Below are 114454 nucleotides of genomic sequence, written 5' to 3'. Positions count from 1 at the left end.
GCGACACGCTGGCCAAGACCCTCCAGTACATGGATGAGCACCCCGAATGCGGCGTGCTGGGCGTGCGCCTGGTTGGTCGCGACGGCGACCTGCAGCCATGCTGCCGCTACTTCCCCACGCCGCTCAACGTGTTCGCCAGCCGCACCGGCCTGGGGCGTTTCCTGCCCGGGTTGAAGATGGTCGACGAGATGGACTGGGACCACGGCGCGGTGCGCGAATGCGACTGGCTGCCGGGCTGCTTCTACCTGGTGCGGCGCGAGGTGCTCGACCAGGTGGGGTTGTTCGACCCGCGCTACTTCCTCTACTACGAGGAGGTGGATCACTGTAAACGGGTCAAGGAAGCCGGCTGGAAGGTGGTGTTCTACCCCCATACCACGGTGGTGCACATCGGTGGCGAGAGCTCCAAGTCGGTGGCCGAGCTGGAGGCGGCCAGCCGGCAGATTTCCGCTTACCAGATCGAAAGCGAGCTGTTGTACTTTCGCAAGCACCACGGCATCGCGGGCCTGGCCCTGCACATGCTGCTGGTGTGCCTGGGCGACCTGGTACTGGCCCTCAAGGCCGTGCTCAAGGGCAAGGGGCGCCAGGCGCTCGTCGCCTGCTGGCGGCATTGCCGCACCACCTGGGCATTGCTGTTCGCCACCCGCTTCGCAAGCCAACCCACACGGTAGGTGACGCCATGTTCGAGAATATTCGCGCGGATCTGCGGGCTCATGGTGGCGACTGGGGCGCCCAGGGCTTCTGGGTGCTGCTGGTGTACCGTTTCGGGCGCTGGCGCTACGGGGTGCGCCCGGCGCTGCTGCGCAAGCTGCTGTCGCTGGTCTACAAAGTGCTGTTCAAGCTGGTGCAGATCCTCACCGGGATCGAACTACCCTGCGAAGCCGAGATCGGCCGCAACTTCGTCATCGACCACTTCGGCGGCATCGTCATCAGCGGTTACGCGCGCTTCGGTGACGACTGCCGGATCCGCAACGGCGTGGTGGTGGGGCTGAAGAATGTCAGCGAGCCGATCGCCCCGGTGTTCGGCAACAACGTCGACATCGGCGCCGGGGCCAAGGTGCTGGGCAATATCCGCATCGGCAACAACGTGGTCATCGGCTCCAATGCCGTGGTGCTGGTGGATGTGCCGGACAACTGCCTGGCGGTGGGCGTGCCTGCGGTGGTCAAGGCGCGCAAGAGCGCAGAAGCCATGCCGTGTTCGTGAGTGTGCCGTGGGCCAGCGGGAGGGAGCCATGCTGACGGGAATCGGGGTCGTGGTGATCGGTCGCAACGAGGGGCAGCGCCTGCAACGCTGCCTGGCGTCGCTGGCCGGCAGTGCGCAGTGCATCGTCTATGTCGATTCGGGCTCCACCGATGGTTCGGTGGCCATGGCGCGGCAGCAGGGTGTCGAGGTGCTGGCACTGGACATGACCCGGCCGTTCACTGCTGCGCGGGCCCGTAACGAAGGCTTCACTTGCCTGCAACGCCTGTTGCCGACACTGCGTCATGTTCAGTTCGTCGATGGCGACTGCGAGGTCGTGGCCGGCTGGTTGGCGCAGGCCTGCGCGTTCCTCGACGGGCGGCCGGACGTGGCAGTGGTGTGTGGTCGGCGTCGCGAGCGTTTTCCGCAGCATTCGGTGTACAACCTGCTGTGCGACCTGGAGTGGGATACCCCGGTAGGTGAAGCCCGCGCCTGCGGTGGCGACGCGCTGATGCGCGCCGACGCGTTCAGTGCGGTGGGCGGTTTTCGCGCGGGGCTGATCGCCGGGGAGGAGCCCGAACTGTGCGTGCGCCTGCGTGCCCACGGCTGGAAGATCTGGCGCCTGGCGCAGGAGATGACCTTGCACGACGCCGCCATGACCCGCTTCAGCCAGTGGTGGCGGCGCAGCCTGCGTGCCGGCTATGCCTTCGCCGAAGGCGCCGCTCTGCATGGCGCGCCGCCGGAACGGCACTGGCGCCGCGAATCCCAGCGTGCCTGGCTGTGGGGGCTGGGGGTTCCGCTGGCGGTGGTCGCCGCCTGTGCACTGCTGGGTGGCTGGGGCTTGCTGTTGCTGCTGCTGTATCCGCTGCAGGCCATGCGCCTGGCCCGCCGTGGCGAGCGTTCGGCACGGGAGAACTGGTTGCAGGCGACGTTCCTGGTGCTGGGGAAATTCCCCGAGATGTTCGGCCAACTGCGGTACCTGTTGAACAAGCTCAGCACCGGCAAGACGGTGCTGATCGAGTACAAGTGAGAAGCCCATGGTTTTCAGAACACTGTTCAAGAGTGTGCTTACCTTGCAACCCGGCTACTCGCTGCGGGCGTTGAACAACAAGTTCAAGCTGCTGGTGTGCATCGTCGTGCATTGGGCACGGTTGCGGCCATTCCTCGCGCGCATGAGCGCTGTGCTGGGTGCGGCCGACTTCCAGCGGCTGGGGGTCGACTGCATCGGCATGGTGCAATGGCCGTACCTGCACAAGGACTGGCCGGTGGGCGAGCGGCTGGAGGCAGTGGCGACGCACTACGAAGTGGTGACGACCGATTACCCCGGCCTGTTGCTGTTGGGGCGTGATGAGCAGCGGACGCTGGGCGAGCTGTCGGCGTTCTCGCCTGGCTGCACCCTGGTACTGGACCGGCCGATCTGGTTCAAGCGCGAAGGCGAGCTGGTGCTCAACCTGTTCCAGGCCGACCTGCGCGTGGCCTCGCTGGCCTTCACCCTGCGCCGGACCGAAGCGGGCCTGTGCCTGTTCATCGGCGCCGTGCAGGGCATTCACAAAGGTATCGACAGCGAGCGCTCGCTGGCCATCTACCGCGACCTGACCAAGGACTTCGAAGGGTTGCGCCCGCGCAGCCTGGTGCTCGAGGCGCTCAAGTGCGTGGCCCGCACCGTGGCGGCGGTGCGTATCTACGCCGTGAGCGATGAGCACCGCCATCACCGTCACCCGTACTTCGGGCTCGACAAGGGCCAGGAGCTGGCCGCCAACTACGATGTGATCTGGCAGGAAAGCGGCGCCGTGGTGTCGGACCTCGAGGGCTTCTTCGACATTCCGCTGGCACCGGCGCAGCGTGCGCCTGAGGATATTCCACCGAAGAAACGCGCCATGTACCGCCGGCGCCAGGCGCTGCTCGAAGACCTGTTCGCGCAAGTCGAGGCGGCGCTGCCGGCCAGTGTCGCCCAGCGTCAGTTGCAATTGCATCGCCAACGCCTGGGCCATGCGCTGGCATTGCAGCAGGAGGGCGGGGCGACTGCGAGCCAGTCGCTCTCGGTCAGGGCGAAGGCGTTGCTGCGCCAGATGTTGCGCGAGCCGCGGGCGGACCAGCGCTTTCGTGCCTACATACGCAAGGCAGGGCTGTACCCGACGCTGAGGAAGGCCTGGCGCGAGCTGTTGCGCCAGGGCCCGGGCCTGCTGTGGCGCCCGCCCGATGACAAGCGCCGGCGCCTGCCCCTGGCGCCGCCCGGGGTGGCTGCCAGCACGTTGTTCCCCGGGCGCTTGCTGTTGCTTGGCGAGGGGCGCCTTGATGGGGGGGCGGCGCAACTGTGCCAGCGGCTGCTGGCCCTGGGGCATGCCTGCCACGCCCTGGAGTGGGGTGAAAGCGCCGCGTGCCTTGAGGCCTTGCAGACATGCTCGGTGCTGATCCTGTGCCGGCTGCCAGCCTGCGAGCGGCTGACTCGCTTGCTGGACGAAGCTCGGCGGCTGAAGGTCGAATGCTATTGGTACGCCGACGAGCAGGTCTTCGACCCTGTGCGCTATCGCCAGGGCGCGGACCTCGATGGCCTGTGCGAAGGCATCGTCGGTAAGCTGCTGGCCGCGGTGGCGTTGCACCGGCAGGCCTTGCTCGCCTGCGATGGCGCGATCGCCGCGACACCGGTCTTGGCCGATGCCATGCGCGAGGCCGGCGCCCAGCGCGTCAGTTTGGTCGAACCCGCCACGCATGCCGGCGATGATCGCCAGCTAGCCCAGCTGTTCCCGCCAGTGACAGCTGCACGACCGCGCCGGCTGCTGGCGGCGAACATCTTCTTCGCCCCCCGCAGTTTTGGTGGCGCCACGGTGGTCGCCGAGCAGATGGCACGGCTGCTGGCCAGCACCTCGTCCTGGCAGCAGTTCATCTTCACCTCGCTGCCATCGACCGACACCGCCCCCTATCACTTGCTGCGCTACCAGGCCCAGGACGTCGCGGTGCTTGGCATGGGCCTGCCGGAGCAGCGTTCGGCTGTCGAAGACTTCGAGAACCACGCCACGGTGCCGCTGTTCGAGGCCGTGCTCGAGCAAGTAGCGCCGGACCTGGTGCACCTGCACTCGATCCAGGGGCTGGGCGCGCTGCTGGCCGAAAGCTGCGCGAAGAAAGGCATCCCGTTCGTGGTCACGCTGCATGATGCCTGGTGGATCTGCGGGCGCCAGTTCATGATCGACAACCACGGTGAGTATTGCGGGCAAACCCGCATCGACACGCACGTGTGCGCCGCCTGCGTGGACGATGCCGCGCTCAACGCCCACCGCCAGCAGTCACTGGCCGCGACCCTGCGCAAGGCCAGCCTGTTGCTGGCGCCGAGCCGCTTCGCCAGGGACTTGTACCTGGCCAACGGTTTCGATGCCGCGCGGCTGCGGGTCAACCGTAACGGCATCCTGCCCCCGGCGGCCGATTACCAGCACCAACCAGGGCCATTGCTGCGCTTCGGCTTCGTCGGCGGAAATACCCGGATCAAGGGCATCGACCTGATCACCCGTGCCTTTGCCGGGCTGCCACGCTCGGACTACGAGCTCAAGGTGGTGGACAACCTGTTGCACCTGGGCTTTCGTTCGTTCAATCGGCACAGCGTAAAGATCCCGGGCACCGTGAGCATCATTCCCGGCTATACCCAGGACAACCTCGACGCGTTCTTCGCCGGCATCGACGTGCTGCTGTTCCCCACCCAGTGGAAGGAAACCTTCGGCCTGGCCGTGCGCGAGGCGCTGGTGCGCGATGTCTGGGTGATCAGCACCGATGCCGGCGGCACGGTCGAGGACATCGTCGACGGCGTGAACGGCACCATCATTCCGCTGAGTTCGGACCCGCGCTACCTGCGCCAGGCGCTGGCCGACGTGCTCGAGCACCAGGAACGCTTCAGGCAACACCACAACCGGTTCAAGGGCAACATCACCTTGTGCAGCGACCAGGCCCTGGAACTCGAGGGCCTCTATGGCGAAGCACTGCAGGCGGGGGCATGGGCATACAGCCGACCGGCAGCGAGCAATAGCCTGGAGTAGCGGGCTCAGGTCAAACATTTCGTGGGTGGGGGATCCAGCTTTCCATGCGCATTGCCTATTTCATCAATCAGTACCCCAAGGTCAGCCACAGCTTCATTCGCCGGGAAATCCTCGCGCTGGAGCGCCAGGGCCTGGAGATCCGGCGAATTGCCTTGCGCGGCTGGGATGCCGAGCTGCAGGACGACGAGGATCTTGAGGAGCGGAGCAAGACCCGCTATGTGCTGCAAGGCGGCGTGAAGGCGCTGCTGCGGCCCGTGTGGCAGGTGTTGCGCGCGCAACCGAAACGGTTTTTCAGCACCCTGTGCCTGGCCCTGCGCCTGGGCCGGCGAGCCGATCGGCCATGGCCTTATCACCTGGTCTACCTGGCCGAGGCCTGCCAATTGCTGTTGTGGTTGCAAGAGGACGGCGTCAGTCATGTGCACGCACATTTCGGCACCAACTCCACCGAAGTGGTGATGCTGGCCAGCGCCCTGGGTGGGCCGGCCTACAGCTTTACCGTGCATGGCCCGGAGGAGTTCGACAAACCGCAGTTCCTGCATGTGGGCGAGAAGGTCCGCCACGCGGCGTTCGTCAACGCCGTCAGCTCGTACGGGCGCAGCCAGTTGTTTCGTTGGGTGGCGCACGAACACTGGGACAAGGTGCGGGTGGTGCACTGTGGCCTGGAGCGCAGTTTCCATGACGTGCCGGCCGTGGCGGCTCCCGCGGCGCCACGGCTGGTGTGCGTCGGGCGGCTGTGCGAGCAGAAGGGCCAGCTGCTGCTGCTCGAAGCCGCGCGCCTGCTCGCGGCGCAGGGTGTGGCGTTCGAGCTGGTGCTGGCCGGCGATGGCGAAATGCGCGCGCAGCTCGAAGCACTGATCGCTCGGCATGGGTTGCAGGCGCAGGTGCGTATCACCGGGTGGATCAGTAGCGCCCAGGTCCGCGAGGAAATTCTCGCCGCCCGGGCCCTGGTGCTGCCGAGCTTCGCCGAGGGCCTGCCGGTGGTGATCATGGAGGCCATGGCCCTGCGTCGCCCGGTACTGACCACCTATGTCGCGGGCATCCCCGAACTGGTGCGCCCAGGGGAGAACGGCTGGCTGTTCCCGGCCGGCGCGGTGCAGGAGTTGGCCGCGGCCATGGCCGACTGCCTGGCGCAACCCCCCGAGGTGTTGCAGCGCATGGGCGAGGCGGCCTATCAGCGGGTGCTGGAGCGCCATGACATCGACACCGAGGCGGCCAGGTTGGCCGGCTATTTCAGGGCATCGGCATGAGCGGCTTGCTGGCTTGGCTGTTGAGCGCGGTGGCGCTGGTGATCCTGCTGCCGGTGTTGGTGCTGTTCGTCCAGGTACTGATGGCCTGCCTGCCGGCGCGCCCGCCTGCCCTGAGCAACGGGCCACGGGCGCGGGTGGCGGTGCTGGTACCGGCGCACGACGAGGCTTCGGGCATCGCTGCCACGCTTGACGACATCATCCCGCAATTGCTGGACGACGACCGGCTGCTGGTGGTGGCGGACAACTGCAGCGACGATACCGCGGCACTGGCCCGCGCGGCAGGCGCCGAGGTGGTCGAGCGCCAGCATGCACAGCTGCGTGGCAAGAGCTACGCCGTCGATTTTGGCGTGCGTCATCTGGCGATCAACCCACCGCACGTGGTCATCGTCATCGATGCCGACTGCCAGGTGGGCGAGGGCGCCATCGATCGCCTGGCGCGTTGTTGCACTGCGACGGCGCGGCCGGTGCAGGCGCTGTACCTGATGCGCGCACCGGTGGGCGCCGGGCTCAAGTTGCAGATTGCCGAATTCGCCTGGCGGGTGAAGAACCTGGTACGCCCGCGAGGGTGGGCGCGGTTGGGCCTGCCGTGCCAGCTGATGGGCTCGGGCATGGCGTTCGCCTGGCGCGACCTGGCCCGGGTCGACGTGGCCAGCGGGCACCTGGCCGAGGACCTGAAGCTGGGGCTGGACCTGTGCCGTGACGGCAAGCCGCCGGTGTTCTGCGAGGCGGCGCTGATCAGCAGCCAGTTCCCCAGCAGCGACGAAGGCCAGGCCGCCCAGCGCACGCGTTGGGAACATGGCCACCTCGGTGTATTGCTGGCCGACGCCCCCAAGCTGCTGTTGAGCGCGCTCGTGCGGCGCAAAGGCAAGCTGCTGGCCATGGCCCTGGACTTGCTGGTGCCGCCGCTGGCGTTGCTGGTACTGGTGCTGGCGGGGTTCTGCGCGGTTGCCTGGTTGGCCGCCGCGCTGCTGGGCCTGTGGTTTGCCGCTCTGGTGGCCACGCTGGCCGTGGTGCTGCTGGGTAGCGCGGTGCTGCTGGCCTGGTGGCGTTTCTGCCGCGAGCGCCTGCCGTTCGCGGTGTTGTTGTATGCCCCGTGCTACGCAGCGAAGAAGGTCCCCCTGTACCTGGGGTTCCTGATCCGCCGCCAGGTCGAATGGGTGCGCTCGAAACGGGATGACAGCTGATGGACGATCACCCTTGGCAACGACGCTGGACCGCCGTCATCGATCGCCTGCAGGTTATCGAGCAGCCGACCCAGGAGCAGGCGTTGCTCGAGGCGCTGACGACGCCGCGGCAAGCCACTGTGCTGGCCTTCGTCAACGCCCACGCGATGAACCTGGTGGCGGCCAATGACGGCTTCCACAAGGCGCTGGTCGCCGCCGACGTGGTGCTGCGCGATGGTTCGGGCATGGCGATCCTGTTCCGTCGGTTGGGCCTGGAGCCCGGGCTGAACATGAACGGCACGGATTTCATTCCCCGCCTGCTGGCCGCGTATGCGGGACGCCGGGTCGCCCTGTGGGGCACCCGTGATCCGGCCCTGGCACAGGCGGCGCAGCATTGTGAGAGGCGCTTCGGCGTGCGCCTGGTGTCGTTGCACGATGGCTTCGCCGAACTGGACCACTACCTCGCCTTGGCCGCTGAATACCAGCCGGAGCTGATCGTGCTGGGTATGGGCATGCCCAAGCAGGAGGCGCTCGCCGCTCGCCTGGCCGACGTCGCCGGGCCGTGCCTTATCGTCTGCGGCGGGGCGATCCTCGACTTCCTTGGCGGCCGGGTGGCGCGGGCGCCGCAGTGGGTCCGCCGGCTGGGCGCGGAATGGCTGTTCCGCCTGATCAAGGAACCCAGGCGCCTGTTCGTGCGCTACGTGCTGGGCAACCCGTCGTTCCTGCTGCGCACCCTGATGTATCGGAAAAAGACTGCCGCGGCGCGCCCGGGCATGGTCGACGACGAGCCCTGAAATGGCAGGGTGCTGCTACAGTGATATCAATCGCCACGCAAACATAACAACAAGACGGGCGACTCGCCGCACTGATCCCGTGAAGCACACCATGGCCTCGGGGTCGACCAACCTGGGGGATCTTGCCGCATGCTGGGGCCGACATTCTTCTCGCGCATTCGCACCATTGGCCGGGCAGTTGCGTCCCGGGCCCGACACGTTCAGCACTTCAGCGACCCCTGCCCTTGAGCCAAGCGGTCCGCGCACCTGTTGTGCCGCCTGATGCAACGGCGTCAGCCACGTTCATATCGTTGAGGCCTGACAATGATTTTCGAACCCAGAAGCAGTCGCCCCGTGCTCCAGCGTCGGAGCAACGTCAGCAACGCCATCCAGGCCGGCCTGGATGGTATCGCCGTGACCGGCGTCGCCTGGTACCTGATCTACGAGCAATTCGGCTACATCACCTCCGACTACGTGATCATGCTGCTGCTGCTGATTGGCGCACTGGCGGTGATCTACGACCACTACGCGATCTACCGCACCAACGTCGGGCTGACGGTCAAGGCCTTCCGGCTGTTCAAGGCCTGGTCGGCGACCTTCTGCTTCCTGGTAGTCATGGCCTTCCTGACTAAACAGAGCGAGGCCTATTCGCGGTTGCTGGTGGCGCAGCTGTTCGTCATCGGCTACTTCGTGCAGCTGTTCCTGCACATTGCCATGCGTGAAGTGCAAAAGCGTTTCATGGCCCATGCCCATCGCATGGAAAACGCCTTGATCATCGGCAATGGCGAGCTGGCCGACTTTCTCTACCGCAAGATCAGCAACAACCCCTGGTTCGGCGAGCGCGTGGTGGGCTGCGTGCTGTTCGATGAACAGGATGTGCGTCAGGCCACGGATGATCCGCAGGGGCCTCCGGTGCTCGGGCATGTGCGCGACCTGGAGACCCTCGTCGCGCAAAACGCCATCCGCTCGGTGTACCTGGTGACGCCGTTGGGCGGCTCGGAGGTGATCAACGACATCTACCTCAAGCTGCTGGAAAAATGCATCGCAGTGAACTGGGTGCCGGATATTTTCTCGCTGCGCCTGATCAACCACAGCGTGCGCGAGATCGCCGGGATTCCCGTGCTGACCTTGTCGGAAACGCCGTTGACCGGCATGAGCCTGTTCCTCAAGAACATCGAGGACCGGGTGCTGGCGGCCGTCATCTTGCTGTGCATCTCGCCGGTGCTGCTGGTCATCGCCTTGGTCATCAAGTTCGACAGCCCAGGGCCGGTATTCTTCCGCCAGGAGCGCACCGGCTGGACCGGCGAATCGTTCCGCATCTGGAAGTTCAGGAGCATGCACGTGCATCAGCCCGAGGCGGGCAAGATCCAGCAGGCGCAGAAGAACGACCCGCGTCTGACCCGGATCGGTGGCTTCATTCGCCGCACCAGCCTGGATGAGCTGCCGCAGCTGTTCAATGTGCTGACCGGGGAGATGTCGTTGGTGGGGCCGCGCCCGCACGCGTTGCAGCACGATACCGTGTACTCCCAGGATATCGTCGACTACTTCGCCCGCCACAACATCAAGCCGGGCATGACCGGGCTGGCCCAGGTGCGGGGTTTCCGTGGCGAGACCAAGGATATCGCGCAGATGATCCAGCGGGTGAACTCCGACATCGAGTACATCAACAACTGGTCGTTGTGGCTCGACTTCGTGATCCTGGTGCGCACGCTCAATGCCTTCACCGGCAAGCACGCCTACTGAGCCGCCACTGGCCGATGGATGGCCCGACCATCGGCCACGCATCTTCCTACAGGGCACTACACTTGCTGGGCGATGGCGAGTGGCCTGCATCGGGCAGGCGACGCCAATCACGGACGAGTGGCCTAGCCGGTGCTGCCCCGCGTTAAGGGTCGGCAGGGTCCTGCAGGGAGACGCAGGTCGATGGGCATCAAACGCATGGGCAAGGTTCGCGCGCCGGTCATGGCCCGCGACCTGCCAAAACATCGCAGTGAATTGCAAGGGGCGGTCGAAGGGCTGCTGGCCAGCCCGTTGTTCGTCAAGTCGCGCCGGCTGGGCAGCCTGCTCAGCTACCTGGCCCAGCGCAGCCAGCAAGAGGGCGTGGGCATTCCCAGTGAATACGATATCGGCATCGCGGTGTTTCGCCGCGATCCTGCCGTGTATTGCACCGGGGACGACCCGGTGGTGCGGGTGCAGGTCGGTCGCCTGCGGCGCAAGCTCGCCACCTACTACGCCACCCTTGGGGCGCATGAGCCGTTGCGCCTGAGTGTTCCGGCGGGGGGCTACAAGCTGTGTTGCGAACGCCATGGCGCACCGTTGGCGGATGGTCGGCCGGCGATATTGTGCGTGCGGCCATTCAGTTGCCTGACCACGCTGGGTGGGGCGTTTGCGCGCGGGCTGGGCGAGGAATTGTGCGACCTGCTGTTCCATGGCTTCGAGCGGGCCTCGGTGCGGGTACGCCTGCCGCGCGGTGCACCTGTCGGGCGGGACCATGAACACGGCTATCTGCTGGAGGGGAGTGTGCGTGCCGAGGTCAATCGGGTGCGGGTGGCGGTGCGCCTGGTGGACGTGGAGGCCGGCGGTCTGCTCTGGTCGGCGCACTTCGACCGAGGCGGGCCATTGCTGATCGCCTTGGAGCAGGAGCTGGCCGAAGCCATCGCCGACTGCGTGATCGCGCAGTTCATTCAGCACAACCGCTGATGCCGCCGGGGCGAACCCCGGCGGCCACGGCTCAGGACGGGATGATCCACTTCTGGTCTTTGTATTCGTAGGTGGCGCTGTTGCTGAAAGTCAGGTCGATCTCCTGGGCGTTGGAGCGCGCGGTGCTGAACATGGTGCTGGTCTCGACGTCCTGCTGGAACCAGACCAGTACGGTTTCTTTGGGGGTGAGGGTGGCACTGCCCAGGGCGACCGAATTCTCGGCCACGTAGATCGGCGTGCTCACCTGGCTGCCGTCGATGCCAGTGGACAGCTGGTTGACCCCAGGGTGGATCGAGCCGTAGTTGTTGAGCATGGTGATCGACGTGTCCGGCCCACCCGTGGAAGGTGCACCCAGCACGCCGGCCTTGTCGAGGGTCGCCTGCTGACCGAGGCCGATCGTGACGATATTGGTGGAAGCATCCACGGTCACGTTGTCCTCGAAGCGGTTGGTGCCGAACAGTTGGTATTGAGGGGTCCAGCTGAAGGTGTTGGTGACCAGGAATTTGTCGTATGACTGCCAGACCACGTTGTAGGCCGCATCGCCCACTTTTTTGGCGAAACAAAGCTTGTAGTTGTTGGCTTTGAGGAATTGCAGGTCGCTGGTGGCAACCTTGATGGTCACCTGCTTGGTGGCGGCGGCGGCGACGGTGCCAAGCAGCCTGGCGTAGTGATCCTGGCTCAGGGCCTGGGTGTTGCCAAGCAGCGATTTGACTGCCTTTTGCACCTGCTCCTGGTGCTGCTGGGCGACGGCGAGCTGTTGTTTGCTTGCGGCATTCGAATTGCTCATGGTGTCCCTCTGTCCTTGTTGAGTGATGACGGTCGATGGCGGCTTGGCGCATCGACCTGGCCACTCTAGGCCCGGTGGGAGAGGGCGCGAAGTATCGCGGCGTTACAGCTGGGCAGGGACGCGCCGCGATCCCCTGTGGGAGCGGCTTTAGCCGCGAAGCAGGCGACGCGGTGGATGGGCACCGGCTCTGCCGGTGTTCGCGGCTAAAGCCGCTCCCATAGCAACCTCATTGAATCAGAGACTTACGCTTTGTTCCTTGAGCGCCGGCTTGCCGGCGAATGTCGTGGCACACCTGTTCCAGGCCAGCACAGGCCCTTGCCGTAACAGGGCGTATCAGTTGGCGTGATACTTGTTCAGTCACCGGCCAGCGCCAGCGGGTGCAGTGCCCGGAACCCTTGCGCCTCTTCCACCAGCCAGTCATGCACGGCGCGGGCGCCCGGTTGGCTCAGGCCACCGGGCGGGTAGAGCAGCACATAGCGCTTGTGGTTGGCGATCGGCACCCCGAACGGCACGATCAGTGCCCCTCGCTCCAGTTCGTCATTGAGCAGGGTGCGCCGGGCAATGGCCACGCCGATACCGGCAATCGCCGCCTCGATGGTCAGGTGGTTGCGGTTGAAGGTATGGCCGCGGCGCACGTCGAGCCCGGCGGCGCCGATGCCGTCCAGGTAGAACTCCCACTCGGCGTACTCCGAGCTGCCGCGCCAGGCGGTGATATCGTGCAGCAGCGGGTAGTGCACAAGGTCGGCCGGGCCGTGCAGCGGTGGGCGGCCGCGCAGCAGGGCAGGGGAGCAGACCGGGAAGATCTGTTCGTCCAGCAGCGGCGTGGAGAGCATGCCCGGGTAGCTGCCGTCGTTGAGGTCGATGGCCAAGTCGAAGTCCTCCGGGTGCAGCGCCTGGTTGCTGTCCTCGGCCACCAGGCGCAGCTCGATGTCGGGGTAGCGCTGCTGGAAGCGCGGCAGGCGCGGGGTCAGCCACTTGGCCAGGAACGAAGGGATTGAGCGCAGGCGCAGGGTGCCGCGAATTTCGCCGGCGTCCAGGCGCAGCAGCTCGGCTTCGATGCTGCCGTAGGCCTCGGCCACGGTCTGCGCCAGGCGCTGGCCCTCGGCCGACAGCTCCACACCCCGGGCGCGGCGCAGGAACAGACGATAGCCCAGGCGCTCCTCGAGCTGGCGCATCTGTTGGCTGACTGCGCCGGGGGTGATATGCAGTTCCTCGGCACAGCGGGTGAACGACAGGTGCCGGGCGGCGCAGGCGAACACATGCAGCCAGACATACACCTGGCCATTGAGCGGTCCTTTCATTGTTTAGTTCTGCTAAAGGCTTGTGTAGGAATTTTCGTTGGTCATCTAGACAACTGCGCGTCAGTATCGCGCAACTTGGCAAGACCCTTCAATTTTTCCACGGAGCCGTGGCGCAGCGTAAACAGTTGCCACGGTCAGGCATTAGCATGGCTATCAGTGTTTTCGACCTTTTCAAGATTGGCATCGGCCCGTCCAGCTCCCACACCGTCGGCCCCATGCGCGCCGCGGCGACCTTCGCCCAGGCTCTGCGCGAGCGTGGTTTGCTGGCCGCGGTGGTGCGGGTCGAGGTGCGCTTGTACGGTTCGCTGTCGGCCACCGGTGTCGGCCATGCCACCGACCGCGCCTGCCTGCTTGGCCTGATGGGCCAGTGGCCGGACCGCATCGACCCGCACAGCATCGAGCCGCGTATCGACCAGTTGATGCAGGAGCAGTGCCTGATGCTCGATGGCAGCCACCCGGTCGAATTCCACTACACCCGTGACATGCGCCTGCTCGACGAGAACCTGGCGTACCACCCCAACGCCATGACCCTCGAAAGCTTCGATGCGCAGGGCAGCCAGTTCAGCCAGACCTACTACTCGGTCGGCGGCGGCTTCATCGTCGAGGAGGGCGAGATCGACGCGCCAGCCGGCGGTGCCAACGAGGTCGCGCTGCCCTATGAGTTCTCCAGCGGCGCCGAACTGCTGGCCCTGTGCAAGCAGCACAACCTGAGCGTTGGCCAACTGATGCTGGCCAACGAATGCGCCTGGCGCCCGGAAGCCGAGGTGCGCGAGGGCCTGTTGAAGATCTGGGCGGCGATGCGCGAGTGCGTCGACAATGGCCTGCGCAACGAAGGCATCCTGCCAGGTGGGCTGAAGGTCAAGCGCCGTGCTGCGCGCCTGCACCGCAGCCTGCAGGAAGTCGGCAAACCGAACGTGATTGGCTCGACCCTCAGCGCCATGGAATGGGTCAACCTGTTCGCCCTGGCGGTCAACGAAGAAAACGCCGCTGGCGGGCGCATGGTCACCGCCCCCACCAATGGTGCAGCGGGGATCATCCCGGCGGTGTTGCACTACTACATGAAGTTCAACCCCGGTGCCTGTGACGACGATGTGGTGGCGTTCCTGCTCGCTGCTGCTGCAGTAGGCATCCTGTGCAAGAAGAACGCGTCGATCTCCGGTGCCGAGGTTGGCTGCCAGGGCGAGGTGGGCTCGGCTTGCTCGATGGCCGCCGCTGGCCTGGCCGAAGTGCTCGGCGCCACCGCGCCGCAACTGGAGAACGCTGCCGAGATCGCCCTGGAGCACAACCTGGGGCTGACCTGCGACCCGGTCGGTGGCCTGGTGCAGGTGCCATGCATCGAGCGCAACGCCATCGCTGCGGTGAAGGCGATCAACGCCGTGCAGATGGCCCTGCGCGGCGACGGCGAACACTTCATCTCCCTCGATCGGGTGATCCGCACGATGCGCGACACCGGCGCCGACATGCACGCCAACTACAAGGAAACCTCGCGCGGCGGCCTGGCCGTGGCCTTTGTCGAGTGCTGATTCAACCTGCGGGGGCCGGCTTGCGCGAGCCCCTGTAGGAGCGGCCTTGCCGGGGCGCCTGACCGGTCGGAAAGGGGCGCGCAGCGCCCCCAGGATCCCGTTTACACCTCAAGATCGCCGGGGCCGCTCTGCGGCCCATTCGCGACACAAGGCCGCTCCTACAGGGATCGCGCCAGGTCTTTAAATTGTGAGCAAGACAGTTGCTCCCACAGGGGTAGCACCCACACCGCAACACCCGCTGTACCTGCGACAAAAACAACTACAAGGCGATACCCATGACTGATGTACACAGCACCACGAGCATTCGTGCGGATTCGGCTGCCCCGGCTTCGGCCGCAGGCTCGACCACCTGGAACCGTCACGACACCACCTGGGCCCTGGGCCTGTACGGCACCGCCATCGGCGCCGGCACCCTGTTCCTGCCGATCAACGCCGGCGTCGGCGGCTTCTGGCCGCTGCTGATCCTGGCGCTGCTGGCTTTCCCCATGACTTTCTTCGCCCATCGCGCGCTGACCCGCTTCGTGCTGTCCGGGCGCAAGGGCGGCAGCGAAGACATCACCGAGGTGGTGGAAGAGCACTTCGGCGTGGGTGCTGGCAAGCTGATCACCCTGCTGTACTTCTTCGCCATCTTCCCGATCCTGCTGGTGTACAGCGTGGCGCTGACCAACACCCTGACCAGCTTCCTCGAGCATCAACTGCACCTGAACGCACCGCCCCGCGCGCTGCTGGCGCTGCTGCTGATCTGCGGCCTGATGATCATCGTGCGCTGCGGCCAGCAGCTCATCGTCAAGGCCATGAGCGTGCTGGTGTATCCCTTCGTCGCCTCGCTGCTGTTGTTGGCGCTGAGCCTGATCCCCAACTGGAACGGTGCGTTCTTTGCCCAGGCCAATGAAGGCCTCAGCGCCTCGAAGCTGCTGCTGACCCTGTGGCTGGCAATTCCGGTGATGGTGTTCTCGTTCAACCACTCGCCGATCATCTCGGCCTTCGCCGTCGACCAGAAGCACCGCTACGGCCCTGACGCCGACCGCAAGAGCGGCCGCACCCTGGCCACCGCCCATGTGATGATGGTGCTGACGGTGATGTTCTTCTGCTTCAGCTGCGTGCTGGCCCTGAGCCCTGAAAACCTGGCCGAGGCCAAGGCGCAGAACATCTCGATCCTGTCGTACCTGGCCAACCACTTCCAGACGCCGGTGATCGCCTTCGTCGCCCCGCTGATCGCCCTGGTGGCGATCACCAAGTCGTTCCTCGGCCACTACATCGGTGCCAGCGAAGGCTTCCAGGGGATGATCGTCAAGAGCCTGCGCGGGCGTGGCAAGGTGTGGCCGGCCAAGCGCCTGGAGCGTGCCACGGCGCTGTTCATGGTGGTGACCTGCTGGGCGGTGGCCACGCTCAACCCGAGCATCCTGGGGCTGATCGAAGGCTTGGGTGGCCCGGTGATCGCCTGCCTGCTGTTCCTCATGCCGATGTACGCGGTGCACAAGGTGCCGGCGCTGCGCCAGTATTCGGGGCGCCTGTCCAATGTGTTCGTGGTGTTGATCGGCTTGATCACCCTTTCGGCGATCGGCTACAGCTTCTTCGCCTGATTCCGCGCTTTTGAACGAAAAAGGCCGCTGCCCGTGAGGATCAGCGGCCTTTTTGCGTGAAGGGGGATTGGCTACTTGGCCTTCTGACGCAGCGACACGAAGCTGCGGCGCATGTCGCTGGCCCAGCCGTCGAGCACCGGCTTCACATCGGCGAGGGTAAGTTTCTGCTTGTCGTTTTCCAGCTCCTTGCCGCTGCCTTTGCGCACCACCTGGGCCAGCACCTTCTGGTTGGCGCCATCGAGGAACGCCGCTTCGACGGCGATATCGACATCCTGGTCGCGCCCACCGGCGGCTGTATTGACGGCCGCGGCAACCAGCGCGATGGGGATCACCTCATAAGGCCTGAGCCCTTCGTTGCTGGTGGACACCGCGGTAATGGCCGGGCGTACCACGATGGTGCCGGGCCCGGGTTCCTTGACCAGGGTCAGCACGCTGCCCAGTTCACGGCGCATGGCCTCGTTGAAGTAACGGGTGATCTCTTGCAGGGTCTGCGCCGAGATCACCTCGGTCGGCTGTGGCTTGGGGTAGAACTGGCTGGGCTCGATGAACACCTTGGTGTACTGGCTGGCCTTGACGTCCGGGTCGATCCAGCGCATCACCGGCGCGCCGGAGACGCTTTCGGCCGGCTTCAGGCGGCTGTAGTCCTTGAGAAAGCCGGAGTAGTCCTTGGGGTCGACGCGGTTGCTGGTGCAGGCGACTAGGGCAAGCAGGGCGGCGCACAGCAGGGTGGCGCGAGGCAGTTGCTTCATGACGGCAGGGTCCGTGTGGGGGTGGCCTGAACAACGCTAGCAAATGATTGGCGCAAGGCCAGTAGCGTCCTGGCGCTGGATGGCGGATTCCCACCTTGCTACCTGAATCAGCCGACTGTTCATCTTTGTTCAGTGCTGGAAAAGTATGCCCTTTACGGGTATGTTTCGGGGTGTTGAACATGGACGTCTACAAGCGCAAGGAATTCGCCCGCTGGCAGGGCAGGGAGCAGGTGCCCGACAGCTTGTTGTGCCAGGCCGTCACGGAAATGCGATGTGGATTGGTAGGGGTCAGCCTTGGTGGCGGCCTGTTCAAGAAGCGTATCGCCGGTTTCAATTGTGGGAAACGAGGCGGATACCGGACCTTGCTGTCCGCCTGCATTGGCAATCGGTATGTGTTTCTGCACGGCTTTAAAAAGAACGACATGGGCAATATCACGCCGAGCGAGCAGAAGGCGCTGCAGTTCGTCGGCAAGGTCTTTCTCGAATTGTCACCCCGCGCACTGGCCGAAGCCCTTGGCTGTGGCGCATTGATGGAGGTCCATTGTGACCAGCAAACTCATTGAATCGTTGCGCGAGGATCTTCGTGCCCTGGAACAGGCGGGGGCGATCGGCAAGGTCACCCTGCGCGAGTTCGACGCCATCTGCCCGCCACCGGTGCGGGCGTTCAGCCCCCAGGACATCAAGCGGCTGCGTGAAACGCTGAATTTCAGCCAGCCAGTGTTCGCCCTGCACCTGCATACCAGTGCCTCGACGGTACGCAAGTGGGAGCAGGGCGAAACGCGTCCGGCGGGGCCGGCCTTGAAACTGCTCAACATCATCGCCGACAAGGGGCTGCAAGCCATCCTCTGAGCGTGGGAGCGGGCTTGCCCCGCGATTGCAGCGCTGCGGTAAATGGCACGGGCTACGCCCGTGTTCGCGGGCAAGCCCGCTCCTACAACAGCCTGCGCAATGCAGTTGCTTCCACGCTATGCGCTAAGCGTTGAGTGATCGGCCACCGCATCGGCCCAGCCCACTAACCCAACGCTTCGCGCAACCGATACCACAACATCCCCAACGCCAGCAGCGGCGAGCGCAGCGCCTTGCCGCCGGGGAAGGTCAGGTGCGGCACCGCGCTGAACACGTCGAAACCGTAGCTGGCCTGGGTGGCGATGGCTTCGGCCAGCAGCTTGGCGGTCCAGTGGGTGGTGTTCAGGCCATGCCCGGAGTAGCCCTGGGCATAGAACACGTTGGGGTGCTGGCTAAGCCTGCCGACTTGCGGGAAGCGGTTGGCGGTGATCCCGATCATGCCACCCCACTGGTAGTCCAGGCGCACGTCGGCCAGCTGCGGGAACACCTTGAGCACCTTGGGCCGCATGTACGCGCCGATATCCTTCGGGTCGCGCCCGGAGTAGTGGCAGGCGCCGCCGAACAGCAGGCGGCGGTCGGCGGTCAGGCGGTAGTAGTCCAGGCCAACCTTCTGGTCGCACAGTGCCATGTTCTGCGGGATCAGCGACCGGGCAAGCGGTTCGGGCAACGGCTCGGTAGCCACCACGTAACTGCCCGCGGGCAACACCTTGCCGCTCAGGCGCGGTTCCAGTTCGTCCAGGTGGGCGTTGCAGCCGAGCACCAGGCTCTGTGCGCGCACCTTGCCGCGCGCGGTGTGCAGGGTCACGGTGCTGCCGTGCTCGATGCGCAGCACCGGGCTCTGCTCGAAGATCTTCACCCCCAGGCCATGGGCGGCGCGGGCTTCGCCTTGCACCAGGTCGAGCGGGTGCAGGTGCCCCGAGCCCATGTCCACCAGGCCGCCGGCATACAGGTCGCTGGCGACGATTTCGTGCATGCGCTCGGGGGCGATCAGGCGCGTCTCGTGGCGGTAGCCAAGCTCGGCGAGGTCGCGCTGTTCGTCTTCGAAGGCGGCGAACTGCGCTGGAGTGTTGGCCAATTCGCAAAANCCCCAGCGCAGGTCGCAGTCGATGCCGTACTGCTCGATGCGCCGGGCCACCAGCGCCACCGAGTCGATGCCGGCCTGCTTGAGGTAGCGCACGCCATCCTGGCCGACGTGCCGGGCGAAGCCCGAGACGTCATGGCCGATGCCGCGGATCAGTTGGCCGCCGTTGCGCCCGCTGGCGCCCCAGCCGATACGGCGGCCCTCCAGCAGGATCACCGAGAGCCCGCGTTCGGCCAGTTCCAGCGCGGCATTGACCCCGGTCAGGCCGCCGCCGACCACGCACACGTCGGCTTGCAGGTCCTGGTCGAGCACGGGGTAGGGCGCCGCCTGGCGCGCCGTGGCGGCGTAGTAGGAGGCGGTGTGTTCATTCATGTGTGGCATGGGTGTGCTCGACTCAGCGGTTGGACTTGATCTTGCTCCAGGAGCGGGTCATCTGGCGCAGGATCGGCGGGCTCGGCATGGTCGAGACATACAGCTTGTCCAGCACGGCCTGTGGCGGGTAGATCTCGGGGTTGTTGACCAGCGCCGGGTCCATGTCGGCCTTGGCGTCCGGGTTGGCATTGGCGTAGCCGACCGTGGCGCTGACCTTGGCGATCACCTGCGGGTCGAGCAGGTAGTTGATGAACGCCAGGGCTTGCTCGGGGTTCTTGGCATCCTTGGGGATCGCCAGCAGGTCGAACCACAGGTTGCTGCCTTCCTTGGGGATGCTGTAGGCAACCTTGACGCCGTTGCCGGCCTCTTCGGCACGGTGGGCGGCCTGGAACACATCGCCGGAATAGCCGAAGGCCACGCAGACGTCGCCGTTGGCCAGGTCCGACACGTATTTGGAGGAGTGGAAGTAGGTGATGTACGGGCGCAGCTCCAGTAGGCGCGCCTCGGCTTTCTTGTAGTCGTCGGCCTTCTCGCTGCGCGGGTTCATACCGAGATAGTTGAGGATGGCCGGGAACAGCTCGTCGGGCGAATCCATGAACGCCACGCCGCATTGCTTGAGCTTCTTAAGGTTTTCCGGTTCGAACAGCACCGCCCAGGAGTCGATCTTGTCGATGCCCAGCACCGCCTTCACTTTATCGACGTTATAGCCGATGCCGTTGGTGCCCCACAGGTAGGGCACGGCGTACTGGTTGCCAGGGTCATTCTGCTCCAGCTGCTTGAGCAGTTTTGGGTCCAGATGCTGCCAGTTCGGCAGCTTGCTGCGGTCCAGTGGCAGGAACGCGCCGGCCTGGGCCTGGCGAGCAAGGAAATGGTTCGACGGCACTACCACGTCGTAGCCGGTGCGCCCGGCCAGCAGCTTGCCTTCGAGGGTTTCGTTGGAGTCGAACACGTCATAGACCACCTTGATCCCGCTGCTGGCCTGAAAATCCGCCAGGGTGGTGTCACCGATGTAGTCGGTCCAGTTGTACACGCTCACCGTCGGCTGGGCCTGGGCGGCGGCGCCGAACAGCAGGGCGAAGGTTGCGGGGATCAGGGCTTTGCGATGACGCATGTCGACACCTCGTTGGTCTTGTTCTTCGAATTCGGTGGTGTAGGGGCTGCTTCGCAGCCCGTTCGCGGCACAAAGCGCGCGCCCCCTGTAGGAGCGGCCTTGTGTCGCGAAAGGGGCGCAAAGCGCCCCCAATGGACTCAAACGCTCAGCAACAGGAACTCACGCTCCCAAGAGCTGATCACCCGCTTGAAGTTCTCGTGCTCGGCGCGCTTGACCGCGACATAGCCCTGGACGAACTGCTGGCCCAGGTACTGCTGCACCTTCTCGCAGTCCTCCATGTGCTGCAGCGCGTCCTCGATGGTGATCGGCAAGCGCAGGTTGCGGCGTTCATAAGCACGGCCCTGCACCGGCGCGCTGGGTTCGAGCTTCTCGACCATGCCGATGTAGCCACACAGCAGGCTGGCGGCGATGGCCAGGTACGGGTTGGCGTCGGCGCCCGGCAGGCGGTTTTCCACGCGCATCGCCTCGGGGCTCGAGGTTGGCACGCGCAGCCCGGCGGTGCGGTTCTCCTCGCCCCACTCGACGTTCACCGGCGCCGACGTGTCGGGCAGGAAGCGGCGGAACGAGTTGACGTTGGGCGCGAACATCGGCAGCAGCTTGGGGATGTACTTCTGCAAACCACCGATATGGTGCAGGAACAGCTCGCTCATGCTGCCATCTTCGTTGGCGAAGATCGGCTTGCCGGTGGCGATGTCGACCACGCTCTGGTGCAGGTGCATGGCGCTGCCCGGCTCGTCGGTGATCGGCTTGGCCATGAAGGTGGCGGTGACGTTGTGCTTGAGCGCCGCCTCGCGCATGGTGCGCTTGAACACGGTGATCTGGTCGGCCAGGTCCAGCGCGTCGCCGTGGCGGAAGTTGATCTCCATCTGCGCCGGGCCGTCTTCATGGATCAGCGTGTCCAGGTCCAGGCCTTGCAGTTCGCACCAGTCGTAGACGTCCTCGAACAGCGGGTCGAATTCGTTGGCAGCATCGATGGAGAACGACTGGCGACCACTTTCGGCGCGGCCCGAACGGCCCAGCGGCACTTGCAGCGGCAGGTCGGGGTCTTCGCAGCGTTGGGTGAGGTAGAACTCCATCTCGGGTGCGACGATCGGCTGCCAGCCTTTGTCGGCATACAGCTTGAGCACTTTCTTCAACACGTTGCGCGGCGACAGCTCGATGGGGTTGCCTTGCTTGTCGAAGGTGTCGTGGATGACGATCGCGGTCGGTTCGATGGCCCAAGGGATCTGGTACACCGCGGTGGGGTCGGGGCGGCAGACCATGTCGATGTCGGCAGCGTCGAGCAGGCTGTAGTAGATGTCATCGTCGACGTAGTCGCCGGTGACCGTCTGCAGCAGCACGCTCTCGGGCAGGCGCATGCCGCGCTCGTGGAGGAACTTGGCGGTCGGGGCGATCTTGCCGCGGGCGATGCCGGTCAGGTCGCTGATCACGCATTCGACTTCGGTGATCCGGTGTTCTTTCAGCCAGGTGGACAGCTGATCGAAGGGGGCGTTCATACAAACCTCTTGGTTGGGTAGTTGTGGTGGTCAGCACGTAGGGCACTTCCCACAGGTGACGCTGAGGACTATCTTGGGCGCAGCCCTTGTGGCCGATCTATCCACTTTATTCGCGATCAAATGCACCAAAAGAGTGCAATAGGACAGCGCGTGACAACGCCAACCGCCTTGCAGGTTCAGGATTACCGCACCACCGATGTGACCGAGCAGACTCGTGCCACCCCTGGCTGGCAGCAGCAGTACCGGCAGATGTCCCCCGGGCATTTCGACGGCCGCTTGCGCTGGCTGGGCCTCGATGGCGTGGAGGTGTACGAGGAGCGCCTGAACACCCGCGTCGAACAGTTCTTCCGTGCCCCCAGCGGCGCGCTGGCGTTCTGCTTCGACCGCAGCGAGAACAGCCTCTATCTGCTCAACGAAGACAGCCGCAATATCTGGATCACCCCGGAGAACTACCAGGAAGTGGCAGTGGTGTTCGAGCAGCCGTTCCTGGCCAGCCACGGGCTGGATGTGGAGCGCCTGCGTGGGCTGTTCATGGTGCCGCTGACCTGCCAGCAGAACGCCTTGTTCGGCAACTGGCTGAGCGCCACGCTGACGCGCCTGGGCCAGGCCGATTGCCCGGTGGAAGGCAGGGCGCTGGCGGAGCAGCTGCTGGAGGATTGCCTGTTCATCCTCGATAACGCCGGGCAGCGTTTGCAGGGCGATGCGCTGGGCAGGCGCGACGAGGAGCGGGCGATCATGCGCCGGGTCAGTGAATGGGCAGCCGACTGCCCCGATGAAACCCTCAACCTGGTGCAGTTGGCCAAGGTTGCCGGGGTTTCCGTGCGCCAGTTGCAGCAGGCGTTCAAGGGATTCACCAACATGCCGCCGGCACACTGGTTGCGCCTGCGCCGATTGAACGGCGCGCGGCGGGACCTGCTGGCAGGGGATGCGACCGTGGCCGAGGTGGCCATGCGCTGGTCGTTCTGGCACCTGGGGCGGTTTTCCGAGAGTTACCGGCAGTTGTTCCAGGAGTTGCCCAGCGAAACGCTCAAGCGCGCGCGCGGGCCAAGCCGCGCATGATCGGTCTGGGTGAAGGCAGCTATTTTGTGTTGCTTGCACTGGCCTCATCGCCGGCAAGCCGGCTCCCACAGATACCAGCGCCGCCCCTGTGGGAGCTACTGTCTTGTTCACAATTCAAAGACCTGGCGCGATCCCTGTGGGAGCGGGCTTGCCCGCGAACACGGGCGTAGCCCGTGCCAGGCCCCGCTGCCCCCACAGGTGATGTGATCACTTTTCTGGGCATCGCAGCCGGCCAGGGTAAAAGCTGCTAGGGTGCCCACCGCAACCCTCGTCCAGGCCAGGTATGGATACCCAACAAGCCCCGCGCTTCACCTACCAGAAAGTCCATCGCTACCTCAGCGACTGGCTCGCTGCCCGCGCGCCGGGGCAGTCACACCGCCTGCCATCGCTGCGCGATGTGGCCCGCCAGCTGCAAGTGTCGCTGACCAGTTGCAAACAGGCCTTTGCCTTGCTCGAAGCACAGGGGCGCATCCACGCCAGGCCCAAGGTCGGTTACTTCAGTGTCATCCAGGCGCCGCCTGTACCGCTGCCGACCACGGCCAGCCTGCTCGACCGCGTCTTCGCCAGCGCCAGGCAAACGGGCATGCTGGCCCTGAGCAGCGACGCGCCGCCGCTGCTGAGCTCACTCGACGGCCCCTTGCTGATGCTCGAGCGCGACCTGGCGCGGCGTTCGCCGAAGGCCAGCCTGCCGCCTTATCAGCCCTTGGGTGAACCGGAACTGCGTGAAGCATTGGCCCGTCATTACAGCCGTGGCCTGGAAGATCTTTGGCAGGCCGACCAGGTCTTTGTCGGCCCGGACGTGCGCAGCGTCCTTGACCTTGCGCTGGCTGCACTGGTGCCGCCGGGCGGACTGGCGCTGGTCGAGTCACCGTGCTCCTGGTTGGTGTTGCGCCAGTTGCAGGCGGCCGGGCTGAAGGTGATCGAGTTTTCACTGAACGGGCAGGGGCGACTGGATCTCGATGCCATTGCCCAGTTGCTTACCGATACGCCCGTGGCGGTTGCGGTGGTGTCATCGCGTGTGAACGTGCCCCAGGGAGGCGTGATGCCGGCTGCGGACAAGCGGCGCCTGTGCGCGTTGCTCGCCAGGCACCAGGTGTGGTTGTTCGAGAACGACAGCTACGGGGGGCTGTGCCCGGCCATGCCAGCCTACCGCGAGCATGCAGACCCGCAGCGCGTGCTGGTGTTCGCCGGTTTCGACAAGCACATCGGTGCCGAAGCCCCGTTTGCCTATTTGCTGTGCCGTGGCGCGGCGGCGACGTTGGCCGAGGCGTTTCATGCCCGCAGCTCGCGCTTGCCGCATTACCGCCAGCGCGCCGTTGCGCGATTGTTCGGTTCAGGGCGCGTCGAGCGTCACCAGGCCTTGCTGGCCAGGAAGCTGGCTGCCAGTGCCACACGCATGGCCGCCTTGCTACAGCGCCATGCCGCTGACTGCCTGCAGTTGTCCATGCCCGCCGCAGGGGCGTCACTGTGGTTGCAGACGACGCGGTCGGTGGATATGGACGCGGTCTGCGCGCAACTGCTGGCCCAGGGCATCGTCATCGCCCCAGGCTCGCTGTTCAGCCAGGCCGGCCACTGGCGCGATCACCTGCGCCTGAGCGTTACCGTCGACTGGCAACAGGACATCGAGGGCGCATTGGTCGCCCTGGCCCAGGCGATTCGGCGCGCGCCTCAGCTGCCGTAGCAGTGCTCAAGTGCGGGGAACTCGCCTTGGCGCACTTCATTGGCGTAACGGGCGCAGGCCAGGCGGATGGGCGCGCTCAGGTCGGCATATTGCTTGACGAAGCGGGGCTTGCGTGGCCCGGCTAGGCCCAGCAAGTCTTCGGTCACCAGAATCTGCCCGTCGCAGGCGGGCGAGGCGCCAATGCCGATGCACGGCTGTGCGCTTTGTTCGCTGATCCGCCGTGCCACCGCTTCGGCCACACCTTCGAGCAGCAGGCCAAAGGCGCCGGCGGCGACGTTGGCGCGGGCGTCCTCGATGATCGTTGCCGCGCTGGCCTCGGTCAGCCCCTGGGCCTTGTAGCCGCCCATGACATTGACGAACTGCGGCATCAAGCCGACGTGGGCCATCACCGGAATCCCGCGCTCGACCAAAAACGCCACGGTCGGCGCCAGCGCAAGGTTGCTCTCCAGTTTCACCGCGTCGCACCCGGTCTCGGCCAGCACGTGGGCGCAGTTGCGAAAAGCCTGTTCAGCCGAGGCCTGATAGCTGCCAAAAGGCATGTCGGCAATCACGCAGGCGTGTTCGGTGCAGTCCACTACCGTGCGGGTGTGGCTGATGGTCTCCTCCAGGCGCATGGCCAGGGTGGAACGGCGGCCGTAGGCGACCATGGCGGTCGAGTCACCGACCAGAATGAAATCCACCAAGGGGTCGATCAGGCGGGCGATAGGCGCGCTGTAGGCGGTCAGGGCGACGATCTTCTGTCGGCCTTTCATGGCGGCCAGGTCGGGAATGGTCAGGCGATGGGTTGGGTTGTGGGTGTTCATCGATTACCTCCGGGGGTGACAGGGAGGTGATCGATTATTCGCCCCTTGCAGGGCGATTCCAGATACAGGCCCGGGCGATTTTGCAGCCCAGAATGGCATTCGCCGGCAAAGCCGGCCTCTTGTGGGAGGCGGCCTTGCCAGCGAACAGCGCGGTCAGATCAGTTGCGATCCAGCCACACGGTCTGGGCGTTGGTGAACTCACGCACACCAAAGTGCGACAGCTCACGGCCGAAGCCACTCTTCTTCACGCCACCGAAGGCCACGCGGGGGTCGGAGGCGCAGTAGCCGTTGATGAACACACCGCCGGTATCCAGCGCGGTGGTCATGCGCTCGGCCAGGGCGTAGTCGGCGGTGTAGATGGTTGCAGCCAGGCCGAATTCGCTGTCGTTGGCCAGCTCTACCGCGTGGTCGGCGTCGCGGGCAGTGATGATCGCCGCCACCGGGCCGAACAGTTCCTGTTTGAACGCAGTCATGTCCGGGGTGACGTTGGCGAACACGGTCGGCGCATAGAAGTTGGCCGCGCCTTCGACCTTGTGGCCGCCCAGCAGCAAGGTGGCGCCTTCGGCCAGGGTGGCCTGTACCTGGCCATCGAGTTCGTCGCGCAGGTCATAGCGGGCCATCGGGCCGATGTAGGTGGCGTCGTCCAACGGGTTGCCGACGGTCAGGGCACGGGTGGCCTCGACGAACTTGGCGGTGAATTCCTCGACGATGCTCGCTTCGACGATCAGGCGCTTGGCTGCGGCGCAGACCTGGCCGGTGTTCTGGTAGCGGCCGATCACGGCAGCCTTCACGGCAGCGTCCAGGTCGGCGTCGGCCAGCACGATGAACGGGTCCGAGCCACCCAGCTCCAGCACGCACTTCTTCAGCGCGGCACCGGCCTGTGCACCGATGGCCATGCCGGCGCGCACGCTGCCGGTGAGGGTGATGGCGGCGATGCGCGGGTCGTTGATGGCGCGGGTGACACCCTCGGGGGTGACGTTGAGCACTTCGAACACGCCTTCAGGTACCCCGGCGCGCTTGAACAGGTCGGCCAGCAGGTAGGCGCTGCCCATCACGTTGGGGGCGTGCTTGAGCACGTAGGTGTTGCCGGCCAGCAGGGCGGGTACGGCGCCACGCAGCACCTGCCAGATGGGGAAGTTCCACGGCATCACGGCGAGGATCGGGCCCAGCGGGCGGTACTCGATGCGGGCTTTTTCGATCTGCGTAGGTTCGGCGGACAGCATGGCCGGGCCGTGCTCGGCGTACCACTGGCACAGGCCGACGCACTTGGCGACTTCGCCGCGGGCCTGGCTGATCGGCTTGCCGATTTCGCGGGCGATCATCTGGGCGAAGGCTTCGGCGTTGGCCTGCAGGGCGTCTGCCAGGGCGATCAGGTATTCGCTGCGCTGACCCAGCGACACCTCGCGCCATTGGTTGTAGCCAACCTTGGCGCGTTGCAGCGCCGCTTCCAGTGCGGCGTCGGTGTCGAAGGCATAGTGGCCGATTTGCTCGCCGGTGTACGGGTCGACGGAAATGGCATGGGTCAGGCTGCTGATCTCGCTCATGGCTTGAATCTCGTTGTTATGAATCAGTGGGCCCAGACTAGTGGTGGCGCGCTTTAATGAAAACTGAATAATAATGAGCGAAACATTCACGTTTGGAGAATGACCTGTGGACCTGGTGCAACTGGAGATCTTCAAGGCCGTGGCCGAGCACGGCAGCATCAGCGCTGCCGCCCAGCACATCCACCGGGTGCCGTCGAACCTGACCACCCGCATCAAACAGCTGGAAGAAGACCTGGGCGTCGAGCTGTTCATCCGCGAGAAGAGCCGCCTGCGCCTGTCGCCGGCCGGCTGGAACTTCCTCGAATACACCCGGCGCATCCTCGACCTGGTGCACGAGGCGCGGCTGACCGTGGCGGGGGAGGACCCGCAGGGCACGTTCGCCCTGGGGTCGTTGGAGAGTACGGCGGCGGTGCGCATTCCGGCGCTGCTGGCGGCCTATAACCAGCGCTACCCCAAGGTCGACCTGGACCTGTCCACCGGCCCTTCGGGAACGATGCTCGAAGGCGTGCTGTCCGGGCGCCTGGTGGCGGCGTTCGTCGATGGCCCGGTGCTGCATCCGACGCTCGAAGGCATGCCGGTGTTCGAGGAAGAGATGATGGTGATCGCGCCACTGCACCATCCGCCGGTCACCCGTGCCCACGACGTCAACGGTGCGAGCATCTACGCCTTTCGCGCCAATTGCTCGTACCGCCATCACTTCGAGAGTTGGTTCGTCCACGACCAGGCGGTGCCCGGCAAGATCCACGAGATGGAGTCGTACCACGGCATGCTCGCCTGCGTCAGCGCGGGGGCGGGACTGGCGATGATGCCGCGCAGCATGCTCGACAACATGCCCGGTTGCAGCACGGTGAGCGCCTGGCCGATGGCCGAGGACTTCCGCTACCTGAAGACCTGGCTGGTGTGGCGGCGGGGTACGGTGTCGCGAAGCCTGAGCATGTTCATCAAACTGCTGGAAGAGCGTCGCGACACCTGACGGGTAGGTTATCGATCAGGCCGCAGCGGCGAGCTTAGCGCTCACCTGGCGGCGACGGTACGCGCTGTCACGGCTGGCGAGCCAGCAGTACAGCGGCGAAGTGACCGCCAGGCCCACCAGCCACGAAAGGTCGGCGCCGTTGATGTACTCGGACACCGGCCCCACGTACAGCGGCGTGTTCATGAACGGGATCTGCACCACGATGCCCACGGCGTAGGCGATCAGCGCCTGAGGGTTGTAGCGGCCGTAGATACCGCCATCGACCTTGAAGATCGACTGGATGTCGTAGTCACCCTTGTGGATGACGTAGAAGTCGATCAGGTTGATCGCCGTCCACGGCACCAGTACTACCAGCAGCACCAGCACCATGTCGACGAAGTGGCCGATGAAGTCCGCCGAGGCGAACACCGCCACCACGCAGCAGGCGGCCAGCACCAACAGCGACAGCACGGCGCGGCTCTTGGCGGTGGGGATCCAGCGGTAGGCGAAGGTCTGCACCAGGGTGATGATCGACAGCACCGCGCCATACAGGTTGAGGGCGTTGTGGCTGATCACGCTGAGCAGGAACAGCACCAGCATGACCGGGCCAAGGGTGCCGGTGGCCAGCTTGACCGCGTCCATGGTGTCCATGCCCGCCGGGATCGCCAGCACCGCCACGGCGCCGAAGATGAACGACAGGCTCGAGCCCAGCGCCGAACCGAGGTAGGTGGTCCAGAAGGTCGAAGACACCTTCACGTCGGCTGGCAGGTAGCGCGAGTAGTCCGACACGTAGGGGGCAAAGGCGATCTGCCACAGCGCCGCCAGCGACACGGTGGCCAGCCAGCCGGCCAGGTTGAAGCCGCCGCGGGTAAGGAAGTCGTCGCTCTGCACATGGCTGAAGATGTAGCCAAAGCCGACCACGATGCCGATGCCCAGCACCCAGGTGCCGATCCGGTTGAGCACGTGGATGAAGCGGTAGCCGATGATGCCGATGATGCCCGAGCCCAGCGCACCGACAACGATGCCCACCGACACCGGCACGGACTCGACCACGCCGTGCAACGACTTGCCGGCCAGCACGATGTTGGAGGCGAAGAAGCCGATGTACATCAGCCCGGCGATCACCACCACCAGCAGCGCGCCGAGCGAGCCGAACTGGGCGCGGCTCTGGATCATTTGCGGGATGCCCATTTGCGGGCCCTGGGCCGAGTGCAGCGCCATCAGCACGCCGCCGAGCAGGTGGCCGACCAGGATGGCGACCACGCCCCAGACCAGGTTGAGGTGGAACAACTGCACGCCGAGCGCGCCGGTGACGATGGGCAACGGCGCGATGTTGCCGCCGAACCACAGTGTGAACAGATCCCTTACCTTTCCATGGCGGTCTTGCGGCGGCACGTAGCCGATCGTGTGTTTCTCGATGAGGGGTGCCGAGTTGGCTGCACTGGTCATGACTGACTCCAAGGCAAGGAGGGGCAACTGCAGGTGCCCAGGGGCGTGCCGACAACGGGCGACGCGTTCTTGTTGGAGCGATGATGGCGGGCGGGCGGAGAAGGGGAAATTAGTAAATTTGTGCTCATGAACCTTAAAAAAGCTAAGGCCGGCAGATGGTTAGGCGGGTAAGGCGCGTGGAACCCGGTGTCGGGGCCGCTGTGTCTGGTCAGTGGCGGCCTTTCGCGGGTAAACCCGCTCCCACAGTGTTAGCGGTGTACCTGTGGGAGCGGGTTTACCCGCGAAGGCGCCGGCACTGGTAGAGAAACCGATGTGCCTACATCGGCAACAAGCGGTCCTGGATCACCTCTTTCATCACCAGCGTGGAACTGAGCCGTTTCACATTGGGGATGCTGGTCAGCTGTTCGTCATACAGCTTCTGGAACGCCGGCAGGTCCTTGGTCACCACATGCAGCAGGTAGTCCGGATCACCGAACAGCCGCTGGGCCTCGACGATCTGCGGGATCTGTGAAACCGCCGCCTCGAAGTCCGCCACCGGCTGGCGCGTTACTTCACGCAGGGTGACGAACACCAGCGCGGCAAAGTTCAGGCCCAAGGCGCTGGGGGCCAGGCGGGCGTGGTAGCCGAGGATGGCGCCGGACTCTTCCAGCGCCTTGAGCCGGCGGTGGCAGGGCGACAGGCTCAGGCCCACGCGCTCGGCCAGTTCGGTCACCGACAGGCGCCCATCTTTTTGCAGCTCGGCAAGGATCTTTCGGTCGGTTCGGTCCATGAGGGGAGAATCTTCCAGCGAATTGGTTTGAATGGGGAATATACGAAAGAAAATCCCCGGGCGATATCCGTAATCTTGCTTCCAACGAAACCTGTGTGGAAGGAAGACTTAAAGTGACCATGAGTGTGTTGGCGGCGTTCTGGGCCGTGTCGTTGCTGTTCGTGATCACCCCCGGGGCCGATTGGGCCTATGCCATTTCGGCGGGCATGCGCGGGCGCTGGGTGGTGCCGGCGGTGGCGGGGATGCTCTCGGGGCATTTTCTGGTGACGCTGATCGTGGCCGCCGGGGTTGGCAGCCTGATCGCCGGGCACCCGCTGGCACTGACCTTGCTGACCCTGGCGGGCTGCGTTTACCTGCTGTGGCTGGGCGGCAACCTGCTGCTGCGCCCGGCGGTGCCCGAAGCCGGGGAGGGTGGCTTGACGGACTCCGGGTCGCGCTGGGCATTCAAGGGCTTTTGCGTGAGCGGGCTCAATCCCAAGGTGTTCCTGTTGTTCCTGGCGCTGTTGCCGCAGTTCACCGACCCGCAGGCAAGTTGGCCGGTGTGGTTGCAGATCCTGCTGCTGGGGCTGGTGCACCTGGCCAGCTCGCTGGTGGTGTACCTGATGGTGGGGTATAGCGCCAAGGCCGTGCTGCGCACCCGGCCGGCGGCGGCGCAGGTGGTCGGGCGGTTGTCGGGGATGGTGATGATCGTAATTGCGCTGGGGTTAGTTGCCGGGCAGATGCCTTGAAGCCCGCACTATCCCTGTAGGAGCGGCCTTGTGCCGCGAAAGGGCTGCGTAGCAGCCCCAGGATCTCAGCATCAATGCATAAACCGCTGGGGCTGCTCTGCAGCCCTTTCGCGGCACAAGGCCGCTCCTACAAAGGCCAGGTCAGGGCTTCAGATTGTCGGTATTCGTGCAGCCACCTGTTGCATCTCCACCCCATCGAGCAGCGCCTCAACCACCGCCTTGGCGGCATCGAGCCCGTGGTCATTGGCCAGCAGCAGGTCGTGGCAAGTGCCGCTCGCCAGCTCCATCGCCTTGAGGTTGGTCGCGAACGCACCCTTGAGCAGGGTGGACAGGTGCACCAGCGCATCCTCGAAATCGACGCCTTCACGCACTGCAAACAAAGAAGGGTGGCTGCATTCGCAGTTGCCGAAGCTGGAGTGCGCCGTGGTGGCGCGGGACGGGGGATCGGGTAAGCCTTTTGTCATTGTGTCGCTCCTTGACTCAATGGAGCCGCCACTCGACGTGACCAAACGAAGGGGTGGCGACTGTGCGCGGGTTGGTCAACCGGGAATCAAGGAAACCGGCGCGCACGAAGGCGCCCCACGCACAGCCGCCATAAAACAAGACAGCAGGCACAAAAAAAGCGCCAACTGAATCGCATTGCGGGCGCTTGTGCGCCTTGATGTTCGCGGGTGACCAAACCCGGCCGCTGGACTTACAGCAGCGCGCAGAGGTTACCGGGCTCAGGGAAGCGTTTCAAGGCGCGATCATGTGCGGATACACTTCGCCCACCCATACCCACAAGGACGTCCACCATGCCCGAACCCACCAACCTGCTGGCCTTCGCCCTGATCTGCCTGGGCATGGTCCTGACCCCCGGCCCGAACATGATCTACCTGATCTCCCGCTCGATCTGCCAGGGGCGGGGCGCCGGGCTGATCTCGCTGGGCGGCGTGGCCTTGGGCTTCGTCATCTATATGCTGTGCGCCGCATTGGGCATCACCGCGCTGGTGATGGCGGTGCCGCTGGCCTACGACGCCTTGCGCATCGCCGGTGCCCTGTACCTGCTGTACCTGGCCTGGCAGGCGCTGCGCCCCGGTGGCCGGTCGCCGTTCCAGGTGCGCGAGCTGCCGGCGGACAGCCCGCGGCGGTTGTTCGGCATGGGCCTTTTGACCAGCCTGCTCAACCCCAAGATCGCGGTGATGTACCTGTCGCTGATGCCGCAGTTCATCGAGCCGGGCCACGGCAGTGTGCTGGCGCAGTCGCTGGTGCTGGGCGGTACGCAGATCGCCATCAGCGTATCGGTCAATGCCCTGATCGCGGTCATGGCCGGCTCCATTGCCGTGTTCCTCGCTGGCCGGCCGCTGTGGCAGCAGGTGCAGCGCTGGCTGATGGGCACCGTGCTGGCGGGGCTGGCGGTGCGCATGCTGACCGAGGGCCGGCGCTGATCGCACAATCTGCGAGGGCCGATGGAACGTCTGTGGGCGGCTGATTTCATAACCTGTGACGGATGGCGATTTGCCTGATACCACTGACGGTTGGCCCCTATGAAATCAGTCCGGAACACACGGGCGCACAACAGCGACAGCATGCCGGGCTTCCTGCTCGGCGGCGATGAGGTCAGCCGCCTGCTCAGGGGGATGGACTGGGCTGGCTCGCCATTGGGCCAGCCGCACGGCTGGTCGCCCGGCCTGAAGGCGATCATGACCACGCTGCTCACGGCCCAGGCGCAGATCGTGCTGTTCTGGGGCCCGGAGTACATTGCGCTGTACAACGATGCCTACGGCCCAAGCATCGGCAGCAAGCACCCAGGTGCCCTGGGCCGCCCCGGGCATGAGCACTGGAGCGAGCTGTGGGATGACCTGGAACCCTTGCTGCACGGGGTGCGCGAAACCGGCCAGACCTTCTCGGCCAAGGACCGCCCTTTTTATATCGAACGTAAGGAGCAGGGCGAGACGGCCTATTTCGACCTGTCCTATTCCGCCGTGCGTGAAGCCGATGGCAGCGTGGGCGGCGTGTTGTGCATCGTCAACGAGACCACTGAGCGGGTGCTGTTGCAGCGCCGCCAGGCGTTCCTGCTGGAGTTGGGCCAGGACCTCACAGGCCTTGGCCAGGCCGAGCGTATAGAGGCCCATACCATCCGCCGGCTGGCTGAAGCCTTGGGCGCGGCGCGTGTCTACTTTGGCGAGGACCTGGGTGATGGCGAGCGTTTTCGCATTGGCCACGAATGGTGTGAGGGCCTTTCTCCGATGCTCGGCGCGCACCCCTACGCCGGCTTCGGTGCGACCCTGCATGCATCGCTGCTGGCTGGGCAACGGGTGCAGCACGCCTATGCCGCGCGTGAGGCCAGGCCCAAGCACTTGAGCGGGCTCAGCGGCACCTTGCATGTGCCGGTGCTGCGCGCCGAACGGCTGGAGGCCATGCTCGCGGTGTACTTCCACAGCCCGCGGGCGATCAGCGAGGATGAATGCCAGCTGGTGGAAACCACCGCCAAGCAAGCCTGGGCGGCGATCACCCATGCCCGTGCCGAGCGCGCCCTGCACATGCTCAACGAAAACCTCGAGGAGCGGGTGGCAGGCATGCTCGCCCAGCGCGAGACGGCCATGCGGCAACTGCACGAGGCGCGCAAGCTGGAGATGATCGGCCAGCTCACCGGCGGCATTGCCCACGACCTCAACAACATGCTCACCCCGATCATCGCTTCGCTCGAGTTGTTGCGCCGCCAGCCAGAGCCGGCGAGGGCGGCGCGCCTGATCGACGGTGGCCTGCAGGCCGCCGAGCGGGCACGTAATCTGGTGGGCCGACTGCTCAGTTTCGCCCGGCGGCAGATCCTGATGCCCCAGCCGGTGTCGTTGGCGTTCCTGGTGGATGACATGCACGAACTGATAGCGCGTTCGTTAGGGCCGACTATCGTGGTGCAGGTGCGTATCGATGCTGAGCTGCCGACCGTCATGGTCGACCCGAACCAGCTGGAGCTGGCGGTGCTCAACCTGGTGATCAACGCCCGTGACGCGATGGCCGCCGGCGGCCAGTTGAACATTGCCGCAGGCCTGGACCATGCCGGCCCTGACCGGCCCGAGGGGGTGCCCGCCGGGCAGGTCTGGCTGCAGGTCACCGATACCGGGTGTGGCATGAGCGAAGATGTACTTGGGCATTGCACCGAGCCTTTCTATTCGACCAAGGGCGTGGGCAAGGGAACCGGGCTGGGTTTGCCCATGGTGCAGGGCCTGGCGCTGCAATCCGGAGGCGGCTTCAGCATCACTTCGTCGCCCGATGCTGGGACCTCGGCGACGGTATGGCTACCGGTCAGCGATGCCCCTAATCCGCGGCCTCACAAAGTGCTTGAGCAGGCGCCCCGGCCACAGGGCAAGCTACAGGTGTTGCTGGTGGACGACGAGCCGCTGGTGCGCCAGGCCACGTTGCTGCAACTGCGCGAGCTGGGGTGCGAGGTGATCGAGGTGGACAGTGCGGCACAGGCGCTGGCACAGCTGGACCAAGGGCTGGTGCCGGATGTGCTGCTGACCGACCACGTCATGGCTGACATGACCGGGGTGCGTTGTGCCCAGCTAGCGCGTGAGCGGCTGCCCGACCTGCCGGTGCTGATCATCACCGGTTACGCCAACCTCTCGCCCCGTGAACTGCATGGTTTCGAGGTGCTGCGCAAACCCTTTGGCCAGGACGAACTGGCGCTGAGCCTGGCCAGCTTGCTGGCCGCACGGGATTGAAACCGCCCGGCGCAAGGCCGGGCGTATACAGGGTCAGTCCTGGACCAGGCGCCCGCTCTTGTACTGCATGGCCACCGCTGGCGCCGGCTTGGCGCTGCCGGTTTCCAGCCATTGGCGCATGCGGCTGGCGTCGGCGAAGTGGGTGTACTTGCCGTAGGCGTCGAGGATGACCATCGCTACCGGGCGGTTGTCCATCTTGGTCAACAGCACCAGGCAGTGGCCGGCTTCGTTGGTGAAGCCGGTCTTGGTCAGCTTGATGTCCCAGTTGGGTTTGTTCACCAGGTGGTCGGTGTTACGGAAGCCCAGGGTGTAGTTGGGCTTGCGGAACGCCACGGTCTTTTCCCGGGTGGTCGACAAGTCGCTCAGCTGCGGGTAGGCGCGCGATGCCTTGAGCAACTTGACCAGGTCCTGGGCGGTGGACACGTTCAACGTCGACAGGCCGGTGGGTTCGACATAGCGCGTGCGGCTCATGCCCAGGCTGCGGGCCTTGGCGTTCATCGCCTTGATGAAGGCGCCGTAGCCGCCCGGGTAGTGGTTGGCCAGGGTGGTGGCGGCGCGGTTCTCGGAGGACATCAGGGTGATCAGCAGCGTCTCCCGACGGCTGAGTTCGCTGCCCAGGCGCACCCGCGAGTACACGCCCTTCATCTCCGGGTTGTTGGCGATGGTCATGGTCAGCATTTCGTCCATGGGCAGCTTGGCGTCGAGCACGACCATCGCGGTCATCAGCTTGGTGACCGAGGCGATGGGGCGCACGCGATCGGCGTGGCTGGCGTACAGCTCCTGGTTGGTGTTGAGGTCGATCAGCAGGGCGCTGCCAGAGGCCAGGTGCAATTTGCTCGGGTCACGCTGGACCTTCGCCTGGGGAGGTTGTGCAGCAGCGGTCGACGGGAGGGTCGCGGTACCTGTGAGCAACAGCAGCAGGCTGAGGATGGACAGGGAAGTTTTCACGTTGAGGCTCACTAAATGTTGGTATGTCGTTGGCTGTGCAAGGGTTTTCCCCCAAAAAACCGATGCATTGTGGAGTATGGCCTAGCGGCTGTCGATTGCTCGTTGAGGGGACCCCGAGAAATGAAAAAAGCTTCATGCTGGAACGGTTCCGCGACGACCGTCCGTCGTTTCGAGCAGGCAAAAAAAGCCCGCCGAAGCGGCGGGCGAGAAGAGGCGTAAGGGAGCAACGCACAACAACAGATTCGGTTCAGGCGATAAAGCGGGTGTCGAGCAGCTGGTCGGCCATGGCCTGCGCCGACGAGCGGGTGGCCAGAGGGCCGCTGATGGCTTCACCGTTGCGCATCAGGTACCAGCAGGCCAGCAGGCCTTGCTCACGTAAGCTGGCCGGGACGGCGCTGCCAACGACGGACATGATCTGGATGGGGGCCATGGGGGATCTCCTGTGAAACATGGCCCCACATTACGCAGACGCCTTGAAGGTTTGAAATCAATGGTCTCGATAGTGGTCATTGATTTCGTCAACTGTACTGCCTACCAGCGCGGCGGGCCGTAGTACACCGGCGGTGGGCCGTAGTAGCGGCGATACACCGGCGGTGGCGGCGCGGGCACGTAGCGCTCGACTACATAGGGTTGGTAGTACACCGGCGGTGGCGGTGCCTGCACGTAGACCGGTGGTGGCGGCCCGTAGTAGGCGGGCTGGCGTTCGACATACACGGTGCGGTCGTGCCCGCCCGAGACGGCCGCGCCGACCACCGCGCCCACTACCGCGGCGCCGATCACCGGCCCCGGGCCATACCAGCCGCCACCGTGGGCGGATGCCTGCCCGCTGATGGCCAATGCACCGACCAGCAGGGCGATTCCGGGGATCAAACGCTTCATGGCGAACACCTCGCAAGGCAACCCCACGCTTGGGGCCTGCTTACTATGACCCCGTGGCGTGTCAACTGAGCGCAGGGGAAGGGTAAAGGTTGTGTAAGGGGCGATCGACGGTGGTCTCTGGTACGCTCGGTCAATCGTTTCAGCCAGCGCATGAGGAGCGGCTATGAGCATCCCCCCGAGCAGAGACACCGTGCTGTGCATTTCCCTGGCCGGACGCCCCGGCACCTTTGGCGTTCGCTTTCACAATCACCTCTACCAGCAGTTGGGCCTGGACTACTACTACAAGGCCATGACCACTCAGGACCTGCCCGGCGCCGTGGCCGGCATCCGTGCCTTGGGTATCCGTGGCTGCGGGGTGTCGATGCCCTACAAGGAAGCCTGCATGGCGCTGGTGGACGAGGTCGACCCGTCGGCGGCGGCGATCGAGTCGGTCAACACCTTGGTCAATACCGATGGGCATCTCAAGGCCTACAACACTGACTACCTGGCGGTGCGCCAGTTGCTGGCGCAGCACCGGGTCGACCCGGCTACGGCCTTTGCCCTGCGCGGCAGTGGCGGTATGGCCAAGGCCGTGGCCAGTGCGCTGCGCGATGCGGGATTTGCCGACGGCACGATCGTCGCACGCAACGAACAGGCCGGGCGCCAATTGGCAGATGTGTGTGGCTATCGCTGGTTGCCCGAGCTGGGCGACCGCTGCCCGCCAATGCTGATCAACGTCACGCCGATCGGCATGGCCGGCGGGCCGGAGGCCGAGCAGTTGGCGTTTGCCGAAACCGCGATCGCTGCGGCTGAACGGGTGTTCGACGTGGTGGCGATGCCCGCGCGCACGCCGTTGATCCGCGCCGCCGAGGCGCTGGGCAAGCCGGTGATCACTGGTTTGGAGGTGATTGCCTTGCAGGCGTTGGAACAGTTCGTCTTGTATACCGGCGTGCGGCCGACGGACGAGCAGGTGGCGGCTGCGGTGGCGTTCGCCCGCAATGGGTGAAGGCCGCACTTAAGGTTTGCACACCCCCTGTAGGAGCGGCCTTGTGTCACGAAAGGGCCGCAAAGCGGCCCTAGGACTCAAGTACGCCTCAAGACTGCCGGGGCCGCTGCGCGGCCCTTTCCGGCCGGTCCGGCGCCCCGGCAAGGCCGCTCTTACAGAGGCTGGTCTCACAGAACGCGCGGCGGCTCTCCCAGCCTCAAATCACCTTATGCCCTTGGTCCAACTGCTGGTCAACCAACGCCCTCCCATGGGCCAGGGACACATGCTGGGCGTTCTCCAGATCGGAGAAGAACTTCATCGGCATCGAATAACGTCGGCTGGTATGGCCTTGCGGGTCGGTGATCAGGCACCCGGCGGCGTAGGGCAGGGGGGAGTCGGGGTGGGGCATCACGCTGGCGGTGATGGTGTGGTCGCGGTATTCACAGTGAAGGGTTTGCATCGTCCTTACCTCGCTGTGGCTGGGAAGGGGGTTACTTCCATATACCACAGCAAGGGGCCGGGAGTTCCCGGCCCGACGAATGTGTCAGCCTTTGAGTTCGGTCGGCTGGATCACTTCGACCCAGTAGCCGTCCGGGTCCTTGACGAATGCCAGGTGGTTCATGCGGCCATCTTGCAGGCGTTTCTGGAACGGCACGTCCAGCGCCTCGAAGCGGGCGCAGGCGGCGCGTACGTCCGGTACCGAGATGCAGATGTGGCCGAAGCCGCGTGGGTCGGTGTTGCCGTTGTGGTAGGCGAACGCGGGGTCGTTCTCGGTGCCGTGGTTGTGGGTCAACTCCAGTACGCCAGGGATCGACTTCATCCACTGGTGGCGCTCGGTGTCGTCCGCCGGGATCTGTGCCGGGTCGACCAGGGCCAGGAAGTACAGGCTGAATTGCGCTTCGGGGAAATCGCGCTTGTCCACCAGGCGGAAGCCCAGCACGCGGGTGTAGAAGTCCAGCGACTTCTCGATATCCTTGACCCGCAGCATGGTGTGGTTGAAGACGAACTTGGCGGTGGCGGTATCCGGTTGGGCGGTCACGCCGGGCAGGGTTTGCAGATCGTGCAGGCTCATGGGTACTCCAGAATCAGGGCCTAAAGACAGGGGGCCATGATACGGCAGTGAGCCTTGCGCGCAAATGAAAGCGCCCTGCACGAGTGCAGGGCGCCAGTATTAGAGGCCCGCATGTGCGGGCGCGTGATGGGGTCGCTAGTCCGTTAGCTGGTTCGATACTGATACAGGCCTTGTGAAAAAAGCGTGAAGCGGGTGTCGATGTTTCATCCACGCACCCAGCTTTCCACTGTCTTGGCCCCGTATTGTTCTTTCCAGGCCTTCAGCCCGCGGTGGTTGCCGCCTTTGGTTTCGATCAGCTCGCCGGTGTGCGGGTTCTCGTAGACCTTCACCACCCGTGGCCGGCGTTGTTGCTTGACGGCTGCCGCCGGGGATTTGCTGGCGGCCTTCGGGTCGAGAATGGCGATGATGTCGCGCAGGCTCTTGTCATAGCTTTTCATCAGGCCGACTAGTTTCTGCTCGAATTCGATTTCGCGTTTGAGGCCGGCATCCTTTTTCATCGCTTCCAGTTGTGCCAACTGTTCTTGAAGCGCTTTTTCGGCAGCACGAAACTCTGCAAGTCTGGACACTGTCTTCACTCCTGTAAGTCTGCCGTGGCATGACGTGACGAACATGAAAGCTTGCATGGGACGCCGGCCACGCGGTGGGGGACTGCTGTTCGCTGACAACGAGTGTAGTAGTCACTTGCGATAGGGTAAACAGCAAACTTTCTATCAGTTGGCCGGGAACTTTGATGGTTTTGCGCAACTGTTTCGAAACTTCCTTTGCCAATGCCTTAGACCATGGTCCCATGGTGCATGGCAGAGCGGTTGCGGCAAAATTGGCGATGATGGTCGAGATGCGCTCGATCGTTGCGTAGTGCCGGTGCAGATGACCGCCCGGATTGTGTTTCGCCTTACTTTGGATGTTCCCTCGCATGTTTGCCCCTTTCCCTCTCGCCCCTGGGCGCAGTGTTGCCGGCCTGTTGTTGCTGTGCGCCGGTATCAGTGCCCAGGCTGCCGGTTTTCTTGAAGACAGCAGTGCCAAGCTCGAAGCACGCAATGTCTATTTCAACCGTGATTTTCGTGACGGCCACAGCAGTTCCAGCCAGGGTGCGTCTAAACGAGAAGAGTGGGCGCAGGGGTTCATCCTCAATGTCCAGTCCGGTTATACCCAGGGGCCGGTTGGCTTTGGTGTGGATGCGCTGGGCATGGTCGGTTTCAAACTGGACTCCAGCCCCGCCGACAGTAATAGCGGCCTGTTGCCGTCATCCGGGCATGATCCACGGCGCTCCGCCGACCAGTACGCCAAGATGGGGATCGCCGGCAAGGTGAAAGTCTCCGAAACGGTGCTCAAGTACGGCTCGATGATGCCCGATGTACCGCTACTCAAGTACAACGATGGCCGTCTGTTGCCGACCATGTTCCATGGCGCCTGGCTCACCTCTGAAGAAGTGCGTGACCTCAAGTTCACCCTGGCACGCCTGAACCAGTACACCGCGCGGGATTCCACCGACCGCCAGGACATCCGTGTGCACTGCAAGAACAAGCGCTACGCCTGCGATATCGAGGCCGATCATTTCGACCTGGGCGGTATCGACTATCGCTTCAACGACCGCGTCAGTGCCCAGTACCAAGTGTCGAAGCTGGAAAACATCTACCGCCAGCACTTCCTCGGCCTGGTCGCCAGCCAGCCGTTGGACGTCGGCACGCTATCGGCCGACCTGCGCCTGATCAAGAGCGACGACATCGGCAATGCCCGTGCCGGCCATATCGACCACCGTGCCTTCAGCGGCATGCTCGGCTACAGCCTGGGCGGCCACAAGCTAAGCGCCGGCTGGCAGCGCATGTATGGCGACAGTGCCATGCCGTACCTCGATGGCACCAACCCGTACCTGGTCAACTATGCCCAGGTCAACGACTTCGCCGCGGCCCAGGAGCGTTCCTGGCAGGTGCGCTATGACTACGACTTCAAGGCTTTGGGTGTGCCCGGCCTGACCTTCTTCACCCGCTACATCAACGGCGACAGCATCAAGGTGCCGGGCAGCAATACCGAGGGTAAAGAGTGGGAGCGCGACACCGAGCTCAAGTACCAGGTGCAGAGCGGCACGTTCAAAGATGTCAGCGTGCGCCTGCGCAACTCCACCTATCGCAGCAACTATGAAAAGTGGGCGCGCGACATGGACGAAACTCGGGTGATCGTCAGCTACAACTTCTCGGTGTTCTAAGCGCCTTTGCCAAATGCCGGTGGCCAATCGACAATGGCCGCTGGCATTCAGGCTGGGCACGTGATGAAGCAGCTTCTACTGATTGGAATCGGGCCCGGCGACCCACGCCAGGTCACCTTTGAGGCGGTCGAGGCCCTGCGCCGTGCCACGGTGTTCTTCGTGCTCGACAAGGGCGCGGACAAGGATGAGCTGGTACGCCTGCGCAGGGGTATCCTCGAGCGCTACCTGCCCGCAGGAGGCTATCGACTGGTGCAGGTCGAAGACCCGCAACGCGATGGCCAGGCGACGGACTATGTCGGCGCGGTGCGCAGCTGGCACGTACAGCGCGCCGCGCTCTACGCGCGCCTGATCGAGGATGAACTGGGTGCCGGCGATATTGGCGCATTCCTGCTGTGGGGCGAGCCTGGGCTGTACGACAGCACCTTGCGCATTCTCGAACGGGTGCGCCAGCGCGGCGTAGCCTTCGCGCTTGAGGTCATCCCCGGTATCAGCAGCATCCAGGCCCTGGCAGCCAGGCACCAGATCCCCCTCAACCGCATCGGCGAGCCGTTGACCGTGCTCCCCGGCCGGCGCCTGGGCGAGCAGGGGCGGGTGGACAATGTGGTCGTCATGTTGGACGGGCAGTGCGCGTTTGCCGCGCTGGAGGACGCTGGCCTGACGATCTACTGGGGGGCGTACCTGGGCACGCCTGACGAAATGCTGATTGCCGGACCGCTACAAACGGTCAAGGGGCGAATCCTGCGAGAGCGCGAGCAGGCGCGGCAGCGCAAGGGCTGGATCATGGATACCTACCTGTTGCGGCGCGAGGATTGAGTGCTGGGCTAGTTCGTGTGCACGCGCGTCCCCTGTAGGAGCGGCCTTGCCGGGGCGCCGGACCGGTCGGAAAGGGCCGCAGAGCGGCCCCGGCGATCGTTTGTGCTGCACAAATGGCTGGGGCTGCCATGCAGCCCTTTCGCGACACAAGGCCGCTCCTACAGGGGGTGGCGTTGTCAGCCTTCTCTCGAGCGCCGCAGCATCGCCCCGGTGAAATTGAACAGCCGTAGCTCTTCCAGTTGCCCCAGGCTGTGCTCCACGCGCCCTACCAGTGCTGCACCCTGACGCTGACGGTCAAAGCGCAAGCGCAGCAGCGGCGTACAAGCGTCCTGCGCCTGCTGCCAGGCCGCTTCGTCGCCGTACAGCGCGGCGGCTGCCTTGGCCAGGCCTTCGGCGGTCGTCTCCACAGCACCCGGCCACGGTCGCTGGCCCTGGATGCCCTCGGCACCGATCGGCGTGGTCACACTGGGCGTGCCGCAGCGCAAGGCGTCAAGCAGTTGCCCGGTGGTACCGGCGCCAAAACGCAAGGGTGCCAGGCACACTCGGGCACTGCCCATCACCGCCTGGGTATCCTCGGTCCAGCCCAACACCTCAAAGCCTTCCTCGGGCGCATGCAGGGCCATGGCCTTGGGCGACGGCCTGGCGCCGTACAGGCGCAAGCGTGCCTCTGGCAAGCGCCGACGCAGCATGGGCCAGAGGTTGTGCTTGATCCACAGCAGGGCGTCGAGGTTGGCGGCCGAGCCGAAGTTACCCAGGCTGACGAAGCCCTGACGCTCGCTGAACGGCCGTTGCGCTGCCAGCGGCTCGACGGCCGGTGGGCAGTGGTGCAGCAAATAATCGGGCACGCCAAAGCCGTTGATCAGCAGGTCGATCTCCATCTCTGTGCTGAGCAAGGACAAATCGCAGCGCCAGATGGCCGCCAATTCACGCTGGGCGGTTGCGCCGGGCGCCATCTGGCGGTACAGCTCAGGCCCCGAGGTGGCGAACAGGGCGCGAAAATCGTTGGGGTCCAGACCTTCGACCAGGCGCCGGCGCAGTAGGTGCTGACGCGCTTCGCGCAGGCTCTGCAAACCTTCGGTGAAGAGCACGCGCAGCGCCTGTGGGCAGTAACGGCCTAGTTCGGTGGCGAAGTGCTCTTCGCTGCGGTAACGGTCGAACAGCACCACGTCCACTGCCTGGCCGGCTAGCAAGCCAAGGTCATCTGCCTTGATACGGTGCTCGGCGATACCCCGCGCGGCAAGGTCGGCTTTGTGCTCGCCCGCTTCAGCGGCGCAGGCGAAGGTGACCTGCCAGCCGTGGGCAGCAACGCTTTCGAGGGTCTGCAGCAGGTGCTGCCCGGCACTACCGGCCTGCGGTTCGGGCCAGTCGAGGCTGAGTACCAGGAGATGGGGCATGTTCGAGCGCCTTGGCAAAAGGCGCTATTTAAGCATGGACGATGGGTTGCAGGCTCAAGGTGTGCCGAGAATGCTCACCACCTTCTCGCGCAACTGATCGATGCTGAACGGCTTACCGATCATGTACATGCCTTCGGGCACGTTGAAACTCTCGGCATAGCCGCTGGCGAACAGCACCGGCAGCAGTGGGCGCAATTCGCGAGCCTTCGCGGCCAGCTGTTCGCCGCGCATATCCGGCAAGCCTACATCGGTCATCAACAGTGCCAGGTTGTGCTCGGGGGCCTCGAGGATCTTCAATGCAGTTGCAGCGTTGTCCGCCTCGAGGGTGCTGTAACCCAGTTCGTCGAGCACTTCGACAATAAGCATGCGAACGATGTCGTCGTCTTCGACTACCAGAAGGTGCATGTGCGGATCCTGTTTCGCGTGTGTGGTCTCTACTCTGTGCGCGTGGCAGTGGCAGAAGTTCCCAAGCTTACCGATGCCGGCAAATAGATGGAACGATTGTCGCCCACCGCCTTCAAATACTGGCTAAATGCCCTGCCAGAACCGGCAAAGCTGGTTAGACTCGCAGTATTTCCCGGTCGGTGCGGGGCAAGGGCAGCCACCCCCACACTGTTCAATGGACTTTTTCGCTCGGGCACACACCAGATGATTCAAGCAACCGCGATGGACCAGCGCAGCTTCCGCAAACTGCTCGCCCGCAACATCGGCCTGCCCCTGGGCGTGGGGCTGCTTGGGGCCGTGGCGTTCGTCGCGGTGATCAACTACCTGCTCTCGGCCATGCAATGGGTCGAACACACCGACCTGGTGATCGGCAACGCCAACGAGGCGATCAAGCTGTCGATCGACATGGAAACCGGCATGCGCGGCTACCTGCTGGCCGGCGAGGAGCGTTTCCTCGACCCCTACGAAGTGGCCAAGCCGAAGATTTTCAGCGGCCTCGAAAGCCTGCGCTCGATGGTGGCGGACAACCCCCAGCAGGTCGACCGCATCGACCGTATCGCCGCGCTACAGCGCGAATGGAACACCTTCGGTGGCGAGATGATCGCCATGCGCCGTAGCCAGGGTGACTATCAAGGGTTGATCGGCCGCGGCCGCGGCAAGCGCCTGACCGACGAGATCCGCAAGGAGTTCGAGACCTTCATCAGCGCCGAGCAGCAACTGCGTACGGCGCGCAACGAGAAGGTCAGCAGCGTCACGATTACCGCCATCAGTGCCTTCGTCTTGTTCATCGTCGCGCTCAGCGGCTTGCTCGCCTACCTCGGGCGGCGTGACCTGTTGAACCTGTCCACCAGCTATGACGACAACCTGCGGGCGCAGAAGCTAGGCGCCGAACGGCTCGAGCACCAGAGCTGGTTGCGCACCGGGCAGACGCAATTGGCCGAGCAGGTGCTGGGCCAGCTCACCTTGCCGATGCTCGGCGACAATATCCTGCGCTTCTTTGCCAGCTACCTGGGCAGCGTGGTCGGCGCCCTGTACGTGCGCGACGAACATGGCAGCCTGGTGCGGGTGGCCAGCTATGGCCTGGATGCCGACCAGCAGGCCCGCGAGCTCGTGCTGGGCGAGCATGGCGGGCTGCTGACCCAAGCCTTGCGCCAGGGCCGCTTGCTGCGCCTGGACGACCTGCCCGAGGATTACTACCGGCTGAGTTCGGGCCTGGGCAGCGGGCTGCCGCGCAGCGGGATGCTGATGCCGGTCAGTGACGACGGGCAGATCAATGGCGTGCTCGAACTCGGCTTCCTGCGGCCACTGCAGGATCGTGACCCTGAGCTGCTGGAGCGGGTCGCCGGCAATGTCGGTATCTCCATCGAAAGCGCCCGCTATCGCCAACGCCTGCAAGAAGTGCTGGCCGAGACGCAGCAGCTCAATGAAGAACTGCAGGTACAGCAGGAAGAGCTCAAGACCGCCAACGAGGAGTTGGAGGAGCAGTCCCGCGTGCTCAAGGAGTCCCAGGCCCACCTGGAGACCCAGCAAGCGGAGCTGGAGCAGACCAACGAACAGCTGGCCGAGCGTACCGAGGCCCTTGACCGCAAGAACAGCGAGCTCAATGGCGCCCAGCAAGAGTTGCAGGCCCGCGCCGACGACCTGCAGCGCTCGAGCAAGTACAAGTCCGAGTTCCTCGCCAACATGTCCCACGAGCTGCGCACGCCGCTCAACAGTTCGCTGATCCTGGCCAAGCTGCTGGCCGAGAACGGCGAGGGCAACCTCAGCCAGGACCAGGTCAAGTTCGCCGAGTCGATCTATTCGGCCGGCAACGACCTGCTCAACCTGATCAACGACATCCTCGACATCGCCAAGGTCGAGGCCGGCAAGCTTGAGGTGCGCGCCGAGACCACGCCGGTGGAGCGCCTGGTCGAGGGCTTGCAGGGCATGTTCCGGCCGTTGGCCCAGGATAAGGGCCTGGCCTTCGAGGTACAGCTCGAACAGCCGTTGCCAGCGACCCTGTTCACCGACCGCCAGCGCCTGGAACAGATCCTCAAGAACCTGCTGTCCAACGCCATCAAGTTCACCGAGCGCGGCCAGGTCAGCCTGCGCATCAGCCACCAGCAGGGCCTGGGCATCGTGTTCGCCGTGCGTGACACCGGCATCGGCATTGCCGCCGACCAGCAGCAGGCGATCTTCGGCGCCTTCCACCAGGTCGATGGCACCAGCAACCGCCGCTATGGCGGCACGGGGTTGGGTTTGTCGATCTCGCGGGACCTGGCCCATCTGCTCGGCGGGCAGATCAGCGTCGACAGCAGCCCGGGGCAGGGCAGTGTGTTCAGCCTGATCCTGCCAGAGCACTTCGAGCCCTCGGCGCAGCAGCCCGAAGTCCACAGCCTGCGCCCGGCGGTCGACGAGTTGCCTCCAGCCCCCCAGGTTGCCGCACCGGCCAGGGTCGAGCGCCCGGCCCCGGCGTTCGCCGACGATCGCGAACGGGCGCCGTTCGGCAACCGTTGCATCCTGGTGATCGAGGACGAACCGAACTTCGCCCGCATCCTCTACGACCTGGCCCACGAACTGGGCTACAGCTGCCTGGTGGCCCACGCCGCCGACGAAGGCTTCGCCCTGGCCGCCCAGTACCTGCCCGACGCCATCCTGCTGGACATGCGCCTGCCCGACCACTCCGGGCTGACCGTGTTGCAGCGCCTCAAGGAGCAGGCCGGCACCCGGCATATCCCGGTGCACATCATCTCGGTGGAGGACCGTATCGAGGCGGCCATGCACATGGGCGCGGTCGGCTACGCGGTCAAGCCCACCAGCCGCGAGGAGCTCAAGGCGGTGTTCGCCCGCCTGGAAGACAAGCTCACGCAGAAGCTCAAGCACATCCTGCTGGTGGAAGACGACGACCTGCAGCGCGACAGCATCGCGCGCCTGATCGGCGACGACGACATCGAGATCACCGCCGTGGCCTTTGCCCAGGACGCCCTGGCGCTGCTGCGCGAGAACATCTACGACTGCATGATCATCGACCTCAAGCTGCCCGACATGCTCGGCAACGAGTTGCTCAAGCGCATGACCGCCGAGGATATCCGCAGCTTCCCGCCGGTGATCGTCTACACAGGGCGCAACCTGACCCGTGAAGAAGAGACCGATCTGCTCAAGTACTCGCGCTCGATCATCATCAAGGGCGCGCGCTCGCCCGAGCGCCTGCTCGATGAAGTGACGCTGTTCCTGCACAAGGTCGAGTCGCAGTTGTCCAACGAGCGCCAGCGCATGCTCAAGACCGCGCGCAGCCGCGACAAGGTGTTCGAGGGGCGCAAGGTGCTGCTGGTGGACGACGACGTGCGCAATATCTTCGCCCTCACCAGCGCCCTGGAGCACAAGGGTGCCATCGTCGAGATCGCCCGTAACGGGCGCGAGGCCATCGAGGCGCTCGAGGCCAACGACGACGTCGACCTGGTGCTGATGGACGTGATGATGCCGGAGATGGACGGCTATGAAGCCACCCGGCTGATCCGCCAGCAGCCGCGCTGGCGCAAGCTGCCGATCATCGCCGTGACCGCCAAGGCGATGAAGGACGACCAGCAGCGCTGCCTGCAGGCCGGCGCCAACGACTACCTGGCCAAACCGATCGACCTGGACCGCCTGTTCTCGTTGATCCGCGTGTGGCTGCCGCAACTGGAGCGAATTTGACATCTTGACCAGCGAACGCAATACCGACATCGAGATCCGGCTGCTGATCGAGGCGATCTACCTCAAGTACAGCTACGATTTTCGCGATTACTCCGGCGCTTCGATCAAGCGCCGGATCCTCCACGCCCTGCGCCAGTTCGACTGTCGCACGGTGACCGCATTGCAGGAGCGGGTGCTGCACGACCCGGGCATGTTCCTCGAACTGCTGCAGTACCTGACGATCCCGGTCAGCGAGATGTTCCGCGACCCCGGCCACTTCCTGGCGCTGCGCAACGAAGTGGTGCCGCTGCTGCGCACCTGGCCGTCGTTGAAGATCTGGATCGCCGGGTGCAGCACCGGTGAAGAGGTGTACTCCATGGCCATCCTGCTGCGCGAGGAGGGCTTGCTGGAGCGCACCATCCTGTACGCCACCGACATCAACCCGCATTCGCTGGAGCGCGCCAAGCAGGGCATCTACTCGATGCAGAGCATGCGCGAGTACGAGGAGAACTACCGCAAGGCCGGTGGTCGGCGCGATTTCACCGACTACTACACCGCCGCCTATGGCAACGCCATCATCGACAGCAGCCTGCGCGACAACGTGACCTTCGCCGACCACAGCCTGGCCACCGACAGTGTGTTTTCCGAAACGCAGCTGGTGTCGTGCCGCAATGTGCTGATCTATTTCAACAAGACCCTGCAGGACCGAGCCTTGGGGCTGTTCCACGAGTCGCTGTGCCACCGTGGTTTCCTGGTGCTGGGCAGCAAGGAGTCGGTGGACTTCTCGGCCTACGCCGACGGTTTCGAGCCGCTGGTGCGCCCCGAGCGGATCTACCGCAAGTCATGAACGGCGTGCGCGCGGTGGTGATCGGCGCCTCGGCGGGCGGTGTCATGGCACTGTTCAGCGTGCTTGGGGCACTGCCGAAGCATTTCAGCATACCGGTGCTGTGCGTGCTGCACCTGCCGGATGATCGCCACAGCCAGCTGGCCGAGGTGCTGCAGCGACGCTTGCAGCGCCCGGTGCGCGAAGCGGTGGACAAGGCGCGGATCGAGAGCGGGATGATCTATGTCGCCGGGCCTGGCTATCACCTGTCAGTGGAGCGCGACATGACGATGTCGTTGAGCCAGGAGGACCCGGTGCATTTCTCGCGGCCGGCCATCGATTACCTGTTCCAGTCGGCCGCCGACACCTATGGCGCCGGCCTGCTGGGCGTGCTGCTCACGGGGGCCAATGAAGACGGCGCCCAGGGGCTGTTGCAGATCAAACAATGCGCAGGCCGGACCGTGGTCCAGGACCCCCGCGATGCACAGGTCGCGTTGATGCCTGAGGCCGCCCTGGCCCTGCACCGCCCTGACCATATACTCCCCTTGAGCGAGATCGGACAGTTGCTCGCCACCCTGGAACCCAGCGAATGCTAAGCCATATCACCGCAAAACTGCTGATCGTCGACGATCTGCCGGAAAACCTGCTGGCATTGGACGCCCTGATAAAGGGCGATGACCGCGAGGTGCATCAGGCCCAGTCGGCCGAGCAGGCGCTGTCGTTGTTGCTCGAGCACGAGTTCGCCCTGGCCATTCTCGACGTGCAGATGCCGGGCATGAACGGCTTCGAACTGGCCGAGCTGATGCGCGGCACCGAGAAGACCCGCAGCATTCCGATCGTTTTCGTCAGCGCCGCCGGGCGCGAGATGAACTACGCCTTCAAAGGCTACGAAAGCGGCGCGGTGGACTTCTTGCACAAGCCGCTGGACACCCTGGCGGTGAAGAGCAAGGTGTCGGTGTTCGTCGACCTGTTCCGCCAGCGCAAGGCCCTGGATCGCCAGTTGCAGGCCCTGGAACAGAGCCGCACCGAGCAGGAGCAGCTGCTGGCGCAGTTGCAAGTGGCGCGTGGCGAACTGGAGCACGCGGTGCGCATGCGTGACGACTTCATGTCGATCGTCTCCCACGAAGTGCGCACGCCGCTCAATGGCCTGATCCTCGAAGCCCAACTGCGTCGTATGCACCTGTCCCGGGGCAATCTGGCAGCCTTCAGCGAGGACAAGCTCAAGGCCATGGTCGAGCGCGACGAGCGCCAGATCAACAGCCTGATCCGCCTGGTCGAGGACATGCTCGACGTGTCGCGCATCCGCACCGGCAAGCTGTCGATCCGGCCCAAGGCATTCGACCTCAGCCAGCTGGTACAGGGCCTGCTGGAAAACTTCGCCGCTCAAGCCGCTGCCCTGGGTACCCATATCGAACTGCAGTGCTGCGAGGCCCTGCAGGGGGAGTGGGATGAGTTTCGCATCGAGCAGGTGCTGGCCAACCTGCTGTCCAACGCCTTGCGCTACGGTGAGCGCAAACCGATACAGGTGCGGGTGTTCGAGGCAGGCGGCATGGCCTGCGTGCAGGTGCAGGACCACGGCATAGGCATCAGCGCGCAGCACCAGCGGCGGATCTTCCAGCAGTTCGAGCGTGTCGCCGCCCAGCAGGCCAGTGGCGGGCTGGGGTTGGGGCTGTATATTTCCGAGCAGATCGTGCTGGCCCATGGTGGGCGGATCCACGTGCAGAGCGAGGAGGGCCAAGGTGCCACCTTCAGCGTGCACTTGCCGCTACCTAAGGTTTCACAACAAAACGACCAGGCGCGGGCAACCTCTGCCTAGGGCTGGGGTCTGATGGCTATCCTGTTGAATTCGAAGGCGTTGTCATGAGCGAAGATGCACAAGATGTGGTGCTGGTGGTCGAGGACGAACCGGCGATCCGCATGATCTTGCGGGACTATCTGGCGGGCGAGGGCTACCACGTGCTGGTGGCCGAGGATGGCGAACAGGCGTTCGCCATCCTGGCCAGCAAGCCGCACCTGGACCTGATGGTCACCGACTTCCGCCTGCCGGGTGGGATCTCCGGGGTGGAGATCGCCGAGCCCGCGGTGAAACTGCGGCCGGACTTGAAGGTGATCTTCATCAGTGGCTACCCGGCCGAAATCCTCGAATCGGGCAGCCCGATCGCGCGCAAGGCGCCGATCCTGGCCAAGCCGTTCGACCTGGACACGCTGCACGAGCAGATCCAGGCCTTGTTACGCTGATTTCAGCTCAATTCGAGCCAGATCGGTGCGTGATCGGAAGGTTTTTCCATGCCGCGCAGGTCGTAGTCGACCCCGGCTGCCTTGATCCGTGGCAGTAGCCCCTGCGAGGCCATGATCAGGTCGATGCGCAGGCCGCGCTTGGGTTCGTCTTCGAAGCCACGGCTGCGGTAGTCGAACCAGCTGAAACGGTCGGCTACCTCCGGGTGCAAGTGGCGGAAGCTGTCGACCAGGCCCCAGCCCTTCAGGCGCTCCATCCATTCGCGCTCCTCGGGCAGGAAGCTGCACTTGCCGGTCTTCAGCCAGCGCTTGGCGTTGTCCGGGCCGATGCCGATGTCGCAGTCCTGGGGTGAGATGTTCATGTCGCCCATCACCAGCACCGGCTGGTGGTTCTGGAACTGGCTTTCCAGAAGTGCTTGCAGGTCGCTGTAGAAGCGTTGCTTGGCGGGGAACTTGGTGGGATGGTCGCGGCTTTCTCCCTGGGGGAAGTAGCCGTTCATCACGGTGATGGGCGTGCCATTGCGGTCGGCGAAGGTGCCCCAGATGAAGCGGCGCTGGGCGTCCTCCTCATCGCTGCTGAAACCCTTGAACAGCGACAGCGGCTTTTCCCGCGAAAGCAGGGCGACCCCGTAGTGACCCTTCTGGCCGTGGTAGTGCACGTGGTAGCCCAGCGCCTCGACGTCGGCCAGCGGGAACTGCTCGTCGCTGACTTTTGTTTCCTGCAGGCCGATCACGTCCGGCTGGTGCTTTTCGATCAGTGCCGCGAGCTGGTGCGGGCGGGCGCGCAGGCCATTGATGTTGAACGAGACGACTTTCATGGAAAGACAATCCTGGTAAAAGCTTCGGATGCTAGCTGACATCGTCCGCCACGGCCAGCGTGGCGGCCTTGGCGTGGCGCTGCTAGGGTGCTTGGGGGTGTGATTGTACGCCCATCAAGGAGGACTGCCCGCGATGCCCGACGCCACGACCACCCAGGCCCGCGTCTGCCTGCTCGACGAGGGCTATGCCCGTGAGGCGCGCTCGCTGCTGTACCACGCCTATCGCCATGAACCGACCTTCGCCTGGCTGTTCGAGGGGCAACGCCCGGGTTACGAGCAGCGCCTGCGGGTGCTGGTGCGCGAATGGTTGCGCCAGCACTTCTACCTGCAACTGCCCGCCATCGGCTTGCTGCTCGACGATCGCCTGGTGGGCCTGGCGCTGATCGTGCCGCCGCAGCGCCGCCTGGGGGTTGCCGACAGCTGGGCCTGGCGCCTGCGCATGATCCTCGGCACTGGCCTGCGCTGCACCCGACGCTACCTCGACTACCAGGCCGCGCTTGCCGGTTGCCTGCCAAGCGGGCAGGTGCATGTGCTGCCACTGCTCGGGGTGCACCCGCAGTTCCAGGGACGCCACTATGGCGAGCAGTTGTTGCAGGCCGTGCACGACTGGTGCGCGGAAGACCCAGGTACCGAGGGCGTGGTGCTGGACACGGGCAATGCTCACTACCTGGCGTTCTATGAGCGCCAGGGCTATCAGGAGATCGGTGAGGTGGCTGTAGGGCCAATCCGCGAAAGGGTGTTCTTTCATCCGAATCCTGTTTCATCCAGATCGGAAGTTATGTGACAGGCATTGACCAACGGCTCCGTTGACCGCCTGGCTCTGGTAGCATGCGCGCCATGACGTATTCAGGAAGATTCGGCTGGGGCCTGCTGTTGTTGGCCGCCAGCTCCATGGCATGGGCCCAGAGCGAATTGCTGGTCCGGGTGAAACCCGCCAACAAGGCGCTCAAGGCCAATATCGAAGGTTATATCGGCAGCCTCGGCGACCGCGATGAGGAAGCGCTGTTGCGCTTCAGTCGCGGCGCTGTGGAGCAGACGCGCAAGGCGGCCCAGGCGCTGGGCTACTATCAAGCGCGGATCGACAGCGACGTGCAGGCGTCAAGTGAAAAAGACAAGCACCCACAACTGATCATCCATGTCGAACCCGGTGAGCCGGTGCGCCTGCGCAACGTGACCGTGCGCATCGAGGGGCCGGCCAGCGAGCTCAAGGCGTTTCGCATCCCCGACAGCAAGGCGCTGCGCCCCGGCGAGCAGCTCAATCACGGGCACTATGAGGATGCCAAGCGGCTGATCCAGAACCAGGCGTCGCGCTACGGTTTCTTCAGTGGCCGCTTCGAGCGCCAGCGCCTGGCGGTCGACCCCCAGGCTGGGGTGGCCGACATCGAACTCATCTATCAAAGCGGCCCTCGCTATCACCTGGGCGCGGTGAGCTTCGGCGGCGATACGCCGCTGGACAACGACCTGCTGCAACGCATGGTGGGGTTCAAACCCGGCACCCCCTACGACTCCGAACTGATCGCCGAACTCAACAACGACCTGCAATCGAGCGGTTACTTCGAGGGTGTGCGGGTGGATGCGGCACCCACCGCCGCAGTGGGCCAGGAAATTCCGGTACAGGTCCAGCTCGATTCCCGCAAACCGCGCACCCTGGGCCTGGGCCTGGGCTTCTCGACCGACGTCGGCCCGCGCGCCAAGGCCAACTGGACCCGGCACTGGGTCAACCCCCAGGGTCACAGCTACGGCTGGGAAACCGAGCTGTCGGCGCCGCGGCAGAACGTCGGGCTGTGGTACGACATCCCCCTCGACCCGCCATTGACCGACAAGCTGCGTTTCGCCGGTGGCTACCAGAACGAAGAAATCGCTGGCACCGACACCCTGAGCAAGCTGCTCACCGTGGGCCCTGAGTGGCACAGCAAGCTGCCCAGCGGCTGGCAGCGGGTGATTTCGCTGAAGTACCAGCGCGAGGAATACCGCTTGGGCGACGATTCGGGGCTGAGCAACCTGCTGATGCCCGGCGTGAGCTTCAACTATTTGCGCAGCGACAACCGTATCGACCCGCACAATGGCTACCGCTTGCAGTTCGACTTCAAGGTGGCAAAGGAAGGATTGGGCTCGGACACTGACCTGTTGTACGGCAACGTGCTGCTCAAGGGCCTGACGACCCTGGGTCAAAACCACCGCCTGCTTGGCCGTGTGCAGTTCGGCGGCAGCGCCACCCACGGCTACCAGCAGAACATCCCGCCCTCGCTGCGCTTCTTCGCCGGTGGCGACCAGAGCGTGCGCGGCTACGACTACCAGTCATTGTCGCCCGAGAACAACAAGGGTGACCGCATCGGCGGCCGCTACCTGGTGGCCGGCAGTGCCGAGTACCAGTACTCGATCGCCGAAAAATGGCGGGTGGCTACCTTCGTCGACCAGGGCAACTCGTTCAATTCGCTGGAACTGCCCAGCCTCAAGACCGGCGTCGGTATCGGCGTGCGCTGGGTGTCACCGGTTGGGCCATTGCGCCTGGACCTGGCCCGGGCGCTGGATGACGACGGTGGTTATCGCTTGCACTTCTCCATGGGGCCCGAGCTGTGATGCGTGTGTTCAGATCCATCCTGCTGGCCGTTGCCGCCCTGTTGCTGCTGATCGCCCTGGCGTTGGCCCTGGTGCTGGGCACACAGGCCGGCAGCCGCTGGCTGCTGGGGATGGTGCCAGGGCTTGAAACCCGTGATTTCGAGGGGCGTCTGGGCAGTAGTTGGCAGGCCAGTCATCTGCGCTGGGCCGACGGTCAAAACCGGGTCGAGCTGCAAGCGCCGCGATTGGCCTGGTCGCCAGCCTGCCTGTTGCGCGGCACCTTGTGCATCGAGCGCCTGCAAGCCGAACGTATCGACATGGCCTTCGCCCCCAGCGCAAGCGAACCCGACAGCGGCCCGTTGCAACTGCCGGCGCTGAGCCTGCCATTGGCCATCGAACTGGGTGAAGTCAAAGTCGGCCAGGTGCGGCTCGATGGCGACGCGCTGCTGGGTAATTTGCAGCTGGCCGCGCACTGGACCGCTACCGGGCTGCGTGTCGACAGCCTGCAATTGCAACGCGATGACCTGCGCCTTGAGCTGCAGGGCGACTTGCAACCGCAAGGCGACTGGCCCGTGCAGCTGCAAGGCACTGTGCAATTGCCGGCCGTGGACGGTCAGCCCTGGCAACTGGCGTTGAACGCCAAGGGCGAATTGCAAAAGACCCTCACGCTGGAGGCCACCAGCAGTGGCTACCTCGATGCCCGACTCGATGGCGAGTTGCAGGCACTGGCCGAGCACTTGCCCGCCAAGCTGAGCCTGCGGTCCGAGGCGTTCAAGCCCGCAGGCGAGCTGCCGGACACCTTGCAGCTGAATCAGCTCAAGCTGGACGCCCAGGGCGACCTGCTCAAGGGTTACCAGTTGTCCGGCGTGGCCACGTTGCCGGCCGAACAGGGCCCGGTAGGCCTGGTGCTGGCCGGCAAGGTGGACGCCAAGGGTGCACGGCTCGACGCCCTAGACCTCACTGCCAGCGACACCCAGCGGGTCAAGTTGCAGGCCAGTGCCGACTGGCAGCAGGGTTTGAGCGCCGAGGCCAGCATCGACTGGCTCGACTTCCCCTGGCTGCGCCTGTATCCGCTCGAGCAACCACCACAGGTGACCCTCAAACGCTTCAACGCCCAGGTGCAATACCGCGATGGCAGCTACCAGGGGGCGTTTAACGGTGACCTGGATGGCCCGGCCGGCGCCTTCACGGTTGCCAGCCCGTTCGAGGGTGACCTTGGCCAGGTGCGCCTGGGGCAGTTGGCCCTGAGCGCGGGGCAGGGCAAGGCCACCGGCAGCGTCGCCCTGCGTTTCGCCGATACCCTGGCCTGGGACGTGGACCTGCAATTGGCGGCCCTCGACCCGGCCTACTGGCTGGCCGAACTGCCTGGCACCCTGGCCGGCCCGCTGCGCAGCCAAGGCGAGCTCAAGCACGAGCAGCTACAACTCAAGGCGCAGCTGGACCTCAAGGGGCGCCTGCGCGGCCAGCCGGCCGTGCTCAAGGTCGATGCCGACGGCAAGGGTGATAAATGGACCCTGGGCAGCCTCGCGGTGCAGCTAGGCGACAACCGCATCAACGGCAGTGGCAGCTTGCAGCAACGCCTGGCCGGGCGGGTCGACCTCGACCTGCCGCGGCTCGGCCAGCTGTGGCCGCAGTTGCAGGGCCAGGTCAAGGGGCGCCTGGACCTGGCCGGCACCCTGGCCGCCCCCCAGGGCAGCCTCACCCTGCAAGGGCAGCAGTTGGCCCAGGCGGACAACCGCGTGCAGCGCCTGGACCTCGAGGCGCGTCTGGACAGCGCCCAGCGCGGGCAGGTGGCCCTCAAGGCCGGCAACATCCGCCTGGGCGACACCGCCCTGGGCAACCTTGACGTGCAGGGCAAGGGCGACATTCGCCAGCAAGCGGCGACCCTGGCCCTCGCGGGCCCGCAACTCAAGCTCAATCTCGGCGTCGATGGCACCTTGAACAAGGGTGACTGGCGCGGCCGCCTGGCCAGCGGGCGGATCCAGGCCGGCGGCCAGGACTGGCAGTTGCAGGCTCCGGCACGCCTGCAACGCCTGGCCAGCGGCCAGCTGGACTTCGGCGCCCATTGCTGGCGCTCCGGTCAGGCCAGCCTGTGCGGTGAGGACCAGCGCCTGGCACCCGAGCCGCGCCTGCGCTACCACCTCAAGCAGTTCCCGCTGGACAGCCTGGCGCAGTGGCTGCCCAAGGATTTCGCCTGGCAGGGGCTGCTCAATGCCGACATCAACCTCGACATGCCCGCCAGCGGCCCGAAGGGCAGCATCCGCATCGACGCCAGCGGCGGCACCCTGCGGGTGCGTGACAAGGATCGCTGGGTCGATTTCCCCTATCAGGTGCTACGCCTGGACAGCACCTTGGCGCCGCGCCGGGTCGACACCCGCCTGGACTTCCAGGGTGAGCGCCTGGGCGCGCTGACCCTGAACACCCGCATCGATCCACTGGGGTGCGACAAGCCGTTGTCCGGTGATTTCCGCCTGGCTGGGCTGCAGCTGTCGGTGGCGCGGCCCTTCCTGCCCATGGTCGAACGCCTGGCCGGCCAGCTCGATGGCAGTGGGCGGCTGTCCGGCAGCCTGCTGGCCCCTCAGGTCGAAGGCAACCTGGCCCTCAGCGGTGGCGAGGTCGGAGGCGCCGAATTGCCGGTGAGTGTCGAGGGGTTGTCGCTGCAAGCGCTCATTGCTGGCGAGCAGGTACGGCTCAAGGGCGACTGGCGCAGTGGCAACGCTGGGCGCGGCACCCTTGAAGGGCAGATGACCTGGGGCCAGGCCCTGGCCATGGACCTGCAACTGAAGGGGCAGCAACTGCCGGTGACGGTCGAGCCTTACGCGGTACTGGAGGTGGCGCCGGACCTGACCCTTCGCCTGGCAGGCGACAAGCTGGCGGTCACCGGCAAGGTGCTGGTGCCCAAGGGCAAGATAACCGTGCGCGAGCTGCCGCCCTCGACTGTGCAGGTGTCGGACGACACGGTGATCGTCGGCCACCAGACCGAAGCGGGCAAGCCACCCATGGCGGTGGCGATGGACATCGATGTCGAGGTGGGGCGGGACAAGTTGTCGTTCAGTGGCTTTGGCCTGACGGCCAACTTGCTGGGGCACGTGCACATTGGCGACAACCTCGATACCCGGGGTGAACTGAGCCTGGCCGATGGCCGCTATCGGGCCTACGGCCAGAATCTGACCATTCGCCGCGCACGGTTGCTGTTTGCTGGCCCCATCGACCAGCCCTACCTGGACATCGAGGCCATCAGGCGCACCAACGACGTGGTGGCCGGTATCCGCCTCACTGGAAGTGCCGAGCAGCCGACCACCCAGGTGTTCGCCGAGCCGGCGATGAGCCAGGAACAGGCGTTGTCTTACCTGGTGCTGGGGCGTCCGTTGGGTGCTTCCGGCGAAGACAACAACATGCTTGCCGAGGCCGCGTTGGGGTTGGGGCTGGCCGGTAGCGCAGGGCTGACCGGTGGTCTGGCGGAGAACCTGGGGATCGACGATTTCCAGCTCGATACCGAAGGCTCCGGCAACAGCACCAGCGTGGTCGCCAGTGGCAACCTCACCGAGAAGCTCAGCTTGCGCTATGGCGTAGGGGTGTTCGAACCGGCCAACACCATTGCCTTGCGCTACAAGCTCAGCAAGAAAGTCTACCTGGAGGCCGCCAGCGGCCTGGCCAGTTCTCTGGATATTTTCTACAAGCGCGACTTCTGATCGCATCCCTTCGTCCGCACCGGCCGTCCGAGGCCGGTGGCGGATGTCTTGACCTTGCCCTCCCTGGCAAGTCCATCGGCAATTGTGCATACCGGTTCTACTCAGCGGACGGGACATTCCTGTCGACGAATGTTACCGATCTGTCGCAGGCTCAGGCCGTACTTGTCAGCCAACAGGCTCCGGGACAAGCCGTCGGCGCTTTCCTTCTGGATCTGTTGGTTGCGCAGCTGGCGCTGGAAGTGATCAGGCTTGGGGATCTCCAGGGCCATGCCGGCATAGCGCTTGATCAGGGCGTCGAGTGCTTCGGGTGGGAGCACGTCGGCCAGTTTGGTGCGCTCGCGATGCTTGGGGATGTATTTGGGGCGCCCGCCGAAGGCGCACGTGAGGTGGTAGGCGTTTTCCAGGCCGATGCATTCGATCAGGGCCTGCAGCGAGTGAGGCAGTTGGGATATTTCGATGTTGTTGAGGTCTGGCATTTCCACTGATTGGCTTCCTTGAGCTGGGTGGAATCGAAGGGGTGCCTGGCTGTTATGGACCTTGCACCGAAGCGCGCCACGGCGCTGTGAGGCGTCTGGCTTGGCTCGATTTTCAAACAGCAGCGGAAACGGTCGCTAGGCGCGAAGCGGACCGGCAGTTGTAGCCTCAGTGGCATGGTGATTGCGGGCAACCGATGCTTCTGGTGTAGGAAATTCCTTCACCCTTACGCTACAGGCCCCAAAACTCCGGGAGAATGTCTTCCATGATGGCGTAATGGGTGCACGCCACGAGGTAATCAAAAGGGGAAGCGTTGCCCGGGCAGGCGAGGGGCGCGCGTGGGGGCAGAGCGGTTGCGTTGGCCTGACGCCCTCTATGGAGCAGGTTCATGGGTTGCAAGGAAATCCTGCGTGGGGAAAAGCAGCGAGGTATCATGGCGCCGGCTCTGATGGAGCCTCATGTCCCCGATGTCGCAAGGAACCTCCGATGACACACGTGCAGCGCCTCAAATACTCGATCCTGATCATCCTGGTGGTCCTGGGGATCATGCTCGGCCTAAGCTACCTGCAAAAGCAAGGCACCATCAGCGAGCAGACCTTCCAGTACATCGCGATTGCCATTGCGGTGGTCGTGGTGGTGATCAACGGGATCCTGCGGCGCAAGGTCAAGCCTTGAGACTGCGGCCGGCCAGCGCTGGCCGGCCATGCTTCAACGCCCCACGGGCTGCTCCAGCACGGCCCGGGCCTCGGGTTCGAGGCTATAGCACTTGTCGTTGCCCAGGCTGATGACGCCCTCGGCGCACAGTCGTTTGAGCACCTCGCGCACGCTGAGGAACGACAGGGGAATGTCCAACTGCTCCAGTTGCGCGTGAACGCCGCGCACACCAATGCTGCGGCCATTGCGGTCGGCGGTGTGCAGCGCATCGATGACCTTCAGCCGGATCAGGCTGGTGCGCAGGCCGTACAGGCGCAGCAGCTCGCGGATCTGCTCGTTGCCGCTGCGCACGTCCTGTGCACAGGGCGTGCCGCCCGGGCTGCGCGCTGCCTGCAGCGAGGGTTGTGGGTTGTACATGCGAATGCTCCTTTTCGTCGATGGCAGCGAAATCATCGGTGCCTCACTACTTAAGACGAATGAGAACTGCAAAACTGCAGCCCTGCGGTAAAAAAATCTGACACACCCTGTTCAAGACGTTGCAACGTTGCTGGCGACGTAAAATTTTCATCCGGCCATTCGTCTGATCGGGATAACCCCCGATTGCACGAGGAGTGCCTGTGATCCCTCTTTCGCGTCCTGCCCTGCACCTGGGCCTCGCCGCCGCCCTGGTCGCCTCCAGCCTGGTGGCCCAGGCGCGCGAGGCTGTTGGCGAAGCCTCCGCGCAGATCCGTCGTACCAGCTTCGGCGTGCCGCATATCCTGGCCAAGGATGAACGTGGCCTGGGCTACGGCATCGGCTATGCCTATGCCCAGGACAACCTCTGCCTGTTGGCCGACGAGGTGCTGACCGTCAACGGTGAGCGTTCACGCCATTTCGGCGGCGAGGGCAAGACCGTCGACCAGCGCGACAACCTCGCCAGCGACCTGTTCTTCACCTGGCTCAACGGCCCGGTGGCAGTCAACGCCTTCCTTCAAGCGCAACCCACGGCGGTGCGCGACTTGCTGGAGGGCTATGCCAGTGGCTACAACCGTGCCCTCGGTGAGCGTCGGGCCCAGGGCTTGCCGGCCGAGTGCGGGCAGGGCGACTGGGTGCGACCGATCACCAGCCTGGACCTGGTCAAGCTGACCCGGCGCCTGCTGGCCGAAGGCGGCGTGGGGCAGTTTGCTGAAGCGGTGGTGGCCGCGACTCCGCCGAATCTGGCGGCGCAGTTGCCAAAGGTCGACTACAGCGTGGCCCTGGCCCGGCAGGAGCAATTCGCCATGAGCCGTGGCAGCAACGCGGTGGCAGTGGGGGCCCAGCGCTCGGCTAATGGCAAGGGCTTGCTGCTGGGCAACCCGCACTTCCCCTGGGTGGGCGGGATGCGCTTCTACCAGATGCAGTTGACCATCCCGGGGCAACTGGATGTGATGGGCGCGGCGCTGCCGGGCCTGCCGGTGGTCAATATCGGCTTCAACAAGCACCTGGCCTGGACCCATACGGTCGATACCGCCAAGCACTTCACGGTTTACCGCCTGCAACTCGACCCGAAGGACCCGACCCGTTACCTGCTCGACGGCCAGTCGCTGCCTTTGGAGCGGCAGTTGGTCAAGATCACGGTCAAAGGGGAGGGTGGCGCCTTGCAGCAGGTCGAGCGTCCGGTCTACCTGTCGAAGTTCGGCCCGGTGGTGCAATGGCCTGGCCGGCTGGACTGGGACAAGCAAGCGGCCTATGCCCTGCGCGATGCCAACCTCGACAATACCCGGGTCCTCCAGCAGTGGTACCGCATCAACCGCGCCGACAGCCTGGACGCGCTGAAAGCCTCGGTCGCGCAGGTGCAGGGCATCCCCTGGGTCAACACCCTGGCGGTGGATGCTTCCGGGCAGGCGCTGTACCTGAACCAGTCGGTGGTGCCCTACGTCGATGAGCAACTGCTGGCCCAGTGCGGCAACCCAGGCGTCACCGATCCCGTGGTGGTGCTGGATGGCTCGCGCAGCGCCTGCCAATGGAAGGTCGATGCCCAGGCGGCCCAGCCGGGCATCTTCCCGGCGCATCTGCAACCAAGCCTGGCGCGCCAGGACTTCGTGCAGCATGCCAACGACTCGGCCTGGCTGGCCAACCCGGCGCAGCCGTTGACCGGTTTCTCGCCTGTGCAAAGCCGCGCAGACCAGCCCTTGGGTATGCGCAGCCGCTTTGCCCTGCAGCGCTTGCAGGGCAACGCCAAGATCAGTGCCGATGACCTCGAGCGCATGGTGTTCGACGACGAGGTGTACCTGGCCAGCCTGCTGCTGCCCGACTTGTTACAGTGGTGCCAAGGCGCGCCGGCCGATGTCGAGGCCGTGTGTGCAAGCCTGAAAGCGTGGAACGGCAAGGCCGACCTGGATGCCGGTATCGGTCTGGTGCACTTCGAGAACATCGCCACGGCACTGGCCGAGCACCCTGAGAGCTGGCGCGTGGCGTTCGACCCGGCCGACCCGCAGCATACGCCGCGTGGCCTGGCGGTCGAGCAAGCGGCGGTGGGCAAGCTGGTACACCAGGCGGCCATCGCCTCGCTGGCTCAGGTGGGCGAGGCGGGGATTGCCGCCGGACAGCGTTGGGGGCAGATCCAGCAGGCCAGCGACGGCACGCCGGTGCCGGGTGGCCCACAGGAGCTGGGGGTGTACAACGCCATGGTCAGCGTGCCGGTGGCGCCGGGCAAGCGCCTGGTGGTCAGCGGATCAAGCTACTTGCAAGTGGTCAGCTTCACCGAGCAAGGGCCGCAGGCCCAGGGGTTGCTGGCGTTCTCGCTGTCCAGTGAAGCGGCCTCGGTGCATGCTGCGGACCAGACCCGCGCCTTCGCGGCCAAGCAGCTGTCGCCGATCCCGTTCACCGAAGCGCAGATCGAGGCGGATCCGCAGTATCGGCAGTATGTGATCAGTGAGCGTGACAAGGCGCCGGTGGCCAGCACCAGGTAGTGTGGGGTTCATCCCCGGCAAGCCGGCTTGTGTAGGAGCGGCCTTGTGCCGCGAAAGGGCTGCAGCGCAGCCCCGACGATCTTGAGGTGTAATCGAGATCCTGGGGGCGCTGCGCACCCCATTCCGGCCGGTCCGGCGCCCCGGCAAGGCCGCTCCTACAGGGGCGATGAGGGCGCTGCGTACCTTCAGGCAAACTCGAACGGGGCCAGCTGGAAGCCCTGTTCATCCACCTGCAAGGTCCAGCCACGCCGATCCCAATCCCCCAGCACGATCCGCCGCGCCGGCTGCCCCTCGACCACCAGTTTGTGGATCGCCGGGCGATGGGTATGGCCATGCACCAGGGTGCGTACCCCATGGCTGGCCATCACCCGTGGCACTTCCTCGGGGGTGACATCGACGATCTCGGTGGATTTCATGCGGGTCTGCGAGCGGCTTTCACTGCGTAGCTTGCGCGCAAGCTTTTGCCGGGTGGACAGCGGCAGGTGCCGCAGGATCCACAGCGTCAGCGGGTTACGCAGGTAGCGGCGCAGCTTCATGTAGGCCACGTCGCGGGTGCATAGCGTGTCGCCATGCATCAACAGCACCTGTTCGCCACCCAGCTCGACCACACTGGGATCGGCCAGCAGGGTGCAGCCGGCTGCCTCGCAAAACCCTTGGCCAATGAGAAAGTCGCGGTTGCCGTGCATCAGGTACACCGCCGTGCCGCTATCGCTCAGTTGGCGCAGGGCCTGGCAGATCGACTGCTGGAAGGGGGTCATGGCATCGTCGCCGATCCACGCCTCGAAGAAGTCGCCAAGGATGTACAGCGCCTTGGCGTGACGGGCGCGGCCGTCGAGCAGATCAAGAAACGCCCGGGTAATGTCCGGGCGTTCTTCTTGCAGGTGCAGATCGGAGATCAGCAGGATCACTCAATGATCTCGGCTTTCTCGATGATCACGTCTTCTTTCGGTACGTCCTGGTGGCCAGCCTTGGAACCGGTGGCGACTTTTTCGATGGCGTCGACAACCTCGGTACCTTCGGTCACTTTACCGAACACCGCGTAGCCCCAACCCTGGACATTTTTTCCGCTGTGGTTGAGGAAATCGTTGTTGGAAGCATTGATGAAGAACTGCGCGGAGGCCGAGTGCGGCTCCATGGTGCGGGCCATGGCGATGGTGTACTTGTCGTTCTTCAGGCCGTTGTCGGCTTCGTTCTGGATGCTGGCACGCTTGTCTTTCTTTTCTGCCATGCCTGGCTCGAAACCGCCGCCCTGGATCATGAAACCCTTGATCACACGGTGGAATACGGTGTTGCTGTAGTGGCCGGCGTTAACGTATTCGATGAAGTTGGCCACGGTGATCGGGGCTTTTTCGGCGTTCAGCTCGATGACGATGTCGCCGTGGTTGGTGCTCAGTTTGACTTTGGACATGCTTAAGTTCGCTCTCAAGGCATCGGGAAAGGGGGGGCGCCGGGCGCTCGGGTTAGCTGACGCAGGATCAGCGTGCCACGGCACATGCCACAGGGCGCGCGGTGGGCATTCTGCCGGTTTCGACCGGCGGCTGCGACAAATAGCTGCGACAAAACGCGTCAGTTTGTCCGCGTCCGGCTGTCAGCAGCTTGACTGCTTCGGCTATGATAGGCCCTTTGTTTCAATCGGCCTACCCAGGCCGGCTACCTGCATTCAAGGACATTATGAGCAAGCCCACTGCCGACAACGCGCCCAACGCCGCTGCCAAAGGCGCCCCCGCCGTCCCTGTGAACTTCCTGCGGCCGATCGTCCAGGCCGATCTGGACGCGGGCAAGCACCAGAGTATCGTCACCCGCTTCCCGCCGGAGCCCAACGGTTACCTGCACATCGGCCATGCCAAGTCGATCTGCGTCAACTTCGGTTTGGCCCAGGAATTCGGCGGTGCCTGCCACCTGCGTTTCGACGACACCAACCCGGCCAAGGAAGACCAGGAATACATCGACTCCATCCAGCGCGATGTCAAGTGGCTGGGCTTCGAGTGGGCGGGCCCGGTGCGCTACGCCTCGGACTACTTCGGCCAACTGCACGACTGGGCCGTCGAGCTGATCAAGTCGGGCAACGCCTATGTGTGCGACCTGACCCCCGAGCAGGCCAAGGAATACCGTGGCAGCCTGACTGAACCGGGCAAGAACAGCCCGTTCCGCGAGCGCAGCGTCGAGGAAAACCTCGACCTGTTCGCGCGCATGAAGGCCGGCGAGTTCAAGGATGGCGAGCGTGTGCTGCGGGCCAAGATCGACATGGCTTCGCCGAACATGAACCTGCGCGACCCGATCATGTACCGCATCCGCCATGCCCACCACCACCAGACCGGTGACGCGTGGTGCATCTACCCCAACTACGACTTCACCCACGGTCAGTCGGACGCCATCGAAGGCATCACCCACTCCATCTGCACCCTGGAGTTCGAAAGCCACCGTCCGCTGTACGACTGGTTCCTCGACAAGCTGCCGGTACCCGCGCACCCGCGCCAGTACGAGTTCAGCCGCCTGAACCTGAACTACACCATCACCTCCAAGCGCAAGCTCAAGCAGCTGGTGGACGAAAAGCACGTCGAGGCCTGGGACGACCCGCGCATGTCGACGCTGTCGGGCTACCGTCGCCGTGGCTACACCCCGGCCTCGATCCGCAACTTCTGCGAAATGATCGGCACCAACCGTTCCGACGGCGTAGTCGACATGTCGATGCTCGAGTTCAGCATCCGTGACGACCTGGACCGTACCGCGCCACGCGCCATGTGCGTGCTGCGCCCATTGAAGGTGGTGATCACCAACTACCCCGAAGGCCAGGTCGAGCAGCTCGAACTGCCGCGCCACCCCAAAGAAGACATGGGCGTGCGCGTGCTGCCGTTCGCCCGCGAGCTGTACATCGACCGCGACGACTTCATGGAAGAACCGCCCAAGGGCTACAAGCGCCTGGAGCCGGCCGGTGAAGTGCGCCTGCGCGGCAGCTACGTGATCCGCGCCGACGAGGCGATCAAGGACGCCGACGGCAACATCGTCGAGCTGCGCTGCTCGTACGACCCGGACACCCTGGGCAAGAACCCCGAAGGCCGCAAGGTCAAGGGCGTGATCCACTGGGTGCCGGCCGAAGGCAGCGTCGAGTGCGAAGTGCGCCTGTACGACCGCCTGTTCCGCTCCGCCAACCCGGAGAAGACCGAAGATGGCGGCAGCTTCCTCGACAACATCAACCCCGACTCGCTGCAAGTGCTGAGCGGCTGCCGCGCCGAGCCTTCGCTGGGTCAGGCCCAGCCCGAAGACCGCTTCCAGTTCGAGCGCGAGGGTTACTTCTGCGCCGACCTGAAGGACAGCCAGCCGGGCCGCCCGGTGTTCAACCGCACCGTCACCCTGCGTGACTCCTGGGGCAGCTGAGGAACCGCCGTGCTCAACATCTACAACACGCTGACCAAGACCAAGGAAGCCTTCAAGCCGCTCGACGGCAACAAGGTGCGCATGTACGTGTGCGGCATGACCGTGTACGACTACTGCCACCTGGGGCATGGCCGCAGCATGGTGGCCTTCGACCTGGTCACCCGCTGGCTGCGCAAGAGCGGTTATGAGCTCACGTATGTGCGCAACATCACCGACATCGACGACAAGATCATCAACCGCGCCAACGAGAACGGTGAGTCGTTCGACGCCCTGACCGCGCGCATGATCGACGCGATGCACGAGGACGAGCGCCGCCTGAGCATCCTCAAGCCCGACCTGGAACCGCGTGCCACCGACCATATCCCCGGCATGCACGCGATGATCCAGACCCTCATCGACAAGGGTTACGCCTACGCCCCGGGCAATGGCGACGTGTACTACCGCGTCGGCAAGTTCGTCGGCTACGGCAAGCTGTCGCGCAAGAAGATCGAAGACTTGCGCATCGGTGCACGTATCGAGGTCGACGAGGCCAAGCAGGACCCGCTGGACTTCGTGCTGTGGAAGGGCGTCAAGCCGGGCGAGCCTTACTGGGATTCGCCCTGGGGGCCGGGCCGCCCTGGCTGGCACATCGAGTGCTCGGTGATGTCCACCTGCTGCCTGGGTGAGAGCTTCGACATCCATGGTGGCGGCAGCGACCTGGAGTTCCCGCACCACGAGAACGAGATCGCCCAGAGCGAGGCGGCCACCGGCAAGCAGTACGCCAACGCCTGGATGCACTGCGGCATGATCCGCATCAATGGCGAGAAGATGTCCAAGTCGTTGAACAACTTCTTCACCATCCGTGACGTACTCGACAAGTACCACCCGGAGGTGGTGCGCTACCTGCTGGTGGCCAGCCACTACCGCAGCGCGATCAACTACTCCGAAGACAGCCTGCGTGATTCGAAGGGTGCGCTGGAGCGCTTCTACCACGCTCTGCGCGGCTTGCCGCGCGTGGCGGCCAAAGGCGGTGAGGAATTCGTCGAGCGCTTCAGCGCGGCGATGAACGACGACTTCGGCACCCCTGAAGCCTGTGCCGTGCTGTTCGACCTGGTGCGCGAGATCAACCGCCTGCGTGACAGCGATCCTGAGGCTGCCGCTGGCCTGGCGGGTCGTCTGCGTGAGCTGGGCGATGTGCTGGGCGTGTTGCAGCTCGAGGCCGACGACTTCCTGCGTGCAGGGGCCGAAGGCAAGGTCGATGCCGCCGAAGTGGAAGCGCTGATCCAGGCGCGGCTGCAAGCGCGGGCCGACAAGAACTGGGCCGAGTCCGATCGGATTCGTGACCAGATCACCGCCATGGGTGTGGTGCTGGAAGACAGCAAGGGTGCGACCACTTGGCGTTTGGCTGACTGATCGACGCAAAATCCTGGGGCTGCTTCGCAGCCCTATCGCGACACAAGGCCGCTCCTACAGATGACCGCAATCTCCTGTAGGAGCGGCCTTGTGTCGCGATAGGGCCGCAAAGCGGCCCCTGGTTGAGTCAATGTTGCCTTTCAGCCACCGCACGCAACGTGCGCAATGTCACCACCGGCGCATCCACCACGAACCGGTTCGCCAGCCAGCCCGGCACATCCCCGGCCGGATCAGCCTGCAACTGATAGGTCACCTCGGTCCGCTTTGCCCCCACCGGCTTCATGATCCATTCCCCGTTGATCTGCCTTACGCGGATCAGCCCCGGCTCTTCGGGCACCCTGCCGGGGTCGGCACTGAGGTGGCGCACCAGCGTACCGTCGTCCAGCCGCTCGGTGCTGACCTTGAGCACCATGTCCCGTGGCAATGTGGGCCAGGGCAGGTTGGTGGTGAGGTAGACCCAGGTGCTGTCGCCTTCCACGTCCAGCAAGCGCATCTGCTCGCACGCATACAGCCATTTGCACGCCACCCGCAGGTTTTCCTGCAGGTCGATGAGCGTGCGCACGCTGGCATTCATGGTGCTGACGCCACGGAACTGCTGGTAGGGGGAGCCGGCGACGCTGCTCAGGTAGACGCGGATACCTTCGCGGTCATAGGCCAGTTGCCAGTCATCGGCGGCCAGCAACGGGGCCGGTAGCGACAGCGTCAGGGCAAGCAGCAGGCGGGAGAGGGGCATGATCGGTGGCCGAAGCGAAGGCTAGCTGCAAGTATGGCCACAAAAACGAAGCCCGCCATGAAGGCGGGCTCGTGGCCATCAACCTGAACTCAACGTTGCGGGTTGAGGGTCAGGTGCACATGACGGTTGACGTCCTTGTACAGCAGGTAGCTGAACGGCCCTGGGCCGCCGGAGTAGCAGGCCTGCGGGCAGAAGGCGCGCAGCCACATGAAGTCGCCGGCCTCGACCTCGACCCAGTCCTGGTTCAGGCGGTACACCGCTTTGCCTTCCAGTACGTACAGGCCGTGTTCCATGACGTGGGTTTCGGCGAACGGGATCACGCCGCCTGGCTGGAAGGTCACGATGTTGACGTGCATGTCGTGGCGCATGTCGGCCATGTCGACGAAGCGGGTGGTCTTCCACGCACCTTCGGTGCCCGGCATCTCGATGACGGTGGCGTTGTCGCGGTGGGTGACGAACGACTCCGGTACCGGCAGGCCTTCGACTTTCTGGTAGTGCTTGCGCAGCCAGTGGAAGGTGACGTTGGCCTGGCTGTTGTTGCGCAGGCTCCACTCGGCGCCTGGCGCGAGGAAGGCGTAGCCGCCCGGAGCCAGGGTGTGGTGCTTGCCTTCGACGGTGATGTCGATCTGGCCTTCGACCACGAACAGCACCGCTTCGGCGTTCGGGTCCAGCTCAGGGCGCTCGCTGCCGCCTTCCGGGGCAACTTCAACAATGTACTGCGAGAAGGTCTCGGCAAAACCGGTCAGCGGGCGGGCGATGACCCACATGCGCATCTTGTCCCAGAACGGCAGGTGGCTGGTGACGATGTCACGCATCACGCCCTTGGGGATGACGGCATAGGCTTCGGTGAACATGGCACGGTCAGTCAGCAGCTCGGTCTGAGCCGGGTGCCCACCGTGGGGGGCGAAGTAGGATGGTTTCGACATGAACGGTCTCGACTTGTTGTTCTCTCCCCATGCCTTTGACCACACCGGCCGGTGCGTGCAGGGGATGCCGGGACAGCATAAGAGCCTGTCCGCGTCATCCACAAATTAAATGTTGAAATACCCGGTATTTGCTTACTGAATGCGCACCTGACGGCCGACATGCTCCGTCGACAAGCGGTCGCCGTGGTCGAACAGCTTGTGGCGCAAGGTGCCATCGCGATAAGCGGTGGGGTAGCGGCCACGGCGCTGCAGTTCGGGCACCAGCAACTCGACCACATGGGTCAGGTCGTCCGGTTGCACCGCATAGGTGAGGTTGAAGCCGTCGATGCCGGTCTGCTCCAGCCACTGCTCCAGTTGGTCGGCCACCTCGCTGGCGCTGCCCACCAGCACTGGGCCGCGCCCACCCAGGCCAACGAACTCAGCGGCCTCGCGCACGGTCCAGCGGCGGTTTGGGTCGGCGGCAGTGAACGCCGCCAGGGCGGCGCGGCCGGCGTCATTCTCCACATATTCAATGGGTGAGTCGGGGTCCAGGCCTGCGAAGTCGATGCCGGTCCAGCCCGAGAGCAGGGCCAGGGCAGCGTCGAGGTCGACGTAGCGGCGGTACTCGGCGAAGCGTGCTTGGGCTTGTTCGCGGGTATCGCCGACGATCAGCAGTGCCTGGGCATAGACCAGCACCTCGTCGCGCCCACGCCCGGCCACCTCGCTGGCCTGGCGGATGCCGTCGGTGTAGCGGCGCAGCACCGTGGGCGTCGGCCCACTGATGAACACGCACTCGGCGTGCCGCGCGGCGAACTGCTGGCCGCGCGCCGAGGCGCCGGCCTGGAACAGCACCGGGGTGCGCTGCGGCGAGGGTTGGCACAGGTGCATGCCGGGCACCTGGAAATGCTCGCCGTGGTGGTTGATCGGGTGTACCCGGCTTGGCTCGATATAGCGCCCGGTGTCGCGCTCCAGCACCACCGCATCGTCGCCCCAGCTCTGCTCCCAGAGTTTGTACAGCACTTGCAGGTACTCCTCGGCCAGGTCATAGCGCTGGTCGTGGCCGAGCTGCCGGGGCTGCCCCAGGTTGCGCGCGGCGCTGTCGAGGTAGCCGGTGACGATGTTCCAGCCAACCCGGCCATTGCTCAGGTGATCGAGGGTCGACATGCGCCGGGCGAACGGATACGGGTGTTCGTAGGTGAGTGAGAAGGTCACGCCGAAGCCCAGGTGCTCGGTGACACCGGCCATGGCCGGCACCACCAGCAGCGGATCGTTGACCGGTACCTGCACACCGCCGCGCAACGCCGCCTCGGGGCCACCCTGGTAAACGTCATAGATGCCCAGCACGTCGGCGATGAACAGCGCGTCGAACAGGCCGCGTTCGAGCAGGCGGGCGAGGTCGGTCCAGTAGTCCAGGCGGTTGAAGTGCACACTGGTGTTGCGCGGGTGGCGCCACAGGCCGGGCGACTGGTGGCTGGCGGCGTTCATGCTGAAGGCGTTGAAGCGGATCGGGCGGGGCATCGTCGAGTCCTTTGCTCAGGGCAGCACGGAGGCCGGGTAGACCGCGTCGGCGACATTCAGCTTGTGCGGGATCAGGCCCAGGCCCTGGAAGGTGTCGGCCAGCTTCTGCTGTTCGGCGACGATCTGTGGGGTGATGGCCACGGCGTTGTAGTTGCGCCGCTCGCTGGCGGTCTTGAGCACCTCGGCATTGATCCCCAGCTGCGGCGCCAGCAGGCTGGCTACTTCGCCGGGCTGGGCGTTGGCCCACTGGCTGACCTTGGCCAGCTCGCCAAAGAAAGTCTTGAGCAGCGCCCGGTGCTGGTCGGCGAATTCGGCGGTGGACAGGTAGAAGGTGCGGTTGTTGGACAGCCCGCTGCCATCGCGCAGGTTTTTCAGGCCCGGCTGCTGTTCGGCGGCGGCGAGGAACGGGTCCCACAAGGTCACGGCCTGCACGCTGCCTGATTGCAACGCGGCGACGGCGTCGGCGGCGTTATTGACGTAGGCCGGGGTGATGTCCTGGTAGCTCAGGCCGGCCTGCTCCAGGGCCACGGCCAGCAGGTACTGGGCATTCCAGCCGCGGCCGGTGGCCACGCGCTGGCCTTTGAGCTGGGCGACCGAGGCGATGTGGTCCTGCTCGCGCACCACCAGGCCGATGCCGCGCGGGTAGGGCTGCTCGGCGGCGAGGTAGACCACCGGCTTGCCGGCGGCCTGGGCGAACACCGAGGGTGCGTCGGCGGCGTGGCCCAGGTCGATGGCGCCGCTGCTCAGGGCTTCGAGCAACTGTGGGCCGGCGGCAAACTCATGCCAGCTGACCTTCACCCCTTGCGGCGCCAAGGCTTTCTCCAGCGCGCCACTGCCCTTGAGGATGTTGATGCTGTTGAATTTCTGGTAGCCGATACGCAGGGTCTTGCTGTCGTCGGCGACGGCGCTGGACCAGGGCAGCAGGGTGCTGGCGACGCTGGCCAGCAGGCCGCCGAGCAACAGGCGGCGCAGGGAGGAGAAGGCTCGGGCAGGCATGGGCAGGGTTCCTTGGGAGGGATGAAAACATGGCTACAGCCTAAGGAGGCGGCTGGGCGCATTTCAATTGCTTTATTCGAAATGGTTAGATTGTTTTGTTCTTTTTATATCCTTTTGTTTTTTCAAAATTGTCGCCATGACATTTTTTTCACATCGCCTTGCTAGCATCCTCGCCACTTCAATGGAGCCAAATCGATGATGCATGTCCTGCGCAAGCGTGGTACCCGCCTGGCCCTGGCCGCTTCCGGGGGGCTGCTGGCCTGCGCCCTGGGTTTCTTCGCCTGGCAGTCGTTCTACCCGGTGCAGGCCAGCGAAGGCTGGCGCGTGCAGGTACTGCACAACTCGGTGACCAAGGCCGCCTCGCTGCTGCCCCAGGCCGACGGCAGCCTGTTGGTGAGCCGTGAACTCAATGGGGGCAAGGGCAGCATCCTGCGCATCGACGCCGCGGGTGACCGTGTGGTGCTGGTCGATAACCTGTCCAAGCCTGATGGCATGGTCGCCGTTGACGGTGGCTGGGCCTTCAGCCAGGAAGTGGGCGCTGCGCCGGTGAGTGTGTCGCGCGATGGCCAGGTCACGCCGCTGTTCCAGGGCAACAACGTGCAGGGCCTGTACAACGACGGCGCGCATCTGTACGCCATCGAGGACCGCAAGGGTGACGGCCGGCTGATGCGCTACACCTGGCAGAGCGGCCAGCTCGAAGTGCTGCGCGCCGGCCTGACCGAAACCGAAGGGCTGACGCGGTGCACCGACGGGCGCCTGCTGTACACCGAGAAGGCCACCGGCAAAGTTCGCGCCTTCAGCGGCGACGGCCAGGACCCGGTGGTGGTCGATGGCCTGCGCAACCCCACGTTCCTGTTCTGCGACCAACGCGGCCTGTGGATCAGCGAGGACTCCACCCACCGCGCCCGGCTGTTGCGTATCGACGGTGACGGCGTGCGCCATACCGTACTGAGCTTCCTCAAGGCGCCGCAGGCCATTGTGCCGGACGGCCAGGGCGGCTACCTGCTCGCCGAGGGCGGCCGCGATCGCGTGCTGCGCCTGACCCCGCCAGCGCTGCCCCGCACGGCCAAGGCCGACGGTAACAACGTACCGGAAGCCTGAAGTCAGCTCGGCAGGCGCTTGCGTTTGCCAGGCAGCAGCCCCAGCACCAGCATGCAGCCAAGCATGATCACCAGGCCACCCAGCGCCTGCAGTGCGCTCAGGGCCTCACCAAGGAACAGCGCGCCGACCAGCACCGCCACCAGCGTTACCACGAACTCGACGCTGATGGTCCGCGTGGCGCCGATGCGCGCCACCAGGCCGAAATACAGCACATAGGTGGCGGCGCTCATCACCGCGCCGCTGATTAGCAGGTACAACCAGTCCAGGGCCTGCGGCACGCCAGGTACCGGCACCAGCAGCAACAGCGGCAGGGTCAGCAGGCCGCCGGCGAGAAAGGCGCCGCCGGTCACCGTCCACGGGTCTTGCCCACGCAGGCGCAGGCTGGCGTAGTTGCTGCCGAACGCCGCGCACAGGCAACCGAACAGCGAAGCGATGCAGCCGTGGACGAAGTCCTCGGTCACCGCCTGGGCGGGGAACCCCACCAGCATGACGATCCCAGCCACCCCCAGGAGCAGCCCGAGCAGGCCCTGCGCGCTGATTTTCTCCAGGCCCCAGAGCCGCCCGATGATCATCGAGAACAGCGGGATGCTGGCCACGAAGATCGCCGTCATGGCGGTACCGATGCGTGGCGTGGCAAAGGACAGGCCGATCAGTTGGCCGGCCACGGTGGTGGCGCCAACCACCAGCAGCGGCTTGAGCAGCGGCCGCAGGTGCAGCGCCCGGCCCAGCAGCGCCGCCAGCAGCACCAGGGTGCCAGCAGCGATCAGCGCGCGCAGGCTCACCGCGCCGACCCAGCCGAAGGCGTGCACCACCTTGAGCAGGACCAGGAACGAGAAGCCCCAGGCGATGGCCAGGAACGAGTAGGCGGCAAGGTCGCGGGGGCGCATGGGAGTGGGTTCGTCCGGGGCAGGGCAGCGCAGGCTAGCGGCTGGGCAGGGGGCAGATCAAGGTGATGGGCCTGGCTTGTCGCAAACGCGATGCAGCGACGTGCAGCTCAGGTGCGCTGCGCGATCAACAGCAATGATTGCGGCGCAGGGTTTTGCGGATGTTGCGGCTCGTGCAGCTCCAGCAGGCTGAAACCGGCTATTTGCAGCGCGTTCAACCAACTGGAAAGGGTCCGGAAGTACCAAGGCATCGGCTGCCAGTTGCCGCCGAAGCCGCTGAACGATTCTTCACGCCAGCCATCCTGGTAGTCCCCTGCGGCCACTGCCCAGGGATGCAGGGTCTGGATCACCAGCGTGCCCCCAGGCTGCAAGCGCCGGTTCATGGCGCTGAGCAAGGGGATGATGTCCTGCTGCAAGAGGGCGAAGTTAGCGCAGACCAGGTCGTAACCGCAGCCGATATCCACGGCGTCGTCCGCCAACTGTTGGTAGCTGGCCAGGTGTACCGCTGGCGAGCCTGCGGTGTGCGCGGCCTCCACCAGCGTCGCATCACCGTCCACGCCAACCGCGTCGATGCCGCGATCGGCCAAGGCCCGCAACAGCCAGCCCTCGCCGCAGCCGAGGTCGAGCACGCGTTCAGGTTGGCGGGCCAGCAGGGCTAGGAGGATGGCCTGGTCGGTGACCTGGCGGCGCGATTCGATGGCGCCGTTGCGTACGGCGTCGATCCAAAGGTTGGCATTGTGCTGCCAGCTTTGAAGAACTTGATCTGAAACTGTTAGCATTTGTTAGCTCCTCCGTATGGCGATCACCTCATTCTATCTGCAAGATCCAGGAAAGGTTGGTTGATTACGGGGGCAATCAAAGGGAATGAAAACTCGAGTTATGGGCAGGGGCGACGTGGAATTAATTAATTGCTACAAGTTGGAAGGCGGCGAAAAGCTCCAGTTGTGTATCAAAGATGTAGAAGGTAATTTCCATGGCGTAGAGATGCGACTGAAGCAGATGCCATTTTTATGGGACGCCTCGTCCGATGAGCTTTACCTGACGCAAGTGGCAAATACCCTGGCACGCCTGTGCGCCGAAAAAACAAGGCAATATCCGCAGGCGGCTGGAGCGGAAGTTTGGGTGCCGGCTAAGCTGGTGGAACAGCGCTTCAGCTATTGCCCAGGTGTTCCATTCGAGTATTCGTCACTGGAGTACTATTCGATTCCTGGCTTGGCTCATGGTATGAGCAATGATGGCTATCTAGCTCCACTGTATTTTAATCTTGAGGTGCTGAGTAAGTATGAGCGGAATCCAAAGTATAAGATAAGAATATACTCTGGGTCGTACGGGGATATTTGGTGTGGGGAGGATTGGCATATATCATTTGGCGTAAATGGTGCGCGGCAGGTCTTGATGTGGCTGGGAGATGTTGATCAACTTCCTCTCAAGGAGCAGCAGTATCTTTTGTCAGAAAATATAGCGTCAACCTATGATTTGCATTCCGATTTTTATGATGCCCAGATCGAGTGTGAATGGTCTCAAGGTGCTATCGAGGGTAAATGCCTCCGGTTGCGGGAAGCGATTTCGGATGCTGTTCATACCCGTGCGGGTATGCCGATGTACAAACTCCCGGATGAAGTTGGTAAAACCATAGAAAGTTTGGAGCGGCCTATTTTCTGGGAGGATCGACATGTGGCTCCGGTGATTGAGTCGCTGAACAGGATTTTTGTCGAGTCGCTCGATGAGGCATGCTTAAAAAGGCTCCTCACGTCCAGAGGTGTTGAAGTCAATGAGAAGCTCCGGGGTTTGAAATTGATGGGTAGGCTGCTCGCCGATATGATAGGTGAGGCACGCTCGATGGAGGTTATGAAGCCACTTTTCGTGCTGTATGATTTTCGTGTTAATGTTTGTCATCTGTTGCCCGCCTATAAATTAGAAGCGTCAAGGCGGTTGATCAATGAGCGCTTGGGTTTGCAGTTGGATAATGCATCGCATGAGAAAACTTATGATGCATTGTTTCTGCTGTTGCATACTTCGTTGCTAGAGATTGAGCAGATGGTATTGTCTTGGCCAACTGCATCTGCGGATGAGTGTTGAACGCTTTTCTGTCGATTAGGGCTTGTACGAAAAGTCGCCGAGCGGCGATCAGACAAGGTGAAACAGACGAGGAGCGGCTGAGGTCGCGTTCGACTTTACTGGCTGTAAATGAGCCGTCCGACCGGACTGGCGCACCAGCCTGTTTTCAACGTAGCATGATCGTCGCGCAGGCATTTTTCATGCAAATCCTAGGTTGCTGTCGGTCATTTCCGTTGCGAGCAGGCTACGTGACGCTGACATCTCAGTTGTGGGCTCGTAACCTGAAGGGAACATGGCATGGCGCTTGCAGACCTCACCATACGGTTGCTCGTCGATGCAGGAATCGGCCCTGGCATGCGGGTTCTGGATGTCGGCTGCGGTATCGGCGAGGTCAGCTTGCTGCTCACCAGGCTCTTGGACGGTGATGGCGGGATCGTGGGCATCGACCTAGCAGCTGACGCGCTGGAGCTCGCTCGGCGGCGTGAAGTGCCCAGGGGGGGTGTGAAGCCTGAATTCATTCAGTGCGATCTGTACTCGCTGCCTTCGTCGCTGGGGCTGTTCGACGCCATTGTCGGGCGGCGGGTGCTGATGTACCAGGCCGAGCCGGTAAGAGCCTTGCGAGCGCTGGCCCGGCACCTGTTGCCAGGTGGGCTGATGGTGTTCCAGGAGCATGACTCCACGCTGGCGCCGACGAGCCTGGTGCCGTTCCCCCTGCACCGCAAGGCCACCCGCTGGTTGCAGCAGATGCTGGCCACAGAGGGCGCCGATCTGCACATGGGCTTCAACCTGCATCGGGTCTTCAGTGAGGCGGGCCTGAAGGTGGAAGACGTGCGCGGCGAGTGCCTGGTACAGACGCCCGACAACGATACCGGCCTGGCGGGCATCATCCGCGCCTGCCTGCCACGCATCATTGCGCTGGGTGTGGCCACGGCCCGGCAGGTCGGTATCGATACCCTGCAGACGCGGCTCGAGGCCGAGCGCCGGCAGGCGCAGGGTATCTATGTCGGGGATGTGGTGTTTGGCTGCGTGGCACGCAAGCGTTAAACCTCCATCTCTTCGGTCAGCAGCGCCACAGGCCCATGCCCCGGCAGCGAAGCCACGATATTGTCGATCTTGGTCTGGTCGAGGATCGGTGCCGAGCGCATGCGCTCCTTGGCCGCGGTGTCGGTGACGTCGATCTCGTTGAAGCGCCCGTCCAGCTTGCGGTAGTGGGCGTAGCAACCGATATCGACGGCGAACGCCTGGAACGTACCTTCAGACGATTTGTGGGTGAGCGCGGTGGCGCAGCTGTGGATGATGCGGTAATCGAGCAGGCGGTAGATCAGTGCCCGCAGCGCATCGTTCTGCTGCAGCAGTTTTTCTTCGATGACGAAGATGTTGTTCTTCTTCTCCAGGCAGAAGCTCTTGATGATGTAGATGCCCTTGATCAGGTCGTCCTGTTCGTCGTCCTTGGAGTCTTGCTTGAGCTCTTCGATCTTGCGCTCGAAGTTGTTGCGCGACAGGATCCGCACTTCGTCCTTGCCAATCTTGCCGGCATCATCCTGCACAGTCTCGTTGAGCAGGTGCAGGAACAGCGACAGCACATCGCGCGGGACCCCACCGCCGGCCATCACCAGCCGGCCGAAACCCTCCCCCTTGAACAACCCCATGATCTGCGACTCGCTGATGCCGGCCTGGGCGCCGAACTGCAGGAGGATGGCGTGGTTCTGTTTCAGGGTCCTGGGGAAGTTGCTGAAGGTGTAGTCGATGTCGATAGGCTGATAATCGTGGCGCTCCTGGGCGCCGATGGGTTGCCCCTCGCGGTCGACATACAGCGTCGAGGAGTGGCGCAAGGTGGCGATCTTGAAGTAGATCGGGATGTCCTTGCACAGCCTGTGCACGTAATCCACCACGAACGCCTGGTCGGTACGCTTGAGGTGATAGAGGTCGTCGATCTGCAGGATGATGCCCTTGACCGTGCTCGAGGCGTCGAACAGTTCGCGCAGGTTTTCCTTGAGCTGGGGCAGCCAGAGGTCGAGCTCCTGCAACTTCTGACGGTGGATCTTGAACGAGCGCTCGACCTCCTGGGTTTCTTTGGCGCTGCTCTTGCCGCCGAAGGTGATGTCTTCGACCCGAATACCCGCGTCGAAGCCTGCGCTGTGCTCGGCAGCCACCCGGCTTTTCACCTCTTCCTCGTGGGCGTCAGCGTTGACATGCAGGGTTTTCAGCTTGTCGAGAATGTCCTTGATGATGACCTTGAGCTTGCGCTTCTTGCCGAACCAGCCGGAGATGTTCTTGTCCAGCTCACGGAAGATCGAGGCGAGGATCTCCACCAGTACGTTGGGGAACGAGTGGCGTTTGAAGTCCTCGCAGTTGAGGTAGATGCTCTTGAGCTCGGGTTTGAGGTTCCTTGAGGAGTGATGCAGCAACAGCGTCTTGCCGCAGCCGCGGCGGGCGAAGATGGCGTGGTTCTGCTTGGACTTGGCGTCCTGCAGGGCAGTGCCCACGCTGATGTATTCGACCGGGTCGTTGTCGCGCTGCACGCGCAGGTTCTCGGAGATGACTTCACGAAGTTTTTCGAGCTGGGCGGGTTGGAGCATGGCGCGGTCCTGTGGCGGGGAAATTACAGGATCGAAGCAGATCACAACTTTCGGTCAGATGTTTCTCGGAGATGGGTAGGAAGTTTCCGAGAGTCGTGTTTGAGGGCATGGCTTTGAGCGGCTGATGATGGTTCAGCCGGGCTATCGAGTGAGGGCCACCTGGTGCTTGCCGGTGTTTTTGCAGTGCCCTCAAGATCGAGCGCCGCCCGCGCGGCGCATCGCTGGCAAGTCGCAGCGGCGAACCGCAGCTCCCACATCTATTTCGGGCCAGTTACTCCTGGTCCATCTCCACTGTCCGCCTTGTTTGTACGACGCGGTTTCCGCGTGGACGCTACCGCCGCCCCATATGACTCAAGGCATGCACCAAGGCGGACAGTGAAGACCTCACAGGCATAACTGGCCCGAAACAAATGTGGGAGCTGCGGTTCGCCGCTGCGACTTGCCAGCGATGCGCCGCGCGGGCGGCGCTCGATCTCAAGAGCACTGCAAAAATACCGGCAAGCATCCAACTGCCCACATCCAACCCAAAGACCGGCACTCAGGCGTCAAGAGATTAATCAACCACTCCTGCAAACAGTGCACAAATGTTCTGCATCAGGGCTGATTGTTCGATTTGCTGCAGCACTCTAGCTTCGGCTCACCATTGCCATCACCGAGGAGAGCGAACATGGCCCAGCGTATCGTGCTGCAACAAACCGGCGGCACCGAGGTGCTTCAGTTACAGGCAGTAGAGATATGGCAGCCCGGCCCGGGCGAGGTCTGGCTGGAGCAGACCGCGATCGGCGTCAACCCTCTGGACGTGCTGCAACGCAAGGGCGGCGCACCGTTGCCGCTGCCCTCGGGGCTTGGCCTTGAAGGCGCCGGACGGGTAGCTGCGGTGGGCGCGGGTGTCACCCACGTTCAAGTGGGCGACCGCGTGGGTTATGCGACCGGGCCGCTTGGCAGCTATGCCAGCGCACGCCTGTACCCCGCCGAGCGGCTGGTGAAACTGCCGGAAAACCTGAGCGAGGAGGCCGCCGCCGCGACCCTGTTCAAGGGCATCACCGCCCAGTACCTGCTGACCAGCACCTACCCCGTCGGCGCAGGCACGCGTGTGCTGATCTATGGCGCTGCCGGGGCGCTCGGGCAACTGATGGTGCCTTGGGCCAAGCACCTGGGGGCGACCGTGATCGGCGTGGTGTCACGCCCACAAAGCGTGGCCCGGGCGATGGCTGCGGGGTGTGACCATGTGCGGGTGTTCTCTGCCGCCACCCTGGCCGCCGAGGTCCGCGAGCTGACCGGCGGGGAGGGGGTGGACGTGGTCTACGACAGTGTCGGGCGCCTTTCCCTGGAGGCTTCGCTGGACAGCCTGCGCCCACGAGGCTTGCTGGTGTCGTTCGGCGGCATCTCCGGTGCGCCGGCGGCCATCGAGGTGGCCACGCTCAATGCCAAGGGCTCGCTGTTCGTCACCCGACCTTCGCTGGCCGCCCACACCCGCACCGTCGAGGAGTACCAAGGGCGTGCAGCCAGTGTGCTGGCGGCGCTTGCCGAAGGTATCATCCAGTCGCGGATCTGGCGCCGCTACCCGCTGGCCGACGTAGCCAAGGCCCACGAAGACCTCGAGCACGGCCGCTCGGAGGGCGCGCTGATCCTCACCCCCTAACCTGCACGAGCCTGGCCATGGACCCTTTCGACAGCCGCCGAGCCGATGAGCTCGCCACCCTGCTGGCCCTGCACGAGCAGGGATCGTTCGCCGCCGCCGGGCGTCAGTTGGAACGCCACCCTTCGGTGCTGTCCCGGCGCCTCGGTGCGCTGGAGCAGCGCCTGGGCATTCGCCTGGTGGAGCGCACCACCCGCCAGCTGCGCTTCACCGATGAAGGCGAGCGGCTGGTGGAGCGTCTGCGCCATGCCAGCCGGCTGATCGACGAAGCCGAGCAGGAGGCCGCCCAGGGCGCGGCGCAGGTGCGTGGCCGCCTGCGCCTGGCGTTGCCGGGGGCGATGGGGCGGCGCTGGTTGAGCGGCGTGGTGGCCGACTTTGTGCTGGCGCACCCGCAGGTGATGGTCGAGTGCGAATACGCCGACCGCTTCGTCGACCTGGTGGGCGAGGGCTTCGACGCCGCCATCCGCATCGGTGAGCTGGCCGACAATCGCCTGGTGGCCAGCAAGTTGTGTGATCACCTGCGTATCCTCTGCGCCTCACCCGGCTACCTGGCACGTCACGGCGCACCTCAGGAGCCTGCCGATCTTGCCGGGCACAACTGCCTGGGTTTCAGTGGCCTGCGCTCGTTCCCCGAGTGGCGCTTGATGGCTCAGGGGCGGCAGGCGAGCGTCAAGGTCAGCGGGTCGCTGCGCGGCAATGACAACGAGGCGTTGCTGGAGGCGGCACGCCGTGGCGTGGGCATTCTGGCCGGTGGCGACTGGTTGATGGGCGAGGACCTGCAGGCCGGGCGGCTGGTGCGGGTGCTGCCGGATTGGCAACTGGACGTGGCGGCAGGGATCTACCTGGTGCGGCCGTCGGCTCGCTTGAATACGGCTGCACTGCGCGCATTCAAGGGGTGGCTTGAGGCTTGTTTCAAGGACGGTGCGCCCTGGCGGGCTCGGGCAGCTTAATTCTAGAAACTGCTTTGCTATAAATGCTTAAGCTATTGATTTATTTGGATTTTATTCGATCGATCAAGCATGCTGACCGATCGAATAAATGACATTCTGAATATCACGTAAGCTGATGAAAAATAACTGTTTTATCGTTTTGCAACAGCATGCTGCGCACACTGCTCGTAGTAGGTCTGCTTGATCGCCGCCGGCTTGAGTTGTGAGCGGCTGTTGTAGGTCTGCTCGGTGATGCCGAAGGCGGTCATGCGCATCCAGGGCTTGGTGAATTTTCGCGCTTGCAGCTTCTTGCGCGTCGCATACAGGGTCACCCCGGAGAGCTTGGCCTGCTGCGCCTCGGCGGCGATCTGCGCGCCCCAGCCACAGACCTGGCGTTCGTTCTGGCTCAGTGCCCGGGCCTGGGCGCCGAAGGCTACGGTGGCCAGCAGGCAGCCGGCCACACTTGCTAGAAATACCCGCATGTTGCTGTCCTAAGCGTCTGAAGGAGAACGGAGTTTGCCCGCACTTCAAACGCCTGGGGGCCAGCAAATTGCCGTCAGGCGATGGCCATGCGCAGTGGGTTGTGGTGGCTGGGACGTAGCGACACCAAGGCCAGGGCCGCCAGCCACAGCATCGAAACGCCATAGTTGAGGCGCTGATACAGGCCGAACAGCTGCCCGCTTTCGGCCGCCCGTGCCATCAGAAGTACCGTGACCACCGCCAGCACGGTGCACAACAACGACCACCAGGCCAGGCCGCGCGAGCGGGCCAGACGCTGGCCGAGGCCGATCCACAGCACGCTGGCCAACGTCAACGAGAGAAACATCAGTAGCCCGCTGAGGTTGTGCAACTGCTGGGAAAGCGAAGGCGTCACCGGCGCACAGCCCGCATCACAGGTAAACCAACCGGTGCCCAGGCTACCCACAGCATGCAGCAGGATCAGCAGCGCGCTCAGCTGCGCCAGCCTGGATTGCCGCCAACGTCGCGCCACGCCCCAGGCGAACAAGGCAAAAAGCAGGGCCAGAGGGAAGTTGTTGATCCATGGCGAGAGCGTGTGGGTGGGTGCGTCAACCGCGCCAAGCTGGCTCATGGCCTGTTGCAGATGGCTGTAGCCGGGGTAGGCCTGGGCGGTCAGCATGACGCCGATCAGCAACCAGAACGGGATCAGCAGGCCGCTGGCGAGCAGCAGGCGATCGAATATCTTCATGCGGGTTCCTTCCTTGGTGGGCATGGGGGAGCGCGCAGCCTAGCGCCATGGCAAGGCAGTTCGCCAGCATTCGATGGCGGCCAATCGCCTGCTGGCGCGCCATGACGGATGAAATCCCCTGCGTATGTATGTGATCGTACAACTGCTTGCGCTATCATCACGCATGTCTTTCACAACATGATGTCCAAGGCATGACAGAGCAGCAGGTACAGCCGCGCGCCCGGCGCAAGCCGCGCAGTCTGGCGCAGGAACTGGTCACGGTGCTGACCGAGCGCATTCGCAGCGGTCAGCTCAAGCGTGGCGACAAGCTTCCGACCGAATCGCAGATCATGGCCGAAGAGGGGGTCAGCCGTACCGTGGTGCGCGAGGCCATCTCGCGGTTGCAGGCTGCGGGCCAGGTCGAGACCCGCCACGGCATCGGCACCTTCGTACTGGATGCGCCGAGCGCGGCGGGTTTTCGTATCGACCCGGCAACCATCGTCACCCTGCGCGAAGTGCTGGCAGTGCTGGAGTTGCGCATCGCCCTGGAGATCGAGTCCGCCGGGTTGGCCGCACAGCGGCGCAGCGACGAGGAACTGGCTGGCATGCGCGCCGCGCTGGACGAACTGAACGAAGGTGCGGCGCACGCCTCGGATGCGGTGTCGGCGGACTTCCAATTCCACCTGCGTATCGCCCAGGCCAGCGGCAACCACTATTTCGCCGACATCATCAATCACCTGGGCACCAGCATCATTCCGCGTACGCGGCTCAATTCGGCGCGCCTGGCCCATGACGACCAGGCTCACTACATGGGCCGGCTGATGCACGAGCATGAGGCGATCTACGAGGCGATTGCACGACATGACAGCGAGGGGGCGAAGATGGCCATGCGCCTGCACCTGAGCAACAGCCGCGAACGCCTGCGCCAGGCGCATGAGGCGGCCGAGGCGCAGGGCGCCTGAGTTCGAGTGCTGTAGGAGCGGCCTTGCCGGGGCGCCGGACCGGTCGGAAAGGGGTGCGCAGCGCCCCCAGGTTCTCGAGTGCGCCCAAGATCGCCGGGGCCGCTCTGCGGCCCTTTCGCGACACAAGGCCGCTCCTACAGGTGACGTGCAAACTTCAGGGTGGGGCAAGTCCGCTCCCACAAACATTACCTTGCATCCAGCAAAAGCCCCGCGAATGCGGGGCTTTTTCATGTCGCGTGGCAATCAGATTGCCGCATCGCTCCATTGGCCGTTCACCAAGCGCTTGAGCCCCAGCGGGTTGCCATCACGCAGCGCCTCCGGCAGCAGCGCCTGCGGGTAGTTCTGGTAGCACACCGGGCGCAGGAAGCGGTCGATGGCCAAGGTGCCCACCGAGGTGCCGCGCGCATCGGAGGTGGCCGGATACGGCCCGCCATGCACCATGGCATCGCACACCTCGACCCCAGTGGGGTAGCCGTTGACCAGGATCCGCCCGACTTTCTCTTCCAGCAGCGGCACCAGCCAGGCGAAGGCCTCGAAGTCTTCCGGCTCGCCGATCAGGGTGGCGGTCAGTTGGCCGCGCAGGCCGAGCAGGGCGGCGCGCAGCTGCGCGTTGTCGTTGACCTCGACAGCGACGGTGGCCGGGCCGAACACTTCTTCCTGCAGCAACGGGTCGGCGTTCACCAGCAGGCTGGCGTCGGCCTTGAACAGCTGGGCACGGGCCTGGTTGCCCTGTTGCGCCTGGCCGGCCAGGTGCTCGATCCCCGCATGGGCACCCAGGTGCTCAAGGCCGCCGACGTAGCTGCGCAGGCCACCGGCATTGAGCATGGTCTGCCCGGCCTGCTGGTCCAGGTGCTGACCCAGTTCACCCAGCAACTGGGTGAAGGCGGGTGATTGCAGGCCGATGACCATGCCCGGGTTGGTGCAGAACTGCCCGGCGCCCAGGCACACGGAGCCGGCCAGCTCACGGGCAATGGCTTCACCACGCTTGGCCAGGGCGCCCGGCAGGACGATCACCGGGTTGATGCTGGACATCTCGGCGAACACCGGGATCGGCTGCGGGCGCTCGGCGGCCATGCGGCACAGGGCGTCGCCGCCCTTGAGCGAACCGGTGAAACCGACCGCCTGGATGGCCGGGTGCTTGACCAGCCATTCGCCCACGCCACCGCCAAACACCATGTTGAACACGCCCTTGGGCATACCGGTACGCTCGGCGGCGCGCACGATCGCGCAACCGACCAGGTCGGCGGTGGCCATGTGGCCGCTGTGGGCCTTGAACACCACCGGGCAGCCAGCGGCCAGGGCGGCGGCGGTGTCGCCACCTGCGGTGGAGAAGGCCAGCGGGAAGTTGCTGGCGCCGAACACCGCCACCGGGCCTACGCCGATGCGCATCTGGCGGATGTCCACCCGCGGCAGGGGCTGGCGCTCGGGCAGGGCCAGGTCGATGCGTGCGCCCAGGTAGTCACCACGGCGCAGTACCTGGGCGAACAGGCGCATCTGGCCGCTGGTGCGGCCGCGCTCGCCCTGGATGCGCGCGGCGGGCAGGGCGGTTTCGCGGCAGACGATGGCCACGAAGCTGTCGTCCAGCTCATCCAGTTCGGCGGCGATGGCGTCGAGGAATTCGGCGCGGCGGGCCGGGGGCAGCTGACGGAACTCGGCGAAGGCGGCAGCGGCGGCCTGGGCGGCCTGGTCGACTTCGCTTTCGGTGGCTTGGGTGAAGCTGTAGGGCAGGGTTTCGCCGGTGCTGGCGTCCAGGCTGTGCAGGCGCTGGGTACCTGCGGCGCTGCGCTGGCCTGCGATGAAGTTATGGCCGAGGATCTCAGGCATTGGAAGTGCTCCTGTCGGGGGAATTGGGTGTGGGGCCTGGGGGCGCTTTGCGCCCCTTTCGCGACACAAGGCCGCTCCTACAGGGGACCGCGCAGGCCTGTAGGAGCGGCCTTGTGTCGCGAAAGGGCTGCGCAGCAGCCCCAGGATTCATCAGGTAATCGGTGCCGGGTTGAACAGGGTGATGTCGTTGTGCAGCCCGTGCTGCTCGGCCCAGGTCTGCTTGCGGCCGCTGGCTACGTCCAGGTAGTAGCGGAACAGCTCCCAGCCCAGCTCTTCGATGGTCGAGCGGCCGGTGGCAATGCGCCCGGCGTCGATGTCGATCAGGTCCGGCCAGCGCTGGGCCAGCTCAGTACGGGTGCACACTTTCACCACTGGCGCCATGGCCAGGCCGTACGGCGTGCCGCGCCCGGTGGTGAACACGTGCAGGTTCATCCCAGCCGCCAGCTGCAAGGTGCCGCAGACGAAGTCGCTGGCGGGGGTGGCGCAGAAGATCAAACCCTTGCGTGAGACGCGCTCGCCTGGCCCGACCACACCCTGGATGGCGCCGCTGCCGGACTTGACGATCGAACCCAGGGATTTTTCGACGATGTTCGACAGCCCGCCCTTCTTGTTGCCGGGCGTGGTATTGGCGCTACGGTCGGCGGCGCCCTGTTGCAGGTAGCGGTCGTACCAGTCCATCTCGCGCACCAGCGCGTCGGCCACCTCGGGGGTTTCGGCGCGGGAGGTGAGCATGTAGATGGCATCGCGCACTTCGGTCACTTCCGAAAACAGCACGGTGGCGCCGGCACGCACCAGCAGGTCGGCGGCGTAGCCCAGTGCCGGGTTGGCGGTGATGCCGGAAAAGGCGTCACTGCCGCCGCACTGCATGCCGAGGGTCAGCTCGCTGGCCGGTACGGTCTCGCGGCGGCGCTGGTCGAGTTTTTTCAGGCGGGTTTCGGCCAGTTGCATGATCTGCTCGATCATCTCGACGAAGCCCAGCGAGGCGTCCTGCAGGCGGTACAGCCACGGCTCGCTCAGGTCCACCGACGGGTCGCCCTCGTGCATCACCTGGCCGGCCTGGAGCTTTTCGCAGCCCAGGCTGATCACCAGCGCTTCGCCGCCCAGGTTGGGGTTGCGCGCCAGGTTGCGCACGGTGCGGATCGGGATGTAGGCATCGCGAGCGTTGATCGCCACACCGCAGCCATAGCTGTGGGTGAGGGCGACCACGTCGTCGACGTTGGGGTATTTGGGCAGCAGTTCGGCGCGGATGCGCTTGACCGCATGGTCGAGCACGCCGGTCACGCACTGCACGGTGGTGGTGATGCCGAGGATGTTGCGGGTGCCGACGGTGCCGTCGGCGTTGCGATAGCCCTCGAAGGTGAAGCCTTCGAGCGGCGGCAGGGCGGCGGGCACGGCGTCGCAGCGCGGCAGGCTGTCGAGCTCGGGCGCGGCCGGCATGTCCAGCTGATCTTCCTTGACCCAGCTGCCTTGCTGCAGCAATTCGCGGGCATAGCCGATGACCTGGCCGTAGCGGCGTACCGGGTCGCCTTGCTGGATATCGACCGTGGCGACCTTGTGGCTCTGCGGCACGCCTTCGATCAGGGTGAGGCCATCGGCGAAACGAGCGCCTTCGCCCAGGCCGCCGTCGTTGACCACCACCACGACGTTGTCGTCATCGTGCAGGCGGACGTAGCGGGGCGATTCGGAGTGTTCGATCAACTGCATGGTCAGGCCCTTCTTGTCTTTGCTCTCAGGCTTTGAAACTGCCGCCGGCACCTGGGTGCCGGCGTCTTTCACTTACTGGCGCGAACCTGCCAGCTCAGCGCTCGGTGCGGGTTGCGGCTTTGGGCCGTCCTTGAGCTCGATGCGCTTGATCGGGCCGACGATCACCAGGTAGCTGAACACCGCCACCAGGGCGTTGGCGCCCACGTACACCAGGGCCCACTTGAACGAGCCGGTGGCGCTGATGATGTAGCCGATGACGATCGGCGTGGTGATCGAGGCGATGTTGCCGAAGGTGTTGAACAGGCCACCCGACAGCCCGGCGATCTGCTTGGGCGAGGTGTCGGCCACCACGGCCCAGCCCAGCGCACCGATGCCCTTGCCGAAGAAGGCCAGGGTCATGAAGCCCACCACCATCCACTCGGCGTCGACGTAGTTGCAGAACACCATGGTGGTGGACAGCAGCAGGCCGCAGACGATCGGCAGCTTGCGCGAGAAGGTCAGCGAATTGCCGCGGCGCAGCAGCCAATCCGACAGCACGCCACCGAGCACGCCGCCGATGAAGCCGCACACCGCCGGCAACGAGGCGATGAAACCCGCCTTGAGGATGGTCATGCCACGTTCCTGCACCAGGTACACCGGGAACCAGGTGAGGAAGAAGTAGGTGATGGCATTGATGCAGTACTGGCCCAGGTACACGCCCAGCAGCATGCGGCTGGTCAGCAGTTGCTTGATGTAGCCCCATTTCGGGCCGTCGCTGCCGCGCTTCTGGTCCATGTCCACCAGGCCGCCGTTCTGCTCGATGTGCTCAAGTTCACTGGCGCTGATGCGGGGGTGCTGGCGGGGGTTGTAGATGGTCTTCAGCCACACCGCCGAGAACACGATGCCCAGCGCGCCCATGACCACGAACACATGTTCCCAGCCGAAGCTGAAGACGATCCAGCCCATGATCGGGGCGAACAGTGCGGTGGCGAAGTACTGCGCCGAGTTGAAGATCGCCGAGGCGGTGCCGCGCTCCTGGGTGGGGAACCAGGCCGCGACGATGCGTGCGTTGCCGGGGAACGACGGGGCTTCGGCGAAGCCGACCAGAAAACGCAGGGTGAACAGGGTCACCACCGCCCAGGCCACCGGCAGGCCGCCGACGAAGCCCTGCAGCAGGGTGAACAGCGACCAGGTGAAGATGCTGAAGGCGTAGACGTTCTTCGAACCGAAGCGGTCAAGCAGCCAGCCGCCGGGGATCTGCCCGGCCACGTAGGCCCAGCCGAAAGCGGAGAAAATGTAGCCGAGGGTGACCGCGTCGATGCCCAGGTCCTTCTGCAGGCTGGAGCCGGCAATGGCGATGGTGGCGCGGTCGGCGTAGTTGATGGTGGTCACCAGGAACAGCATCAACAGGATCAGGTAGCGCACATGCGTCTTTTTCGTCGCTTGCATGCTGGTTACTCCCACTAGTTATTTTTGTGCGGGGTCGGTTTTGTGTATGGGCGCCAGGGCAGGGCGCGGGGCCGCACTGCGGCCTATCGCCGACAAACCAGCTCCTGCGGGAGCCGGCCTGCCAGCGATCAGGGCTTACAGGGTCTGCGGGCCCATCTTGTCCATCAGCGCGGCGAGCATCTCGTACTCTTGCGCGGTCAGGTCGGTCAGCGGCGTGCGCACCGGGCCTGCGTCGTAGCCGGCGATCTTGGCGCCAGCCTTGACGATGCTCACGGCGTAACCGGCCTTGCGGTTGCGGATGTCCAGGTACGGCAGGAAGAAATCGTCGATCAGCTTGGCCACGGTGGCGTGATCGTCACGGGCGATGGCGTGGTAGAAGTCCATCGCGGTCTTGGGCACGAAGTTGAACACCGCCGAGGAATACACCGGCACGCCGAGGGCCTTGTAGGCGGCAGCATACACCTCGGCGGTGGGCAGGCCACCCAGGTAGCTGAAGCGATCGCCCAGGCGGCGACGGATCGACACCATCAGCTCGATGTCGCCCAGGCCGTCCTTGTAGCCGATCAGGTTCGGGCAGCGCTCGGCGAGTTTTTCCAGCAGGTCGGCATTCAGGCGGCAGACGTTGCGGTTGTAGACGACAACGCCGATGTTGACCGCCTTGCACACCGCCTCGACATGGGCGGCAACACCGTCCTGGCTGGCTTCGGTGAGGTAGTGCGGCAGCAGCAGCAGGCCCTTGGCGCCCAGGCGCTCGGCTTCTTTGGCGTATTCGATGGCCTGGCGGGTCGAGCCGCCGACACCGGCAAGGATCGGTACCGAAGTGGCGCAAGTGTCGACCGCGGTCTTGATCACTTGGCTGTACTCGCTGGCGGCCAGCGAGAAGAACTCACCGGTGCCACCGGCGGCGAACAGCGCGCTGGCGCCGTAAGGGGCCAGCCATTCCAGGCGCTTGATGTACCCGGCCGGGTTGAAGTCGCCCTGTGCGTCGAAGTCGGTGACAGGGAACGACAGCAGGCCGTGGGAGAGGATGGATTGCAGTTCTTGTGGATTCATTGTTATGGGCATCCTGTGGCGCTTGGGGAGAGGTGGTGTACCAAGGTGAGAGATAAGTTATCGTACAACTTGTGCGATGACTAGACCCTGCACGCATAAATTTTCAGGACCGGCATGATCAGGGCAGGCCCGCAAAACGCGGCCATGCACATTCCCTGTAGGAGCGGCCTTGTGCCGCGAAAGGGCCGCAAAGCGGCCCGTGAATGCCTGGGGCTACACAGATGGCTGGGTGGGCTGCCCTGCAGCCCTTTCGCGGCACAAGGCCGCTCCTACAGTGCAGGGGTGCGCCGGACGGGGGAGATAACAGTCGGACAGGGGCAGGCATGCATACGGTTGACTTGGAAGTCATCGTATCTCTTGGGGGCAAGAAAAAACGATCGCGGAGACAGGCACAAGCCCGCCGCCCGCTGCCACGGGAAGTGTTCTGGGACCAGCAGAGGGTGACCGTGGGAAGCGGGGGCGACCTTGCGCCGCCCCGCGATCAAAGCTAACGAAGCTTGGTTGGGTCAGGCAGCCTGGTGGTGCTTGACCTGGGATTTGCGGACCTGGGCACGGCAAGCATCGCCGAAGGCCTGGAAGATCTTGATCGAATCAGGGTTCTTCGCCGCCTGCCATTCCGGGTGCCACTGCACCGCGAACAGGAAGGGCGAAATGCTTGGGGCGTGGATCGCCTCGACCAGGCCGTCTTCGGCATGGGCGATCGGCTCGATGCCAGCACCCAGGTTGCGCAGGCCCTGGCCATGCAGCGAGTTGACGCGGATCTCGTCGGTACCCAGGGTTTCGCGCAGCCAGCTGCCGGGCTTGATCTTCACCCCGTGCACCTGGGCGTACTGCACCTCGACCGGGTCTTCCGGGTTTTCGCGGTGGTCGTTGAAGCCAGGCTCGGCGTAGACCTTCTGGTAGATGTCACCGCCCAGGGCCACGTTGATTTCCTGCATGCCACGGCAGATGCCGAAAATCGGCAGGCCACGCTTGAGGGCCGCCTTGACCAGCGGGATGTCGAACAGGTCGCGGTCCTTGTCCTGGCCTTTGCCGGGGGTCTGGTTGTCCTGGCCGTAGAGGGCTGGGTCAATGTTGCTGCCCGCGCCGGTCAGGTACACGCCGTCGGCCATGTCCAGGTAGGTCTCGAGGTCTTCGATGCCGCAGCAGGTGGGCACCAGAACAGGGACGCAGCCGGAGAACTCGACCAGCGGGTTGATGTATTTGTGGGTCATGACCTGGTAGTCATGGCCTTTGCGCTCTTGGCTGCCCATGGTCATCAGGACGACGGGTTTGCGCAGGGAAGGTTGCTTGTTGCCAATGTTGCTGTTGGACATATGTCACCTTGGGACAGGTCTTGCCTGTCGTTGTTGTGCAGGCGCACGGCTGGGGCCTTGGGTGCAGCCTGTAACCCCGAGCACTGCCGGCTCGTCTTGCAGGCGATACCGGTCGGGGCCTGAGTGATAGCTTGCCAGAGCCGTTCGATATGTCAAACGAGTGGCGCAGGGTCCAGGCGCCGTTTTTCGGGGGCTGTAGCCAGTCCAAGCCTTGGCCGACAAGGGTTTGGCGGGGGTGGAGGTCAATAATATTTAACGACGCAGTTGGATCATTGCAGCGCTGCAATGATCACTCGGCTTGCGCGGTGCGCCGGTAGGCATTTGGGGTGTGCCCGGCGAGGCGCTTGAAGAAGCGCGCGAAGTAGGTGGGGTCGCTGAACCCCAGGCTGTCGGACAGCTGGCCGATGCTCATGCGGGTGTACACCAGGTTGCGCCGGGCCTCCAGCAGCAGGCGCTGGTGCACCACCTGCAAGGCGGTTTGCCCGGCCAGGGCGCGGCACAACTGGTTGAGTTGAAGGCTGGTGATGCCCAGGCGCGCGGCGTAGGCCTCCACCGCCAGGTGCTCGCGGTAGTGCGCCTCGACCAGGCGCAGGTAGTGGCCGAACAGGTGGCGGTCGCGTTCGCCGCGGGTGCGTGGCGCCGGGCCGTGCCCCTGGCGGCTGATCCACACCATCAGCGCGGTGACCAACGCCTGCAACAGCGCCGCCCGCGCTGGCGCGTTGCCCTGGTATTCCTGCTGCAAGGTGTCGATCAGCGCGTGCAGGCGCTGGCGATCCTGCCCCAGCGGGTAGCAGCCAGGCGTGGCCAACACGCTCAAGGGGGCGCCCAGGCGTTGCTCAAGGTCGGCCACCAGCGCCGTGCCGAAGGTCAACACATGGCCCTGGATGTCGGCACTGAAGCGAAAGCCATGCACGGTCAGCGGTGGCACCACCTGGATCGCCGGTTGGCGAATCACGCTGGATTCGCCCTCGATCAGCACCTGCGCCTCGCCGCGCTGTACATAGAGCAACTGGAACAATTCGGCATGGCGGTGCGCCTTGATCTCCCAGTGGTGCAGGCGGCTGCGCGCCGGGATCGACTCGCAGTGCAGCAGGTCGGTGCCGGGCCAGGCGTGGTTTTCGCCGTACAGCTGGAACAGCGGGACGCCGGGGAGGGGGCTGGGCATGGGGCTGCCTTGTCCGTTAATCGAACCGTTTTTGTAAAAGTGCAGTTTTCTCAGCGATTAGCACACTTTTACGGCCTGTGTAGCCCGTAAAAATGCAGGAGGTAACCGTAACAGCACACAGAGACAACAACAATGAAGACTCAGGTTGCAATCATCGGCGCAGGCCCCTCCGGCCTGCTGCTGGGTCAGCTGCTGCATCAGGCTGGCATCGACACCGTAATCGTCGAGCGCCAGACCCCGGACTACGTGCTTGGGCGCATCCGCGCCGGGGTGCTCGAGCAGGGCACCGTCGACCTGCTGCGCGAGGCCGGCGTGGCCGAGCGCATGGACCGCGAAGGGCTGGTCCACGAAGGTGTCGAACTGCTGGTCGGTGGGCGCCGCCAACGTCTGGACCTCAAGGCCCTGACCGGCGGCAAGACCGTCATGGTCTACGGCCAGACCGAAGTCACCCGCGACCTGATGCAGGCCCGCGCGCAGGGCGGGGCGCCGATCATTTACGCGGCCAGCAACGTGCAGCCTCACGCCATCGATGGCGACCAGCCCTACCTGACGTATGAAAAGGACGGCCAGGTGCATCGCGTGGAGTGCGACTACATCGCCGGTTGCGATGGATTCCACGGTGTCGCCCGGCAGAGCATTCCGGCAGGTGTGCTCAAGGAGTACGAGCGGGTCTATCCGTTTGGCTGGCTCGGGCTGTTGGCCGACACCCCGCCGGTCAACCACGAACTGATCTACGCCCATCACGAACGCGGTTTCGTACTGTGCAGCCAGCGCTCGCAGACCCGCAGCCGCTACTACCTGCAAGTGCCGTTGCAGGAGCGGGTGGAGGATTGGCCGGATGAGCGCTTCTGGGGCGAGCTCAAGGCGCGCCTGCCCGAAGAGGTAGCACAGCAGTTGGTCACCGGCCCTGCGCTGGAGAAGAGCATCGCGCCACTGCGCAGCCATGTGGTCGAGCCCATGCAGCATGGCCGGCTGTTCCTGGTCGGCGATGCCGCGCATATCGTCCCGCCCACCGGCGCCAAGGGTTTGAACCTGGCGGCCTCGGACGTCAATTACCTGTACCGGATCCTGGTCAAGGTGTACCGCGAAGGGCGCACCGACCTGCTGGCCCAGTACTCCCCGATGGCCTTGCGCCGGGTGTGGAAGGGTGAGCGCTTCAGCTGGTTCATGACCCAGCTGCTGCATGATTTCGGCGAGCATCAGGATGACTGGGACCGCAAGATGCAGGAGGCGGACCGGGAGTATTTCCTCGGTTCCGAGGCCGGCAGGGTGAACATCGCCGAGAACTACGTGGGGCTGCCGTTCGAGGTGGTGGAGTAAAAGGGGGCGAATTGGCGGAGCCCTTACCCCGGAGGCTTGCGCAAATGTTGTAGGAGCGGCCTTGCCGGGGCGCCGGACCGGTCGGAAAGGGCCGCACAGCGGCCCCAGCAACAGTGGCGGCAACTCGGGAACCTGGAGCCGCTGCGCAGCCCTTTCCGACCGGTCCGGCGCCCCGGCAAGGCCGCTCCTACAGCGAATCAGCGCTCCAGCAACGTCACCATCTCCCCATACCCCCGCTGACGCGCATGTTCCAGCGCAGTCACCCCGTCCTTGTCGGCAATCGCCGGATCCGCCCCGGCCGCCAGCAGCCGGCGCACGATCTCCACATGCCGCGGGCCGCCATCACCGAGGATCACCGCCTCCAGCAGCGCGGTCCAGTGCAGGCGGTTGAGGTGGTTCACGTCCACTCCGGCGTCGATCAGCATCTGCACGGTCTGCACATGCCCGCGTTCGGCTGCCGGGATCAGCGCGGTGCCGCCGTAACGGTTGGTGCTCTTGAGGTCGGCGCCATGGGCGAGGGTCAGGCGCAGGATATCGTCCAGGCCACGGGCGCCGGCATACAGATACGGGCTGTCCTGGATGTTGTCCTTGGCATTGACGTCGGCACCCGCTTCGATCAGCACTTGTGCAGCGGCCACCTGGTTGGCGTGGGTGGCCACCAACAGCGCGGTACGGCCCTGATCGTCGCGGGCTTCGAGGGGCGCGCCGGTATCGATGGCCTGGCGGATGACGGCAACATTGCCCTGGCGTGCGGCATCGAACAGTCGGGCATTCATCGGCGGGCTCTCGGCATGGGCGGCAAGGCTGGCAGACAGGGCCAGCAACAGCGTGGCTATGGGCATTCGCATGATCGTGGTTTCCTCGCAGGACCTGCCCAATCCTAGGCAATTCGCCCCAATGCCAGAAGTGAATGTTCTGGATGCAACCCAGTGGTTTTGCGCATGGTTGCCGGGGTCACAGGGGCATGATAGAAGTCAGGCTCTGCATTCAGAAGTTGAATACCAAGATGTCCACCAGCGTTAAATCGAATAGAGCCCTGTTCGACCTCGACCTGTTGCGCGCCATCGTCGTGGTGGCCGATTGCGGCAGCTTCACCACTGCGGCCGCACGCCTGCACTCCACCCAGTCGACCATCAGCCAAAAGGTCCGCCGCCTTGAAGAGATGGTCGGCCACCGCCTGCTGGTGCGCGGCAATCGTGACGTACTGCCCACCGATGCCGGGCAGACCCTGCTCGGCTACGCCCGCCATATGCTGGCGCTGAACGACCAGATGCTCGAAGCCCTGGCTGGCGCCATGGTCGGGATGACCGTGCGCCTGGGCGTGCCCGAGGATTTCGTTGGCGGGCGCACCACCAATGCCTTGTCGGCGTTCAGCCGGCGCCACCCGCAGGTCAAGCTGGAGGTCACCAGCGGGCTGTGCCGCGACCTCAGCCAGGCCTATGACAACGGCGAGCTTGACCTGGTGCTGCTCAAGCAGCGGCGCAACAGCCGCGAAGGCGTGGCCTGCTGGCCCGAGCGCTTGCAGTGGATCGACAGCGCGCGCATGCCGGCCTTCGAGCTCGACCCGGTGCCGCAGCTTCACCAGCTCCAGCCTCAGCGGCATCCAGGCGGCGGTGGCCGATGGCATGGGTGTCAGCCTGCTGCCGCCACGCGCGGCGAGCCCCGAGCACCGGGTGCTGGGCGCTGAACAGGGGCTGCCGGAGGTGGACAGCTATGAAATCGTCATCGTCCACCGGCCCACGGCGGACGTGATGGTCAAGGCGCTGGCCGAGGTGCTCACCGAGCTGCTGGCGGTGCAGGCGATCTGAGGGGCATGCCTTTCAAGGTGATTGCGTGAGGGGCGCCACGGGTTCGGCGAGCGCTTTGCGGCGCCCATGAGATCGAGNGCCGCCCGCGCGGCGCATCGCTGGCAAGCCAGCTCCCACATCTGTTTCGGGCCAGTTACTCCTGNNCCATCTCCACTGTCCGCCTTGTTTTTACGACGCGGTTTCTGCGTGGACGCTACTGCCGCCCCACATCACTCAAGACATGCATCAAGGCGGACAGTGAAGACCTCACAGACATAATTGGCCCGAAACAGATGTGGGGCGGCGCTCGATCTAAAGAGCACTGCAAAACCATCGACAAGCCTCGGTCAGCAACACCAAAAGTGGTCGATCAGCGAACAGAATGTACCAGCCAGTACAGAAGTGTTGGTCAGCGTCGGCCGTTCTCTTCTAGAATCCGCCCCACGCCCAGGCACCATGCCAGGGCCTGCGCCCGAGGGCCTCATGAGTTCCAGCACGCCACTGTCCGGAGTCAACCAGCCGCTGCGCGGCATCGCCCTGGTGGTACTGGCCACCTTGCTGTTCGCCGGCCACGATGCGTTGTCCAAGTTCCTCGGCGGGCTCTACCCGATCGTCATGGTGGTGTGGGCCCGCTACCTGGTGCACACGCTGCTGATGGCCGGGATCTTCCTGCCCCGGGCAGGGCTGGCCGTGCTGCGCACCCGGCGCCCGCTGTTGCAGACCCTGCGCGCTTTGAGCCTGCTCAGCACCAGCCTGCTGTTCACCGCCGGCCTGCAGTACTTGCCCCTGGCCGAGGCCACTTCGGTCAACTTCCTCGCGCCGGTATTGGTCACCGCCTTGTCGGTGCCGCTGCTCAAGGAGCGGGTCACGGCGGGGCAATGGGCGGCAGTGGTGATGGGCTTTGCCGGGGTGCTGGTGGTGGTGCACCCGGGTGGGGCGATGTTCACCCCGGCCATCCTGTTCCCGTTCGGCTCGGCCCTGGGTTTTTGCTTCTATCAATTGCTGACGCGCAAGCTGGCGGCCCATGACAGCCCGACCACCAGCAACTTCTACGCAGGGCTGTGCAACACCCTGGTGCTGAGCGCGATGGTGCCGTTCTTCTGGCAACTGCCCAGCTGGCCCCACGCGCTGCTGATGCTGGCGCTGGGCGGTTGTGGCATGACCGCGCACCTGTTGTTGACCCAGGCCTTCCGCCTGGCTGCGCCAGCGCTGCTGGCACCGTTCAGCTACTGCCAGATCGTGTTCGCCGGGTTGCTGGGGTTGCTGATCTTCGGCCAGGTGCCAGACGCCACCAGCTTGCTGGGTATCGCGATCATCTGCCTGAGCGGGCTGGGCGCGGCGTGGATGCAACGGCGCGGCTGAGTTTCAGCTGTCGCGCCCCTCATGCTGGCGGCGGTAGGCCCCTGGCTGTACCCCCACCGCCTTGGCGAATGCCCGGGTGAAGGCCGCCACCGACTGATACCCCACCTGCGCGCCCACCTGTTCGACGGTGTTGCCGGCCTTGAGCAGCTGGCTGGCCAGGCGCATGCGCAGGGCCAGCAGCACTTGCCCCGGCGACTGCCCGGCCAGTTCGTTGAAACGCTTGAAGAACGCCGAGCGCGAAAGCCCGGTGCAAGCCGCCATGCTCTCCAGGGTCCAGGCCTGCCCAGGCGCCTCGATCAAGCGCTCCAGCAGCCCGGCGAACGCCGGCTGGCGGGCGAGGGCGACCAGCCCGCCGAGGGGCTGGTCGGCATGCACCTGCTGGCGCAGCACATACAGGAACAACAGGTGGGTCAGGCGTTCGAGCACTACTTGCGAGGGCTGTGGCGCCCGCCGGCATTCGTCCAGGATCAGCCCGAACAGCGCCTGCGCCGCGCTGCCGGAAGGGTCGCTGGCGCGCAGCAGGATCCAGTGGGCCAGACCCTCGACGATCAACGACGACAGCCCCGAATGGAAATGGAAGAAGCCACAGACCAGGCCAACCCCGTCGCCAGCCTCCAGCTCAAGCGCTTGCATGGTCCGCCGGGGTTGGGCGCAAGCGTCGGCGGCGTGCTCGTCGCCGGACAACCGATAGGCCATGTCACGTAACAGAAACACGGCATCGCCACGCTCCAGCTTCACCGCTTGCCCATGGCCTTCGACATGCAGCCAGCACTGACCCTGCACCACCAGGTGGAAACTGGCCCGGCCCATGCCCTGGGTGCTGGCATGCCAGCCGCCACAGTAGCGGCCGACGTGGAACAGGCTGGCATCGAGCTCCAGGCCTTCTAATAACCAATCGACGAGGTGGCTGGATGAAATCATCTAATGCAAGGACTCAAGAGCAAGGAAAGGCGACTGATGAATATGGATGCAACTTCTTATAACCAACAGACTGTAGCGACCTACATCAAAGGAGACCACTCCATGTCCGCGCGCATCACTCTACACAGCCTGCAGACCGCTCCGGAAGCCGCACGTCCATTCCTTGAGAACGCGCAGAAGAACTCGGGCTTCATCCCCAACCTGCTGGGCATCCTGGCCAACGCGCCGGCCGCGCTGGAAACCTATGTCACCGTCTCGGCACTCAACGGCAAGTCCGAGCTGACCCTGGCCGAGCGCGAAGTGGTGCAACTGATTGCCGCCACCCAGCATGGTTGCGACTTCTGCGTCGCCGGTCACACCGCCGTGGCGTTGAACAAGGCCAAGCTGCCCCAGGACGTGGTCGACGCCCTGCGTGCCCGTGGTGAGCTGCCCGATGCCCGCTACGAAACCCTGGCCGCTTTCGCCCGCGAAGTGATCGCCACCCGCGGCAACGTCGGCGATGCCACGTACCAGGCGTTCCGTGACGCTGGTTTCAGCGAAGGCAACGCCCTGGAAGTGATTCTCGGTGTGAGCCTCGCAACCCTGTGCAACTTTGCTAATGTGTTCGCCCAGACGCCGCTCAACGACGAGCTCGGCAAGTACCGCTGGCAGCCTTCGGCCTGATCGAGGCCTGATGCCGGCGCGCCCGGCGTTTCAAAAGGAGTAGGGACATGCTTGATTCTGCATTTCGCCACTGGCTGGATGCCAATGCCGAGGCCATCGACCAGGGCCAGTGCGACCCGCACCTGGTACTGGCGCACCTCGCCGAGTCGCAACTGCTGCGCATCGGTGTCGACCCGGCCCTCGGCGGCTCGGGCGGCGAAGTCACCGACGCGGTCGAAGCCATTGCCGCCATCGCCAGCCGTTCGCTGGCTGCGGCCTTCGTCTGCTGGGGCCAGCGCGCCTTCATCGAATACCTGTTGCAAAGCCCTAACCAGAAGCTGCGCGAACGCCTGTTGCCCGACCTGCTCAAGGGTGAGCTGGCCGGCGCCACCGGGCTGTCCAACGCCATGAAGTACCTCTCGGGCATCGAGGCATTGCAAGTGCGTGGCCGCCCCGAGGGCGAGGGCTGGACGCTGGAAGGGCGCCTGCACTGGGTGACCAACCTGCGCAAGAGCGGTTTCGTGGTGGCCGCGGCCATCGAGGACAATGCCGGCGGCGCGCCGTTCGTGCTGGCCATCCCCTCCGAGGCGGCGGGGCTGGAGCGCTCCGAAGACCTGCAACTGATGGGCTTGCAGTCGAGCAACACTGCTGCGCTGGCGTTCCACCAGGTGCAGTTGAGCCGTGACTGGTTGCTGCACGAGAATGCCCGCGAGTTCCTGCCCCAGGTGCGCCCGGCGTTCCTGGCCTTGCAGTGCGGCATGGCCATCGGCCTGGCGCGGCGCGCCCTGGATGAAGTGCAGGCACACTTGCAAGGGCGCGGCTCGTTCCTCGAAGAGGCGCGCCAGGTCCTTCAGGAGCGCCTGGAGAACACCGTCGGCGAACTCAAGCAGGGCCTGCTCGAAGGCCGCTTCCTCAAGCAGCCGGCAGCGCTGTTCAAACTGCGCATCACCCTGGCCGAAAGCGCCGCCGACGCCGTGCAACTGGAGTTGCAGGCCAGTGGTGGCAAGGCCTACCTGACCGCCTATGGCGAAGGTTTCGCCCGTCGCTGGCGCGAGTCGGCGTTCGTGCCGATCGTCACCCCGAGCCTGGTGCAGTTGCGCGCCGAACTGCAACGCCAGGCGTCTGCCGCATGACCGCAGCGCTACTCGAAGCCCGCGACATCCGCCTGGGCTACCCGCGCGAGGGTAGCTGGCAGGCGGTGCTGGAGCAGTTCGACCTGAGCCTGGCACCGGGCGAAGTCGTCACCATTCTCGGCCCCAGCGGCGTCGGCAAGTCCAGCCTGTTGCGGGTGCTGGCCGGCCTGCAGCAAGCCCAGAGCGGCAGCGTCACGCTGCACGGCCAGCCGTTGCAGGGCCCGCACCCGCGCTTGGCGGTGGCGTTCCAGGACCCCAGCCTGTTGCCCTGGCTGAACCTGGAGAGGAACGTCGCCTTCGGCCTGGATTTCGCCCGCCAGCCCAGGCTTGCGGCCAGCGAGCGGCGAGCGCGCATCGACCACGCGATCGAGGCGGTGGGCCTGGCCCACGCCCGCAGCCAGTACCCGGCGCAACTGTCGGGCGGTATGGCCCAGCGCACCGCGCTGGCTCGCTGCCTGGCCCGCCAACCCGAAGTGCTGCTGCTGGACGAGCCGTTCGGCGCGCTGGACGAAGTGACCCGTGCAGACATGCAGCAACTGTTGTTGCAACTGATCGCCACCCACAACACGGCCGCCGTGCTGATCACCCACGACATCGACGAAGCCCTGCTGCTGTCCGATCGCGTGCTGCTACTGGGCAACCACCCGGCGCGCACCCTCGGCCAATGGCGCATCGACCTGCCGCAGCCGCGCGCGCAGCGGGTCGAGGAGCTGGGCGCGCTGCGTATCGACATACTCAAGACCCTACGGCGGGCAAGCCGCACAGCCGAACCCACCCCAACCCCCTTGCCCTCGGAGGCTGTCCATGTGCATGGATGACTGCTGTTCCTCGACGTCCCGTCGCGACTTTCTCAAGCTGAGTGCCATGCTCACCGCCGCCGGCGCCGTGCCGCTGCTGTCGAGCCTGCAGGCGCGCGCCGCCGCCGAGCCCGACGCGCCGGTGCGCATCGGCTACCTGCCGATCACCGATGCCACCCCGCTGCTGGTGGCGCACAACAACGGCCTGTTCGAGGCCGAGGGCATCAAGGCCGAGCGCCCGGTGCTGCTGCGCAGTTGGGCCCAGGTGATCGAGGCGTTCATTTCCGGGCAGGTCAACGTGATCCACCTGCTGTCGCCGATGACCGTGTGGGCGCGCTATGGCAGCAAGGTGCCGGCCAAGGTGGTGGCCTGGAACCATGTGGGTGGTTCGGGCTTGACCGTGGCGCCGGACATCACCGAGATGAAGCAGCTCGGTGGCAAGACCGTGGCCATCCCGTTCTGGTACTCGATCCACAACGTGGTGCTGCAACAGATGCTCAACGACAACGGCCTCACGCCGGTGTCGAAACCCGCAAGCGCGCAACTGGCCGCCAACGAGGTCAACCTGCTGGTGCTGCCGCCGTCGGACATGCCACCGGCCCTGGCCAGCAAGCGCATCGCCGGCTACATCGTCGCCGAGCCGTTCAACGCCCTGGCCGAGAATCTCAAGGTCGGCCGCGTGCAGCGCTTCACCGGCGATGTGTGGCGCAACCACGCCTGCTGCGTGGTGTTCATGCACGAACACGACCTGAACAACCGCCCGGAGTGGTCGCAGAAGGTGGTCAACGCCATCGTCAAGGCCCAGCACTGGACCCGCGAGCACCGCGCCGAGGCCGCCGCGTTGCTGTCCAAGGCCGGCCCCAACAAGTACACCCCGCACGAGCCGGCGGTGCTGACCAAGGTGCTGGCTCCCGGCGCCGATGACCGTGCCGGCTACATCGCCAGTGGCGCCATCCAGCACCAGCAATGGGATGAAAAGCGCATCGACTTCCAGCCCTACCCGTACCCCAGCTACACCGAGGAGCTGGTCAAGCGCCTGAAAGGCACGCTGATCGAAGGCGAGAGCGGCTTCCTCGCCGGGCTCGACCCCGCGCACGTGGCCCGCGACCTGGTGGATGACCGCTTCGTGCGCAACGCCATCGCCGCCGTGGGTGGCCCGGCAGCCTTCGGCATCGCCGAGAACTTCCAGCGCAGCGAGGAGTTCGCGGTTTGATGCACAGGTATGTCGTACCGGGAGCCCTGGGCCTGGCCGGCCTGGCGCTGCTGTTGTTGCTGTGGTGGGCGGGGGTGCAGCTGTTTGGCGCCGCCGATGGCCTGTCGGCGCGCTTCTCGCCCCAGGCCACCTTGCACAGCCTGGTCGAGCTGCTGGGGCAGGGCGAGGTGTACGGGCACATCTGGGTGAGCCTCAAGCGCATCCTCATCGGCCTGCTGCTGGCGCTGCTGATTGGCGTGCCGCTGGGGTTGCTGGTGGGCAGCTACCGGCACCTGGAGGCGGCGACCACCCCGGCGTTCCAGTTCCTGCGGATGATCTCGCCGCTGTCGTGGATGCCGGTGGTGGTGATGCTGATGGGGGTGGGCGACCAGCCGATCTACTTCCTTCTGGCCTTCGCCGCGCTGTGGCCGATTTTGCTCAACACCGCCGCCGGGGTGCGCCAGCTCGACCCGCGCTGGCTGCAGCTGTCGCGCAGCCTCAGCGCCACGCGCTGGGAGACCTTGTGCAAGGTGATCGTGCCAGGGGTGATCGGCCATGTGCTGACCGGCGTGCGCCTGGCCATTGGCATTTTGTGGATCGTGCTGGTGCCGTGCGAGATGCTCGGGGTGAGTGCGGGCCTGGGCTATTTCATCCTCGATACCCGCGACCGCCTGGCGTATTCCGAACTGATGGCCATGGTGCTACTGATTGGCGTGCTGGGGTTCATGCTCGATGCTGTGGCGCGCGGCTTGCACCGACGCTGGGTGCATGGCTGAGATCGCCTGGGCGCATTACGCGCCGTTGTCGTCAGGGGTGTTTATCCCCTAGTCTTGTAAGCCTTTTCCTAGTCGACGGGGCAGATAAATGGACAAGGTCATCGTCATCACCGGCGCCAGCCGGGGCATCGGTGCCGCTACCGCGGTGCTGGCCGCGCAACAGGGCTACCGCATCTGCATCAACTACCACACCGACGACCAGGCCGCCGAAGCGGTGCTGGCGCAGGTGCGCGCGCTGGGTGCCACGGCCATCGCCGTGCGCGCCGACGCCAGCGTCGAGGACGAGGTGGTGCAACTGTTCCTGCGCGTCGACCACGAGCTGGGGCCGGTCACCGCGCTGGTCAACAACGCTGGCACCATCGCCACGCAGAGCCGGGTCGAGGACATGTCCGAGTTCCGCCTGCTCAAGGTGATGAAGACCAACGTGGTCGGGCCGATGCTCTGCACCAAGCATGCGTTGTTGCGCATGGCGCGTCGGCATGGCGGGCAGGGCGGGGCGATCGTCAATGTCTCGTCGGTAGCGGCGCGCCTGGGCTCGCCCAACGAGTACGTCGACTATGCCGCCTCCAAGGGGGCGCTCGACACTTTCACCATCGGCCTGGCCAAGGAGGTGGCGGGCGAGGGCGTGCGGGTCAACGGCGTGCGCCCGGGCTACATCCACACCGGTTTCCACGCCCTGAGTGGCGATGCCAACCGGGTCGCGAAGCTCGAGCCCGGCCTGCCCATGGGCCGTGGCGGGCGCCCCGAGGAAGTCGCCGAGGCGATCGTGTGGCTGCTGTCGGATAAGGCGTCCTATTCCACCGGCAGCTTCATCGATCTTGGGGGTGGGCGCTGAGCAATTGACTCACCTGCAGGGTCAGCGCATTGAGCTCGAACGGCTTGGTCATCACGCAGGTCGAGGGTGGCAGGACACCGTCAGCCTCGGCGGCGCTTTCGTCGTAACCGGTTATGAACAGTACCGGCAAGCCAGGGTGGCGGGCTCGCGATGCCTGGGCGACCTGGCGCCCGTCCAGCCCACCCGGCAGGCCGATATCGCTGATCAGCAGGTCAGGGACGTAGCCGTCATCGAGGCGGGCCAAGGCTGACGGACCGTTTTCGCAAGCGACGACCTGATAGCCCTGGTCCTCCAACACATCGGCAATCACCGTGCGCAGGGCGGCCTGGTCCTCCACCAGCAGGATTCGCTGTTCGCCGTTGGCACGTATTTGCGGCAAGGGTTGATGGCTGGGGCGAAGGACGGCGGGCGTATGATGGCGGGGCAGGTAGAGTTCGACACGGGTGCCTGCCCCCAGGGTTGAGGTGATCTGCAACTGGCCGCCAGATTGGCGCACGAAACCATAGACCATCGACAGCCCTAGCCCCGTACCCTGGCCCAACGGCTTGGTGGTGAAGAACGGATCCACGGCGCGGCCAACGACCTCCGTGGTCATGCCATTGCCGTTGTCTTCGACGCTCAGGCGCAGGAATTGGCCTGCGTCCAGGTCCAGTGAACGGGCCTGCTCCGCGCCCAGGGTGATGTTGTCGCAGCGGATATCGATACGGCCGCCTGCCGGCAAGGCGTCACGGGCGTTGATGCACAGGTTGAGCAGTGCACTTTCAAGCTGTGGTGGGTCGATGAACGCCATCCATGGGTCACCGCCGAAATGGCTGCGTAATTCGATCGAGGGGCCCACGCTGCGGCGGATCAACTCCTCCATGCCGATCACCAACAGGGAAAGTTGGGTCGATTGCGGCTGCAGGGTTTGCCGTCGAGAAAACGCCAACAGCCGCTGGATCAGTGTGGCTGCCCGGTTGGCCGAATCGCGCGCGGTGTCGAGAAACAACGCAATGCTGTCATGACGGGCATGCTCCAGGCGTTGGTGGATCAGTTCCAGGGCGCCGAGGATACCGCCGAGCAAGTTGTTGAAGTCATGGGCGATGCCTCCGGTGAGCTGCCCCACTGCCTCCATCTTTTGCGCGTGACGCAAAGCCTCTTCGGCCTTGAGCAGCTTTTGCTGTTCGGCGACCCGCTCAGTGATGTTGTAGGCGAACAGGTAGGCCCCCATGATGTCGCCGGCGGGGCCGCGCAGCGGGTTGAAGCGCAGTTCGAAATGGTTCGTGGTATTGCCGGCAGGAAACGTGCCCGTTTCCACATACGTTTCCCCGGCCAGGGCGCGCCGCCAAAGGGCCAGGCTTTCGGCCAACGTGTCAGGGTGTTCACCAAGCATGTCGATCAGGCTGTCGCCCACCTGCGGAGTAATGCCGAAAAGGCGCTGGAAGTCCCGCTGGGCCTGCTGATTGATGGCCATCCAGCGCAGCTTGGTATCCAGGACATGCACGTTCGCCACACTGTGATCGACCAGCTCGGCGAACAGGCGACGCTCCGCCTGGCTGTGATCAGCCCGCTGTTCCAGCTGTTGATTGAGCCGCAGCAGTGCCTTGTCCGCCCGACGGCGTTCGGTGACGTCCTTGAACAGCACGGCTACCTGGCGTTTCGCGGCCGGTTCGATACGAAAAGTGGTCACCGACAAAAGCCTGCCGGTGGCGACCAGCTCCTGTTCGAACTGCAACGGCGTGCCGGTACGCAGCACTTCGCCGTAGCGCGCCACCCAGTCGTCGGCCTCGTCTGGCACCATCTCGCGCAACTTCTGCCCAACCACATCGGGGATGCCGGCATGCCGGGCATAGGCGGCGTTGGCGAGGATGTGCACGTAGTCGCTCAACGGCCCGTGCGGGCCGTCGAAGAACTCGATGACGCAGAAGCCTTCGTCCATGGTGTCGAACAGGAAACGGTAGAGCGTATCGTCGATATCGGGAGGCTGGTGCTGGCGTGCCTCGAGTTCGGCGATGCGTTGGCGCAGCGTATGCAACTCTTGCTGCAAGGTGCTCAGGTCGGTGGCAGGCATGCAGGGGTCCAGCGTCAGGGCGGGCATGGCGCAACTGTAGCCTGCGGGTCCAGCGACGGCTAGAACGATCGTACAATACGCCCCAAGGTCTCCATGGCCTGTTCGGCACCGTCGCCCCAGGGGCTGCCATAGTTCAGGCGGATGCAATTGCCGAAACGCCGGGTGGGCGAGAAGATCGGCCCCGGGGCGATACTGATGCCTTGTGCGAGCGCCATGTGGAACAGCTTGAGCGCGTCCATGCGCTCGGGCAGCTCCAGCCACAGGAAGTAGCCGCCGCTGGGGTGGCTGACCTGGGTCTGGGCCGGGAAGTGCCGGGCGATGGCCGCGAGCATGTTGACCTGCTGGCCCTCCAGGGCGTAGCGCAGCTTGCGCAGGTGGCGGTCGTAGCCACCGTGTTGCAGGTAGTCGGCGATCGCCGCCTGGGCTGGCATCGAGGCGCACAGCGAGGTCATCAGCTTGAGCCGTTCGATCTTCTGCGCGAAACGCCCGGCAGCCACCCAGCCGATGCGGTAGCCCGGGGCCAGGCTCTTGGCGAACGAGCCGCAGTGCATCACCAGGCCCTCGGTGTCGAAGGCCTTGGCCGGTTTCGGCGCTTGCTGTGCGTAGTACAGCTCGGCATACACATCGTCTTCGATCAGCGGTACCTGGTGCTTGCGCAGCAGTTCGACCAGTTCCTGCTTCTTCGCCTCGGGCATGCTCGCACCCACCGGGTTCTGGAAGTTGGTCATGCACCACACGGCTTTCACCGGGTGCTTGTCCAGGGTCTGTGCCAGCACGGCCAGGTCCATGCCTTCGCGCGGATGCACCGGGATCTCCACGGCCTTGAGCTTGAGCCGTTCGAGCACTTGCAGGCAGGCATAGAACGCCGGCGCCTCGATGGCCACCAGGTCGCCTGGCTGGGTCACGGCTTGCAGGCACAGGTTCAGGGCTTCGAGTGCACCGTTGGTGATCAGCAGCTCCTCCATCGGCAGCATCAGCCCACCCACCATGTAGCGCAGGGCGATCTGCCGCCGCAGCTGCGGGTTGCCCGGCGACAGGTCGGTGACCACTATGCGCGGGTCCATGGCCCGGCTGGCGCTGGCCAGCGAGCGGGCCAGGCGTTGCAGCGGGAACAGCGTCGGGCTGGGGAAGGCCGAGCCGAACGGCACGGTATGCGGGTCCTTGATCGAGTCGAGGATCGAGAACACCAGGCCGCTGACATCGACATCGGTGGATTCGGTGGCCTGCACCTGCGCCTGGGGTTCGTTGAACGGGCGCGGGGCGTGGGCGTTGACGAAATACCCCGAGCGCGGGCGGGCGCGGATCAGCCCACGGCGTTCCAGCAGGTAGTAGGCCTGGAACACCGTGGAGGGGCTGACCCCGTGGGTCTGGCTGGCGTAGCGCACCGAGGGCACGCGCTGGCCGGGGCCGAGCACCCCGGTGCGGATCAGTTCGGCGATGTCGTCGGCAAAGCGTTCGTAGCGTTTCATGGTGTTCTGCACGGGCAAGGTGAAAGTCAGTGTAAGGGATCAGCGATTCATCGGTGCAACGAAGCGGCTGCGGGCGACGCTGCGCACACCGGGCTGGTCGCTGTCCTGGATTTCGAAGGCCAGCTCCTGGGAGCTGCTTTGCGGGCGGTCGGCGAGCATCGCCACCGACACCGGCAGTTCGCTCATCTCGCCAGCGGCAATAGTGAACTCGGTGCGACCGTGCAGCTCGAAGCCATCGGCGTCCACCAGGCGCAGGCGATAGTGCTGTGCCTGCGGGGTCTTGTTGATGATCTTGAGCAAGTAGATGTTCTCGATCTGGCCCAAGGCGTTCTCGCGGAACAGGCCGCGGTCCTTGATCACGTCCATCGACACCATCGGGCGCCATTGCAGGGCCATGATCAGCGCGCCGATCATCACCACCAAGGCCGCGGCATAGCCGAGCAGGCGAGGGCGCAACCAGTGGGTGGTGCCCCCTTGCAGGTTGTGCTCGGACTTGTAGCCGATCAGGCCACGGGCATAGCCCATCTTGTCCATCACCCCGTCGCAGGCGTCGATGCATGCCGCGCAACCGATGCAGGCCATCTGCAAACCATCGCGAATGTCGATGCCGGTAGGGCACACCTGTACGCACAGGGTGCAGTCGATGCAGTCGCCCAGGCCCTGCTCGCCGGGGATGCTGCCTTTCTTGCGTGGGCCACGGGCTTCGCCACGGCTCGGGTCGTAGGCCACCGCCAGGGTGTCCTTGTCGAACATCACGCTCTGGAAGCGCGCATAGGGGCACATGTGCATGCACACCGCCTCGCGCAGCCAGCCGGCGTTGATGTAGGTGGCGGCGGTGAAGAACAGCACCCAGAACAGTGCCACGCCGCCCAGTTCAAGGCTCAACAGCTCGGCGGCCAACGGGCGGATGGGGGTGAAGTATCCAACGAAGGTCAGCCCGGTGAGCAGGCCGATGGCCAGCCACAGGGTGTGCTTGAGGCTGCGCCGGGCGAGCTTGTTCAGGCTCCAGGGCGCGGCGGCCAGCTTGATGCGCTGGTTACGGTCGCCTTCGCAGACCTTCTCGCACCACATGTACAGCCAGGTCCAGGTGCTTTGCGGGCAGCTGTAGCCACACCACACGCGGCCGGCGAACACGGTGATGGCGAACAGGCCGAAGGCACAGATGATCAACAGCGCCGAGAGCAGGATGAAATCCTGCGGCCAGAAGGTCGCGCCGAAGATGTGGAACTTGCTCTCGGCCAAGTCCCACAACACCGCTTGGCGGTCGTCCCACTGCAGCCAGGCGGTGCCGAAGAACAGCAGGAACAACAGCCCGGCGAAGGCGATGCGCAGGTTGCGGTAGAAGCCGCTGAAGCTGCGGGTGTGAATGCCGCCGTCGTGATGGCTTTTGCTCTTGTTGACGGCGGCGGGGGCAATCTCGATGACTCGGAAGGGAATTCTGTCGCTCATGGTTCATCGCTCATCAGGCCTCGATCAGGCCCGGGCACTATGGCCCTCGATCTGTTTGCAGCACAGACTCAGCTATGGCGATAAAAACCGTATCAGATTGTCCCTTGCGAGCCCAAGGCCCTTAGATTACCGAGCCTGGCACGCTGGTCTTCAAATGCCTGCGGCTATCCACCGCACCTGCCACGGTGAGCGCGTCGGCCTCGGCTTCGGTGATCGGCACGCGCTCGCCGGCCAGGATCGCCACCGACATGCGCAGCTGTTCGTCGGTGACGATCTCGATCTCGGGGCCGGTACCTTCAAGGCGAACATGGTCGCCGATCAGGGTGCAATGGCGGGTGGTTTCGTCGACTTCGATGGGCATGGCGTGGTCCTCCGGGGGCGGTTATAGGGTGTGACCGCTGCCCGGGTAGGGATGCTCCGTCTTTCTGCCAGGCGGCACTCGCGATGATGCGTGCGGTCACCTTCAGTAAGGGCCCTGTCGCGGGGCAAGCCCGCTCCCACAAAACCATGGCACGTGGGAGCGGGCTTGCCCCGCGATAGCGGCGTTGCAGGAGAGCACTATGGAAACGATCCTCTCGACCATCCAGGCCGAATTTGCCGATATCACCGACGAGCGCGAAATAACGCGGATTCTGGTGCGCTTGATGATGGCCGCGATATTGGGCGCAGTACTGGGCTTCGAGCGCGAAAGCAAGGGAAAGTCGGCCGGGGTGCGCACGCACATGCTGGTGTCGATGGGCGCTGCGCTGTTCGTGCTGGCGCCGAGCATGGCGGGCGCCGACGAGCAGGCGCTCAGCCGGGTAATCCAGGGCATCGTCGCCGGTATCGGCTTTCTCGGGGCGGGCACCATCCTCAAAGGCAACGGCCGGGACACCAGCCATGTGAAAGGCCTGACTACCGCCGCCGGGTTGTGGATGACCGCCGCCATCGGTACCGCTGCCGGCATGGGGCGCGAGGCCACGGCCTTGGTCAGCACGGTGCTGGCGTTGCTGGTGCTGGGCACCATGCCGCTGCTGGTGGACAAGCTTGAGGGGGCTGACGAGGAGAAAAGCGAGGAGGAGGGTGGCAGGAAGCACTGAGGGGAGCCGAAGCTCCCCTCATAAGCGTTGTTGCCTGCTCTTTTTTTATTATTGGAGACGGGGCCTGTTGTTGTTTTTGTCGGCCTGTGCCTCTGAATCGCGGGGCCCCCAGACGGGGCCAAGAGCAAACGTATTTTTTTGAGCGCTGACCTGCGTTCATCCAACGTGTGATCCAACCGTGACTGCCGCTACCTCGCAGGTAGTTTTATTGTTCTTTGTCAGGTTGCGGGGCTTTTCTGCGAAAGCTTCCCTGGAAAGCACGTCGACTCCAAAAAAATCTGCTTGCTACGCCTCTGCCGTGTTGTTCTTGTTATGTCAGAGCCGTTACATGTTGTTCTTATTAGATGTCGCTGTTTTTTTGTTCTTGTTGTGCCAGAGATATAGCAGGCGCCGTGCCAACTTTTAAAAATCCTTTAAAATCAATAGCTTGACCAGATTGGTAAAAATCCTGGCACCTGAAATTTTGTCGATTTGTTTCCCTGTTACCCGATTTTTTGCTGCCGCCGGTGTGGCCGGTAACACTCCCACCCACACCTGTGTGACAGCCGTATGACTCACTGGCTGCTGCGCGCCCGTGCCACACGTGAGCCGGTTGGCCGGCCCAGCACTTCGCTGATACGCAAGCCCGCGGCTATCAGGCGGTCGAGGTCGATGCCGGTCTCGATGCCCAGGCCCTGCATCAGGTACAGCACATCCTCGGTGGCGACGTTACCGGTGGCGCCCTTGGCGTACGGGCAGCCGCCCAGGCCGGCCACGGAGCTGTCGAATACAGCAATCCCTTCGAGCAGGCTGGCATAGACATTGGCCAGCGCCTGGCCGTAGGTGTCGTGGAAGTGCCCGGCCAGTTGCTCGCGTGGCACCTGCCGAGATACCACCTCGAACAACCGGCGGGTGTCGCCAGCCGTGCCGGCGCCGATGGTGTCGCCCAGCGACACCTCGTAGCAGCCCATGTCGTGCAGGGCGCGGGCCACCGGGGCGACCTGCTCGGCACTGACCTTGCCCTCATACGGGCAGCCCAGCACGCAGGACACGTAGCCACGCACCCGCACACCCGCGCTGCGCGCCGCTTCCATGATGGGCTCGAAGCGCTGGAGACTGTCGCTGATCGAACAGTTGATGTTGCGTTGAGAAAAGGCTTCGGACGCGGCGGCGAATACCGCCACCTCCTTCACGCCGGCCGCCAGGGCATCCTCGAAACCGCGCAGGTTGGGGGCCAGCGCTGCGTAGGTAATCCCCGCGCGCTGCTGGATCCCGGCGAACACCTCGGCCGAGCCTGCCATCTGCGGTACCCACTTGGGCGAGACGAAGCTGCCCACCTCTATGTAGGAGAGGCCCGCGTCAGTAAGGTCGTCCACCAGCCGTACCTTGGCGGCGACACTGATGGGCTGGGCTTCGTTCTGCAGGCCGTCGCGCGGGCCGACTTCGACCAGGCGGACGTTCTTGGGCAATGACATGGCGGGCTTCCTGTGGCGGGTCAACGGTTGTGGGGCTGCTGGTTCAAGGTGGCGGCCAGGGCCTGCTCGCAGCGCTCCTGGGCGGTGTCCAGCTCAAGGTGCATCTGTTGGATATCGAGCATCTGCTGCTCCAGCTGGGCGCGGCGCTCGGCGATCTTGCCAAGCATGCTGTTGAGCTGCTTGAGGTTGCCGCCAGAGGGGTCGTACAGCTCGATCAGCTCACGGCACTCGGCCAGCGAGAAACCGATGCGCTTGCCGCGCAGGATCAGCTTGAGGGTCACCTTGTCGCGGGCCGAGTAGATGCGCTCCAGGCCTCGGCGCTCGGGGCTCAGCAGGCCCTGCTCCTCGTAGAAGCGGATGGCGCGGGTGGTGATGTCCAGCTCGCGGGACAGGTCGGAGATGCTGTAGGTCTGGCTGGTCATGCTGATGCTCGGGGGTGGGATCAGCGCTAACCTAAAGTGTGCTTGACGTATACGTCAAGCATCAGACCACGCAAGGCCCCCGGCACCTGATGCGCCGGGAGCCCGCGTCGGGGTTACTTGCAGTTGCCGGCTTTGCGGTAACCGGCCGCCTGCGCGGCGGCTTCGGACTCGAACGCCACCTGGTTCTTCGCCGACACCTGGGCATAGCCCGGGCAGCCGCTGGCCAGGTGGTACACCTGGCTGTTGCGGTTGCCCAGCACGGCGCCTTGCACCGTTGTACCGGCTTGGGCTGGCTTGGTCGCCGCGCTGGCCCCACGCCCGCTGCTTGCCACTACCGCGCCAGCGCCGGCGGGCTTGTAGCCCGGCGTCCAATGGCGTTCACCGGTGACGAACGGGTTGGAATGGCCCATCACCGCGGCAATGCGTCGGTCCCGCTCTTTCTCCCAGGCGGTCACCGGGTATTGCTTGTCCCAGGCCATCAGCAGCTGTTGCTGTTGGCGCGACATGCTCAACTGGTAGCGATCGAACATGTAGAAGGTGGTGCGTGCCACCAGGCCTTTGACTTCATTGCGGGGCTCGGCGGCCTTCTGCTGGAAGTCGACCTTGGTCGTGCACTGGCCGTACTGCGGCGCAACCCCTGCGACCATGCCGTAGTTGAAGTTGCTGCGGTCGCCGTTCACTTCGCCCACCGAGGGGTAGAGGTTGAACAGGTCGGCTTCCATGGCACGGAACACCGGGTCCTTGTCGACGCAGGCTTCACGCCCGCCGTTCTGCCAGCACTGGCGCTGGTGGCCGAAGGTCCAGGCCGGGACGATGTGTTCCCATTCGGTGCGCTCGGCACGGCTTTGCAGCTTGCGGGTTTCGTAACCGCAGGAGGCTGGGTCGATGCGCCCACCGGACTTGCCCACCCAGGTCCACTTGCAGCCACAGTACAGTTCACCCATCGGGCTGTTGGCCTGGTCGAGGTAGATCTTCTGCTTGGCGATGACCTTGGCTTCGGTGAAGGTCGCCGGCGGGGTGGCGAAGGCGGGGGGGAGGAGGGCGAAGAGCAGGGATGCTGCGTACAACAGTCTTTTCATGAAGGGTAAATCGCAGTCGGAAAAAGCCGCGATTATACGCACGATTTTTTACCCTCAGTGGTTCGCTCACGCAGCGACCTGGCTGTTGGCGCCCTTTGCAGGGCAAGGGTTCCAGCTTGTTGCGATTTCTGCATGACGGGTGCAATGCAGACCCCCCTAATGGAGATTCGCCATGAACTGCAACAAGCACCGTTACCCCGTGGCCCGGGCCCTGCTCGGATTGGCCTGGGCCTGCCTGGCATCGGCCAATGCCCAGGGCGCAGCGGATTCCAGCAGTGCCTCGGACCAGGCGCTGCAACAACGCATGAACCTGTGCCAAAGCCGTCTTGAAGGTTTCGAACAGCGGATGATCGACCGTATCGCCCAGGTGGAAAGCGATTTCGGCGATGAATTGCGCCGACGACCGCAACTGGAGCAGATGGAGCGCGAGGCCCTGCGCGTGCTGGAAGACGCCAAGGCACGCTACGGCTACCCGCCCACCAGGCCCGAGCATCGGTTGTACTTCCAGGGCCTTGAACAGGAGCACAGCAACATTCAGCGCAGCCTCGCCATCGCACGTCACGCCGAGCGTGGCATCGCGATCATCAAGCCGTTCCTCAGCACCGCACGCGCGCGAAAACAGGCCAATTTCACCTTGCTCGACGACTTCGGCTACGCGCTGGAGGACTGTGCCAGCCGGCCAGGCGAGCAGGCCGAATGCCACGCCCAAGCGTTGCAACCCTTGCGCAAGCCTCTGCGCGATGCCTTGGACGCCAGTCAGCGACTGCTCTACGACGCCTGGCCGCCATTGCGGGCCGAAGACGTGCGCTACCCCAGCGATTGGGAAAATGACTGCGCATTCTTGCTCGGTTCCGACTAGTTCTCTAGCCAAGTCCTACCCGGAAGCGCGCTACTACCTACGCACAACGGGATTGTTTCCTGCTTAAGCCGGTAGGGGCAAAGCGCGCACATTGGTCCTGCCTGGTCTTGCATCACCGTCACACAGGGTGATCAAGGCCAGGCATGCATGCCGCTGATAGGCAATTGCTGCGCCAGCGGTTACTGACCGACTTGTTAAGGATGTAATGCATGTCTGAAATCGTCTCGTTCACCAACCGAAATGTCCTGCTGGAAAATCAGATCTCCGAGCAGGTTCAGAGCATTGCCAGCGCAGAGCCGCTGCGGCTGCCCGGTGCCGAATCGCCGCTGGTGGCCAGTTTCAAGCAGAAAATCGAGGGCAACTACCAGGTCGAGCGCGCCAAGACCGACACCGACCACGCCATCGAACTGCTGTACATCGCCTATAACACCACCCCGCAAGCGCAGGGCGCGATCCGCGTACGCATCGCCAGCATCATGAACCGGCTGATCCAGGCCCAGCAGCAAAGCGAGCGCACCATCAATGGCGCCGTTCGGATCGCCAGAAACATCGTTACTCGGCTAAGCGCGGTCTTGCCAGACTGGCTGGATGTGAAGGAAGGCAACGATGGCGAGGAGATCCGTGCGTTCGTCGGCGGCGACCTGCTGGAAATGGCCCGCTACATCGCCAACGCCGCATCAGGCGTGCGCGACAGCCTGGTGACCATCGTCGATAACTACGAGCAGATTCTGCGCGATGTAGAAGCAGTGATGGCCAGCAGCGAAATCGCCTTGAGCGATACCCTCGAAGCCAATCGCAAGATCAAGCAGGAAATCGTCGAAGCCAGCGCCCGGCGTGAGGAGCTCGACAGCCTGGTTAGCGCACTGCAGGAGCAGATCAAGCGTTTCGACACCTTGGCCCGCGAGTATGGCCTGCAGGCCAAGAGCACCGAACAGAAGGCGTTCTGGGCGTCGCTGCTCAAAAGCGTCACCCAAGTGCTGTCGGCAGTCGTTCCGCTGGCTGCCATGGGCGCCACCGGTGGTAGCTCCGCGCTGCTCGGTGTAGCCACTGTCGGGGCCCTCGCCAACCAGCACGGTGCGAATGCCGACCCGGCCAAGCTGGTAGAAAAAGCCAGCCTGGAAGCCCAGCGCACAGCCCACGGGAAAAGCGTCGCCGATCTGCAGCGCACCATCGCCGAGCTCGAGGCACAACGCGAAGCGGCTGGCAGCGAGTTGGCCTTGGAGGAGCTGGACAAGCACCTTGAGCGCACGCGTGGTGAGTTGCGTGCGGCCCAGGAGCGGCTCGGCGGTGTCGAGCAGCAGTTGGGCGCGCTGTTGCGCGAGCTGTCAGAGGCCGTGGGTGAGGTTGGCGCGCAGCTCAAGCATCAGGCGTCGTCGCTGCGCCAGCTCGAGCAGCAGATGCTCGGCAATGTGGAACGTTACGAAGCCGTCAGGCGCGAACAGGCCGCAGAGCTTGTGCGCATCACTGTGCTGCTCGATGGCAAGCGCAGCGAACAGAGCAGCATCGAGCTGGCAGTGAAGTCGCTGAACCTCAGCGTGGCGGCACTCAAGCGCAGCAAAGAGATCGTCGAAGAGATTGCCTTCTTCTTCAAGTCCTTCACCGATTTCATGCAGTTGATCATCGATGAGGCATTGGAGCGGGTGGAGGATTACGAGCGCGCGGGCAACAGCGCATCGCTGCGGCGTAACCGCCTGGCGCAGCTGGTGCTGTCCACTGACCAGTTCTTCGTTACCCAGGCCGCCGAGTGGCTGGCGGTGGGCGCCATTTCGGCAGACTTCGTGCAGGTGTTCAACGACGGCTGGAGCAAGTTGAACAGCCTCTCCGGCACCTACATCACCGGCGATAAGCTGGAGGCCTACCTGGAGCAAGCGTCCTACCAGCTCAAGGTGATCGTGGAGGAGCGCGAAGCCGCCAGCGCGCGGCGCATCGCGTCGCTGCGCAGCTACCGCGCAGAGCTTGAGAGCCGAGCGGCCCAAGGTTGATTGCCTGGCTGCGAGTAGTATGACAGGAGCTTCTCAGGTGTGGGGCTTGGTGGGTGCGCCATTGCCTGCATACTGCCCCTTCAGATGCCCCTGGTCATCCAGCAGGTAGGCATCCATCACCTCACGCACCACCGGCCCCGCCACTCGCCCGCCGGCCTCGCCGTTCTCGATCATCACCGCTACTACCATGGCCGGGTGGTCGGCGGGGGCGAAGCCGACGAACAGGGCGTTGTCGCGGTGGCGTTCCAGGGTCTTGTTACGGTTGTAACGCTCGCCCTGCTTGATCGCCACCACCTGCGCCGTGCCGCTCTTGCCGGCGATGCGGTACTGGGCGCCGGCGGCGGCGGCGCGGGCAATGCCGCGCGGGTCGTGCATGACCATCTGCATGCCCACGCTGACCTGCTCCCAGGCGCGCTTGTCGTGCAGCACGATGTCCGGCATCGGGTTGGGGTCTACGGGCGCCTGGCCGCCGATGGTCATCGCCAGGTGCGGGCGGTGCCAGGCCCCCTTGCTAGCCAATAGGCTGGTGGCCTGGGCCAGCTGCAGCGGGGTGACCTGCATATAGCCCTGGCCGATGCCGAGGATCAGCGTTTCGCCGGGGAACCAGGCCTGGCGCCGGGTGGCGCGCTTCCAGGCCTGCGACGGCATCAGCCCAGGCGCTTCCTCGAACATGTCCAGCGAGACTTTCTGCCCCAGGCCGAACTCGGCCATGTAGTCGTGCAGGCGGTCGATGCCCAGCTTGTGCGCCAGGTCGTAGAAGTAGGTGTCGTTGGAGCGCATGATCGCGGTGTACATGTCCACCCAGCCATCGCCGCTGTGGTTCCAGTTGCGGTACTTGTGGTCGTAGTTGGGCAGCTCGTAGTAACCGGGGTCGAACACCCGGCTGCCCGGGTTGATCACACCGCTGTCGAGGCCGGCGATGGCCACTTCCGGCTTGACCGTCGAGCCCGGGGCGTAGAGGCCGCGCAGCACACGGTTGAACAGCGGCCGGTCGATCGAGTCGCGCAGCGCCGAGTATTCCTTGAAGCTGATGCCCTTGACGAACAGGTTGGGGTCGAAACTGGGGTTGCTGACCATTGCCAGCACGTCGCCGTTGGCCGGGTCAAGCACCACCACCGCGCCACGGCGGTCGCCCAGGGCCTTCTCGGCGGCCTGCTGCAGGTGGGCGTCGAGGCTCAGCACGATATCCTTGCCCGGCACCGGCGCCTGGTGGCGCAGCACACGCATCACCCGGCCCTGAGCGTTGGTCTCGACCTCTTCGTAGCCTACATGGCCGTGCAGCTCGTTCTCGTAGAAGCGCTCGACGCCGGTCTTGCCGATCGATTGGGTGCCCCGGTACTCGGTGTTGTCGAGGGCCTTGGCTTCCTTTTCGTTGATCCGCCCGACATAGCCCACCGAATGGGCAAAGTGCCCGGCCAGGGGGTATTCGCGGATGAACTGCGGCTCGACCTCCAGCCCCGGCAGACGGAACTGGTTCACCGCGATCAGGGCGATCTGTTCTTCGCTCAGCCCAACCATCAGGGTCACCGGCTCGAAGGGTTTGCGGCCACGGCGCAGGTCCTTGTCGAACTGGTGACGATCGTCTTCGGTCAGGCCCAGGATCCCCGTCAGCGCATCGAGCACCTTGGCCGAGTCGCCGGCACGCTCGCGGGTCATGCTCAGGTTGAAGCTGGGCTTGTTGTCCGCCAGTACCACGCCATTGCGGTCGTAGATCAGCCCACGCTCGGGCGGAATCGGCAGCACGTGCACGCGGTTGTTTTCCGACACCGCGCTCTGCTGGTCGTGCTGCAGTACTTGAAGCACGTAGAGCCGACTGATCAGCACCGCCACCAGGCTCATGACCAGCAAGGCGCAGGCCAGCAGCCGGCGATTGACCAGGCCTTTTTCCGTTTCGTGGTCCTTGAGGGGGATGGGTTGGGGCATGGG

Annotated in this window: 100 protein-coding genes and 2 pseudogenes (1 of these 102 cut by a window edge); 53 read left to right on the top strand and 49 right to left on the bottom strand. The window is 64.7% G+C overall.

Going from position 1 to position 114454, the window contains the following annotated elements; genetic code table 11:
* The 10 genes and pseudogenes from IX761_RS06845 to IX761_RS06805 form a co-directional block, all read left to right on the top strand.
* A protein-coding gene (locus IX761_RS06845; protein ID WP_194788851.1) for a glycosyltransferase family 2 protein crosses the window boundary here: on the top strand, positions 1 to 668 show its 3' portion. 289 nt of this gene lie to the left of the window's left edge; only the last 668 of its 957 coding nucleotides appear in the window; its start codon lies beyond the left edge, outside the window; it ends in the stop codon at positions 666 to 668.
* A gap of 8 nt (positions 669 to 676) precedes the next feature.
* On the top strand, positions 677 to 1201 hold the full coding sequence (locus tag IX761_RS06840; RefSeq protein WP_194788850.1) for a serine O-acetyltransferase: 525 nt from the start codon (positions 677 to 679) through the stop codon (positions 1199 to 1201).
* 28 nt (positions 1202 to 1229) lie between these two features.
* Positions 1230 to 2207, top strand: coding sequence for a glycosyltransferase family 2 protein (locus tag IX761_RS06835; protein ID WP_194788849.1), 978 nt, complete (start codon positions 1230 to 1232; stop codon positions 2205 to 2207).
* Positions 2208 to 2214: 7 nt separating this feature from the next.
* Positions 2215 to 3123: pseudogene (locus tag IX761_RS27085) on the top strand (VirK/YbjX family protein); the annotation flags it as partial.
* 123 nt (positions 3124 to 3246) lie between these two features.
* The gene (locus tag IX761_RS27080) at positions 3247 to 5199 is read left to right on the top strand and encodes a glycosyltransferase family 4 protein (RefSeq protein ID WP_323744562.1); all 1953 of its coding nucleotides are present in this window, start codon (positions 3247 to 3249) and stop codon (positions 5197 to 5199) included.
* A gap of 44 nt (positions 5200 to 5243) precedes the next feature.
* The gene (locus IX761_RS06825) at positions 5244 to 6446 is read left to right on the top strand and encodes a glycosyltransferase (RefSeq protein ID WP_194788847.1); all 1203 of its coding nucleotides are present in this window, start codon (positions 5244 to 5246) and stop codon (positions 6444 to 6446) included.
* Positions 6443 to 7630 carry a glycosyltransferase family 2 protein gene (locus IX761_RS06820; protein ID WP_194788846.1) on the top strand — a complete coding sequence of 396 codons (1188 nt, stop codon included), beginning with the start codon at positions 6443 to 6445 and terminating at the stop codon, positions 7628 to 7630. The genes IX761_RS06825 and IX761_RS06820 overlap by 4 nt, the downstream gene beginning before the upstream one ends.
* Complete coding sequence (locus tag IX761_RS06815; protein ID WP_194788845.1) at positions 7630 to 8403, top strand: WecB/TagA/CpsF family glycosyltransferase; 774 nt, start codon at positions 7630 to 7632, stop codon at positions 8401 to 8403. Before IX761_RS06820 ends, IX761_RS06815 begins: the two co-directional genes overlap by 1 nt.
* Before the next feature lie 303 nt (positions 8404 to 8706).
* Complete coding sequence (locus IX761_RS06810; protein WP_194788844.1) at positions 8707 to 10125, top strand: undecaprenyl-phosphate glucose phosphotransferase; 1419 nt, start codon at positions 8707 to 8709, stop codon at positions 10123 to 10125.
* 180 nt (positions 10126 to 10305) lie between these two features.
* On the top strand, positions 10306 to 11082 hold the full coding sequence (locus IX761_RS06805; RefSeq protein ID WP_228533295.1) for a hypothetical protein: 777 nt from the start codon (positions 10306 to 10308) through the stop codon (positions 11080 to 11082).
* A gap of 31 nt (positions 11083 to 11113) precedes the next feature.
* On the opposite strand, the gene IX761_RS06800 is transcribed toward IX761_RS06805, so the two are convergent.
* Both IX761_RS06800 and IX761_RS06795 read right to left on the bottom strand, forming a co-directional pair.
* Positions 11114 to 11869 carry a hypothetical protein gene (locus tag IX761_RS06800; RefSeq protein ID WP_194788843.1) on the bottom strand — a complete coding sequence of 252 codons (756 nt, stop codon included), beginning with the start codon at positions 11867 to 11869 and terminating at the stop codon, positions 11114 to 11116.
* A gap of 353 nt (positions 11870 to 12222) precedes the next feature.
* Positions 12223 to 13170 carry a LysR substrate-binding domain-containing protein gene (locus IX761_RS06795; RefSeq protein WP_194788842.1) on the bottom strand — a complete coding sequence of 316 codons (948 nt, stop codon included), beginning with the start codon at positions 13168 to 13170 and terminating at the stop codon, positions 12223 to 12225.
* A gap of 146 nt (positions 13171 to 13316) precedes the next feature.
* Between IX761_RS06795 and IX761_RS06790 the strand changes: the two genes are divergently transcribed.
* On the top strand, positions 13317 to 14693 hold the full coding sequence (locus IX761_RS06790; RefSeq protein ID WP_194788841.1) for an L-serine ammonia-lyase: 1377 nt from the start codon (positions 13317 to 13319) through the stop codon (positions 14691 to 14693).
* A 275-nt stretch (positions 14694 to 14968) separates the two neighbouring features.
* A complete protein-coding gene (locus tag IX761_RS06785; protein WP_194788840.1) occupies positions 14969 to 16276 on the top strand; it encodes a serine/threonine transporter in 1308 nt (435 codons plus the stop codon).
* Between the two features lie 71 nt (positions 16277 to 16347).
* Here the strand turns inward: IX761_RS06785 and IX761_RS06780 are convergent, their stop codons facing one another.
* Positions 16348 to 17025, bottom strand: a complete 678-nt coding sequence (locus tag IX761_RS06780) for a DUF3313 domain-containing protein (RefSeq protein ID WP_194788839.1) — start codon at positions 17023 to 17025, stop codon at positions 16348 to 16350.
* Between the two features lie 179 nt (positions 17026 to 17204).
* Here IX761_RS06780 and IX761_RS06775 point away from each other — a divergent pair, with 179 nt between their 5' ends.
* Positions 17205 to 17588: a type II toxin-antitoxin system RelE/ParE family toxin gene (locus IX761_RS06775; protein ID WP_194788838.1), complete on the top strand. Its 384-nt coding sequence runs from the start codon at positions 17205 to 17207 to the stop codon at positions 17586 to 17588.
* Positions 17569 to 17874, top strand: a complete 306-nt coding sequence (locus IX761_RS06770) for a helix-turn-helix domain-containing protein (protein WP_194788837.1) — start codon at positions 17569 to 17571, stop codon at positions 17872 to 17874. Before IX761_RS06775 ends, IX761_RS06770 begins: the two co-directional genes overlap by 20 nt.
* A 163-nt stretch (positions 17875 to 18037) precedes the next feature.
* Here IX761_RS06770 and IX761_RS06765 read toward each other — a convergent pair whose 3' ends face one another.
* The 3 genes from IX761_RS06765 to IX761_RS06755 all read right to left on the bottom strand — a co-directional run bounded on the left by IX761_RS06765 (position 18038) and on the right by IX761_RS06755 (position 21931).
* Positions 18038 to 19333, bottom strand: coding sequence for an NAD(P)/FAD-dependent oxidoreductase (locus IX761_RS06765; protein ID WP_194788836.1), 1296 nt, complete (start codon positions 19331 to 19333; stop codon positions 18038 to 18040).
* 13 nt (positions 19334 to 19346) lie between these two features.
* Positions 19347 to 20435 carry a polyamine ABC transporter substrate-binding protein gene (locus IX761_RS06760; RefSeq protein WP_194788835.1) on the bottom strand — a complete coding sequence of 363 codons (1089 nt, stop codon included), beginning with the start codon at positions 20433 to 20435 and terminating at the stop codon, positions 19347 to 19349.
* 137 nt (positions 20436 to 20572) lie between these two features.
* Entirely contained in the window at positions 20573 to 21931 is a 1359-nt protein-coding gene (locus IX761_RS06755; RefSeq protein ID WP_194788834.1) for a glutamine synthetase family protein, read from the bottom strand.
* Positions 21932 to 22081: 150 nt separating this feature from the next.
* Between IX761_RS06755 and IX761_RS06750 the strand changes: the two genes are divergently transcribed.
* Both IX761_RS06750 and IX761_RS06745 read left to right on the top strand, forming a co-directional pair.
* On the top strand, positions 22082 to 22990 hold the full coding sequence (locus IX761_RS06750) for a helix-turn-helix domain-containing protein (RefSeq protein ID WP_194788833.1): 909 nt from the start codon (positions 22082 to 22084) through the stop codon (positions 22988 to 22990).
* Positions 22991 to 23273: 283 nt separating this feature from the next.
* Positions 23274 to 24671: a PLP-dependent aminotransferase family protein gene (locus tag IX761_RS06745; RefSeq protein WP_194788832.1), complete on the top strand. Its 1398-nt coding sequence runs from the start codon at positions 23274 to 23276 to the stop codon at positions 24669 to 24671.
* Here the strand turns inward: IX761_RS06745 and panB are convergent.
* Together panB and IX761_RS06735 are read right to left on the bottom strand one after the other, a co-directional pair.
* Entirely contained in the window at positions 24659 to 25474 is an 816-nt protein-coding gene (gene panB, locus IX761_RS06740) for a 3-methyl-2-oxobutanoate hydroxymethyltransferase (protein ID WP_194788831.1), read from the bottom strand. The two genes, IX761_RS06745 and panB, sit on opposite strands and share 13 nt — an antisense overlap.
* A gap of 158 nt (positions 25475 to 25632) precedes the next feature.
* Positions 25633 to 27018 carry an aldehyde dehydrogenase family protein gene (locus IX761_RS06735; protein ID WP_194788830.1) on the bottom strand — a complete coding sequence of 462 codons (1386 nt, stop codon included), beginning with the start codon at positions 27016 to 27018 and terminating at the stop codon, positions 25633 to 25635.
* Positions 27019 to 27124: 106 nt separating this feature from the next.
* Between IX761_RS06735 and ptrR the strand changes: the two genes are divergently transcribed.
* The gene (gene ptrR / locus IX761_RS06730; protein ID WP_194788829.1) at positions 27125 to 27991 is read left to right on the top strand and encodes a putrescine utilization regulator PtrR; all 867 of its coding nucleotides are present in this window, start codon (positions 27125 to 27127) and stop codon (positions 27989 to 27991) included.
* A 15-nt stretch (positions 27992 to 28006) separates the two neighbouring features.
* On the opposite strand, the gene IX761_RS06725 is transcribed toward ptrR, so the two are convergent.
* The gene (locus IX761_RS06725) at positions 28007 to 29419 is read right to left on the bottom strand and encodes a purine-cytosine permease family protein (protein ID WP_194788828.1); all 1413 of its coding nucleotides are present in this window, start codon (positions 29417 to 29419) and stop codon (positions 28007 to 28009) included.
* 316 nt (positions 29420 to 29735) lie between these two features.
* Positions 29736 to 30188, bottom strand: a complete 453-nt coding sequence (locus IX761_RS06720; protein WP_194788827.1) for an Lrp/AsnC family transcriptional regulator — start codon at positions 30186 to 30188, stop codon at positions 29736 to 29738.
* A gap of 113 nt (positions 30189 to 30301) precedes the next feature.
* On the opposite strand from IX761_RS06720, the gene IX761_RS06715 reads away from it, so the two are divergent.
* Positions 30302 to 30916, top strand: a complete 615-nt coding sequence (locus IX761_RS06715) for a LysE family translocator (protein ID WP_194788826.1) — start codon at positions 30302 to 30304, stop codon at positions 30914 to 30916.
* A gap of 149 nt (positions 30917 to 31065) precedes the next feature.
* Here IX761_RS06715 and IX761_RS06710 read toward each other — a convergent pair whose 3' ends face one another.
* Positions 31066 to 31296, bottom strand: a complete 231-nt coding sequence (locus IX761_RS06710) for a hypothetical protein (RefSeq protein WP_194788910.1) — start codon at positions 31294 to 31296, stop codon at positions 31066 to 31068.
* 414 nt (positions 31297 to 31710) lie between these two features.
* Between IX761_RS06710 and IX761_RS06705 the strand changes: the two genes are divergently transcribed.
* Entirely contained in the window at positions 31711 to 32343 is a 633-nt protein-coding gene (locus tag IX761_RS06705; RefSeq protein ID WP_194788825.1) for a LysE family translocator, read from the top strand.
* 99 nt (positions 32344 to 32442) lie between these two features.
* The gene (locus IX761_RS06700; protein WP_194788824.1) at positions 32443 to 34620 is read left to right on the top strand and encodes an ATP-binding protein; all 2178 of its coding nucleotides are present in this window, start codon (positions 32443 to 32445) and stop codon (positions 34618 to 34620) included.
* Between the two features lie 33 nt (positions 34621 to 34653).
* Here the strand turns inward: IX761_RS06700 and pbpG are convergent, their stop codons facing one another.
* The 3 genes from pbpG to IX761_RS06685 form a co-directional block, all read right to left on the bottom strand.
* Positions 34654 to 35568: a D-alanyl-D-alanine endopeptidase gene (pbpG, locus tag IX761_RS06695; protein ID WP_194788823.1), complete on the bottom strand. Its 915-nt coding sequence runs from the start codon at positions 35566 to 35568 to the stop codon at positions 34654 to 34656.
* A 247-nt stretch (positions 35569 to 35815) separates the two neighbouring features.
* Positions 35816 to 35998: a hypothetical protein gene (locus tag IX761_RS06690; RefSeq protein WP_194788822.1), complete on the bottom strand. Its 183-nt coding sequence runs from the start codon at positions 35996 to 35998 to the stop codon at positions 35816 to 35818.
* 101 nt (positions 35999 to 36099) lie between these two features.
* Positions 36100 to 36447, bottom strand: coding sequence for a hypothetical protein (locus tag IX761_RS06685; protein WP_194788821.1), 348 nt, complete (start codon positions 36445 to 36447; stop codon positions 36100 to 36102).
* Positions 36448 to 36610: 163 nt separating this feature from the next.
* Between IX761_RS06685 and IX761_RS06680 the strand changes: the two genes are divergently transcribed.
* On the top strand, positions 36611 to 37432 hold the full coding sequence (locus IX761_RS06680) for a shikimate 5-dehydrogenase (RefSeq protein WP_194788820.1): 822 nt from the start codon (positions 36611 to 36613) through the stop codon (positions 37430 to 37432).
* A gap of 196 nt (positions 37433 to 37628) precedes the next feature.
* On the opposite strand, the gene IX761_RS06675 is transcribed toward IX761_RS06680, so the two are convergent.
* From IX761_RS06675 to IX761_RS06665, 3 genes are all read right to left on the bottom strand, one after another.
* Positions 37629 to 37871 carry a hypothetical protein gene (locus IX761_RS06675; protein ID WP_194788819.1) on the bottom strand — a complete coding sequence of 81 codons (243 nt, stop codon included), beginning with the start codon at positions 37869 to 37871 and terminating at the stop codon, positions 37629 to 37631.
* Positions 37872 to 37955: 84 nt separating this feature from the next.
* Positions 37956 to 38483, bottom strand: coding sequence for a lactoylglutathione lyase (gene gloA, locus IX761_RS06670; protein ID WP_194788818.1), 528 nt, complete (start codon positions 38481 to 38483; stop codon positions 37956 to 37958).
* A 203-nt stretch (positions 38484 to 38686) separates the two neighbouring features.
* Positions 38687 to 39049: a histone-like nucleoid-structuring protein, MvaT/MvaU family gene (locus IX761_RS06665; protein WP_194788909.1), complete on the bottom strand. Its 363-nt coding sequence runs from the start codon at positions 39047 to 39049 to the stop codon at positions 38687 to 38689.
* A gap of 347 nt (positions 39050 to 39396) precedes the next feature.
* Here IX761_RS06665 and IX761_RS06660 point away from each other — a divergent pair, with 347 nt between their 5' ends.
* Both IX761_RS06660 and cobF read left to right on the top strand, forming a co-directional pair.
* A complete protein-coding gene (locus tag IX761_RS06660; RefSeq protein WP_194788817.1) occupies positions 39397 to 40686 on the top strand; it encodes an OprD family porin in 1290 nt (429 codons plus the stop codon).
* A 63-nt stretch (positions 40687 to 40749) separates the two neighbouring features.
* On the top strand, positions 40750 to 41499 hold the full coding sequence (cobF, locus tag IX761_RS06655) for a precorrin-6A synthase (deacetylating) (RefSeq protein ID WP_194788816.1): 750 nt from the start codon (positions 40750 to 40752) through the stop codon (positions 41497 to 41499).
* A gap of 176 nt (positions 41500 to 41675) precedes the next feature.
* Here the strand turns inward: cobF and IX761_RS06650 are convergent, their stop codons facing one another.
* The gene (locus IX761_RS06650; RefSeq protein WP_194788815.1) at positions 41676 to 42893 is read right to left on the bottom strand and encodes a glycosyltransferase; all 1218 of its coding nucleotides are present in this window, start codon (positions 42891 to 42893) and stop codon (positions 41676 to 41678) included.
* Between the two features lie 54 nt (positions 42894 to 42947).
* Positions 42948 to 43298, bottom strand: coding sequence for a response regulator (locus IX761_RS06645; protein WP_194788814.1), 351 nt, complete (start codon positions 43296 to 43298; stop codon positions 42948 to 42950).
* A gap of 243 nt (positions 43299 to 43541) precedes the next feature.
* On the opposite strand from IX761_RS06645, the gene IX761_RS06640 reads away from it, so the two are divergent.
* From IX761_RS06640 to IX761_RS06620, 5 genes are read left to right on the top strand one after another with little or no spacing between them, the layout of a single operon-like run.
* Complete coding sequence (locus IX761_RS06640) at positions 43542 to 47009, top strand: response regulator (protein WP_194788813.1); 3468 nt, start codon at positions 43542 to 43544, stop codon at positions 47007 to 47009.
* A gap of 4 nt (positions 47010 to 47013) precedes the next feature.
* Positions 47014 to 47835: a CheR family methyltransferase gene (locus IX761_RS06635; protein WP_194788812.1), complete on the top strand. Its 822-nt coding sequence runs from the start codon at positions 47014 to 47016 to the stop codon at positions 47833 to 47835.
* The gene (locus IX761_RS06630; RefSeq protein WP_194788811.1) at positions 47832 to 48407 is read left to right on the top strand and encodes a chemotaxis protein CheB; all 576 of its coding nucleotides are present in this window, start codon (positions 47832 to 47834) and stop codon (positions 48405 to 48407) included. The genes IX761_RS06635 and IX761_RS06630 overlap by 4 nt, the downstream gene beginning before the upstream one ends.
* Entirely contained in the window at positions 48401 to 49627 is a 1227-nt protein-coding gene (locus IX761_RS06625; RefSeq protein ID WP_194788810.1) for a hybrid sensor histidine kinase/response regulator, read from the top strand. Before IX761_RS06630 ends, IX761_RS06625 begins: the two co-directional genes overlap by 7 nt.
* 44 nt (positions 49628 to 49671) lie before the next feature.
* Positions 49672 to 50049: a response regulator gene (locus IX761_RS06620; RefSeq protein WP_023629509.1), complete on the top strand. Its 378-nt coding sequence runs from the start codon at positions 49672 to 49674 to the stop codon at positions 50047 to 50049.
* A gap of 2 nt (positions 50050 to 50051) precedes the next feature.
* On the opposite strand, the gene xthA is transcribed toward IX761_RS06620, so the two are convergent.
* Positions 50052 to 50864, bottom strand: a complete 813-nt coding sequence (gene xthA, locus IX761_RS06615; RefSeq protein ID WP_194788809.1) for an exodeoxyribonuclease III — start codon at positions 50862 to 50864, stop codon at positions 50052 to 50054.
* Positions 50865 to 50997: 133 nt separating this feature from the next.
* Between xthA and IX761_RS06610 the strand changes: the two genes are divergently transcribed.
* From IX761_RS06610 to IX761_RS06600, 3 genes are read left to right on the top strand one after another with little or no spacing between them, the layout of a single operon-like run.
* Positions 50998 to 51648 (top strand): GNAT family N-acetyltransferase, encoded by a 651-nt coding sequence (locus tag IX761_RS06610; RefSeq protein ID WP_194788808.1) that lies wholly within the window; start codon positions 50998 to 51000, stop codon positions 51646 to 51648.
* Between the two features lie 53 nt (positions 51649 to 51701).
* Positions 51702 to 53444 carry an autotransporter assembly complex protein TamA gene (locus tag IX761_RS06605; protein WP_194788908.1) on the top strand — a complete coding sequence of 581 codons (1743 nt, stop codon included), beginning with the start codon at positions 51702 to 51704 and terminating at the stop codon, positions 53442 to 53444.
* Positions 53444 to 57115 carry a translocation/assembly module TamB domain-containing protein gene (locus tag IX761_RS06600; RefSeq protein ID WP_194788807.1) on the top strand — a complete coding sequence of 1224 codons (3672 nt, stop codon included), beginning with the start codon at positions 53444 to 53446 and terminating at the stop codon, positions 57113 to 57115. Before IX761_RS06605 ends, IX761_RS06600 begins: the two co-directional genes overlap by 1 nt.
* Before the next feature lie 101 nt (positions 57116 to 57216).
* Here IX761_RS06600 and IX761_RS06595 read toward each other — a convergent pair whose 3' ends face one another.
* Positions 57217 to 57597 carry a Mor transcription activator family protein gene (locus IX761_RS06595; protein ID WP_194788806.1) on the bottom strand — a complete coding sequence of 127 codons (381 nt, stop codon included), beginning with the start codon at positions 57595 to 57597 and terminating at the stop codon, positions 57217 to 57219.
* 478 nt (positions 57598 to 58075) lie between these two features.
* Between IX761_RS06595 and IX761_RS06590 the strand changes: the two genes are divergently transcribed.
* Positions 58076 to 58264: a hypothetical protein gene (locus IX761_RS06590; RefSeq protein WP_011533313.1), complete on the top strand. Its 189-nt coding sequence runs from the start codon at positions 58076 to 58078 to the stop codon at positions 58262 to 58264.
* Between the two features lie 33 nt (positions 58265 to 58297).
* On the opposite strand, the gene IX761_RS06585 is transcribed toward IX761_RS06590, so the two are convergent.
* Complete coding sequence (locus tag IX761_RS06585; RefSeq protein ID WP_194788805.1) at positions 58298 to 58660, bottom strand: fe2+ zn2+ uptake regulation protein; 363 nt, start codon at positions 58658 to 58660, stop codon at positions 58298 to 58300.
* A gap of 200 nt (positions 58661 to 58860) precedes the next feature.
* Between IX761_RS06585 and IX761_RS06580 the strand changes: the two genes are divergently transcribed.
* Entirely contained in the window at positions 58861 to 61173 is a 2313-nt protein-coding gene (locus IX761_RS06580) for an acylase (RefSeq protein WP_194788804.1), read from the top strand.
* A gap of 185 nt (positions 61174 to 61358) precedes the next feature.
* Here IX761_RS06580 and IX761_RS06575 read toward each other — a convergent pair whose 3' ends face one another.
* Together IX761_RS06575 and IX761_RS06570 are read right to left on the bottom strand one after the other, a co-directional pair.
* Entirely contained in the window at positions 61359 to 62081 is a 723-nt protein-coding gene (locus tag IX761_RS06575) for a UDP-2,3-diacylglucosamine diphosphatase (RefSeq protein ID WP_194788803.1), read from the bottom strand.
* Positions 62078 to 62581 (bottom strand): peptidylprolyl isomerase, encoded by a 504-nt coding sequence (locus tag IX761_RS06570; RefSeq protein WP_194788802.1) that lies wholly within the window; start codon positions 62579 to 62581, stop codon positions 62078 to 62080. The genes IX761_RS06575 and IX761_RS06570 overlap by 4 nt, the downstream gene beginning before the upstream one ends.
* Positions 62582 to 62844: 263 nt before the next feature.
* Here IX761_RS06570 and IX761_RS06565 point away from each other — a divergent pair, with 263 nt between their 5' ends.
* Positions 62845 to 64548, top strand: a complete 1704-nt coding sequence (locus IX761_RS06565; protein ID WP_194788801.1) for a glutamine--tRNA ligase/YqeY domain fusion protein — start codon at positions 62845 to 62847, stop codon at positions 64546 to 64548.
* A 9-nt stretch (positions 64549 to 64557) separates the two neighbouring features.
* Positions 64558 to 65940 (top strand): cysteine--tRNA ligase, encoded by a 1383-nt coding sequence (gene cysS / locus IX761_RS06560; RefSeq protein WP_194788800.1) that lies wholly within the window; start codon positions 64558 to 64560, stop codon positions 65938 to 65940.
* Between the two features lie 127 nt (positions 65941 to 66067).
* Here cysS and IX761_RS06555 read toward each other — a convergent pair whose 3' ends face one another.
* The 4 genes from IX761_RS06555 to IX761_RS06540 form a co-directional block, all read right to left on the bottom strand.
* Positions 66068 to 66673: an START domain-containing protein gene (locus IX761_RS06555; protein WP_194788799.1), complete on the bottom strand. Its 606-nt coding sequence runs from the start codon at positions 66671 to 66673 to the stop codon at positions 66068 to 66070.
* Positions 66674 to 66762: 89 nt separating this feature from the next.
* Positions 66763 to 67599, bottom strand: coding sequence for a bifunctional allantoicase/(S)-ureidoglycine aminohydrolase (locus IX761_RS06550; protein WP_194788798.1), 837 nt, complete (start codon positions 67597 to 67599; stop codon positions 66763 to 66765).
* A 132-nt stretch (positions 67600 to 67731) separates the two neighbouring features.
* Positions 67732 to 69096, bottom strand: coding sequence for an LLM class flavin-dependent oxidoreductase (locus tag IX761_RS06545; RefSeq protein ID WP_194788797.1), 1365 nt, complete (start codon positions 69094 to 69096; stop codon positions 67732 to 67734).
* Between the two features lie 15 nt (positions 69097 to 69111).
* Entirely contained in the window at positions 69112 to 70092 is a 981-nt protein-coding gene (locus tag IX761_RS06540; protein ID WP_194788796.1) for an aliphatic sulfonate ABC transporter substrate-binding protein, read from the bottom strand.
* Positions 70093 to 70287: 195 nt separating this feature from the next.
* Between IX761_RS06540 and IX761_RS06535 the strand changes: the two genes are divergently transcribed.
* Entirely contained in the window at positions 70288 to 71193 is a 906-nt protein-coding gene (locus IX761_RS06535) for a hypothetical protein (RefSeq protein WP_194788795.1), read from the top strand.
* A gap of 2 nt (positions 71194 to 71195) precedes the next feature.
* Here IX761_RS06535 and IX761_RS06530 read toward each other — a convergent pair whose 3' ends face one another.
* Together IX761_RS06530 and IX761_RS06525 are read right to left on the bottom strand one after the other, a co-directional pair.
* Complete coding sequence (locus IX761_RS06530) at positions 71196 to 72080, bottom strand: DMT family transporter (RefSeq protein ID WP_194788794.1); 885 nt, start codon at positions 72078 to 72080, stop codon at positions 71196 to 71198.
* A gap of 107 nt (positions 72081 to 72187) precedes the next feature.
* Positions 72188 to 72856 carry a class I SAM-dependent methyltransferase gene (locus tag IX761_RS06525; RefSeq protein WP_194788793.1) on the bottom strand — a complete coding sequence of 223 codons (669 nt, stop codon included), beginning with the start codon at positions 72854 to 72856 and terminating at the stop codon, positions 72188 to 72190.
* 115 nt (positions 72857 to 72971) lie between these two features.
* Here IX761_RS06525 and IX761_RS06520 point away from each other — a divergent pair, with 115 nt between their 5' ends.
* Both IX761_RS06520 and IX761_RS06515 read left to right on the top strand, forming a co-directional pair.
* Positions 72972 to 74156, top strand: coding sequence for a hypothetical protein (locus IX761_RS06520; protein WP_194788792.1), 1185 nt, complete (start codon positions 72972 to 72974; stop codon positions 74154 to 74156).
* A 276-nt stretch (positions 74157 to 74432) separates the two neighbouring features.
* Positions 74433 to 75179 carry a methyltransferase domain-containing protein gene (locus IX761_RS06515; RefSeq protein WP_194788791.1) on the top strand — a complete coding sequence of 249 codons (747 nt, stop codon included), beginning with the start codon at positions 74433 to 74435 and terminating at the stop codon, positions 75177 to 75179.
* Here IX761_RS06515 and IX761_RS06510 read toward each other — a convergent pair.
* Complete coding sequence (locus tag IX761_RS06510; RefSeq protein WP_194788790.1) at positions 75176 to 76714, bottom strand: hypothetical protein; 1539 nt, start codon at positions 76712 to 76714, stop codon at positions 75176 to 75178. The genes IX761_RS06515 and IX761_RS06510 overlap by 4 nt on opposite strands.
* A gap of 667 nt (positions 76715 to 77381) precedes the next feature.
* Between IX761_RS06510 and IX761_RS06505 the strand changes: the two genes are divergently transcribed.
* Positions 77382 to 78356 carry a quinone oxidoreductase family protein gene (locus IX761_RS06505; protein ID WP_194788789.1) on the top strand — a complete coding sequence of 325 codons (975 nt, stop codon included), beginning with the start codon at positions 77382 to 77384 and terminating at the stop codon, positions 78354 to 78356.
* 17 nt (positions 78357 to 78373) lie between these two features.
* Complete coding sequence (locus IX761_RS06500) at positions 78374 to 79303, top strand: LysR family transcriptional regulator (protein WP_194788788.1); 930 nt, start codon at positions 78374 to 78376, stop codon at positions 79301 to 79303.
* A gap of 131 nt (positions 79304 to 79434) precedes the next feature.
* Here the strand turns inward: IX761_RS06500 and IX761_RS06495 are convergent, their stop codons facing one another.
* Both IX761_RS06495 and IX761_RS06490 read right to left on the bottom strand, forming a co-directional pair.
* The gene (locus IX761_RS06495; protein ID WP_194788787.1) at positions 79435 to 79764 is read right to left on the bottom strand and encodes a hypothetical protein; all 330 of its coding nucleotides are present in this window, start codon (positions 79762 to 79764) and stop codon (positions 79435 to 79437) included.
* A gap of 74 nt (positions 79765 to 79838) precedes the next feature.
* Positions 79839 to 80489, bottom strand: coding sequence for a DUF998 domain-containing protein (locus IX761_RS06490; protein WP_194788786.1), 651 nt, complete (start codon positions 80487 to 80489; stop codon positions 79839 to 79841).
* Positions 80490 to 80680: 191 nt separating this feature from the next.
* Between IX761_RS06490 and IX761_RS06485 the strand changes: the two genes are divergently transcribed.
* Entirely contained in the window at positions 80681 to 81430 is a 750-nt protein-coding gene (locus IX761_RS06485) for a FadR/GntR family transcriptional regulator (RefSeq protein WP_194788785.1), read from the top strand.
* Positions 81431 to 81673: 243 nt separating this feature from the next.
* Here the strand turns inward: IX761_RS06485 and IX761_RS06480 are convergent, their stop codons facing one another.
* From IX761_RS06480 to IX761_RS06455, 6 genes are all read right to left on the bottom strand, one after another.
* Positions 81674 to 83254 carry an aldehyde dehydrogenase (NADP(+)) gene (locus IX761_RS06480; RefSeq protein ID WP_194788784.1) on the bottom strand — a complete coding sequence of 527 codons (1581 nt, stop codon included), beginning with the start codon at positions 83252 to 83254 and terminating at the stop codon, positions 81674 to 81676.
* A gap of 150 nt (positions 83255 to 83404) precedes the next feature.
* Positions 83405 to 84958: a galactarate dehydratase gene (gene garD / locus IX761_RS06475; RefSeq protein ID WP_194788783.1), complete on the bottom strand. Its 1554-nt coding sequence runs from the start codon at positions 84956 to 84958 to the stop codon at positions 83405 to 83407.
* A gap of 72 nt (positions 84959 to 85030) precedes the next feature.
* Positions 85031 to 86386 (bottom strand): MFS transporter, encoded by a 1356-nt coding sequence (locus IX761_RS06470; RefSeq protein WP_194788782.1) that lies wholly within the window; start codon positions 86384 to 86386, stop codon positions 85031 to 85033.
* A 135-nt stretch (positions 86387 to 86521) separates the two neighbouring features.
* Positions 86522 to 87439, bottom strand: a complete 918-nt coding sequence (gene kdgD, locus IX761_RS06465; protein WP_194788781.1) for a 5-dehydro-4-deoxyglucarate dehydratase — start codon at positions 87437 to 87439, stop codon at positions 86522 to 86524.
* Positions 87440 to 87945: 506 nt separating this feature from the next.
* Positions 87946 to 88755 carry a gamma-glutamyl-gamma-aminobutyrate hydrolase family protein gene (locus tag IX761_RS06460; RefSeq protein ID WP_194788780.1) on the bottom strand — a complete coding sequence of 270 codons (810 nt, stop codon included), beginning with the start codon at positions 88753 to 88755 and terminating at the stop codon, positions 87946 to 87948.
* Between the two features lie 289 nt (positions 88756 to 89044).
* A complete protein-coding gene (locus IX761_RS06455; RefSeq protein WP_194788779.1) occupies positions 89045 to 89920 on the bottom strand; it encodes a helix-turn-helix domain-containing protein in 876 nt (291 codons plus the stop codon).
* Between the two features lie 132 nt (positions 89921 to 90052).
* Here IX761_RS06455 and pobA point away from each other — a divergent pair, with 132 nt between their 5' ends.
* Complete coding sequence (gene pobA, locus IX761_RS06450; protein ID WP_194788778.1) at positions 90053 to 91240, top strand: 4-hydroxybenzoate 3-monooxygenase; 1188 nt, start codon at positions 90053 to 90055, stop codon at positions 91238 to 91240.
* A 197-nt stretch (positions 91241 to 91437) separates the two neighbouring features.
* Here the strand turns inward: pobA and IX761_RS06445 are convergent, their stop codons facing one another.
* Complete coding sequence (locus tag IX761_RS06445; RefSeq protein ID WP_194788777.1) at positions 91438 to 92088, bottom strand: ankyrin repeat domain-containing protein; 651 nt, start codon at positions 92086 to 92088, stop codon at positions 91438 to 91440.
* A 62-nt stretch (positions 92089 to 92150) separates the two neighbouring features.
* Between IX761_RS06445 and IX761_RS06440 the strand changes: the two are divergent.
* Positions 92151 to 93048 (top strand): annotated as a pseudogene (locus IX761_RS06440) (LysR family transcriptional regulator).
* A gap of 462 nt (positions 93049 to 93510) precedes the next feature.
* Entirely contained in the window at positions 93511 to 94389 is an 879-nt protein-coding gene (locus tag IX761_RS06435) for a DMT family transporter (RefSeq protein WP_194788776.1), read from the top strand.
* A gap of 3 nt (positions 94390 to 94392) precedes the next feature.
* Here the strand turns inward: IX761_RS06435 and IX761_RS06430 are convergent, their stop codons facing one another.
* Positions 94393 to 95310, bottom strand: coding sequence for an AraC family transcriptional regulator (locus tag IX761_RS06430; protein WP_194788775.1), 918 nt, complete (start codon positions 95308 to 95310; stop codon positions 94393 to 94395).
* A gap of 102 nt (positions 95311 to 95412) precedes the next feature.
* On the opposite strand from IX761_RS06430, the gene IX761_RS06425 reads away from it, so the two are divergent.
* The 6 genes from IX761_RS06425 (at position 95413) to IX761_RS06400 (ending at position 100685) form a co-directional block, all read left to right on the top strand.
* Positions 95413 to 95973, top strand: coding sequence for a carboxymuconolactone decarboxylase family protein (locus IX761_RS06425; protein WP_194788774.1), 561 nt, complete (start codon positions 95413 to 95415; stop codon positions 95971 to 95973).
* Between the two features lie 47 nt (positions 95974 to 96020).
* Positions 96021 to 97085, top strand: a complete 1065-nt coding sequence (locus tag IX761_RS06420) for an acyl-CoA dehydrogenase family protein (RefSeq protein WP_194788773.1) — start codon at positions 96021 to 96023, stop codon at positions 97083 to 97085.
* Complete coding sequence (locus IX761_RS06415; RefSeq protein WP_194788772.1) at positions 97082 to 97903, top strand: ABC transporter ATP-binding protein; 822 nt, start codon at positions 97082 to 97084, stop codon at positions 97901 to 97903. The genes IX761_RS06420 and IX761_RS06415 overlap by 4 nt, the downstream gene beginning before the upstream one ends.
* On the top strand, positions 97890 to 99095 hold the full coding sequence (locus tag IX761_RS06410; RefSeq protein ID WP_194788771.1) for an ABC transporter substrate-binding protein: 1206 nt from the start codon (positions 97890 to 97892) through the stop codon (positions 99093 to 99095). Before IX761_RS06415 ends, IX761_RS06410 begins: the two co-directional genes overlap by 14 nt.
* Positions 99095 to 99850, top strand: a complete 756-nt coding sequence (locus tag IX761_RS06405) for an ABC transporter permease (protein WP_194788770.1) — start codon at positions 99095 to 99097, stop codon at positions 99848 to 99850. Before IX761_RS06410 ends, IX761_RS06405 begins: the two co-directional genes overlap by 1 nt.
* Positions 99851 to 99938: 88 nt before the next feature.
* Positions 99939 to 100685, top strand: a complete 747-nt coding sequence (locus tag IX761_RS06400; protein ID WP_194788769.1) for an SDR family oxidoreductase — start codon at positions 99939 to 99941, stop codon at positions 100683 to 100685.
* Here the strand turns inward: IX761_RS06400 and IX761_RS06395 are convergent.
* From IX761_RS06395 to IX761_RS06380, 4 genes are all read right to left on the bottom strand, one after another.
* The gene (locus IX761_RS06395) at positions 100660 to 102735 is read right to left on the bottom strand and encodes a PAS domain-containing protein (RefSeq protein WP_194788768.1); all 2076 of its coding nucleotides are present in this window, start codon (positions 102733 to 102735) and stop codon (positions 100660 to 100662) included. The genes IX761_RS06400 and IX761_RS06395 overlap by 26 nt on opposite strands.
* 59 nt (positions 102736 to 102794) lie before the next feature.
* The gene (gene mapR / locus IX761_RS06390) at positions 102795 to 104204 is read right to left on the bottom strand and encodes a GntR family transcriptional regulator MpaR (RefSeq protein WP_194788767.1); all 1410 of its coding nucleotides are present in this window, start codon (positions 104202 to 104204) and stop codon (positions 102795 to 102797) included.
* A gap of 39 nt (positions 104205 to 104243) precedes the next feature.
* Positions 104244 to 105653, bottom strand: coding sequence for a cytochrome c oxidase accessory protein CcoG (gene ccoG, locus IX761_RS06385; RefSeq protein ID WP_194788766.1), 1410 nt, complete (start codon positions 105651 to 105653; stop codon positions 104244 to 104246).
* Positions 105654 to 105774: 121 nt separating this feature from the next.
* Positions 105775 to 106014 (bottom strand): DUF3203 family protein, encoded by a 240-nt coding sequence (locus tag IX761_RS06380; RefSeq protein WP_194788765.1) that lies wholly within the window; start codon positions 106012 to 106014, stop codon positions 105775 to 105777.
* 199 nt (positions 106015 to 106213) lie between these two features.
* Here IX761_RS06380 and IX761_RS06375 point away from each other — a divergent pair, with 199 nt between their 5' ends.
* Positions 106214 to 106732, top strand: coding sequence for an MgtC/SapB family protein (locus tag IX761_RS06375; RefSeq protein WP_194788764.1), 519 nt, complete (start codon positions 106214 to 106216; stop codon positions 106730 to 106732).
* 554 nt (positions 106733 to 107286) lie between these two features.
* On the opposite strand, the gene IX761_RS06370 is transcribed toward IX761_RS06375, so the two are convergent.
* The 3 genes from IX761_RS06370 to IX761_RS06360 all read right to left on the bottom strand — a co-directional run bounded on the left by IX761_RS06370 (position 107287) and on the right by IX761_RS06360 (position 109687).
* Entirely contained in the window at positions 107287 to 108186 is a 900-nt protein-coding gene (locus tag IX761_RS06370; protein WP_194788763.1) for a hydroxymethylglutaryl-CoA lyase, read from the bottom strand.
* 20 nt (positions 108187 to 108206) lie between these two features.
* On the bottom strand, positions 108207 to 108608 hold the full coding sequence (locus IX761_RS06365) for a MerR family transcriptional regulator (protein WP_194788762.1): 402 nt from the start codon (positions 108606 to 108608) through the stop codon (positions 108207 to 108209).
* A gap of 113 nt (positions 108609 to 108721) precedes the next feature.
* Positions 108722 to 109687 (bottom strand): endonuclease, encoded by a 966-nt coding sequence (locus IX761_RS06360; protein ID WP_194788761.1) that lies wholly within the window; start codon positions 109685 to 109687, stop codon positions 108722 to 108724.
* A gap of 172 nt (positions 109688 to 109859) precedes the next feature.
* Here IX761_RS06360 and IX761_RS06355 point away from each other — a divergent pair, with 172 nt between their 5' ends.
* On the top strand, positions 109860 to 110546 hold the full coding sequence (locus IX761_RS06355) for a hypothetical protein (protein ID WP_194788760.1): 687 nt from the start codon (positions 109860 to 109862) through the stop codon (positions 110544 to 110546).
* Between the two features lie 209 nt (positions 110547 to 110755).
* A complete protein-coding gene (locus IX761_RS06350) occupies positions 110756 to 112528 on the top strand; it encodes a tyrosyl-tRNA deacylase (RefSeq protein ID WP_194788759.1) in 1773 nt (590 codons plus the stop codon).
* A 33-nt stretch (positions 112529 to 112561) separates the two neighbouring features.
* On the opposite strand, the gene mrdA is transcribed toward IX761_RS06350, so the two are convergent.
* Positions 112562 to 114451 carry a penicillin-binding protein 2 gene (mrdA, locus tag IX761_RS06345; protein WP_194788907.1) on the bottom strand — a complete coding sequence of 630 codons (1890 nt, stop codon included), beginning with the start codon at positions 114449 to 114451 and terminating at the stop codon, positions 112562 to 112564.
* Positions 114452 to 114454: the final 3 nt, after the last annotated feature.

It is taken from the genome of Pseudomonas sp. UFMG81 (assembly GCF_015354575.1).
Classification (GTDB): Bacteria; Pseudomonadota; Gammaproteobacteria; order Pseudomonadales; family Pseudomonadaceae; genus Aquipseudomonas.
The sequence above is the reverse complement of the archived record's forward strand: the minus strand, read 5'-3'. Positions and strand labels throughout refer to the sequence as shown.

Coding starts and splice junctions, on each gene's coding strand:
- IX761_RS06840 (WP_194788850.1), top strand. CDS start 677: ATGTTCGAGAATATTCGCGCGGATCTGCGGGCTCATGGTGGCGACTGG.
- IX761_RS06835 (WP_194788849.1), top strand. CDS start 1,230: ATGCTGACGGGAATCGGGGTCGTGGTGATCGGTCGCAACGAGGGGCAG.
- IX761_RS27080 (WP_323744562.1), top strand. CDS start 3,247: ATGTTGCGCGAGCCGCGGGCGGACCAGCGCTTTCGTGCCTACATACGC.
- IX761_RS06825 (WP_194788847.1), top strand. CDS start 5,244: ATGCGCATTGCCTATTTCATCAATCAGTACCCCAAGGTCAGCCACAGC.
- IX761_RS06820 (WP_194788846.1), top strand. CDS start 6,443: ATGAGCGGCTTGCTGGCTTGGCTGTTGAGCGCGGTGGCGCTGGTGATC.
- IX761_RS06815 (WP_194788845.1), top strand. CDS start 7,630: ATGGACGATCACCCTTGGCAACGACGCTGGACCGCCGTCATCGATCGC.
- IX761_RS06810 (WP_194788844.1), top strand. CDS start 8,707: ATGATTTTCGAACCCAGAAGCAGTCGCCCCGTGCTCCAGCGTCGGAGC.
- IX761_RS06805 (WP_228533295.1), top strand. CDS start 10,306: ATGGGCATCAAACGCATGGGCAAGGTTCGCGCGCCGGTCATGGCCCGC.
- IX761_RS06800 (WP_194788843.1), bottom strand. CDS start 11,869: ATGAGCAATTCGAATGCCGCAAGCAAACAACAGCTCGCCGTCGCCCAG.
- IX761_RS06795 (WP_194788842.1), bottom strand. CDS start 13,170: ATGAAAGGACCGCTCAATGGCCAGGTGTATGTCTGGCTGCATGTGTTC.
- IX761_RS06790 (WP_194788841.1), top strand. CDS start 13,317: ATGGCTATCAGTGTTTTCGACCTTTTCAAGATTGGCATCGGCCCGTCC.
- IX761_RS06785 (WP_194788840.1), top strand. CDS start 14,969: ATGACTGATGTACACAGCACCACGAGCATTCGTGCGGATTCGGCTGCC.
- IX761_RS06780 (WP_194788839.1), bottom strand. CDS start 17,025: ATGAAGCAACTGCCTCGCGCCACCCTGCTGTGCGCCGCCCTGCTTGCC.
- IX761_RS06775 (WP_194788838.1), top strand. CDS start 17,205: ATGGACGTCTACAAGCGCAAGGAATTCGCCCGCTGGCAGGGCAGGGAG.
- IX761_RS06760 (WP_194788835.1), bottom strand. CDS start 20,435: ATGCGTCATCGCAAAGCCCTGATCCCCGCAACCTTCGCCCTGCTGTTC.
- IX761_RS06755 (WP_194788834.1), bottom strand. CDS start 21,931: ATGAACGCCCCCTTCGATCAGCTGTCCACCTGGCTGAAAGAACACCGG.
- IX761_RS06745 (WP_194788832.1), top strand. CDS start 23,274: ATGGATACCCAACAAGCCCCGCGCTTCACCTACCAGAAAGTCCATCGC.
- panB (WP_194788831.1), bottom strand. CDS start 25,474: ATGAACACCCACAACCCAACCCATCGCCTGACCATTCCCGACCTGGCC.
- IX761_RS06735 (WP_194788830.1), bottom strand. CDS start 27,018: ATGAGCGAGATCAGCAGCCTGACCCATGCCATTTCCGTCGACCCGTAC.
- IX761_RS06725 (WP_194788828.1), bottom strand. CDS start 29,419: ATGACCAGTGCAGCCAACTCGGCACCCCTCATCGAGAAACACACGATC.
- IX761_RS06720 (WP_194788827.1), bottom strand. CDS start 30,188: ATGGACCGAACCGACCGAAAGATCCTTGCCGAGCTGCAAAAAGATGGG.
- IX761_RS06705 (WP_194788825.1), top strand. CDS start 31,711: ATGCCCGAACCCACCAACCTGCTGGCCTTCGCCCTGATCTGCCTGGGC.
- IX761_RS06700 (WP_194788824.1), top strand. CDS start 32,443: ATGAAATCAGTCCGGAACACACGGGCGCACAACAGCGACAGCATGCCG.
- IX761_RS06690 (WP_194788822.1), bottom strand. CDS start 35,998: ATGGCCCCCATCCAGATCATGTCCGTCGTTGGCAGCGCCGTCCCGGCC.
- IX761_RS06685 (WP_194788821.1), bottom strand. CDS start 36,447: ATGAAGCGTTTGATCCCCGGAATCGCCCTGCTGGTCGGTGCATTGGCC.
- IX761_RS06680 (WP_194788820.1), top strand. CDS start 36,611: ATGAGCATCCCCCCGAGCAGAGACACCGTGCTGTGCATTTCCCTGGCC.
- IX761_RS06675 (WP_194788819.1), bottom strand. CDS start 37,871: ATGCAAACCCTTCACTGTGAATACCGCGACCACACCATCACCGCCAGC.
- gloA (WP_194788818.1), bottom strand. CDS start 38,483: ATGAGCCTGCACGATCTGCAAACCCTGCCCGGCGTGACCGCCCAACCG.
- IX761_RS06660 (WP_194788817.1), top strand. CDS start 39,397: ATGTTTGCCCCTTTCCCTCTCGCCCCTGGGCGCAGTGTTGCCGGCCTG.
- cobF (WP_194788816.1), top strand. CDS start 40,750: ATGAAGCAGCTTCTACTGATTGGAATCGGGCCCGGCGACCCACGCCAG.
- IX761_RS06650 (WP_194788815.1), bottom strand. CDS start 42,893: ATGCCCCATCTCCTGGTACTCAGCCTCGACTGGCCCGAACCGCAGGCC.
- IX761_RS06645 (WP_194788814.1), bottom strand. CDS start 43,298: ATGCACCTTCTGGTAGTCGAAGACGACGACATCGTTCGCATGCTTATT.
- IX761_RS06640 (WP_194788813.1), top strand. CDS start 43,542: ATGATTCAAGCAACCGCGATGGACCAGCGCAGCTTCCGCAAACTGCTC.
- IX761_RS06630 (WP_194788811.1), top strand. CDS start 47,832: ATGAACGGCGTGCGCGCGGTGGTGATCGGCGCCTCGGCGGGCGGTGTC.
- IX761_RS06625 (WP_194788810.1), top strand. CDS start 48,401: ATGCTAAGCCATATCACCGCAAAACTGCTGATCGTCGACGATCTGCCG.
- IX761_RS06620 (WP_023629509.1), top strand. CDS start 49,672: ATGAGCGAAGATGCACAAGATGTGGTGCTGGTGGTCGAGGACGAACCG.
- xthA (WP_194788809.1), bottom strand. CDS start 50,864: ATGAAAGTCGTCTCGTTCAACATCAATGGCCTGCGCGCCCGCCCGCAC.
- IX761_RS06610 (WP_194788808.1), top strand. CDS start 50,998: ATGCCCGACGCCACGACCACCCAGGCCCGCGTCTGCCTGCTCGACGAG.
- IX761_RS06605 (WP_194788908.1), top strand. CDS start 51,702: ATGACGTATTCAGGAAGATTCGGCTGGGGCCTGCTGTTGTTGGCCGCC.
- IX761_RS06600 (WP_194788807.1), top strand. CDS start 53,444: ATGCGTGTGTTCAGATCCATCCTGCTGGCCGTTGCCGCCCTGTTGCTG.
- IX761_RS06590 (WP_011533313.1), top strand. CDS start 58,076: ATGACACACGTGCAGCGCCTCAAATACTCGATCCTGATCATCCTGGTG.
- IX761_RS06585 (WP_194788805.1), bottom strand. CDS start 58,660: ATGTACAACCCACAACCCTCGCTGCAGGCAGCGCGCAGCCCGGGCGGC.
- IX761_RS06570 (WP_194788802.1), bottom strand. CDS start 62,581: ATGTCCAAAGTCAAACTGAGCACCAACCACGGCGACATCGTCATCGAG.
- IX761_RS06565 (WP_194788801.1), top strand. CDS start 62,845: ATGAGCAAGCCCACTGCCGACAACGCGCCCAACGCCGCTGCCAAAGGC.
- IX761_RS06555 (WP_194788799.1), bottom strand. CDS start 66,673: ATGCCCCTCTCCCGCCTGCTGCTTGCCCTGACGCTGTCGCTACCGGCC.
- IX761_RS06550 (WP_194788798.1), bottom strand. CDS start 67,599: ATGTCGAAACCATCCTACTTCGCCCCCCACGGTGGGCACCCGGCTCAG.
- IX761_RS06545 (WP_194788797.1), bottom strand. CDS start 69,096: ATGCCCCGCCCGATCCGCTTCAACGCCTTCAGCATGAACGCCGCCAGC.
- IX761_RS06540 (WP_194788796.1), bottom strand. CDS start 70,092: ATGCCTGCCCGAGCCTTCTCCTCCCTGCGCCGCCTGTTGCTCGGCGGC.
- IX761_RS06535 (WP_194788795.1), top strand. CDS start 70,288: ATGATGCATGTCCTGCGCAAGCGTGGTACCCGCCTGGCCCTGGCCGCT.
- IX761_RS06530 (WP_194788794.1), bottom strand. CDS start 72,080: ATGCGCCCCCGCGACCTTGCCGCCTACTCGTTCCTGGCCATCGCCTGG.
- IX761_RS06525 (WP_194788793.1), bottom strand. CDS start 72,856: ATGCTAACAGTTTCAGATCAAGTTCTTCAAAGCTGGCAGCACAATGCC.
- IX761_RS06515 (WP_194788791.1), top strand. CDS start 74,433: ATGGCGCTTGCAGACCTCACCATACGGTTGCTCGTCGATGCAGGAATC.
- IX761_RS06510 (WP_194788790.1), bottom strand. CDS start 76,714: ATGCTCCAACCCGCCCAGCTCGAAAAACTTCGTGAAGTCATCTCCGAG.
- IX761_RS06505 (WP_194788789.1), top strand. CDS start 77,382: ATGGCCCAGCGTATCGTGCTGCAACAAACCGGCGGCACCGAGGTGCTT.
- IX761_RS06500 (WP_194788788.1), top strand. CDS start 78,374: ATGGACCCTTTCGACAGCCGCCGAGCCGATGAGCTCGCCACCCTGCTG.
- IX761_RS06495 (WP_194788787.1), bottom strand. CDS start 79,764: ATGCGGGTATTTCTAGCAAGTGTGGCCGGCTGCCTGCTGGCCACCGTA.
- IX761_RS06490 (WP_194788786.1), bottom strand. CDS start 80,489: ATGAAGATATTCGATCGCCTGCTGCTCGCCAGCGGCCTGCTGATCCCG.
- IX761_RS06485 (WP_194788785.1), top strand. CDS start 80,681: ATGACAGAGCAGCAGGTACAGCCGCGCGCCCGGCGCAAGCCGCGCAGT.
- IX761_RS06480 (WP_194788784.1), bottom strand. CDS start 83,254: ATGCCTGAGATCCTCGGCCATAACTTCATCGCAGGCCAGCGCAGCGCC.
- garD (WP_194788783.1), bottom strand. CDS start 84,958: ATGCAGTTGATCGAACACTCCGAATCGCCCCGCTACGTCCGCCTGCAC.
- IX761_RS06470 (WP_194788782.1), bottom strand. CDS start 86,386: ATGCAAGCGACGAAAAAGACGCATGTGCGCTACCTGATCCTGTTGATG.
- kdgD (WP_194788781.1), bottom strand. CDS start 87,439: ATGAATCCACAAGAACTGCAATCCATCCTCTCCCACGGCCTGCTGTCG.
- IX761_RS06460 (WP_194788780.1), bottom strand. CDS start 88,755: ATGTCCAACAGCAACATTGGCAACAAGCAACCTTCCCTGCGCAAACCC.
- IX761_RS06455 (WP_194788779.1), bottom strand. CDS start 89,920: ATGCCCAGCCCCCTCCCCGGCGTCCCGCTGTTCCAGCTGTACGGCGAA.
- pobA (WP_194788778.1), top strand. CDS start 90,053: ATGAAGACTCAGGTTGCAATCATCGGCGCAGGCCCCTCCGGCCTGCTG.
- IX761_RS06445 (WP_194788777.1), bottom strand. CDS start 92,088: ATGCGAATGCCCATAGCCACGCTGTTGCTGGCCCTGTCTGCCAGCCTT.
- IX761_RS06435 (WP_194788776.1), top strand. CDS start 93,511: ATGAGTTCCAGCACGCCACTGTCCGGAGTCAACCAGCCGCTGCGCGGC.
- IX761_RS06430 (WP_194788775.1), bottom strand. CDS start 95,310: ATGATTTCATCCAGCCACCTCGTCGATTGGTTATTAGAAGGCCTGGAG.
- IX761_RS06425 (WP_194788774.1), top strand. CDS start 95,413: ATGTCCGCGCGCATCACTCTACACAGCCTGCAGACCGCTCCGGAAGCC.
- IX761_RS06420 (WP_194788773.1), top strand. CDS start 96,021: ATGCTTGATTCTGCATTTCGCCACTGGCTGGATGCCAATGCCGAGGCC.
- IX761_RS06415 (WP_194788772.1), top strand. CDS start 97,082: ATGACCGCAGCGCTACTCGAAGCCCGCGACATCCGCCTGGGCTACCCG.
- IX761_RS06410 (WP_194788771.1), top strand. CDS start 97,890: ATGTGCATGGATGACTGCTGTTCCTCGACGTCCCGTCGCGACTTTCTC.
- IX761_RS06405 (WP_194788770.1), top strand. CDS start 99,095: ATGCACAGGTATGTCGTACCGGGAGCCCTGGGCCTGGCCGGCCTGGCG.
- IX761_RS06400 (WP_194788769.1), top strand. CDS start 99,939: ATGGACAAGGTCATCGTCATCACCGGCGCCAGCCGGGGCATCGGTGCC.
- IX761_RS06395 (WP_194788768.1), bottom strand. CDS start 102,735: ATGCCTGCCACCGACCTGAGCACCTTGCAGCAAGAGTTGCATACGCTG.
- mapR (WP_194788767.1), bottom strand. CDS start 104,204: ATGAAACGCTACGAACGCTTTGCCGACGACATCGCCGAACTGATCCGC.
- ccoG (WP_194788766.1), bottom strand. CDS start 105,653: ATGAGCGACAGAATTCCCTTCCGAGTCATCGAGATTGCCCCCGCCGCC.
- IX761_RS06380 (WP_194788765.1), bottom strand. CDS start 106,014: ATGCCCATCGAAGTCGACGAAACCACCCGCCATTGCACCCTGATCGGC.
- IX761_RS06375 (WP_194788764.1), top strand. CDS start 106,214: ATGGAAACGATCCTCTCGACCATCCAGGCCGAATTTGCCGATATCACC.
- IX761_RS06370 (WP_194788763.1), bottom strand. CDS start 108,186: ATGTCATTGCCCAAGAACGTCCGCCTGGTCGAAGTCGGCCCGCGCGAC.
- IX761_RS06365 (WP_194788762.1), bottom strand. CDS start 108,608: ATGACCAGCCAGACCTACAGCATCTCCGACCTGTCCCGCGAGCTGGAC.
- IX761_RS06360 (WP_194788761.1), bottom strand. CDS start 109,687: ATGAAAAGACTGTTGTACGCAGCATCCCTGCTCTTCGCCCTCCTCCCC.
- IX761_RS06355 (WP_194788760.1), top strand. CDS start 109,860: ATGAACTGCAACAAGCACCGTTACCCCGTGGCCCGGGCCCTGCTCGGA.
- IX761_RS06350 (WP_194788759.1), top strand. CDS start 110,756: ATGTCTGAAATCGTCTCGTTCACCAACCGAAATGTCCTGCTGGAAAAT.
- mrdA (WP_194788907.1), bottom strand. CDS start 114,451: ATGCCCCAACCCATCCCCCTCAAGGACCACGAAACGGAAAAAGGCCTG.